The organism is Flavobacterium sp. 20NA77.7 (genome assembly GCF_031326205.1).
GTDB lineage: Bacteria > Bacteroidota > Bacteroidia > Flavobacteriales > Flavobacteriaceae > Flavobacterium > Flavobacterium nakdongensis.
On sequence record NZ_CP133721.1, the window covers coordinates 2,133,848 to 2,249,190 of the forward strand.

Below are 115,343 nucleotides of genomic sequence, written 5' to 3' on the forward strand. Positions count from 1 at the left end.
TGGCATTAACCAAATTATTTTTACACCTAAACTTTTCAATTTAGGAATGTCTTTTGTAAAGGCATTAAATGTTCCTTCTGGGGAATATTGACGAATATTTGCTTCGTAAATTACAGCATTTTCCATTTCACTTGAATCATAGTGAAATCCTGAAGGTGGTAAAAATTTAATTTCTTCTTTTTGTGCTGTAGCGCTAATACACATTAAAAGTGCAGCAAATGAGGTGATAAATTTTTTCATTTTTTTCTATTAAAAATTAATTTCTATTGTGTTTTGGTTATTTTCTTTTTCTGCTTTTATAATTAATGTTTGTGTTTGTTTGTTAAATTCAAAAATTCTGATGTTTCCATTTACCTTTATGTTTTTTGGAGCTTTGTTACAATTATGAATTACTATTTCAAATTGTTTCGTTGTCATTTTATAGTTTCCTCTTGAAATAGCTTCTGTGCTTATTAAAAGTTTTTTGTTGTTTTGAGTACTTTTAAAATGAATCGTTCCATAATCATTTTTAACAATTGCTTCAGGTGTTTGTCCGTTATCTTCATACATATATCCTTCCGCAGTAGTTTCATTATCTCTAAAATAATGCACGACTATTTCGTCATAATTAATAGCTGAAGTCGTTTGTGCTACTTTATAGGTAGGAATAAAGCTTCCTGCTTTCACAAATGTTGGGATATAATTTTCTACTAATGAAAGTATTTCTGTTGCACCTGCTTCATAGCGTTTTCCAGTATAAAAATCATACCAATTTGCCGATTTAGGAAAATAAATCTCTTTCGTTTTTTGAGCTTTTTCAAGAATAGGGTAAACTAAAAAATCATTTCCCCATAAATACCCATCAGCTTTTGAGAGTAGATCATTTGTATCGTCTTCAAAAAACAAAGGTCTCATAAGCGGTGTACCCGTAGTTGAATTTTTGTAAGCCAACGTATAATTATAAGGTAATAATTGGTAACGTAATTCGATTGCTTGTTTGGCTATTTTTTTTGCCCAATCACTTCTATATACTGTTTCTGAAGGCACTTCTTCTTGTGCATGTGGTCTAAATACGGGGTTAAAAACACCATACTGTAACCATCTTACGTATAATTCATCATCTAAATTAGCCCCTGCAAATCCACCTAAATCTGAATGCATATAAGCCATACCTTGCATTCCCATTTGTAATGCAATTTCTACTTGTTTTGACAAGCCTCCCCACGTTCTATTTACATCTCCACTCCATGGTATCATACCATAACGTTGTGAACCTGCGGCTCCTGCTCGCATTAAAATAAACGGTCTTTGTGTTGGAAAATCTTTTTGATAGCCCTCATAAATCATTTTTGCCCATTGATGCCCATAAATATTGTGCACCTCGTCTGCTAAACCTTTTACAGAATGAGCAAAAGAAGGGAAAACCTCGGGCTCACCTAAATCACCCCAAACACCTCCTACTCCATTATTTATTAAATTTTTATAAATGTCCCAAAACCATTTTTTTCCTTCTGGTTTAAAGACATCAACTAATCCTGTATTTCCAAAATAAAAGTCCCATGTAGCTGGTTTACTATCTTCTGCAGTACATAATACATTTTTAGCCACTGCATCATTCCATTTAGCCGAAGTAGTTAAAATAAATGGTTCTGTTATAGGTATCGTTTTTACTCCAATTTTATTAAAATCGCTTACCATCGTCTCAAAATTTGGAAAACTGTCTCTAAAAACTTCCAAATTTCCCATGGTGCCTTGAATCGTTTTACCAAACCAATACAAATCTAGAATTATAGCATCTACAGGTATCTTTTCTGCTTTAAATTTTTCAATCGTTTTTCTAGCTTCTGCTTCCGAATGATATCCAAACCGAGAAGCGAAATTTCCAAAAGCCCATCTTGGCGGTAAAGGCTGTCTTCCTGTAAGCAGGGTATAATTTGTTGTTAAATCTTCCCATGAATCACCAACAATTATCTGATACGTCTTTCTCCCAGAAATTGTTTCATATTCTAATGTATTATTTTTTTGACTATCCAAATCTAAATAGCCCACTGGAGCATTATCAAAATGGACCATATATTTGTTTGACGAAATAACTATGGGAAGAGTAAAATTCATTAAAGCAGCTTGATCTTCATACCCATAATGTGCTCTGTTGTATAACGCTAGTTTATTTCCTCTTCTATTCATGCCTAAAGCCCTAGCACCGCCACCATAAAGCATTTCGTTAGGCGTAATTGAAAACTGTAGCACTTCTGTAGAGTCTGCTTTAATATTATCTTTAACAATATCTAAGGGAATGTGTTTTCTTTTAAAATAGCCTAATTTTTCAGCTAGAATTTCTTTGTTTTTATAGGAATATCTTATTTGGAAAGGTTGTTTGGTAATTTTGATAGTTAAATTTTGATACGAAAAAGAAATTTCGTTAGCATTTTCAGTGGAAGTTATATCATAATTATCCGAATTTACAGGAATAGTAGCTACTGATTCAGGTGTGTTTTTTTCGTTATTGGGTATAAAAGTAGTTTCAACTATGTTTGAATTAATAAATTTGAAATGATATGCTCCATCCGACACATTGACGTGTAAACCTTTTGAATAAAGAAAATTTCTTTTTGTGTTTTGCCCGAAAGAAATTGTAGTTAGTACAAGTAATATAAGTATTTTTTTCATTTCAAATCAGTTAGTTAATTGAAACACCTTTTATTTTCCAAACATAAATTCTAAAGGAATATGAATTCTTTTTTGCCAAGAATTTTCAGAATGATCTGTTCCTTCAAATTTTAAATTTTTAGCATTTTTTTCAGTAAATCCTTTTTCTGCTAGTATTTGATTTACATTGTCTTCATATTTTACATAAAATGCATCTAATGTTTCTGTGCCAAAATCAAAATAGATTTTATGTGTATCAGGATTCGGTAATTTTTTTTGCATATAGGTAAAAAAAGCATTAGGCATAGGATTGTTTTCTACATCTTTTAATCCTATCCAATGTGTGGACAAACAAGCGGCTTTACTAAAAATTTCAGGATATTCACATATAGCATACATAGAAATTAGTCCGCCCATACTGGAACCCATAACCGCCGTATGTGCAGCATCTGAATACGTTGAAAATTGCTTGTCTACAAATGGCTTAACTTCCTCTACAATAAATTTTAAATAATTATCTGAATTAATTTTAGTCAAATCTAAATTGATAGCTTTCGCTTGTTCAATCATTTTTTCTTTCTCTTGTTTTGGCAATAAATCAAACGCTTTTTGTGGAAATAAATCTAAATGTCTTATAGTAGGAATATTCCAAACGCCTACAACAATTACGTCTTCAATTTTATTTTCTGCCACTAATTTGGTCACTACATCATCTACTTGCCATTCTTGTTTATTCCATGTTGTCGTTGCGTCAAAAAGCATTTGTCCATCATGCATATACAAAACAGAATACTTTTTTTCTGGGGAATAATTTTCTGGCAACCAAACATCTACATTTCGGGGCTTTACATAGTTTGATGGAAAATTTTCAACACGTTGAATTTTACCTAAAAAATGTTCGCTTTTTATTTCTTTCATCATTATTTCTTGTGCAAAAGAACATACTGAAATAAATAAGAATAATATTTTTTTGTACATTATTTTAATTCTAAAATTAAGCTAGATTTGCCATCTATGGTTATTTCTTTTGTACAATCAAAACTATTTCCAGATAAAACGTCAATACCTTTTGTGTATTTTTCAAGATTTTCTTTAAATCGTTCTACTTTAAAAGTTTGTTTATCTTTACTATTATTGATTACAACCATAACGCTTTCTTTTTCATCGTGTCTAAAATAAACATATACGTTGTTTTCAGGAATATAATGCGTTAGCTTTCCTGTATGAATAATGTTTTTACTTTTTCTCCAATTTAATATTTTTGATGTAAAATCAAAGTATTTAGCCTGTTCTGTTGTTCTACCTTCTTTTGTAAAAGCGGTTGTTGTATCTGTAGCCCAGCCACCTGGAAAATCTCTTCGTATATCTGCATCGCCTTTACTTTTATCTCCTGCCATTCCAATTTCTGATCCATAATAAATTTGAGGGATGCCTCTTGTTGTGGCAATAAGAGTTAAAGCTAATTGGTATTTTTTAAAATCATTTTTATAGATTTCATTAATTCTGTCCGTATCATGATTTTCAAAAAACACTAATAAACTATTCGGGTTTGGATATAGAAAGTCATTCGTAAAGTTGTTATAAACCTTTATAATACCACCAAACCAAGACGCTTCATCGTCATTAAATACACCATTATGAATTGCTTCCTGAAGTGTAAAATCCATAACTGAAGGTAAATAAGAATTGTAATTTTGGATAGCTCCAATTTTACTATCTTTTTGCCAATAAGCCATTTGTGCTTGATCGTACATCCATACTTCTCCAACGATATTGAAATTTGGATATTCATCAGTGATTGCTTTTGTCCATTTTGCAATCCCTACTTTGTCTGCATAAGAATAGGTATCTACTCTAAAGCCATTTAAATCTGCATATTCAATCCACCAAATTGCATTCTGAATTAAATAATTTAACACCATTGGATTAGATTGATTTAAATCGGGCATTGATTTTACAAACCATCCATCCATGCAATATTTTGTGTCGATTTTTGAAGCATTTTGATCAAATTGGGTAGTCATTCTATAATTTGTTTGTCCGTATCCTGGAAACTGATGGAACCAATCATAGGTAGGCATATCTTTAAACATCCAGTGTTCTGCTCCCCAATGATTGGTTACATAGTCTACTACTAACTTCAAATTTCTTTTTTTCATTTCTGCTGATAAACGAACAAAATCTTCATTTGTACCGTATCTTGGATCTATTTTATACACATCTGATTGTGCATAAGTATGATACGAATACGTTTTATCGTTATCCTCGCAAAGCGGTGTTGGCCAAATTGCCGTAGCGCCTACACTTTTTATGTAATCTAAATTTTTTATGATTCCTTCAATATCCCCACCATGTCTTCCTCCTGGATTATTTCTGTCTGCCTTTTCTGTTGTATTTGGTGTACTGTCATTTGATAGATCTCCATTAGCAAATCGGTCGGGCATAAGTAAGTAAATCACATCTGAAGCGTCAAAACTTTCTCTTAATCGTGAATTCTCTTTTCTTTTTTTAATCTCGTATTTTTGAGTAAAGGATTTATTTTTGTTTTTAAATGTAAAAACTACTTCTTGAGCTAAAACATCTTTGGTATCTATAGTTACAAAAATATAATTTGGATTTTCTGTTTTTTGAACACCTGTTATTACTATTCCGTTAGATACTGAAACCGTATTTTGAGCAATGTTTTTTCCATAAAACATAATTTGAATCTGACTTAGATTCATGTTTTCGTACCAAAAAGGAGGTTCAACTTTGTCAATTTGCGCAAAACTGTATGCGCTTACGAATAAAAAGAAAAGTATTTTTTTCATGATCTAATTTTTGATTGCTTATTTGAATTATATATTGGTTTACCTAATTAATTTGTTTGTTATATAGAAAATTGATTCGATTACCCAAAAAAAGAATCGTCTATACTGTTACAATATTATTTGGTTCAATCACAACTTCTTTACCAAAAACAAACACTTTTACAGGTGTTTCTCCTTCTAAACTGAATGTTGTTCCTTGATGTGATGCGTTTACTTTTATAATTTGATTTCTAAAATTAATTTTAAATGAAAATCCTTGCCATTGTTTCGGAATTCTTGGTTCAAAATGTAAGGTGTCATTTTTAACACGCATTCCTCCAAAACCTTCTACAATGCTCATCCAAGTTCCTGCCATAGACGTAATATGTAATCCTTCATGAACTTCTTTGTTATAATCATCTAAATCTAATCGAGAGGTTCTTAAGTAAAAAGTATAAGCTTGTTCCATTCTGCCTAAAACCGCTGCTTGAATAGAATGTACACAAGGTGACAATGAGCTTTCATGAACGGTAAATGGCTCATAAAAATCAAAATGTTTAGCTAAATCTTCTCTGGTAAAATGATCTTCGAAGAAATAGAATCCTTGCAACGTATCTGCTTGTTTAATATAAGGCGAACGAAGAATTCTATCCCAAGACCATTTTTGATTGATAGGTCTTTGGCTCTTGTCTAAATCAGCTACCGTAATTAATTCTTTATCTAAGAAACCATCTTGTTGTAAATATACTCCGTGTTCTTCTGAATAAGGAAAATACATGTTGTCTGCAGTATTTTTCCAAGATTGTAATTCGGTATCATTTAAGGTTACTTTGCTCATAATTCTTTCAAAATCAGAAGTATATTCCGATTTTACTTTTTCAATTTGAGCATACGTATAATCAAGACACCATTTTGCAATATAATTGGTATACCAGTTATTATTTACGTTATTTTCGTATTCATTTGGACCAGTTACTCCTAAAATAACATACTTGTTTTTATTTGTAGAAAACGTAGCTCTTTGGTGCCAAAAACGAGCGATTCCAATCAATACTTCTAATCCTTTTTCTGGAATGTAACTGTAATCACCTGTGAAACGGTAATAATTATAAATAGCAAATGCAATGGCTCCGTTTCTATGAATTTCTTCAAAAGTAATTTCCCATTCATTATGACATTCTTCACCATTCATTGTTACCATTGGATAGAGTGCCGCACCATTTTTGAACCCTAAATTATTTTGAGCATTTTCGATGGCTTTGTCTAATTGATTGTAACGGTATTCTAATAAACTACGAGCAACATTTTGATCTTTTGTTGCCATATAAAACGGGATGCAATACGCTTCAGTATCCCAATAAGTTGAGCCACCATATTTTTCTCCAGTAAATCCTTTAGGTCCAATATTTAAGCGAGAATCTTTACCTAAATAGGTTTGGTTTAATTGAAAAATATTGAAACGAATTCCTTGTTGAGCTTTTACATCTCCTTCGATAGTAATATCACTCATTTCCCAAATTTTAGCCCACGCTAATTTTTGATTTTCTAGCAATCTATCAAAGCCTAAATCAGTGGCTTGAGTAATAATTTTTTGTGCTGCTGAAATTAAATATTCTTCTTTATGATTGGTTGAAACAGTATAGCCTCCAAATTTTTGAATGCTTACTTTTTGTCCTTTAACTGCTGCAATTTCATAAGAAAATGAAATACTATGTGCTTCTTTTTTAACCTCTACAGGTTTTACATCTGCAATAGTTTCATTTACCAATATACTATTGTGCATATAGGTAGCTACTGTGAAATTTGTTTTTAATGTGCGTGCTACAACAAAAGCTTGATTGTCTTGATTTTTCAATTCCAATGTTTCCCAAAAACGCTCTTCCCAATTTGTGTCTTCATTTTCAATACCTGCATCAACATAGGGTTTAAAAACGACTTTGGCATCTGTATTTACCGGAACTATTTCATAACGAATAGCGCCTAATTCATCAATATCTAATGAAAGGAAACGAATTACTTTTACTTCAATTTGTGTGTCATTTTGTAATACAGCTTCAAAAGAACGGCTATACCATCCTTCTTTCATATTTAGTTCGCGCTTAAAATGTGCAACGGATTTACATGTTGCTAAATCAAGATTTTCGCCATTAATTTCTACGTTAATACCTATCCAATTTGGCGCGTTCAATACTTTTGCGAAATATTCTGGATAGCCATTTTTCCACCAGCCCACTTTAGTTTTATCTGGATAATAGACTCCTGCAATGTAACTACCTTGAAAAGTACTCCCTGAGTAGTGCTCTTCAAAATTGGCACGTTGCCCCATAGCACCATTACCTATACTAAATAAACTTTCAGATGACTTTACTCGATCTGCATCAAATCCTTCTTCAATTATGGACCAATTATTTGGTAAAATATAATCTTGATTCATTTTTACTAAAATATTACTACTATAACTAACCTATTCGTTAATTAATTTTGATAAAAAAGCTTCATCTATTTGTGTGAAGTCTTTAAAATTAAACTTTGCTTCTTGTAAAATAGTTGGTTCTCCAATTCCTATACTAGTCATATGAGCTAAATTAGCTGCTTGAATTCCAGCAACAGAATCTTCAAAAACAATACAATTTTCGTTTTCAACCTTTACTTTTTTTGCCCCTTGAAGAAAAACTTCTGGGTCTGGTTTTGCATTGGAAACATCGTTTCCGTCTACTATAGCATCAAAATAATGCAAAATATGGACTTTTTCTAAAATAGGAATAGCATTTTTACTTGCTGAGCCCAATACAATAAATTGATTTTTTGTTTTAAGGAAATCTAGCACTTTTACTACATCTGGAAGAATTTCAGATTCATCCATCGCATCAATATAGGTTAGATAATCTTCATTTTTTTTTTGTAACCAACGTTGTTTTTCCTCCTCTGTAGCCTGATAATTTCCCAAACCTAAAATAAGTTCAAGAGAACGCACACGGCTTACACCTTTCAAATTTTCATTATCTTCATGTGTAAAATGGATCCCTAAGCTAGTGGCTAGTTTTTGCCAAGCCAAAAAATGATATTTAGCCGTATCTACAATTACACCATCAAGATCAAAAATAAATGCTTTTTTATTACCCACTTATTATCTTTTTATCGGTTATTAAAAAATTGCAAAGTCCACCTATTATTAATGCTGTTCCTGCTAATAACATTGGTGCAATAGCTGTATCTCCAAATAATTTTGACAACACATTTACACCTCCCAAAGCAGCAATAATCTGAGGAATCACGATAAACATATTAAAAAGTCCCATCATGAAGCCCATTTTATCTTCATCAACTGAACTTGACAACATAGCATAAGGCATGGAAAGTATACTTCCCCATGATAAACCTATTAAAATAAATGAAGCATTTAAATAGCTTGGATTTGGTAATACACTCATCATTAAAAAACCTATTCCTCCTGCAATGAGTGAAAACATGTGGATGTATTTTCTGTTCACTTTTAAACGCGAAGAATAAAACGTTAAAATAAGCGCAAATGCCATAGAAGATAACCCATATAAGCCCATTGCAGAACCTACAGAATCTGAAGCGGTCTGAAAGGTATTATTTAAAGTTTCAAATTCTAACTTTTCTGCAGGAATTTGTAAATTAAACTCTTTTTTTAGTGGCGCTGGTGCTTTAAATACATGTTCAGTTAATGCTGGAGTTGCCATACTCCACATGGTAAAAAAGGCAAACCAACTAAAAAATTGAATCACTCCTAATTTTAGCATATTGCTAGACATAGAGCGCAATGAAGCAAAAAAGTCTGTAATAAAATTTGTTTCATTTTTTTTCGTTTCAAATGCTTCTAAATCTTTTGGAGGATATTCTTTAGTGGTAAGAATAGTATAAAGAATACTCAATAAAAAGACTAATGCGCCTATTCCAAATGCAACTTTTACATACACTGGAATAACGCCTGTTTCGTTAGTTTCTGCAAAACCTAATTGTTTTACAAGCCAAGGTAAATTTGATGCTACCCAAGTACCAATTCCAATAATTAGGGTTTGCATGATAAATCCATAAGAACGCTGTTCGTCTGGTAATTTATCTGCAACTAATGCACGAAAAGGTTCCATACTAATATTTATTGATGCATCTAAAATCCACAAGAATCCTGCGGCAATCCACAAAGTTGATGAATATGGTACAAAAAATAAAGCAAACGAACTTAAAACGGCACCTAATAAAAAATAGGGCTTTCTTCTTCCGAATCGGGTAGACCAAGTTCTATCACTTAAAAATCCAATGATCGGTTGAACGATTAAACCTGTTAGAGGTGCGGCAATCCATAACCCAGGAATATCATGTGGTTCTGCACCTAACGTTTGGAAGATTCTTGACATATAACCTCCTTGTAGGGCAAAACCGAACTGTATCCCTAAGAAACCGAAACTCATGTTCCAAATTTCCCAGAAACTTAACTTACGTTTTTCCATTTATCGTAATTCTTTATTAATACTACGATAAGCGTTTATTTTGCTTATCAAAACTTAATTTTTGAAGTGAAGTTATAAGCTTTGATAATCACAAATATAAAATAAAAATAAATTATGTATTACATTTATTTCAAAATAAATTTAGTGAAATTTACATGTTATACATATATAAATATTTGTTTTTCAGCAGTATAAACAAAACTATTACGTTGTCGTAGATTCTCTAAAAACTAAATTTGTTTCGATAATTTCGGTAGTGTATTGTTCGTCTTCTTCTTCTTTCTCTAAACGGTCAATTAATATTTTGGCTGCCTTTTGGCCCATCTTAATTCCATTTTGACTCACTGTTGTAATTGTTGGTGTAGAAAATTGAGAAATAATACCATCTGTAAAACCAATAACAGCAATATCTACGGGCACTTTTTTACCTAATTTAAGTGCTGTTTTAATTGCAGTTACTGCAAATAATTCATTCACTGCAAAAACAGCATCAATTTCGTTGTTTTGCAACAACTCAGTAATGCTATCTTGGCAATGTTCAATATCTTCAATTTTAAGTATTAAATGATTTTGAGCGGCTATTTTATGTTCCTTCAACGCTTTCAAATAGCCTTCTGTTCTTAATTTACCCACACTTACATAATCAACTGTAGTTATTAAAGCTATATTTTTATATTTTTTTTCTATGAAAAAGCTTACCGCATCATATGCTGCTTGTTGATCATCAATAATAACTTTATCACAAAATACGTCATTAGTAATTCTGTCAAACAAGACTACAGGCATCCCTTGATTAATGACTTCTTCAATATGATGAAAGTCCTTTTTCTGCTGTGTTTCTTTAGACAAAGACATGATAAAGCCGTCTGTACTTCCGCTTGCTAGCATCTCTAAATTAATTACTTCTTTGTCAAAAGATTCGTCTGAAAGACAAACAATAACATTATATCCTTTCTCATTAGCCACTTGTTCAATTCCACTGATTACAGTTGCAAAAAAATGGTGTACAATTTCTGGAATAATGATTCCTATTGTCTTTGTTTTTTTATTTTTTAAGCTTAATGCAATATTATTAGGCTTATAGTTATACAATTTCGCAAAAGCCTGAACTTTTTGCCTTGTTTCTTCACTAATTTCATGACTATCTCTTAACGACTTTGAGACTGTAGAAATTGAAATATCTAATTCTTTTGCAATTTGTTTAAGGGTGACTTTTCTTCTCATTTTACAATTGTCTATTTTCAGATTCCTAAATTAAGCTTTTAAAAATTATTTAGTGCGTAATTTTTAAGCTAATTATTAATAAAATAACTAAAGTTTTCAACACGAAAACGTTTTCGAAGTAGTTTTTTTAGGGCCCTACTTTTTTTTGTTAAAATTTTACATAAATTTAACATTCGAAGTGAATTTATAAGCAATTAAAAACAGACAATTAACTTAAACATTTTGTATGAAAACTATGCTAAAAAAAATGCTATTTTTTATGCTTATGCTACCTTTAGGAGTTTTGGCTCAAAACACCTTAAAAGGTAAGGTTGTTAACAGTTCAAATGGACAACCATTAGCAAGCGTAACTGTATCTGTAAAAGGTACTGCAACAGCAACACAAACAGATGATTCTGGTTCTTTTGTGTTGAAGAATATTAAAAATGGCGCAACGCTTAATTTTGCCTTTATTGGATTTAAAGCGGAAAGCCTTGTCTACTCTGGACAAAAAGAAGTAACTGTACAACTAACTGAAGAAAACAAAGCAATTGAAGAAGTTGTAGTTCAAGTAGGTTATGGAGCTGTTAAAAAGAAAGACGCAACAGGTGCTGTTGACGTAGTAACCGCAAAAGACTTTAATAGAGGATTCAACTCTAATGTTGAAGGACTATTAAACGGTCGAGTAGCTGGTGTTGTTATCACACAAGGCGGTAGACCAGGTGATGGTGCTGCTATTAGAATTAGAGGTGGTGCTTCATTAAATGCATCTAATGATCCTTTAATTGTGTTGGATGGTGTGCCAATAATAAACGGTTTAAACACTATTAATCCAAATGACATTGAAAGTTTTTCAATATTGAAAGATGCTTCTGCAACGGCTATCTATGGTAATCAAGGCTCAAATGGAGTGATTTTAATAACTACTAAAAAAGGCGCAAGAGGAGATGTAAAAGTAAACATGAGTACTACATTTACCGTAAATACTTTGGCAAAAAAAGTGAATACTACTTCTGCAGCTGATTTTAGAGCCTTTATGGTAAATCCTGCTAATATTAGTGCTTATGGTATTGATCCTACACGAGTAGCTAGAATGGGTAATGCAAATACAGATTGGCAAGACCAAATTTTTTCAAATTCAGTTACAGTAGACAACAATATGTCTATACGTGGCGCTATGTTTAAAAGTGTTCCAACTAGCTTCTCTTTTGGAAATTCAAATATTCCAGGGATATTAAACACATCTAGCTTTAATAGAACTACTTCTGCCTTGAGAATGACTCCTTCATTTTTTAAAGATCATTTAAAAGTAGCTGTTAACGCTAACTACTCTTTAATTAAAGAAAGATTTGCTGACGAAGGCGCTATTTCTGACGCTATCAACTTTGATCCTACGCAGCCTGTTTATTCGGCAAACTCTCCGTTTGGAGGATACAATGAGTGGATGAACGGAACTTCTCCTATATTATTAGCTACAGACAACCCGGTAGCAAAATTAAATCAAAGAAGTAATTATGGATGGACTAACAGATATTTTGGAAATATTCAATTAGATTATAAATTCCACTTTTTACCTGAATTAAAAGCAACAGTGGTTGCTGGTTTAGATAGATCTAATTTTAATTATGATAATAAATTAAGCAATCAAAGTATTAACGGTTATTTAGTGGGAGGGAATCCACTTAATAATAACGGAAGTTATGGCTTTGGTTGGAGTAGAAGTTCAAGAAAGGTATTAGACGTTTATTTAAACTATGCTAAAGTTTTTGGAGATATATCTGTAGATGTTACTGCAGGGCACTCGTATCAAGAAACTGGAAATAGATTATTTAATTCCGGAAATGTAGCAGATCCAAATAATACTATTACATCTTTAAACACTAGACTAAATCCTACAAGCAAATTAGAATCTTATTTTGGTAGAGCTAATTTAGGTTACAAAGAGAAGTATTTATTGACGTTGAATGTTAGAAATGACATGACAAACAACTTTAGTAAAGCAAACCGTTCTGCATTTTTCCCAGGAATGGCAGCTGCATGGGTAGCTTCTAAAGAAGATTTCTTAGCAGGAAACAAAACCTTAACGAATTTAAAAGTTAGATTTGGATGGGGTGTGACTGGTCAACAAGACATGCCAACTAATTTCTCTTATATTCCTCAATATTCTACAGCAAGTAATGGTTCTTTCTATACATTTGGAAACACTATCATTTCTCCTGTTAGTCCTCAGTTCTACTCTGAAACAATCAAATGGGAAGAAACTACAACTACAAATGTGGGTGTGGATTATGAATTATTTGGAAAAGTTAGAGGTACTGTTGACGTGTATAAAAAACACACTAAAGATTTGTTAGCTTATGTAGCTTATCCTGACGGCGCAAACTTATCAAACTATGGACCAAGAAACTTTGGTGACTTGGAAATCAAAGGGGTTGAGTTATCATTAAATACAGATTTAATCAAATCAAAAGATTTAAACTGGAATGTTAACTTTAACGCAAACTACCAAGACAGAAAAATTACCGCTACAGCTATTGATGGAACTGGAGCAGCTGGATTTACTACAGGTGGAATTGCAGGAGGTGTAGGTAATACAATTCAAATCCACAGCACAGGTTATGCACCGAATTCGTTCTGGGTATATGAGCAAGTCTATGGTACGAATGGAAAACCACTTGAAGGTGTGTATGTAGACAGAAATGGTGATGGTAACATTGACACAAAAGACATGTACCAATACAAAAAACCATATGCTGACTTTACATTTGGATTATTATCTAATTTAAGCTACAAACACTGGGATTTCTCAATGTCTTGGAGAGCTAGTTTAGGAAACTACATGTATGACAATATTGGTTCTTCAAAAGGCTATTTAGCAAACTCAACTAGCCAAATTACACCTTTAAACAACATTAATCCTAGCTTCTTCGAAACAGGGTTTGTTAGCGAAGGAAACAACAGATATTTTTCTGATTATTATGTTAAAAATGCATCATTTATTAAGTTAGATAATATTTCTTTAGCTTATAATTTCCCTGATGCGTTAGGAAAAGCAACTAATTTGAAATTTAACTTTGGTGTTCAAAATGCTTTAGTACTTACTAAATACAAAGGAATTGATCCGGAAATATTTAGCGGAATAGATAATACTATTTATCCAAGAGCAAGAATGTTTGTACTAGGTTGTAATGTTAACTTCTAATAAAAAGACTATGAAAAATATTAAATATTTAAAATCTTTATTCTTCATTTTTATAGGTTCTTTTGCTTTTTATTCATGTACAAATGAATTAGACACAAATGAATTAGATGAAGATGTGTTCTCATCAGAACAATTCTATCAAGATGAGAACTCTTACAAACAATTTTTATCTAAATTATATTTAGGTTTAGCTGCTTCTGGACAAGGAGGTCCTAATGGAGCACCAGACATCAATGGTATTGATGGTGGTTTTGGTCAATACTTAAGAGCTTACTGGGTATTAAATGAAGTGCCTACAGATGAAGCTGTAATTGGTTGGGCTGATGGTAACTTACCTTCATTAAACACACATACGTGGGGTTCAAATAACGAATTCATTTATGCTATGTTCTCTAGAGGAATGTATCAAGTTTCATTATGTAATGAGTTCTTAAGACAAACTACTGATGAGAAATTAAGCAGTAGAAACGTATCAGCAACTACAAGAGCACAAATTGTAAACTTTAGAGCAGAGGCTCGTTTCTTAAGAGCATTTTCTTACTGGCACTTAATGGATATGTTTGGTAACATTCCATTTACAACTGAAAATGACCCTGTTGGTTATTTATTACCTCCTCAAAAAGACAGAGCTTTTATGTTTAATTTTATCACTAGCGAATTAAACGCTATCCAAGGTGACTTAAAAGATTCTCAAGCTAATGAGTACGGTAGAATTGATAAAATTGCTGCTAAAATGTTATTAGCAAAAGTATATTTAAATGCACAAGTATATATTGGGCAAGCTAAATATACAGAAGCAGCACAAGAATTAAATACTGTTTTAGCTTCTTCTTATTCCTTGACTCCAAATAGTTATGCTAAAATATTTATGGCAGACAACGATATCAATGGCGCTCAAAATGAAATCATTTTCCCTATCAGATATTCTGGAACAAGTACACAAACTTATGGAGGAACAACTTTCATTATTCACGCTGCAATAGGTGGAAACATGAATGGATCTGATTATGGTGTTAATGGTGGCTGGTGGGGTCTAAGAACTCGTCCAGAATTCTACAACAAATTCTCAGGAGATGCTAGAGGTATGTTCCACACAAGTGGTCAACAATTAAACATCAATAGCATTGGTAACTTTACAGATGGATATGCTGTTGGTAAATTTAAAAATGTGAAATCTACAGGAGGTGCTGGTTCAGACGCTCAAGGTAATTTTGCAGATACCGATTTCCCTGTTTTCCGTTTAGCTGATGCTTACTTAATGTATGCTGAATTAGCAGTAAGAGGAGTTGGAAGTTTAAGTCAAGCAACTACTTATGTAAATGCTTTAAGAACTAGAGCTGGTGTTGCAACTGTAAACCAAAGTGCGTTAACTTTAGATTTCATTCTTGATGAAAGAGGAAGAGAATTGTACTGGGAAGGACACAGAAGACAAGACTTAATACGTTTCGGTAAATTTACAGGTAGTTCTTACATTTGGCAATGGAAAGGTAATGTACAAACTGGAGCAAGTATAGATGATAAATTCAAAGTATTCCCTATACCTGCAACAGCAATTGGATCTAACCCAACATTACAACAAAACACTGGTTATTAAAATTTTTAACCCAAAAAATGAAAAAAATGAAAAAAATATTTTTAACTGTATTAATGGGAGCTCTTGCTTCATTGTCTTCATGTAGTGATGAAACCTTTGATCCTGTTGCTTCAAACAGCACAATAAATTTAACTGCTCCAACAGGTGGGTCATTTGTTTTAAGTGCTGCTTCAGCTGGTTCAACTGCTACAACAGTAAAATGGACAAGCGCTGATTTTGGTTTTAACGCTGCGGTTACTTATTCGCTACAAGCTGTAAAAAGTAATCAAACGTTTACAGCTACATCTGGAAGTTTCCCATTAGGAACTTTTTCTTCTACTCAAAGTAGTCTAGAAAAAGCTTTAACGCAAAGACAATTAAACAACTTAATTTTATCTGCAAACGGTAACATTGGTACTGCTGAAACATTTAAAATTAGAGTTATTGGAAGACCTTCAACTCAGTTGTCTTCATCTACAAATGGTGTAGTTGCAATTTCTAATGAAGTTACTATCACTGTTACTCCTTATGACACATTTGATGAGTTTAACAGAATTTATGTTCCGGGAAGCTATCAAAGTGCGAGTGGATATGGTAACAGCTGGTCTCCCGACCACGCAAATGTAGCAAAATTATTCTCTCCAAATAACGATGGAAATTATGAAGGTTTTGTTTGGATGAATGAAGCAACGCCTAATTTTAAATTTACTCCGGGACCATCTTGGTCTGGCGATAGAGGTGATGTAAATTCTTCTGGAAATACTGGAAATTTAGCTTCTCCTGGCAACAATATACAACCAGTAGATGGTGCAGGAACGTATTTCTTCCAAGTTAATTGGAACAATAATACGTATGTAATGTCAAAAAGACAAGTAGCAATTATTGGTGCTGCAACGCCTAATGGATGGGGCACTCCAACTTACATGACTTTTGATACAAATCCAGCTTCACCTTATTTCCAAATGTATAAAATTGATATTCAATTAGCGAATGATGAATTCCTTATTAGAATGAAAGACGATTGGTCTGTTAAATTTGGTTCATTAAGTGGTGGTGTTGATAATGTAACTACTGGAGGTTCTCAATACAAAGTAAAATTAAACGGTGGTAACATGAAAATGCCAACCGCTGGTAATTACAGAGTTGTATTAGATATCAGAAATTCTGCAAATTATAATATAAGATTTTATCCTATATAATTTTTTAAGACTTTTAAAAGGCTGGAAATTTCCAGCCTTTTTTAATAGTATTTAATTATGAAAAAAATATTTTATTTAGCTACGCTACTGGTAACACACATCTTTTTTGGTCAAGTAAGCATTAGTCCTTATCCATTCGATGTTAATCAACAAATTACAATATCGGTAAACCTTGGTCAAAGTCAATGTAACTCAATACCCATTTCAGCAAACAAAGTATATATGCATGCGGGAATTGGTAATGATACGAATGCTTGGGGCTATAGTGTCGTTGGTAATTGGGGATTAGATAATGGCGTTGGTTTAATGACAAATCAAGGAAATGGAGTTTGGAGTATTACATTAACTCCCAGTACTTATTTTAATTTAAATACTACACAACAAAATGCTGCTACAAAGATGGGATTGGTGTTTAGAAATGCTTCTGGTAGTCAAGAGATGAAAAATCCTCCAAGCTGTCAAGATTTCATTTATAATGTAGGGAATTTTCAGGTCACACTTCTTTCACACACTGTAAACACATCCTATTTAATCAATTCTGGTTCAGACGTTAATATTGTAGCGCAAAATACAGGTGGTAATGCCACCTACTCTCTTACTGCAAATAATAGTCCCGTAAGTTGTTCTAATACAGTTACGAATTTTTTTACATGTTCAGACACAAATATTACTTCAAATAAAACATATGTATTGTCTGCCACAATTGGTGCAACAACTATTACAAAACAATTTAATGTTATAGTTATTCCGAACGTCGTAAATGCCATGATGCCTACTGGTCTTGTAGATGGTATAAATTATGATGAATTTGATCCTACTAAAGTCACTTTAGTACTTAATGCGCCAGCAAAAGATTTTATTTATGTTGCGGGAAATTTTAATAACTGGCAACCTACAACTGCACACTTAATGAAAAAAGACCCTACGACAGGTAAATACTGGCTTGAACTTACAAATCTTACTCCAAGTGCTGATTATGCTTATCAATATTGGATTTGTGACAATACAAACAGGCCTGCTAATTCACCAGCTATAGTAAAAACAGCAGATCCATTTTCTACTTTAGTACTCTCCCCTTATGATGATTCAGAAATTATAAATTTAGGCGTATATCCTGGTTTACCTACCTACAATTTAATAGCGGCTGGGCAAGAACGAGAAGTTACTTACTTCAAAACAGGAGAAACACCCTACGCATGGAGTACATCTTCACAAAATTTTACTAAACCAAGCAAAAAAGATTTGGTTATTTATGAAGTATTAGTTCGTGATTTTGATACAAATAGAACCTATCAAGACCTTATAAATAAAATCAATCATTTCAAAAACTTAGGAATTAATGCAATACAATTAATGCCTGTTATGGAATTTGAAGGAAATGAAAGTTGGGGTTATAACACCGTATATCATTTAGCCTTAGATAAGCGCTATGGCCCTCCAAATAAATTAAAAGAATTTGTTGACTTATGCCATCAAAATGGAATTGCTGTAATCTTAGATGTTGCATTAAACCATGTTTTTGGCCGTTCACCGTTAGTTAGAATGTGGATGCAAGATGCAGATAATGACGGCTGGGGAGATAGTGTGCCAACAACAACCGAAAATCCATACATCAACCAATATGCAAAACATTCGTATAGCGTTGGTAGTGATTTAAACCATTTCAATGAACCAAACAATCTAACCAACACCTATGTGGTAAGAACTTTACAACAATGGATTCAAGAATTTAAAATTGATGGATTTAGATGGGATTTAACAAAAGGATTCACTAACCAATGTTCTGCTGGAGATGATGCTTGTACAAACGGTTATCGTTCAGACAGAGTAGCTAAAATGAAGTGGTATGCTGACAAACAATGGGAATTTGACCCAAATTCATATGTAATATTTGAACATTTAGGAGTAGGTGGTTCTGCAACTGAAGAAGCAGAATGGGCTGCCTATAACGCTAATGGGAATACTAAAGGTATTATGTATTGGAAAAAAATGACTGATAATTATGCTAGTTTATTAAAAGGTAATTTTACGGATGTTTCAGGGGTAACAAATACCAATAACAGATGTATAGGTTATGCTGAAAGTCATGATGAGGAACGTATTTTATATAAAGCTATTAATGAAGCTGGACAAACACAAAATGATTTACCAAAAGCCTTAAAAAGAATGCAGACACTAGGCAGTGTGTTTTTTTTAGTTCCTGGACCTAAAATGATTTGGCACTTTAGCGAACTCGGATGGAATAATTCATTATGGCAATGCAGTAATGGTGCTGTGTCTTATTCAAGTCCTGACTGTAAACTAGATACAAAACCACAACCTCAATGGACAAGTCCTTGGCAAACGGACACTAACAGGCAAGATGTGTATTCGACTTTTTCAAAACTAATAAAATTACGAACCACAGAAAATGTTTTCGAAAACGGACAACATCAATGGGATTTAACAACAACCGGAAAACCAAGATTAAGTGTTTGGAATGCAACTACACCCCAAAGCACTTTAAGCTATGTATTAGCGCTAACAAACTTTTCTGATACTGATTATTTTCCTGCCGTGGGCTTCCCTTATACGGGAACATGGTACAATTTAATGGATAATACTCCTGTAGTGGTAACAAACGTAAACATGCAAGTGCAAATTGAAGCTGGAGGTTTTAGAGTATATGGTAACCAACCTTTAGCGGCATTAAATCAAAATGGGTTTGAATCAGACAATCCACTGGTTTTATATCCAAATCCTACACGGACTAGTTTTTATCTTTCTCAAGATGTAGCTCAAGTTGAAATTTATACTATTAGTGGTCAACTTGTTAAGACTTACAATAACGTAATAGCACAAAACGAATTACCTATTGAATTTTTAGAAAATGGTGTTTATTTTGTTAAAATCAAAACTTCTGATGGTTTAGTGGAAACTAAAAAACTAATTAAAGAATAAAAAAAAGCTGTCCAAAAATGGACAGCTTTTTTTATACCAATTCTTTTTTTAAGACTATTTGTTCTTCTATAGCATTCCAAAGTCCAATTCGTTTTTCTAAAGCTTCAATCGATACTAGTTCTACTTCTTTCCATTTTTGTTCAGAATCGCCACAAAGTTCAGCAATCATTTGCATAGCCATTGGACCGTGTTCGTCAGCATCTAATTCAATATGACGTTCAAAATAATAAATCAATTTAGACAAATCTATTTCAGGAAAATTTTGTTGAAAATTTCGTAAAATTTCAGTAAACATATTCGGAATCAAATCTTCTCTACCAAACGTAAATGCCGATGCAATTTTATGAGCTTTCCCTTCTTCAATTACCCTAAACGTAAAATCTAAAAATGCTTTAACATTTGGATGTAAATTACTTTTTTTAATAGAAACAAAAATGTTTTTAGTGGTCTGAACATGTTCTAAAAAACACGCCACCTCTTGTATGGAAGCACCACAAGCCTTCATCGCATCTACATACATTTCATAATGACTTTGACGCGATCCGTCTAATGCTAAGTCTGTTTCTTCTGCTACAACAATTTCATTGATTAAATACCTCACTGCTGGATTTCCGACAGGTAACCAAGGTGTTGTAGTACACGTTAATTTTGCTTGTAGGGCCTTTAGTAATGACATAAAATCCCAAACAGCATATACATGATTTTCTAGAAAAACATGAAGCTCTTCAAGCGTAGTTACTTTTTCGTATAACGAATGATGTAATAAGTGCTGCTTATAACTTTTAATTTGTTCCTGAATTGTATCTATAGCATTCATCTAACTTCAATCATTTAATTTTATACAAAAATAGAAATGCTTCCCGAAACAGAGAAGCATTTTATATCAATTTTATTTATTGTTTAATTATTTAAATGCAGGTAAACCTGTTACATCCATACCGGTAATTAATAAATGGATATCGTGCGTTCCTTCATAGGTGATTACAGATTCTAAATTCATCATATGGCGCATGATAGAATATTCACCTGTGATACCCATTCCGCCTAGCATTTGACGTGCTTCACGAGCAATGTGTATAGCCATATCTACATTATTTCGTTTAGCCATTGATATTTGCGCTGAAGTAGCTCTGCCTTCATTTCGTAATACACCTAATCTCCACGTTAACAATTGTGCCTTAGTGATTTCAGTAATCATTTCAGCTAATTTCTTTTGTTGTAATTGTGTCGCGCCAATAGGTTTGTCAAACTGAATACGTTCTTTAGAATAACGCAAAGCTGTATCGTAACAATCCATAGCTGCGCCAATAGCACCCCATGCGATACCATAACGAGCCGAATCTAAACAACCAAGTGGCGCACCTAATCCAGATTTATTTGGTAATAAGTTTTCTTTAGGTACTTTGACATTATCAAAAATCAATTCTCCTGTAGCAGATGCCCTTAGTGACCATTTATTGTGCGTTTCTGGAGTAGAAAAACCTTCCATTCCTCGTTCTACAATCAGTCCATGTATTCTCCCTTCTTCATTTTTTGCCCACACTACTGCTATATCTGCAAAAGGCGCATTAGAAATCCACATTTTTGCACCGTTTAACAAATAATGGTCTCCCTTATCTTTAAAATTAGTTACCATTCCTCCAGGATTTGAACCAAAATCAGGCTCTGTTAACCCAAAACAACCCATCATTTCACCAGTTGCTAATTTTGGCAAATACTTCATGCGTTGTTCTTCATTTCCATATTTCCATATCGGATACATAACCAACGAAGATTGTACGGAAGACGTAGAACGAACTCCTGAATCACCGCGTTCAATTTCTTGCATGATTAACCCATACGAAATGTGGTCTAATCCTGCGCCACCATATTCTACAGGAATATAAGGGCCAAACCCACCTATTTCGGCTAATCCTTTAATAATTTGTTTGGGAAACTCGGCACGTTGTGCATACTCTTCAATTATAGGAGAAACTTCTTTTTTTACCCATGCTCTTGCCGAATCTCGAATAAGCTTATGCTCTTCTGTTAACAAATCATCTAAAAGATAGTAATCAGGTGCTTGAAATAAATCTGGTTTCATAAAATTTCATAATTATATGAAACAAAAGTAAGTAAAGATTTTTAACAAATCAATGAACGAATGTTATAATTTTAAAATTACAGCTTCAAATAAAAATCTTTCGTCAATTCGATGTATTCAGGAGTATAATGATGACGAGAAATTTCAATGGTTAATTCGTTAAGTTTAGGGGGTTGTTCTATGCGAGAAAAAGCTAATAAACTTCTTTTAATTTCAGCAGTTGGCGTACCTTTTACACGCGTAATATTAAATGGAAATAAATTCAATTTATTACAAAGTGAACTAAAATATTCTTCTTCTTTATAAGGAATAATTACCGAAAATATTCCATTCTCCGAAAGCAACAATGAAGCCGCCTCTATTAATTCGTCAAAAGGCATGGCGTCTTCAAAACGTGCCAAATCTCTTGAACTATCATCCGATTTATAGGTATCAGTATAAAAAGGTGGATTAGAAATAATTAAATCGTATTCCTCTTCAGGTTCTTCCACAAATTCATCTAAACCCGCATGAAAACAGAATAAACGATCTCCCCAAGGCGAAGCCTCAAAATTTTCAACACATTGTTCGTAAGCGTCTTGGTCAATTTCAAATGCATCGATTTGCGCTGCGTTGCTTCTTTGGGCTAACATTAAAGATAAAATTCCAGTTCCAGCGCCTATATCAAGTATGTTATATGGATTATTAATTAGCGGTGTCCAAGCACCCAACAAAACAGCATCAGTGCCTATTTTCATAGCACATTGATCTTGGTTAACGTAAAATTGTTTGAATTTGAATGCCATAACTACTCCATGTACAAATCTACAAGACCTACAGGTGTATTAAGAAGCAATTCTTTAGTTGTGCGATTGACTTCTAAGATAAACTCATCAATCATAGGGATTAAAATTTGCTTATCTCCTTTATAAATTTCAAAAAGAGGTTGAGCTGTATTTTCAATTATAGAATTAACGGTTCCAATATCGCCTAATCGTTGATCAACAACTCTAAATCCTATAATTTCATGATAATAAAACTGATTACCTTCTAATTTTGGCAACATATCCATTGGCAAATACACTTCGGAACCTACTAAATTATCCGCTTCTTCTTCAGAATCTACATCTTCAAACTTGACTCTAAGAAATTTATCTTTGTGTAATGCCGCTTGATCAATAAAAAATGGAATCAAATTTCTGTTCATAAGAACAAAAATTGATTCCAAATTTTGATAAAGTTCAGGTTCATCTGTATCTAAAAAGATAAGTACTTCCCCTTTGAAACTAAATTTTTTAGCGATTTTGCCAAGATAGAAACAATCCTCTTTTCGCATTATCGCTGTATATTAAGCTTCTTCTGTTTCTTCGCTTGTGCTTTCAGCCTCTGCTGCAGGTTCTTCAGCTACTACTTCTTCTGTAGCTGTTTCTTCAGCAACAACTTCAACTGTTTCTTCAGTTGCAACCGCTTCAGTAGTTTCTTCAACTACTTCTTCTGTTACTTCCTCAGCTACTTCCTCAGTAGCTACAGCTGCTTGTGCAGCTTCAGCTTGTGCAGCAATACGTTTTTCGTTAGCTTCTTTTTCAGCTTTTAACGCTTTTGCTTTTGCATCTGCTTGTACTTTAGCTAAGTTTGTTTCTTTTGAAGCTACTTTTCCTGATTTTTCCTCTAACCAAGCTGCTAATTTAGCATCTGCTTGTTCTTGAGTTAATGCACCTTTTCTAACACCTCCATCTAAATGGTGTTTTAATAAAGCTCCTTTGTAAGAAAGGATTGCTCTAGCTGTATCAGTAGGTTGTGCTCCATTGTGTAACCATTGTACTGCGTTATCAAGATTTAAATCGATAGTTGCAGGGTTTGTGTTTGGATTGTAAGTTCCTAATTTTTCTAAGAATTTACCATCTCTTTTTGAGCGAGCATCTGCTGCTACAATCCAGTAAAAAGGTTTCCCTTTTTTACCATGTCTTTGTAATCTAATTTTTACTGGCATAATCTAATTGATTAAATTGAGGTACCCGACCTCGGTTATTAAGGGTGCAAATGTACAACTTTTTTTGAAATCACAAAAAACAAATAATTAAATTACAAATACTTATCTTTGACTTTTATTAAACACACTAATGGAAAATATAAAACAATACGTTCAAGAAAATAAAGAGCGTTTTTTAACCGAATTAATAGATTTATTAAAAATCCCTTCTGTAAGTGCTGATAGCGCTTATGCTCAAGATGTAATTGACACTGCAAATGCTGTGAAAAACAGTTTAGAAAAAGCAGGCTGTGATTTTGTTGAATTATGTGAAACTCCTGGTTATCCTATCGTGTATGGCGAAAAAATAATTGATATAAAATTACCAACAATATTAGTATATGGTCATTATGATGTACAACCTGCAGATCCTATTGATTTATGGGATTCACCTCCTTTCGAGCCTATAATTAAAAATACACCTATTCATCCTGAAGGCGCTATTTTTGCGCGTGGCGCGTGTGATGACAAAGGACAAATGTACATGCATGTTAAAGCCTTTGAATACATGATAGCCTCAAACACACTGCCTTGTAATGTAAAATTTATGATTGAAGGTGAAGAAGAAGTGGGGTCAAAAAGCTTAAGTTGGTTTGTAGAACGCAATCAAGCTAAATTAGCTAATGATGTCATTTTAATTTCAGACACAGGAATGATATCTAATACACAGCCCTCAATCACAACTGGTTTAAGAGGACTGAGTTATGTTGAAGTTGAAGTTACAGGACCAAATAGAGATTTACATTCAGGATTATATGGAGGAGCAGTTGCAAATCCTATTAATGTTTTAACTAAGATGATTGCTTCTTTACATGATGAAAACAATCATATTACAATTCCTGGTTTTTATGATAAAGTAGAAGAATTGTCAAAAGAAGAACGAGCAGAAATGGCAAAACGACCTTATTCTGAAGAAGCATATAAAGAAGCCTTAGATATTGTAGATGTTTATGGAGAAACTGGCTATTCAACAAACGAAAGAAATTCTATTCGCCCTACATTAGACGTAAATGGAATTTGGGGTGGTTATACAGGAGAAGGCGCAAAAACTGTTATTGCAAGTAAGGCATACGCTAAAATTTCGATGCGCTTAGTCCCTAATCAAGACTGGGAAGAAATCACAACTCTGTTTAAAAATCATTTTGAACGTATTGCGCCAAAAGCAGTAAAAGTAAAAGTAACACCTCATCACGGTGGCCAAGGGTATGTAACACCAATTGACAGTATTGGATACCAAGCAGCAAATAAAGCTTATACAGAAACATTCGGTGTACAAGCAATTCCAGTTCGCTCCGGAGGTAGTATTCCAATTGTTGCGCTTTTTGAAAAAGAATTAAAAAGCAAAACGATTCTAATGGGATTTGGTCTTGACAGCGATGCCATTCATTCGCCAAATGAACATTATGGAATTTTTAATTATTTAAAAGGAATTGAAACTATTCCTTTGTTTTATAAATATTTTACAGAACTGTATGAAAAATAAAAAAAGCGCCAAATTTGGCGCTTTTTTTATCCTTAAAATATAATTTTTTTAGTTGCTATTGTCTGATCTTCTAAAACAACTTTGACAAAAAGCACATTATTTGATGATTTTATTGAATCTATATCAAGTGTAGTAGCATTAATATTTTCATTTTGAAAAACAAGTCTTCCTAGTACATCGTATAAATAAACCGAATGAATACGTTGATCGGCAATTATTTTAATACTTTGATTTGATTTATAAATTGCAATTTGTTGGTCTGGGTTTAAAACAGGTGTTGACAATGCACTTCCTTTACTACAAATAGCCAAACTAAAGGCCGTAATCACACCCCCATCTCCATTATATGGATCATTTACTGTTAACGTCCATGTGCCATCTGCTAATAAACCGTCAACATTGTGTAATAGTTCATAGGATTTTATTGAACCTGAAATCGCCGGTGATGTAGTGCTGCATGAAGGTGAACTCCCTGCATCTTCATATGTACAATTGATATTTGGTTGCCCGCCACAGGCTTCTTCTTGCAATATTATAACTGGACTTCCAATAGAAGTTGGTCCAGTTAATAAAATTGTCATATCCTGAACATAGGTATGTGTTATAGCTACATTTGCCGTAATTTTTCCTATGGTCAATCCTCCTGTAATTGTTACTGGAACAGATGCTGTTGAATTTGCTACATCAGCTATTGTGGCTGACGTGAAATCAGTTGCAACAAAGGCAGGAATTGAACAGTCTATTATTGATGTAGTAAAACTTCTAACTGAAGAATAACTTCCATTCGCACAATTATTTTTTGGTTTTATCCTCCAATAATAGGTTGTATTTGATGCTAACCCAATTATTTGAAAAGTAGGTTGCGTTACATTACCAGAAAATGCTAATGATGAAAATGTAGTAGATGTTGAAACTTCGACATCCCAGCTTGTAACATTTGCATCATTTTGCCAAGTCAGTGAGGTAACAGTTGTTAAGCCTGTTTCTGCGTCCAATGGCGAAATCAAATTAGGTGTTGTGAAAGTTGGGTGAAAAACATTTAAATATATTTTTTTCACTTCTGTTTCTGCACCATTATTACCAATAATGTCTATTACATAACTTCCTGCTGCTACAGAGGCTAAATTATTAATTGTCACTGTAAAATTCCCACTAGCCGTAAAACTTGATTGACTAAATGTAAGATTAGCGCCTGCTGGAACGTTATTTGCTGTCATTGTAACATTCGAACCGCCTAATTTAGTTAATGAAAAATTATAAACAGCATCACCTGTATTACTACATTTGGTTTGTGTATCAGCAATTGAATTAAACGTAAAATTAGATGTAATTCCTGTTACAAGTAATGAAAAGCGCTGAGCTCCGCCAGACAAAGTTCCTTTATGTGAAACAGTTATTGTGTATACAGCTCCTGCAGTAGGGCTGTCAATAGTAATTCTTTCAACGTTATCTACATTATTATCTCCCGATCTTGTAGCCAATGCACTGGCATTACTTTGCAACCTCCATGGGTAAAAAACTGAGGTCCCTTGCGTAATTCTAACATCCAAGTCATTTGTTAAATCTGGTGTTGATTCATTTAATGTACCTGAATTTATTTTTGAAGAATCTGCCACATCTGTCCAACAAATTGACCCTAACAACGGAATTGTACCTCCTGTTGCTGTTACTTGCATTGTTATGGTTTGTCCGGGATTAAGAACCTCTTCAGAAATCCAAGATGTTAATCCATTTCCTGATACTGTTTCTGCAGCGAATTTTGCGTTTACATACCCCCAACCGTATTTTGCATCTGGTCCAACATTACCCATATCTGTTGCTGTATGACAAGCAAGCCCTTTTAATGTAGCTGCTCGCATAAACCTTCCATTTATATTGTAATAATGTTGTTGTAATAACGTTAATGTTCCTGTAACATTTGGAGCCGCCATTGAAGTCCCAGTCAACGAAACGTAACTTGTATTTGTTCCTCCCGTCCCTGTTCCATTACCAGTAGAATATAACCCCGTTCCATTTCCTGTAACATCTGGTTTGATTCTTCCGTCATCTGTTGGTCCTTGACTTGAAGTTGTATTAATTGCGCCTCCTGAAATTATAGCTCCAGAAGTACCATCTACTGTAGCATCTTGACCATTAGCAACAGTTAAAACATTTTTTGCGGTTTTATTGCCATTTAATTTATCATATCCAGAAGTTGATGGACTAGGATTTGATGCTGTTCCGTCATTACCCGCAGAAAATATAGGTAAATAATAAGGAAACATTTGTGCAATTTCATCCCAATTATATGCTTCATTAGAATACGCTCCCATATACCACGCTCCCGGTGCACTGGAAACAGGTACGCCATAAGAATGATTTGACACCAACATGCCATTCATTGCTTCTGATGTGGCTTCTGACTCATCATTGTCCCAATCAAACGTTCGAGCGGTTGCTGTAGGCGCCATTCCTTTTGCTGCTGCTACAACACCTGATGCTAATATTGTTCCTGTTACATGAATGGCATGAAAGCTATTTGAATTGCGAATAGTTAATCCGTCTCCAAAAGTGGTTCTACCATTAAACTCTTGATGGGTAGCTAATATTGGACCTCCATCCCATATTCTTGGCACCATTCCCGTGCCTGTTAAATTTAGACCTAATCCTCCTCCTGATCGTAAAAAATTTACACGTGTAGAAGTTGCGGCATTTGCATTATGAATTGAATAATAAATCGGATTTCCATCTGAAGCCAACTTCATCATTTGGTCAAAAGTACCATCTGAGTTAACTCTAAAAATTGGTAAATTATATTTTTTAATATATACTTCAACCTGTCTTTTTTCAAGAATTTCTCTTTGTTTTATTTTTGCCAATAATTGATTTGCTTTAACTAAATCATAATTTTTTATTATTTCTTGAACTTGCTTTTGTGTCTGAGAATACACTCCAACACTAAACAAAAAACAAATAATTATACCTATTTTTTTATATGAAATAAAGTGCTTTTTTTTCATAGATAATACTATTAATAATAGCCTGCAATATAGTAATTTCTTATTATTTACCATCGATTAAAAAAACAAACAATTAATTTGCTAAAAGAAAAGTTAGTTTATATATTTGCATTCCAATTATCGCGGGTATGGTGAAATTGGTAGACACGCCAGACTTAGGATCTGGTGCCGCAAGGTGTGAAGGTTCGAGTCCTTTTACCCGCACAAAAAAACCCTGAATATTCAGGGTTTTTTTATTATTGTTCTGGTGCTATTTCTAATTCTAATCCTTCTAAGTCCTCCGCAATCAAAATCTGACATCCTAATCGACTATTCGGTTTCACGTGGTAAGCATCTGCTAACATGGCTTCTTCGTCATCATTTCTGTCTAATGGTATCACATCATTTAAAACATAACATTGACAAGACGCACACATGGCCATTCCTCCACAAATACCTAGTGTTCCTTCTTCCGCCAATTCATAAGAACGGATAAGTTCCATTACATTCATGCTCATATCTGTTGGAGCCAGTACTTCATGTCGCACTCCGTTTCTGTCGGTTATAAAAATAGTTACGTCTTGTGGCATATTATTCTATTGCTTTTACAACGGCTTTTTCTGCTTCTTTTCTTGTACCATCAAAACCATCTACTCCAGAAACCGTAGTGTATTTTAATACGTATCTTTTCCCTGGATTAATTCTATTGTAAACGCTTTGACACATTAATGTAGCTTCGTGAAAACCACATAAAATTAATTTTAATTTTCCTGGATAAATGTTTACGTCGCCAATAGCATAAATTCCGTCGATATTCGTCTGATAATCCAATGCATTATTAACCTTAATCGCATTTTTTTCAATTTCTAAACCCCAATTAGCAATAGCGCCTAATTTTGGGGTAAGCCCAAATAACGGAATGAAATAATCTGTTTTGATTTGATGGTGTTTGCCATCACTATCTAACGTAATGCTTTCAACGTGGTTTTCGCCTTGAATGGCAATGACTTCGGCGGGTGTAATAAGATTTATTTTCCCCGATTTTTTTAATTCTTGAACTTTTTCAACAGAATCTAACGCTCCTCTAAATTCATTTCTCCTATGAATTAACGTAACTGATTTTGCTACATCGGCTAAAAAAATACTCCAATCTAAAGCTGAATCTCCCCCGCCAGCTATTACAATGTCTTTTGCTCTAAACTGTTCTGGATTTTTCACAAAATATTCAACTCCTTTTTCTTCATAAAAAGCAATGTTTTCTATCGCTGGTTTTCTAGGTTCAAAAGTACCTAATCCTCCTGCAATAGCGACTGCTTTAGCATGATGTTTAGTCCCTTTATTTGTAGTTACAATAAACGTTCCGTCTTCTAGTTTGTCTATTGTTTCAGCAGTTTCGGCCAAAGTAAATCCAGGTTGAAATTGCTTAATTTGTTCCATTAAATTATCCACTAACTCTCCTGCTAAAACAGAAGGATAACCTGGAATATCAAATATAGGTTTTTTAGGATACAATTCTGCTAATTGACCTCCTGGTTGAGGTAAAGCATCTATAATATGACATTTTAATTGTAAAAGTCCGGCTTCAAAAACAGTGAATAAGCCTGTTGGTCCGGCACCAATTATAAGAATATCTGTTTCAATCATTTTAATAAATTTGAAAGTAGCAAAGTAACGAAGTGTGGGTAACTATAATTATGATAAAAATCATAATTATACATTAAGCTACGTTTTCTACTGTTTCAATTTGTGGAACATATTTTTTTATTGTTGTTTCTACACCTGCTTTCATGGTACTCATGCTAAAACCACAATTTGTACACGCTCCTTCTAAACGTACTTTTACGTGTATATCATCAATAATTTCAATTAAAGAAATATTTCCTCCATCTGAATTTAAAAATGGGCGGATTTCGTCTAGTGCTTTTTCAACATTTTGTTTAATTTCTTCTGTTGTCATATTTTTTAGTTTTTAGTCGCAATTTTCAGTCGCAGTAAACAGCTTAAACTGTAAACTGAGATTGTAAAACTGAATACTATTTTTTTACAGCCGAACAGCCTGCCATAGTTGTAATTTTTACAGCCTCTGTAGGCGGCAAGTGTTCGTTTCTATTTACGGTTTCTTGTACTACACTTCTGGCCAAATCTTCAAATGCTTTAGCTAAAGGTGTATCTTCTTGCATTGCAGCAGGTCTTCCAAAATCTCCTGCTTCTCTTATTCCTTGAACTAATGGGATTTCACCTAAAAATGGCACCTCTAAATCTGCGGCTAAATTTCGAGCACCTTCTTTACCGAAAATATAATATTTATGAGTTGGTAATTCTTCGGGAGTAAAATAAGCCATGTTTTCAACTATTCCTAATACAGGTACTTGAATGGCATCAGACAGAAACATTGAAACGCCTTTTTTTGCATCTGCCAAGGCTACAGCTTGAGGCGTACTAACTACAACTGCTCCCGTAATGGGTAAGGATTGCATAATTGACAAATGAATGTCTCCGGTACCTGGTGGTAAATCAATCAGCATAAAATCTATTTCACCCCAATTTGCATCAAAAATCATTTGATTTAATGCTTTTGAAGCCATAGGTCCTCTCCAAATTACAGCTTGATCGGGTTTAGTAAAAAAGCCAATAGATAAAATTTCTACACCATAACTTTGAATGGGTTGCATTTTAGATTTTCCATCTACCTCAACCGATATGGGTTTAGCATTTTCTACATCAAACATGATAGGCATAGACGGACCGTAAATATCTGCATCTAGAACACCTACCTTAAAACCCATTTTAGCTAATGAAACAGCTAAATTTGCTGTAATGGTCGATTTTCCTACCCCTCCTTTTCCAGAAGAAACTGCAATAATATTGCTTATCCCGGGTATAGCTTTTCCTTTAATAGTTGGTGCATCTTCTTTTTCGGGAGTAGTTACTTTTATGTTTACTTTTACTTTTGCTTTTTCGTACACTTTTTCGTGTATAACCTTTATAATATCAACTTCAGCGCGTTTTTTTATGTGTAGCGCAGGGTTAGACAAAACAAGCTCAACAACCACTTCGTCTCCAAAAGTTAGTACATTTTGAATGGCTCCACTTTCCACCATATTTTTTCCTTCGCCAGCAATAGAAATAGTTTCTAATGCTGCTAAGATTTCCTTTCTGTCTAGTTTCATGGTATGCTCTTTACTTTCAGTTATTTATTAAGACTGAATTTAGATTGCAAAGATATAAAGAAGTTTAGGAAGTATAAAAGTTTAAGTAATTAAAGTTTATATCGCACTATAAGAATAATCAATACAATTTTTAAGTCTACATTTTAGGTTCCCAAAAATGTTTTTCAAAATCAACAATTTTATTGTCCACTACTTTTATACCCTCATTTTCTAATAGTTGTTGCATCAAATTTGTTCCTTGAAAATGATGCTTACCAGACAAAAGTCCCTTTCTATTTACTACCCGATGCGCTGGAACGTCTTCTAATTGATGAGATGCATTCATGGCCCAGCCTACCATTCTTGCCGAACGTGCTGTTCCTAAAGCTTTGGCAATGGCGCCATAAGAGGTTACTTTGCCTTCGGGAATTTGTCGGGCAACAGCATATACTCTTTGAAAAAAATTTTCATCTGCTTGCATACCTATTTTAAAGTATAAAAAGTTAAAATGGCAACCAAACCTGTTATTACAGCAATAATAAAATTGATATTATTGCTGAAAAAAGTCATTTTAGTTTCAAATCTCTTAAAGAAATAAGCGTAAATATGATAGACCAAACCGGTTCCTAAAACACTTCCAACAACAAACGAAATTCCTATTGGAAGAGAAAAAAAACAAGGAATAAAAGCAGAAAAATAAAGACTTAAAAAAGCATAATATGGAACTGGGAAAACGTTTATAGCAGAAAGTAACAACCCGTGAGAAAAAGGAGGTAACTTACTTATTTTTGTATGTGTATCAATTTTATGAGAATGCAAGACACTTTGAATTCCTTTGCCTAAGAAAAAAATAGTGAGAATAGAAAAAATACTACTTCCGACAATCTTCAAGTTTCGCATCACTTCAGGGTTTTGTTCTAAAAAAGTTGCGAAATAATAGCCTAAAAAACTTTGTAAAGCCACCACAAGCAATACGCCATTTATAAATTTTTTTGCTTGAAAATGAGATTGTTTCATGCTAATGTTTGCTGCAGTCATATTTAGCATCCCTGGAGGTAAAACACCAATGCTTGAAAAGAAAATTGCTAATGCAAAAACAAACAATAACGTCATTATTTTATCTTAAACTGAATATAGGTAATGGGTTTGTTGATTTCTAAATATTGCTTTTCATAAAAGGTTTGAATGGCTGTAACTACAGCGGGAGCACCTTCATTTTTATAAATATTATGATTAGCATATAACACCTCATGCCCTTCTCCGTGAAGCAATCCTAAGGTATAGCCATGCATAAACTCACTATCTGTTTTGAGGTGCATTAAACCACTAGGGGCAAGAATTTTTTTGTAGCGTTGCAGAAATTGGGTATTGGTCATTCTGTGCTTTGTGCGTTTATATTTAATTTGAGGATCTGGGAATGTAATCCAAATTTCAGACACCTCGTTTTCAGCAAAACAATGTTCAATTAATTCAATTTGTGTGCGTAAAAACGCCACATTATTCATGCTGTTTTCTACGGCCGTTTTAGCTCCTCGCCAAAATCTTGCGCCTTTGATATCAATACCAATAAAATTCTTATTGGGATAACGTTCTGCTAAACCTACTGTATATTCGCCTTTTCCACAACCCAACTCTAAAACAATAGGATTTTCGTTTTTAAAAAACGTTTTATTCCAATTTCCTTTTAAAGCTAATTTTTGGTTAACAACCTCTTCTCTAGTTGGTTGAATTACGTTATGAAAGTTCTCGTTTTCGTTAAATCGTTTCAGTTTATTTTTACTTCCCACACTACTTAAATTAATTTTTGGTAAAAGTATAAAATTTAAGCCAAAATCTGTACGAGAAAATGACGGCAAGCGTGAATTGACTAGAAAATAGTAAGTTATTTGCTTTTCGGAAGTGTAAAAGAAAATTCAGATCCTTTTGTTAGTGTACTTTGAACAAAGATTTTTTCTTGATGCGCTTCGATAATGTGTTTAACAATAGCTAAACCTAAACCACTACCGCCTTCTGAGCGCGCACCACTTTTATCTACTCTAAAAAAACGTTCAAAAATACGAGAGACATTTTGTTTATCAATGCCTTCACCGTTATCTTGGATACGAACTAATATTTTATTCTTAGCTATGGTTTCCACGCAAACTTCTGTAGTACCCTTATCCTTACCGTATTTAATCGAATTCATGATTAAATTTGTTAGAACTTGCTGAATTTTTTCTTTATCGGCATAAACATATATAGGTGAGGTATATTTTTCATCAAACATTAACATGATATTTTTTTTATCTGCCTTCATTTCAAGTAAATCAAAAACGTTTTGAATTTCAGCGATAATATCAAATTTTGTAAGTTCAAGATTCAAATCATTTGATTCAAACTTTGTTATCATGTCTAAATTCTGAACAATATTTATCAAGCGTTCTACCCCTTTTGATGCGCGTTCAATGTATTTTTTTCTTAATTCTTTATCTTTTATTGCACCACCCTCAATAAGTGTATCTAAATAGCCTTGAACGGTAAAAAGAGGCGTTTTTAATTCGTGAGAAACATTTCCTAAGAATTCTCTGCGGTATTCTTCGCGAATATTTAAAGATTCTATTTCTATTTTCTTTTCTTTAGCAAAATTTCTTATGTCATTTGTTAAAGAAGTAATATCTGTTGTAACTGTTTTGTTTGTTAAGGATGTTGCTTCTAACAAGGAAACTTCGTCATATAATTTTTTGATGCGTTTATAAATAAACACTTCAACTCTATATTGTAATAAAAAAAAAGTAAATAATAGCACGCTTAAAGGCGCTATATACAAAAACAAAAATGGTAAACTTGTTATAAAAAAATGATATAAACTTAAAAAGCCTGTTACAAAAAAAGTAATGTAAACAGCAGATTTAAAAGCAAATTTATATGATTTTTTAAAATTTAAACCCATTTATAACTCCATTTTATACCCAACTCCTTTTATAGTTTTAAAGAGTTCGTCATCAATTTTTTCTCTTAATTTTCTAATGTGAACATCAATAGTTCTACCGCCTACGATTACTTCATTTCCCCAAACTTTATCTAAAATTTCTGTTCTAGTAAATACTTTTCCTGGCTTAGAAGCTAACAAATATAATAATTCAAATTCCTTTCTTGGTAAAATAATCGTTTTTCCGCTATATACAATTTTATATTCTTCTCTATTGATAATTAAATCACCTATATTAATTGAGGAACTGGGTTCTAAAGGCTCATCTTCTTTTAACCTCCTTAACAATCCTTTTACTTTACTTATTAGTAATTTAGGTTTTATAGGTTTTGCAATATAATCATCCGCCCCTACTTCAAACCCTGCCACTTGTGAATAATCTTCACTTCTAGCCGTTAAAAAAGTAATGATTACGTCTTTTAATTCTGGGATTTCTCTTATATGTTCACAAGCTTCCATGCCATCCATTTCGGGCATCATGACATCCATAATAATCAAATGAGGGATGATTTTTTTAGCTTGTTTAATTGCTTCTTTACCATTAGTAGCTGTGGCTATTTGATAGCCTGCTTGAGAAAGATTATAACCAACAATTTCTAAAATATCGGGTTCGTCGTCAACCAATAATATTTTGATGTCTTTTTTCTTCATTTGTAAATGAAATTTCACTCAATTTTTGGTAAAGTTAACCATAAAAACTATACAAAAAATGGACTTAACCGTAATTTAATATGTTAACGATTACTTAACTTTTTACAAACTTACTAATAACTTAGCAATAACAATAGCATAATTTTTCAAGAGTTATTTTGCACCAAAATAAATTCAACTACATGAAAATTACACATTTACTTTTTGGGCTTTTATTTATGGTGTTAAGTTATGGGCAAAACAATGCTAAAATAACTGGTTTTGTTTTAGATAAAGACACTAAAAAACCTATTGAACTTGCTTCCGTTTTTTTAAAAGGGACAAGCTACAAAACAGATACAGATGCTACTGGGAAATATGAATTATTGGCAAAACCAGGAAACTTTACACTTGTAGTTTCATTTGTTGGATACAAAACACAAGAAAAAACAGTTGTATTAGTAGCTGGACAAACACAAAATTTTACATGTAATTTACAAGAAAACGCTTCAAAAATTGATGAGGTTGTAGTTAAAGTTTCTGTAAAGAAAACAAACGAAACTGCTTTGTTAAAAGAGCAGCAAAAAGCGGTTGAAATTAAACAAAGTATTGGCGCTCAGGAAATGTCAAGAAAAGGCATTAGTGATGTAGAAGAAGGATTAACCAAAATGTCTAGTATTACAAAAGTTGAATCTAGAGGTATATTTGTTAGGGGGCTAGAAGGAAGATATACAAATTTGTTACTAAACGGATTAGCCACACCTACAAATAACCCGTTTAACAAAATGATACCTTTAGATCTTATTCCAACAGATGTTGTTGATGTGATTGACACGTACAAAACATTTAGTAGCAATGTTTATGGAGATTTTGCCGGAGCTACTTTTAATGTTCAAACTACTACAAAACCTGCTAAACCTATTACAAAAATTTCGGCTGGAATAGGTTATGTTACAAATAATAATTTAAAAGATTTTTACTTTACCGAAAATTCTCAAAAAGGATTTGGATATTTTGGTTTTGAGTCAAATTATAGAAACTTACCTACTTATTTTGGCGCTACTCCTACTTCTAAAAGCGTTGACGGTGCAAAAGCTCAAAAAATATTTGAAAGCTCATTAGCTCCCGTAAAAAGTAGAAGTCCACTAAATTCTAGTTATGGTATATTACATGGTGATAAATTTAATATGGGTGCTGCAAAATTAAGTTATCTCTTTTCTTTAAATTTTGACAACAGCTATCAATATCGTGAGGGCTTAAGAAGAACTTTTCAACCTGGACAATATTCGCAGTTTAGCAACAATTTACTTAAAAAAACATTTAATTATAAAACAAATTCATCTGCAATTTTAGGATTAAACTATAGTTCTGAAAAATTAAATGTGGCAACAAATATTCTTTATTTAAAATCATCAAGTAGTGAAATATCTACCTCAACTGGCGTGCTAAATGCTCAAGTAAATACACCAAACGCGTTCCTTTATGTAAACAAGTATGAACAAACAGATTACATCAATGGGCAATTAATGAGTGAATATAAATTGTCAAATGATGGAAATTCAAAATTAAAAGCAGGTGTTTCAGCTGTAAAAACAATTTATAGTCTTCCTGATATTAATTCTTTTTCCGGAATTATTAATCCTGACCAAACAATATCGTACAGATATGGCGGAAATAATTTCTTAAGACAATATTTAAATATTGACAATAACATTTTTATGTCAGGTTATTTAGAATATAACCATTCTTTTGGAAAAGATAATAAAATGATTTTTGGGGTAAATGCTAACGAGAATGAAATTAGTTCAAGTTATCGTTTTTTAAATTTAAATCAAAACACAAATTACAATACATATACCTTAAATTTAGAAAATGTAAACAACCAAATCATGATTGATTTAAATGATGCTGATCTAAACAAAAGGTTATTCTACATAGAACAAAGTGCTTACAACTGGAAAGCAAAAGTAAAAGACAGAACAATAGCAGCATATGGAAATTTTATTTACAATATTAATGAAAAATGGAATACTAATGTGGGGGTTAGAATTGAATCATTTAATCAAACTTCTTTCTACAAAGACGGTACGGCATCAAATAAATTTAAAGAAGTAACTACTTCTAAATCTTATATTTTACCTTCATTAAACGTAAAATACCTACTTAATGATTTAACTAATTTAAGGTTTGCTTCTTCTCTTACTTACACGAAGCCTATTTCTATGGAAGGTTATCCTATACAAATTGTAGATCCTGAAGGCGAAACGATTCAAGGAAATACGTTCCTTAAAAATAGCCAAAATTTTAATGTCGATTTTAAATATGAATTATTCCCAACTGCAGCCGAAATGATAAGTCTATCAGCGTTTGGAAAAAAAATAAACAATCCTATTGAAAAAATATACATTGCTTCTGCAGGAGGGCCAATGATTTCATATACTAATTCAAAAGAAGCATTATTATATGGTGTAGAAGGTGAAATTAAATTAGACTGCAAAAGAATAAGTGAAAAATTATCAAGTCTTTCAATCGGTTTTAATGGCACACTTATGCAGACTCAAGTAACAATAGCTGACAAAATAACCAATCCTATTAATGGTGAATTAATGGATAATATTGAAAATGTTTTTGCAAAAGGTGAAAATAAAAGACAATTGCAAGGCGCTTCTAATTGGTTAGTCAATTCTGACATAAAATATGCTTTCAATTTATCTAAAAAATGGAATGCTACAATTTCAACCGTTTATAATGTTTTTGGAAAACGAATTTTCTCTGTTGGTTCAAATGGTTTAGATCACATCTATGAAATGCCTGTTCAAAAATTAGACATCGTATGGTCAAACAAAATTAATGACCATATAGATTTTAAACTAGCAGCAGACAATATTTTAAATCCGAATGTAAAATTAGAACTTGGCAATGAAAGTAAAAATAGCTTCATTGAAAATTCAAAAATTTATAAAGATTTTAAAAGGGGGATAGGTTTATCAATGAGCTTTTCATACACCTTTTAATTTTTAAGAGATTAATAGTAAATTAACATTCCACCTATTTAATAAAATTTTGTTAATCATTACTAAATCTTGAACTAACAACAATAAGTCAAATTTGTAACATAAATTTTAAAACTCTAAAAATGAAAAAATTATTTGTTTGCTTGTCAATTTTAAGCTTGGCTTTAGTGAGTTGTTCAAAAGACATTGCTGAAGACGAAAACAACACTCCGGTTAGTGGAGTAATCAGCGGTGAAATCACTGGAAATGTAAATTATGCTTATGGAAATTACACATTACAAGGTGTTGTTAGGGTTAAAAACGGTGCAACTTTAACCATTGCTGCGGGTAGCACAATTCGAATAGATAAAACATTAGCTACAGATAATGGGCTAATCGTTGAAAACGGAGGAACTATCAATTTAGTTGGTACTGCTGATGCGCCAATTGTATTTACAGAAGTATCAAAAGTACCTGGTTCTTGGAGTGGAATTATGTTAGTAGGTGATGCTCCTATAAATGCTGCAGGAGGAGCTTCAACTGCTTTATCTGAAGATGGTTCAAACATAACTTATGGCGGAACAGATGCTACAGATAACCGTGGCATTCTAAAATATGTCCGTGTAGAATACGCTGGTAAAAAAATTGCTGACGGACAAAAAGAAACAAACTCATTTACTTTTTATTCTGTTGGTTCGGGAACAACTTTAGACCACTTAGTTGCTTATAAAGGGGCGGATGATGGCTTTGAGTTTTTTGGTGGAACCGTAAGTATGACAAATGCTATTTCATATGGTAACTTTGACGATGCTTTTGATTGGCAAGATGGCTGGAGAGGACAAAATAATTCAAACTGGACTGCAATTCAAGTTGGAAAAGGTAATTTTGGAATGGAAATAGAATGTTCTTTAAACAATAACGCATATTGGCCTAAAGTAACCGGTGTTACTTTAAAAAGAATGTCTGGCTGTGTTCCTGAAGTAGTTGGTGATGTACAAATAGATGCATTCCAATTTAAAAGAGAAGGAAACGGAGAATTTGACAATGTAATTATTGATGGATATGGTAATTATACTGAAACTACAACTACTTATCAAGGGGCTGCTTGTAAAATTCAAGATGCAACGACAAACACAAATCAAGTTAATAGTTCTAAAATTAAGTTAACCAATTTAAAAATCACAAATACAAGTCAACAAATAGCCGGAGCTTCAAGTGCTATATCTGTTACTTTTCCAACAGGCCAATTTACAACATCTAATACAGCTACAGGGTCTGTTTTAACCAATGGAACTTGGTCAACAGTAGAGGGAGTTAGCTTATTACAATAATAACACAAAAAATATACATAAAAAAAGCGGTGTTTTACCGCTTTTTTTTATTTCGTTTAATTGAGCGTTTTACATATAAAAATAAACCTTATTTTTGCAGAAACTATTTTGATATGAGCATTAAAAAAGCCTATTTATTTGTCTTCCTAATTTTACTAATTGATCAAGCAAGTAAAGTATATGTAAAAACAAACTTTAAAATGTTTGATGAGGTAACCGTTTTTGATTGGTTTCAAATCAAATTTATTGAAAATGAAGGGATGGCTTGGGGAATTGAATTACCAGGCGATTATGGCAAATTGTTTTTAACCCTTTTCCGAATTGTAGCAGTAGGCGGAATCATTTGGTGGCTTTGGGACAGTGTGAAGAAAAATGCGTCTAATTATTTACGTGTAGCTATTGTTCTCATTTTGGCAGGTGCAATAGGCAATATTATTGACTCTGTTTTTTATGGTGTTATTTTTAATGAAAGTACAACTCAACAAGTCGCTACAATTTTTAGCGACCAACCTTACGGAACGGCTTTTCATGGAAAAGTAGTTGACATGTTTTACTTTCCTATCTGGCGAGGTGTTTTGCCAAGTTGGATTCCTATTTGGGGCGGACAAGAAGCTTCTTTTTTTAATGCCATATTCAACGTAGCTGATTTTGCTATTTCAACAGGTTTCGGAATTTTATTAGTCTTTAATAAAAAATGTTTTCAATCATAAACTAAAAAAAGCCCCGATTAATATCGGGGCTTTTTTTAATTACCAGGAAAATTCGCTTTCCTTTTTTCTAAAAACGCTGTTGTTCCTTCTTTAAAATCTTCTGTAGCAAAACAAGCTCCAAAATTTGAAATTTCAACTTCATAGCCATTTTTACCATCTGTATAATTTGCATTTATTGAAGCAATAGCTTTTGCAATAGCCACACTTGAATTAGAAGCTATTTTTATAGCTATGCCTTTTGAAAAAGAAAGTAATTCTTCTTGAGTCACTACATGGTTAACTAAACCGTAACTCTTTGCTGTTTCTGCATCAATCATTGATGCTGTTAAGATTAATTCCATGGCACGACCTTTACCAACTAATTGTGCTAAACGTTGTGTGCCTCCATAACCAGGAATAACCCCTAAAGTAACTTCAGGCAACCCCATTTTTGCATTTGTTGAAGCTATTCTAAAATGACAAGACATAGCTAATTCTAAACCGCCACCTAAAGCAAATCCATTAACCGCTGCAATTACCGGAGTGCCTAAATTTTGAACAAAATCAAACAACAATGCTTGACCTTTTGCTGCTAATTCTTTTCCTTCTGTTTCAGAAAAATGAGCAAATTCAGCAATATCTGCTCCTGCTACAAAGGCTTTTTCGCCACTTCCTGTAACAAGAATTGCTTTTATTGTTTTGTCGTTATCTAACTCGTTAAAGGCATGATGTAGCTCCTCAATTGTAGCCTTATTTAATGCATTTAATTTTGTAGGTCTATTGATTGTAACAATAGCTACATTTTCTTCTTTTTCAATTAAAATATTTTTCATACTAATTAATTTAATGGCAATTCAATACTAAATGTACTTCCTTTACCACGTTCTGTACTTACCGTTATAGTTCCGTTATAATTTTCTACAATATTTTTAATAATAGCTAATCCAAGACCCATTCCACTAGATTTTGTAGTGAATTTTGGCTCAAAAATCACTTCTTTTTGTTCATTTTCAATACCTACTCCGTTGTCCTGAACTGATAATATAATAGAATTATTTGATTTTATTAATTGAACTACAACTAATTTTTCTTCTTGTTCTTCAGGAATAGCTTGAATAGCATTTTTAACTAAATTAGTAGTAATTCTAATTAACTGCGATTTGTCATAATTACCAAATATTACCGTTTCGTTGGAGTTAAATAAGATATACTCTTCATTAAAAATCTCTAAGGCCATTTTGATTATTTTGACCACATCTACTAATTCATTTTGCTGAAGTGGCATAGACGCAAAATTTGAAAAAGCACTTGCAACAGCTGTCATTGTATCTATTTGCTGAATCAAAGTTTCGGAATAATCATTTAGTTTTTGAACATTCTGAGGGTCCGTGGGATTAAATTTTCTTTGGAAATTTTGAACCGTTAACTTCATTGGTGTTAAAGGATTTTTAATTTCATGTGCCACTTGTTTAGCCATTTCTCGCCAAGCGTGTTCTCGTTCGCTTTGTGCTAATTTTTGTGCGCTTTCTTCTAATTTGTCAACCATTAAATTATACGAAAGAATTAATGAATTAATTTCATGATTCCCTGGTTGTAAAGCTAGTTTTTCATTGCGCTGATTCAATTTCGTTAAGGCTAATTTTTGCGAAATTTGAGTAAGTGATTTGGTTATGTTTTTAGATAAAAAATAAGACAACAAAATTGAGAAAACAAGCATAGCGAAATAAACTTGTGCATATCTTGAAAGGAAATTTCGAACTTCTTCATCATAAAAATCACTGTTTTCAACATAAGGTATATTTAAAATGGCAATGTTCTTTAAATTGGCGTCTTTTATATAAGTATATGACGTTTTAACTACAGTACCATTTGCTTCTTCATTTGTTTCTACAATCCTTTTTTCATTAGAAGTTTCTAATTTTTTTAGAATTTTTTTAGACAATTTTGGCAGGCGTTTACCTTTTTTTAATGCTGTTTTTGAGGAAATTAACAATCTTCCTTTTAAATCATAAAAATTAATTTCTAAACTATGAATATCTGAAAGTTCATGAATTCGGTCTTTGAATAAAACTGAAATTGTTTTTGCCGTAACGAATTGATCTGTATTAAGTAAAATGTAATCAATGTGTTCTTTTATAGCATTTTCTTTTCTAGACAAGCGTTCTTCATGATATTCTTTGGCTTCATATCTAAAATGAATAAGCGATACGACTGATATTAATACCGATGAAAAAACAGTAAGAAAAAGCATCGACAAAAAAATCCTTTGGCGAAGTGTAAAAGCATGTTTTTTAAACCCTTTAATCACGTTTTTCTCTTATTTTTTTATATAACTTATATCCTAACATTAATACCATCGAAAATATAACGATACCTATAACACCAAAAATCCAGTTGATGGCACTTTTTACAATTATTAAAAAAACTACTGCAAAAAGGATAAGCGTTGCGCCTTCGTTCCAAATTCTAAAAAAATTAGACGTGTGTTGTACTTCATTTTTTTGTAAAGCTAAAAAAATCTGATGGCATTTGAAATGATAGCAATACAATAAAAATACAAAAACTAATTTAACTTGAAAATAAGTCGCAAATAATAAGCCACTATTCAAATGCAACATTAAAAATGCAAAAATACTCGCTAATATTGCACTAGGCCAAGTTATAATATACCATAACCTGTATTGCATAACTTGATATTGCTTAATTAAAATGCTTTGTTCGGACTCCTCTTTTTGTTTGGCTTCTGCATGATACACAAATAACCGCACCATATAAAACAATCCGGCAAACCAAGTAACTATAAAAATAAGGTGAAGGGCTTTTAAGTAAAGATACAACTGCTCCATTTTTATTTATTTTGAAAATCTTTAATCCAATTACTTAAAGTTGCCACCCAATCCTCTCTATCATTTAAACAAGGTATAGCTAAAAAATCTTCTCCTCCATTTTCTTTAAAACTGTGAGCGGCTTCCATGCCAATTTCTTCCAATGTTTCCAAGCAATCTGAAACAAAAGCAGGTGTGGCGACAGCTAGTTTTTTTATGCCTTTTTGTGCCAATTCATCAATTGTGGCATCTGTATAGGGTTGTAACCAAGGGTCTCGACCCAGTCTTGACTGAAATGAAGTGCTATAAGTTCCTTCTTCTAGACCTAAAGCTTCTGCTACTTGTCTAGTTGTTTCATAACACTGGTGACGGTAACAAAATTCATGGGCAGCGGAAGATGTAATACAACATTGACCATCTATTTTACAATGGCTTTTTGTTACATCCGATTTTTTAATGTGTCGTTCAGGTACACCATGATAAGAAAACAAAATATAGTCTGGTTGAAAAGAATTTTTGTATTCTTGAATTGAGGCTGCTAAATTTTGAATATACTCTTTTTTATTATAAAAGGCGGGCAGGCTTTCAAGTTGTAACGTAGGAAATTTTTCTTCAACCAATTGTTGCGCTAAAACCAATATAGTTTCAGTAGTAGCCATAGCAAATTGTGGATATAATGGAACAATCATAACATTTGTAACTCCTTGATTTACTAATTGTTGTAATCCAAATTCTAAACTAGGATTACCATATCGCATAGCCAATGCTACAGGAAGTTCTATTTTCTCTTGTACTTTTTTATGTAATCGTTTTGACAACACAATTAATGGCGAACCTTCGGGCCACCAAATTTTTCTATATGCTTTAGCCGATTTTCTTGGCCTAGTATTTAAAATAATTCCTTTAACTAATAATGCTCTTACTAAATACGGGATATCTATTACGCGCTCATCCATTAGAAATTCTCCTAAATATTTTTTTACATCTTTAGTCGCTGTACTGTCTGGTGAACCCAAATTAACTAATAATACGCCTTTTTTCATCTTCTATTTATTTTGCTATACTTAATGATAATAAATACTTCTTAGGGGTGGTGCCAAATTTTTTCTTAAACGCAGCAATAAAATGACTCGAAGTGCTGTAACCTACTTTTAAGCCTACTTCATTTACATTATACGTGCCAGAATCTAACATTTTTCGAGCATAATCCATTTTATAATCAAATAAAAAATTAAAAACTGTGTCGCCATAAATTTGCTTAAATCCCACTTTCAATTTTTTTAACGAAATACCTACTGAATCGGCTAATTCTTGCAGACCCGGTGGCTCTGCCATATTTGAAATAATTAATTCCTTTGCTTTTTTAATTTTTAAAACATTTTCTTCATCAATTAAAAAAGGACAATACTCGGCATTAGGATCTTCATTACTATTAAAAAACAAGCTAAGTAATTCATAACTTTTGCCTTTTAAATATAAATTTTTAATACTCGAATTTTGATTGTAATTAAAAATTTGATTCAATACAATTGCCATTGAAGGGGTAATATCTTCCTCTCCATAATATTTTTTTTCTAAATTAGAAGGACTTAAAAATGGAATTACTTCAGCTTCAGATGAAAAAAGAGCATGGAATTTTTTAATGGAAACGAGAACTGATATAACCCACGATTTGGGAGAAATTTCTAAATGTAAAGGCAATTCTTTCTGGGGATTATACAACAGTAAAGCTTTTTCTTCTTTTAATTCCAACGCATAATTACCGTTATTAAAAATAAATTTTCCTTTTCCTTTTACATTAAAATGAAATTGAATTAAACCTGTTTCGACTTGTTTTTCAAAACGTTCGGTAATTTCCGTATCATTTTGAAAACGCAAAATGGTAAAATCCTGTTCAATGTTTAGTTCTTCAAAAGACCTCATAGCGTTGTTTTTTTAATCTATTTATTTGGTTTTGAATGCTTTTTTATTTAAAACGATTCTAAACAAAAGAAATCAAACGAATTGATTTTGGTGCAAATTTAAAATAAAATAACTGTTTAAGGTCAGATTATTTTAAAAAATCTCGAAACGACACAAAAAGTACTTTTAGCGTTACTTTTTCCTTTTTAATCAATTTACTTTTGTGTCACTTTTAGGACGAGCGAAAATATGAACCATACAAATGTAGTTAAACATACTTCTTTTTATGCTGTAGGATTAAGTTACAAAAAAGCAGACGCAGAAATTAGAGGTAATTTTAGTTTAGATGAATACGCTAAAATGCAAGTTTTACATCAGGCAAAAAACGAAGGCATTGAAAGTGTTATTGCTATTTCAACATGTAACCGCACTGAACTATATGGTTTCGCACAGCATCCTTTTCAATTAATTAAATTATTGTGCGACAATAGTCAAGGTACCGTAGAAGATTTTCAAAAAGTGGCCTACGTGTATAAAAGCACAGAAGCTATAACGCATTTATTTAAAGTAGGAACTGGACTTGATAGTCAAATTTTAGGAGACTTTGAAATTATTGCCCAAATCAAGAGTGGTTTTGTGCAAAGCAAAAGCTTAGGTCTTGCTAATGCCTATATGGAGCGATTAATAAATGCAGTAATTCAAGCCAGTAAAAGGGTAAAAAATGAAACTGAACTATCTTCAGGAGCTACTTCTGTATCCTTTGCTTCTGTACAATATATTTTTAAAAATGTTGCAGATATTGCACACAAAAACATTTTATTATTTGGAACAGGAAAAATAGGTAGAAACACCTGCGAAAACTTAGTAAAACACACCAAGCACGAACAAATCACCTTAATTAATCGGACAAAAGATAAGGCAGAAAAATTGGCTAAAAAACTAAACCTCATTGTAAAAGATTATGCCGATTTACAATTAGAAATTCAAAAAGCTGACGTATTAGTGGTAGCTACAGGTGCACAAAATCCAACAATTGATAAATCTATTTTAGCATTAAAAAAACCCTTATTAATTTTAGACTTATCTATTCCTAAAAACGTAAATGAAAACGTGCAAGATATTCAAGATGTAACGCTCGTACATCTTGATAATTTATCACAAATCACTGATGAGACATTAGAAAACAGAAAAAAACATATTCCCGCTGCCGAAAAAATTATTTCAGAAATTAAAGAAGAATTTATTACGTGGACAAAAGGAAGAAAATATGCGCCTACTATTCATGCTTTAAAAGCAAAACTTAATGCAATTAAAGAAGCCGAAGTAAATCATCATAAAAAGAAATTAGCTAATTTTGATGAAGCGCAAGCCGAATTAATAACTGCTCGCATCATTCAAAAAATCACAAGCCATTTTGCCAATCACTTAAAAGATGAAAACACAGCCGTGGAAGAAAGTATAGAATGGATTGAACGTGTTTTTCATATCGAAACCTCAACAAAATGAAAAAAAACATAAGAATAGGAACCCGAGACAGTCAACTAGCACTTTGGCAAGCACATACAGTTGAAAAATTACTAAATGACCTAGGTTATTCAACTACAATTGTTGCTGTTAAATCGGAAGGAGATTTACAAGTCACCCAACCTTTATATGAACTTGGTATTACAGGAATTTTCACTAAAACGTTAGACATTGCCTTGCTAGAAGGAAAAATTGATATTGCGGTTCATTCCATGAAAGACGTACCCACTTCCTTACCTGAAGGAATTGTTCAGGCGGCCGTTTTAGAAAGAGGAAACACTACAGACATTTTAGTTCACAAAGGGAATTTAGACTTTTTAGAAAAAAATGCGACCATTGCGACCGGAAGTTTGCGTCGTCAAGCACAATGGCTACATAAGCATCCTCAGCACACCACAGTGGACTTAAGAGGAAATGTAAATTCACGTCTGCAAAAACTGAAAGACAATGCTTGGCAAGGAGCTATTTTTGCAGCAGCTGGTTTAGAACGAATTAATCTAAAACCTGAGCATTATATCAATTTAGAATGGATGACTCCCGCTCCTGCTCAAGGCGCTATGATGGTTGTCACATCGGCTGAAGATACCTATTGTTTAAATGCGTTAGCTGAAATTAATCATGTGGAAACAGAAATTTGCACCTACATTGAACGCCAATTTTTAAAAACGTTAGAAGGAGGTTGTACCGCTCCTATTGGCGCATTAGTAACCTATAATGAAAAAGATGATGTGTTGCATTTTAAAGGTTCATTATTCAGTTTAGATGGTAAAGAAAAAATTGAAATTGATAAAAATTTTGAACTAAAAGATTGGAAAAAACTAGGACACAACTGCGCTGTCGAAATTTTAGAAAATGGTGGTAAAGAACTAATGAACACAATTAAAACACAATTAAAAAAGTAACTGTGAAAGAAAGCATCGGCATACTAGCAACTAAAAAATTGGCTCACAATCAAAAACAATACTTGCTAAATGCTAATTTTAAAGTAATTGACGAAGATTTTATTCATATTCAACCCATTGCTTTTGAAATCAAAAACACGAATGATATTTTAATTTTTACGAGTCAAAATGCCGTTCTTAACGTTCTTACCCATAAAGAGGAGTTCATTCATAAACCTGTAATTTGTGTAGGCGAAAAAACGAAAAACATACTACTCGAAAATGGTTTTTCTGTAGTTTGTTTTCAGCCTGAAGCTGCCGAATTAATTGGAAGTATTGAAAACGAATACATGAATAATAGCTTTACTTTTTTCTGTGGTACATCAAGGTTAAACACGATTCCCAATTTTTTAAGAGAAAAAAGCATCAAACATGAAATTATTGAAGTTTATAAAACTATTGAAACGCCCCTAAAAATTAATTCGAAAATGGATGGCATTCTGTTTTTCAGTCCATCTGGGGTTACAAGTTTTATAAAAGAAAATGAAATTACAGACGAATGCTGTTTTTGCATTGGAACTACTACAGCAAAAGCGGTTGAAGCCTATTCAAAAAACATTGTAATTGCAAATCAGCCTACGGTTGAAAACGTAATTATTCAATGCATACATTATTTTAAATCAACAAAAAATGATTAAAAACGACCTTTTTTTAAGAGCCTTAAATAACGAAAAAGTAGAGCGTCCACCAGTTTGGATGATGCGCCAAGCGGGAAGATACTTACCTGAATTTAGAGCTTTGCGTGACAAATACGATTTCTTTACGCGTTGCGAAACACCAGAATTAGCAGCTGAAATCACCGTGCAACCCATTCGTATTGTGCAACCTGATGCTGCCATTTTGTTTTCGGACATTTTGGTCGTACCACGAGCGATGGGTATTCACGTAGAATTAAAAGACAATTTAGGGCCGATAATTCCGAATCCAATTCGTACTATGGAGCAAGTGAATCAAGTATTTATTCCAAATGTCAACGAAACGTTAGGATACGTTTTTGATGCGATTAAATTGACCAAAGAAATGTTGAACGATGAGGTGCCATTGATTGGCTTCGCTGGTTCACCATGGACGATTTTTTGTTATGCAGTGGAAGGAAAAGGTTCTAAAAGTTTTGATACGGCTAAAGGATTTTGTTTCTCCAATCCAGTAGCGGCGCATACTTTGTTACAAAAAATTACCGATACGACGATTTTGTATTTAAAAGAAAAAGTAAAAGCAGGTTGTAATGCCATTCAGATTTTTGATTCTTGGGGAGGAATGCTTTCTCCTAAAGATTATCAAGAATTTTCATTTCAATATATCAATCAAATTACTGAAGCTTTAGCAGAAATAACTCCAGTTATTATTTTCGGAAAAGGGTGTTGGTTTGCTTTAGGCGAAATGGCAAAATCAAAAGCTTCGGCTTTAGGAGTAGATTGGACCTGTTCGCCAAGAAATGCCCGTTATTTAACAGGAGGAAACATTACATTACAAGGAAATTTTGATCCGAGTCGTTTACTTTCGCCAATTCCAACCATCAAAAAAATGGTACATGAAATGATTGATGAATTTGGCAAGGACAATTACATCGTCAACTTAGGTCACGGAATTTTACCAAATATTCCTGTGGATCACGCAAAAGCATTTGTCGAAGCCGTAAAGGAGTATGGTAAATAATGAGAAAAGTTTATTACATATTATTCATTTTGTTAGGAATTATTCCAGCAACCTTTTTGCTAATTATGATTTTGATCTCTGGTATATTTGGCGCTGCTTTATCAGGAAAAATTAGTTATTTAATTCAAATGTTTTTAGGTATTAGTGGCTATTTAGGATTGATATCGCTTTTACGAGGACTGAAAAAAAAATATTACAAATTGAATTTGATTTTACTTGGATTGGGATTTTTAGGGTTTAATATGTTTCTCTTTTTTGATGAAGAAATGACTAATCTTTCGAGAAGAATTCTATCTGGTAAAGGAAGTTTAGAACAATTGTCACAATATGTATTTCCAAATATTGTAATTCTGACTTTTGTTGTCATTATTTCAATAAAAATGTATAATGAGAAAAATGAAAAATAAATTCTACACCTACATACAAACCCTACAAGATCAAATCTGTAAAGGATTAGAGGGTATTGATGGCGTTGCTAAATTCCGTGAAGATCTTTGGAACAGACCTGAAGGAGGCGGAGGAAGAACACGTGTGATTGAAAACGGGCATGTTTTTGAAAAAGGTGGCGTAAATATTTCAGCGGTTCACGGGAAATTACCTGATTCGATGCAAAAATTATTCAATGTAGGCGAAGCCGATTTTTTTGCCTGCGGATTGAGTTTGGTGATTCATCCTAAAAGCCCAATGGTGCCAACGGTGCATGCCAATTGGCGTTATTTTGAAATGTACGATACTTCGACAGAACTCAGTACAGGAGAACGGAAAGTAATTAATAGTTGGTTTGGTGGCGGACAAGATTTGACGCCCTATTATTTGTTTGAAGAAGATGCGATACATTTTCATCAAACGTGTAAAACAGCTTGTGATAAACATAATCCTGATTTTTATCCAAAATACAAAAAACAATGCGATGATTATTTTTGGAACGCACATAGAAATGAAGCGCGAGGAGTTGGAGGTTTATTTTTCGATTATCTAAAAGCGACCGAAGAACAATCAATGGAAGATTGGTACAATTTTGTTACTGAAGTTGGGAATTCATTCCTTGATGCTTATTTACCAATTGTAGCAAAAAGAAAAGACTTGCCTTATACAGCTGAGCAACGCACTTGGCAAGAAATTCGCCGTGGTCGTTATGTCGAATTTAATTTGGTTCACGACAAAGGCACGTTATTTGGCTTAAAAACCAACGGAAGAATTGAATCGATTTTGATGAGTTTGCCGCCTCACGTGCAATGGCATTATGACCATCATCCTGAGATAGGAAGCGAAGAAGAAAAATTAATAATCGTATTAGAAAAACCTATAAACTGGGTATAAAAAAGCTCCTTAAAAGGAGCTTTTTTTAGGTCTTATTTTAAAAATTTTACCAGGTCTAACGTTTGTATAATTATATTTTTGTCATTAAAGTTAGAATTAAGTTCCATTTCAAATGTCATTTTATTATCACTTATTTTATTTGAGGAATAGCATTTTATATTTTTAAACTGATTACTTAATTTCATCATTTTTTCTTGGTCTTTACCTAAATTCTGATTTACGAAATAGCTGTTCATAAATTGCGCTATATCAAAATTTCCAACAAAATAATTGTTTGAAAGTTCTTTTTTTACTTGTTTAGCAAATGCGGATTTTGAACCATTATTTAAATAATTTAGTCCGTTTGTCAGAACCAAAACGTCTTTGTCTTTAAAAATAACTACGTTCCCTAAATCTTCTGTTTTAGTAACAACATAATAATTATTCTCTTTAGTTAATACTCTTTTACGAACTCCTAAATTTAAAAGTTTTTCACTCATTGTTGGATGAGAGGAGGTCATAATAAACGTAAAAACAGGTCTGGTTTTTGTGATTTTTCGTTCCTCTGCTTTTTCTTCATAATCATCACTGTAAGCAGGCACTGTATAGGTTGATTCATATTGTTCTACCGCATGAAGAAACATTGAAAAGTCACCATCAAAAAGTGTTGCGGATGCTTTTTCATCAATAAGTGTGCTAAATAAATCGGTTATAATTTCTCTATCTTCACTTTCAAAAGGCATAGTGGCTAAAAATTGATCCATAATTTGGGGATAATTTTTCAACACTTCTTCTGTATTTGAATGATAAGTCATATATCCTAACGGTTCATTTTTAGGAAAATAATTAAAGACATTTTTATTTGGTTTTTTAGCAATTATTTTTTGCATAATAGTTGCTAAAGACGGCGCGTATTCTATTGTTTGCACCATTTTTGCTTTATCATTTTCAAAATAGAAATCGGCATTCATTCCCTTGATACTAGCTGTTTTTTCAGCCGATGCTAAATTTGGTTTATAACCTTTAAACAAATAGGGTATTGATGCAAATTTCTCATAGATAGCTTGATAATTTAGCCACATTGAAATAGCCGAATCTGTATTAACTTGACTAGAAACAGGCATAACAAATCCGTTTTTAAATAAGGCATCTAACTGAATCTCTTGCTTAGCTATTTTTTTATTTCTTTCTTCCTGTTGCGCTTTTTTCATTGACTCTAAATAGGCTATGTATTCTTCATCATCTTCCTCTTCTTGTTCAGTATCTTCTACCGGTACAGCAACTTGTTCGTCTACTTCTTCGCTTGTTTTTTCTTCACTAATTATTGGCGCATCTGTCGTTGTCTCCTGTACATCATCCGACACATATTCGTCAGGTGCTTCTTCTACTAACACGGCGGTTGTGTCTGCATATTCTGCTTGAGAGTCTAAAGCATATTGGGTAGTTGTGATTCCTGTTAATTCATAGATAACTAGATGTTCATTATTCCATCCTATTGTAAAAGAACTGTTTTTGGGTGTATAATAACAATATTTTGATGCATTTATTGAGTTTGCACAAGTTATTTGGGTTTTAAGTGTATCATATGCATTATTATTTTCTTCAGCAACTCTATCAAAAAAGTAAGCGCTTAGGTCTTTATTGTCTTTAATAGGGAAAGAAATTTGATAATACGGAATACTATCTGTAATATTTCCATGCATAACAACTGCTTTTGATTGATCCATAAAAGACATCAAATCTTTTAATTTATAATTCAATTCTTGTTTGTTGAACGTTTTGAATGTATCGTGATTAAACATACTATCTAAACTTACTTTGTCGGCAAATTTTGACATATTAAATTGAATGAAATAATCGTGTTTCGATAGGTTGCTTTGACCAATTAAGAAAACGGGTAAAAGAACTAAAAAATAAAAGGCTTTTTTCATGTTTTTAAGGTGTGAGTGTAATGGAATTATTCATAAGAGCAGTGTTTTTTAATACGCTCCAAATATTTTGTTTTAAAACAACTGTTTTTTTTGTTTTAGAAATTTTACTACCCGTATTTTGTACCGAAGCTATGTCTTTATCAAATGTGTAAATAGCTGTGATATTTGCTTTTAATAAATCTTCTTTTTTATCTTCGTCTTTAATGAGATTGGCAGGAAAAGCATAAGCGGCTATTCGTTCAAATTTTTCATTATCCGCTTTAAAATGAACATGTTTACTTTTTTTGTCTAAACTGTTGAGCACCTTGTTAAGTGTTTCTATAGAATTATACGAAAAATTCATTTTAAATATATAATTTTTAAAATCATAACTCGACGAAATTTTAGAAACGCCTTTAATTTTTGAAGCCTTATTTCTAAAATTAGCTAATTTAGACTTTATTTCTTCTTCACTAGGAATACTAACTCCGTCAACTTCTCCTAGCGCAATAGCCGTTCTAACTTTAATCCAAGATGCTGAAAAGTCGATTACTAAACTATAATCGCCGCTATTGTCTTTTTTATGTTTTAGTACTTCTGTTATTTCAAAACAGCCCGTTAATAAAAAACATGCTAGTAATACAATTGCTTTTTTCATACTACAAAAATAGAATTATTTATTTATGATTTCAGTTCTTTTTAAAAATAATGAATTCATGAAAAAATTGTAACTTTACACCTAATTTTTTTGAACATAAAAGTATGTTTCCATTACACAGAGGTAGAAGATTACGAGTAAATGAATCAATAAGAAGTTTAGTTCGTGAAACGAGTTTAAGTCCAGCCGATTTTATGTTTCCCATGTTTATTGCAGAGGGAGAAAATATACTAGTCGAAATACCATCGATGCCAGGAATTTTTCGCCGTTCGATTGATTTAACGGTTAAAGAAGTCCAAGAATTATTCGATTTAGGGATTCGTGCTGTGAATATTTACGTCAAAGTAAGTGAAGATTTAAAAGACAATACTGGCAAAGAAGCTTGGAATCCAAACGGATTGATGCAAAGAGCTATCCGTGCCATCAAGGCGGCTTGTCCTGAAATGATTGTGATGCCTGATGTGGCTTTAGACCCCTATTCGATTTATGGTCATGACGGAATCATTGAAAACGGCGATGTAGCGAATGATGCTACCAACGATGCCTTAGTAAAGATGGCAGTTTCGCATGCCCAAGCAGGTGCCGACTTTGTAGCGCCAAGTGACATGATGGATGGTAGAGTGTTGCGCTTACGCCAAGGATTGGATGCAGCAGGTTTTCACAACGTGGGAATTATGAGTTATTCGGCGAAATATGCTTCGGCATTTTATGGTCCGTTTCGCGATGCTTTAGACAGTGCACCAAAAGAAGCCGATGTCGATGCTGAGCCTGTCGAAGTACCAAAAGACAAGAAAACCTACCAAATGGATTATGCCAATCGTATTGAAGCGGTAAAAGAAGCCTTATGGGATGTGGAAGAAGGAGCTGATATGGTCATGGTAAAACCTGGGATTGCCTATTTAGATATTGTTCGGGAAGTAAAAAATGCCGTAGATGTTCCCGTAACGGTTTTCCATGTTTCGGGAGAATATGCTATGATAAAAGCAGCAGCCGAAAGAGGTTGGCTTGACCACGACAAAATCATGATGGAGCAATTAATGTGCATCAAAAGAGCAGGTGCAAATTTGATTTCGACCTATTTTGCAAAAGAAGCAGCCATTTTATTAAACAAAAAATAGACTACTTATGAAAGTGTATTTGCAATTCCTTTTGATAGTATCATTTGTTTTAAATCTCATTAGTTGTGGTAAAAAAACAGAAACGGATGCCATGGGGAATCCTGTTGAACAAAAGGAAACTTCAGTAAATCAAACACCTGAAGAATTAGGTAAAGAATTATTTGAAGGAAAAGGAACTTGTGCTACTTGTCATCAAGCAAAAGCAAAAGTGATAGGGCCAAGCATTACAGCAATTTCAAAAATTTATAAAGATAAAAAGGCGAGTATTGCTTTATTTTTAAAAGGCGAAGGTGAACCTTTAGTGGACCCAAGCCAATATGAAATCATGAAAGCTAATTTTGCCATCACAAAATCCATGACAGATGAAGAATTAGACGCGCTTGAAACCTACATGCTCAGTGTGAAGTGATTTTTGAATTACGATTTGGGATTTACGATTTGGGATTTACGATTTGAAGATTTGAAAATGTGGTAATGAGATGATAATCAAATAAGCCAATAACTTTGTGAATCTTTGTGGAATTTTGTGCTCTTTGTGATATAGCTCTCTCGATTTACGAATTGGAAATTTAGTAAAATTTTGAACCCCAAACCTTATGATTTAATCTCTTTATACCAATCATTTAAATTGGGATAAATGGCTTTTGCTACTTCTTGAATAGGCAAATACAAAGCCGATTGCTGTATCGTTTCTTTAGAAAGAAAATAGTTGTTTACATTTATTTTTGCCATTAGATTAAGTAAAACACTGATAGTCAGCATCATTTTTAACACACTAAGCACCGCACCTCCTATTGTATTTAACCAACCCAATGCTGCAAAATGAGCAATTTTTGTGATACTTTTGACTAAAAAATGAATCGCGACTAAAACCAACACAAATGTGAGTGCAAATGCAACAATTTGAATAAAAACAGGATTCCATTTTACTAACTTTTCTAAAAATTCTCTTGTATAAAACGAAAATTTTAACGCAATAAACACACCTAAGAGTAACGAAAAAAGAGAGGCTAATTCTATAAAAAAACCATTTCTAAAACCCTTATAAGCCGCATACCCTAATGCACTTGCTAGTAAAATATCTATCCAACCCATTTTTATTTTTTTTGCAAAATAGCGAGAAATTGACAAATAAAAAATTGTTATACTATCTTTGTCAAAAATTATAAAATGTCAAGAGATACACAATTGAAAGAAAGATGGGAGCAATTGGTTCACTTATTATCTGCTAAATTTTCAGATGGTGATCCTTTAGATTTGGAGGGTATTATCTATTTAATAGGCGTTCAAGAGTTAGGAAAACCCAATCAAACGTTTAAAAAAGACGAAAAAGTAAATCTCATGCATATTGCCATTTGCAGACTTTTAGAACCGTATGGCTATTATGAATTTGACTATTTTGACAAAGAAGGTTGGCCACATTATAAAGTAAAAGCAGAATTGCCTCCATTAAAAGCAGGCGAGCAATCAATTTTGATGAAAGAAGCTGTTGTTTCTTATTTTATTGAAAAAGAGCTGATTAAATAAGCCTTCGTTTTTACTGCCGCGATGGAAACGGCATCCTATCCAAGTTGGCAACGAGTGGAATAAACAACTTGGATAGATAAAGTGAACAGCGCGACAATTTGTTTTATGAAAATCTATAGTTGTGCAGCTAAATAAAATAAAAAATATTCCTTAAAATTTACTAATTTTGCCCCAATTAGAATAGGCCATGATTAATACGATTAAAGAACATATTAAAGAAGTACAAGCTTTTCAAGCCACTACAAAAGAGCAACTTGAAGAATTTCGTATCAAATATTTAGGTGGAAAAGGTGTTGTAAAAGAAATCTTTGCTGCATTTAAAAGTGTACCCAATGAAGAAAAGAAAGCATTTGGACAGGCTATTAATGAGTTAAAAAATGCGTCAGAAGAAAAGGTTAAAACACTACAAGACGCTTTAGAATCTAAAGAAGACGTTAAAGGAATTTTTGGTGATTTAACACGTCCTGGGGCTCCGTTTGAAATAGGCTCTAGACACCCAATTTCTTTAGTGAAAAATCAAATTCTTGATGTGTTTTCCACTATTGGGTTTAATGTTTCTGAAGGACCTGAAATTGAAGACGATTGGCATAATTTTACAGCGTTAAACTTGCCAGAATACCATCCGGCAAGAGACATGCAGGATACCTTTTTTATACAAACCAATCCAGACACATTGTTACGCACACATACCTCATCAGTACAAGTGCGTTATATGGAAAATAACACACCGCCTATTCGTACAATTTCGCCAGGAAGGGTCTTCAGAAATGAAGCTATTTCGGCGCGTTCGCATTGTATTTTTCATCAAGTTGAAGGGTTATACATTGACAAAGATGTTTCTTTTGCTGATTTGAAACAAACGCTTTTATATTTTACCAAAGAGATGTTTGGAAAGTCAAAAATAAGGTTGCGTCCTTCCTATTTTCCCTTTACTGAGCCAAGTGCTGAAGTAGATATTTACTGGGGCTTGAAAACGGAAACAGATTATAGAATTACAAAAGGAACTGGTTGGCTTGAGATTATGGGTTGTGGTATGGTTGATCCTAATGTATTAAAAAATTGCGGTATTAACCCTGATGAATATTCTGGTTATGCCTTTGGTATGGGTATAGAGCGTATTGCGATGTTGTTGTACCAAATAGGTGATATTAGAATGTTTTATGAAAACGATGTGCGTTTCTTAGAACAATTTAAAAGTAGTTTATAATAAAAATCCCGCTTCAGCGGGATTTTTTATTTTTGAAAGTAGCACAGAATAAATTTATCCGAAGTTAAAAATCATGGTAAAGATAATGAGACTCCTCCTTATGTCGGAGTGACAAACTAGCTGAAAATAATGGTTTTATCTATTCTTTTTTTACTTAAAGTATTCCAACATCATTTGAATTTTAGCCGGTAGTTCTGCTACGCCTAAACTTGTCCACAAGATAAACAATGCAAGAAGTCCTTTTACCCAAAAGGGAATTGTATAATTTGTCTTTGCTTTTAGTTGAGTTGAAAAGAAAGGATAATAAAGCAACGCAAGCAGCAGGACAAAAAGACCATAAAAAGGGTCGTTACCAAAAAAGATATTGATAAGCGAAATAGCCGTGAATAAGATACCTAATAGCAAGCTTATACTATTTAATAGTGTGGTTTTCATTTTGGTTGTTTTTTTCAAAAGTAATAAGTAAATACATATACCAAATAGATTTAATGTTTATTTAACTCATACTTTTAAAAAAACCCGACACTTTCATGTCGGGTTTTTAACTCTTGTGAATAAAGTTACTTAATTACGCCTAATTGTTGTAAAAAGCTCATGTTGTCCATAAAATCTTGTTCTTCTACAATTTTGCCATCAACAATTTTAGCTATGGTACAGCCTTCAATATCTACCGTTTTTCCTGTTGGCTTAATACCAGCAAAGTCACCCGTATGTGTTCCTTTAAATTGCCAATGTTTTACTAATTTTTCGCCATCTGCAAACATCGTTTTAACGGTAAATGTTCTATTCGAAAAACCTGTAACAAAAGCTGAATAATAGGCTTTAGCATTTTTAATTCCTTTAATTTCAGGAACTGTATGCAATACAATTTTTTCTGAATAAGCAGTATCTAAAACTGCTACTTTTCCTTCATTAATAACTTGATCCCATACTTTCGTATAAAAATCTACATTTTTTTTAGATTGAGCGGCTTTTTTATCCGCTTCGGTTTTACATGCTGTTAGAAAAAGTACAGCAAACACTAGGATTACAATTTTTTTCATATTTTATTTTAATAAGTTGATTAACAAATATATATATTTTATTTTTAAATTAATTATTTAGACAAAAATATGTATATCTTTATGACACTATAATAAAACTTTATTTCATGAAAAAAATTTCTTTGTTGATAATATTTATAAGTCTATTTTTTACTTCCTGTATACCATTCCGAACCCTAAATTCTACAACGTATATTAAACCGAAAGAATCATTTTTATTAGGAAATAATACCCACGGAAAATTTTCAGTAAAAGTCACTAACACTTCTGTTACACCTATAACAATATGGAAATGCCCAATAGATGGTGGAAAGCATTCTCCACTAACACTCAACCCATCAACCACAATAAAAGTGAAAGTAGAAAAGAATACAGCGCTAAAAATTGAAAATGACTCGGAGGAGCAAATCTCAATTCAACTTAAAGTTAGCGGTGATATTGGACTGTCGATGGGGTATCAAAAATAATAAAACAAAAAAACCCGACACTTTCGTATCAGGTTTTGTTTTGCTCCCCCTCTTGGGCTCGAACCAAGGACCCTCTGATTAACAGTCAGATGCTCTAACCAACTGAGCTAAGGAGGAATCACCTCAAAGGTTTATGTTTTGCTAAAAAGTTGCTCCCCCTCTTGGGCTCGAACCAAGGACCCTCTGATTAACAGTCAGATGCTCTAACCAACTGAGCTAAGGAGGAAGGTATTTGTCTTTTTAGCGAGTGCAAATATAACTGAAAATTTATATTCGCAAAAATATTTCCATACTTTTTAAAAATTATTTTTTACTGATAATTTCAACAATCCATTGATAAATATCTTTTCCAAAAGTAAGCGCCATCAACGAAAGTAAAATAACCATTCCGGCTGTTTGCACATAGCCTGCAGCCTTATCGGATAATTTTTTACCTGTCACCATTTCAACTATAGTAAACAAGGCATGTCCCCCATCAAGACCAGGTATGGGTAATAAATTCATAAAAGCTAAACCTATCGAAAATAGCGCTGTAAAATTCCACACAAATTCCCAATCCCATGTGTCTGGCAATTGACGTGCTATACCAATAGGGCTTTTTACTTGTTTATACGCTTCTGTTTTAGGTTTTAGTATTAATTTAAACTGTTTTACATTGTATACAAGCATTTGCCAAGATTCTTTTACCGCTGCTGGTATGGCTTCAGCTAAAGATAATTTAGTAGTGATTTGGAAATCTAACTTGTCTTGTGTAGTAGGAATAAATCCAAGTTTACCTTCAGCATTAACTTTAACCTTAATGTCTTTTACTTGTTTATTACGTTCAATTGTTAGAGCTATGGAATCATTTTTGTGACTCGCTAAATCGGTTGCAAAAACGTCAAAAAATGAAAATTTTTGGCCATTTAGTGCCTTTATAACATCTCCTTTTTGAAGTTTCGCTTTTGCGGCTTCGCTATTTGGTGTAACCGAATCAATACTAATTGTTTGTAATCTGGGTTTTACGAAGTTTTTACCTTCTGAACCCAATATTAATCCTTTTTGTTCGTCTGTTAAATGTAAAACGACCTTTTGTCCGTTTCTGTCTAATACCACTTCATTACCTAAAAGTACGTCAATGATTAACCAATTAAATTTAGGTTGTGTTTTTCCGTCAACACTTACAATTTTGTCGCCATTTTTAAACCCTACTTTTTCACCCACTTCGCCAAAAGCTAATCCTTTTTCTTGGATTTTTTCGGTGGCAATGTATTTTTGTCCCACAGTGGCATACATAACGGTATAGATAAACCACGCTAAAATAATGTTTACAATTATTCCGCCTAACATTACAATAAGTCTTTGCCAAGCTGGTTTTGAACGAAATTCCCAAGGTTGTGCTTCTGATTTCATTTGCTCCGTATCCATGCTTTCATCAATCATTCCTGCAATTTTAACATAGCCTCCTAAGGGTAACCAACCAATACCCCATTCCGTGTCGCCTATTTTCTTTTTTACCAATGAAAAACCAACATCCATAAACAAATAGAATTTTTCTATTCTCATTTTAAATGCTTTTGCAGTTATATAGTGTCCAAATTCATGAAGTATAACTAATACGGAAAGAATAAATAATATCTGCGCTAATTGAATCATTTTGTGCTATTTTGGTTTAAAAGACAAAAGTAAGGTTTTCACCTTACTTTTTTAAACAAATTTGTATTCTACTTATTTTTTTATGAAACTTTTATGAAATACGCCTTCAGACGTTTGAATTTCTACCCAATGAAGCCCAACAGATAGAGCGCTTACATCTAAATCTTTTGAAAAATAATTTCCCTCTAACTGACCTAGCGCATTCACTATTTTCACTTCTATTACATCTATATTTGTAGGCAATTGAATATGCAATTCATAGGCTGTTGGAACAGGGTATAAAGAAACTGTATCATTTAATTCAAACGATTCATTTCCTAACGTTACTGTATTATTTTTTGAAATGATGTGTTTATTTGGATCAAATTGAACGCCAGTAACTTCAAAAGGAACGGACACAATAAATGATTCTCCATTTGTGGTATTATTTACAATCACATCATGTGTTTGTCCGCCACTTCCTAATAAACGAATAGGTAAAGGCATCTCAAAATAACTCACGCTACTATGTGACTGCGTTTGATTCACTGTGATTTTTGCTTGTCCTTGTGCCCAGTTTTGAGCCGTAATTGCATAGGTAGGATATCCTTGATTGTAAATCCAATCGTTGAAAAACTCAGTCAAACTGCTACCATACACAGCTTCTAAATGTGATTTTAAATTTGCCGTTACTGCGTATCCATAAGCTAAAGCCGGATCTGCTAAATAATTTTTTAACGCTTGGAAAAACATTGTATCTCCTAATTTCCATCGCAACATATGCGTAACCATGGAACCTTTATCATACGTAAGTCTAGAAGAAAATATTCTACCTACATTTGTTAAATCACTGTCTTGTAGGTATACATAACCCGAAGTTTGAGAAGTAATATTATTTATTTTTCCATTTTTCCAAGACACAAAAGAAGTTGCGCCATCAAGATTTTCAACAACCAAGCCCGACATATATTCTGTGATTCCTTCGTTTAGCCATATATCTTTCCATGTTCCGCAAGTAATTTTATCACCAAACCATTGATGCGCCATTTCATGAGCAATTAATCCTCTTCCAAAACTACCCATAAAGGAAACGGTAGTATGTTCCATTCCTCCTCCCCAGCCAAATTGCGCGTGACCATATTTTTCATTTCTGAAAGGATAGGGTTCTAATAAAGATTCATATAAATTAATGATGGTGGGAGTAGTACCTAATTGTGTTGCTGTTGTTGCTGATGCATACGTTTCTGGATATATATAATTTACTATAGGGAAATAAGGACTTGCCAATGTTCCTAAACCACCTTGTTGGTTATAAATTTGATAATTTGTCACTGCAATAGCTACTAAATAAGCCGGAATAGGATAATTATGTTTATAATAAGTTGTTTTTGAATTTCCTGTTGTGACTTCGCTTTGTTGGAAGCCATTTGCAACACTTACATAAGTTGAAGGCGCAGTAATATAAATGTCAATACTGTTTATTTTATCATTTAAATCTTGTTTACAAGGCCACCAATCTCTAGCGCCATATGGCTCTGACAATGTGTATAAAACTGGCGTTCCATTGTGTACATCCGTTGTAAATGCTGCTTCTCCTGTAGGAGGTACTCCTGAATAAGTAATGGTTACAGTAGCACTTGAACCAGCAGCTAATGTATTAGGGAGATTAATTACCAATTCATAATTAGCTTGTGTGAAAGTCAAATTTGTGTTGTTCATAGTTACACTACTCACAGTAAGTGCCGTTGCCATATCAAAAGTAACTGTACTGATAGTAGATAAGGCTGTAAATGTTGTTTTTACTGCTCCGCTAATGCTATAAACGGCCGGATCTACTGTAAATCGGAGTTCGTGATAGGTGATGTCGTAATTTTGCGTATTTGGGTTGACTTGAAAATTTAACAACGCCGACGCCGATTTCATTTCGGCCTCAGCAATAGATGAACTGCTTTCAATATTTTGACCAAAACCCAACGTAAAATTGCAAATAAATAGTAATACAGCTATTCTTCTCATAATTTGACCTAATTAAACAATGGGCTAAATTAACAAAAAAAAAGTGTAATCTAAATTTTGTAATCATTTCATCACTAATTTGGTAATTGTTTTTTAGAATATAGTAGACTTTTTTAGTACAATTTACTACATTTGCTATCCAAAATAATTCATTATGTTACAAGTACATTTTATTAGAGAAAACAAAGAAGAAGTTGTTAGCAGATTAGCCAAAAAGAATTTTGATGCTGTTACAATTGTCAATCTTGTGGTTGAATTAGACGAAAAAAGAAGAGCTACGCAAGTGGAATTAGACAATCTTTTAGCCGAATCTAATAAAATTTCCAAAGACATTGGTGAATTAATGAAAAATGGCGAAAAAGCAAAAGCCGAAATTTTAAAAGAAAAAACATCTCAAATCAAGGAAAAAACTAAAGAGCTAAATGATGTATTAAATGAAACATCTGGCTTACTTCAAGAAGAACTCTATAAACTTCCAAATTTGCCAGCTGACATTGTACCTGCTGGAAAAACGGCTGAAGATAATTTGAATGTTTTTCAAAAAGGAACAATTCCTGTGTTACACGAAGGTGCTTTACCGCATTGGGAGTTAGCAAAAAAATATGACATCATTGATTTTGAATTAGGTGTAAAAATTACAGGTGCAGGATTCCCAGTATATAAAGGCAAAGGTGCTAAATTACAACGTGCTTTGATTACCTATTTTTTAGACAAAAACACCGAAGCGGGTTACCAAGAATACCAAGTGCCTCACGTAGTAAACGAGGCGTCTGGATTTGGAACTGGGCAATTACCCGACAAAGAAGGACAAATGTATCATATTGGTGTAGACGACTTGTACTTGATTCCAACAGCTGAAGTTCCTGTTACCAATTTATTTAGAGATGATTTAGTGCAAGAAAGTGATTTACCAATTTTGTGTACGGGCTACACGCCTTGTTTTAGAAGAGAAGCAGGTTCATATGGCGCACACGTTAGAGGATTAAACAGATTACATCAATTTGACAAAGTAGAAATTGTACGCATTGAAAAACCTGAAAATTCGTATGCCGCCTTAGATGGTATGGTAGAACATGTGAAGGGTATCTTAGACGAATTACAATTGCCTTATAGAGTATTGCGTTTATGTGGTGGAGACATGAGTTTTGCTTCGGCATTAACTTACGATTTTGAAGTGTTTTCAACTGCTCAAGACAGATGGTTAGAAATTTCTTCAGTCTCTAACTTTGAGACATTTCAGGCTAATCGATTAAAATTAAGATATAAAGATACTAACGGTAAAAATCAATTAGCACATACTCTAAACGGAAGTTCTTTAGCTTTACCAAGAGTTTTAGCGGGTATTTTAGAAAATTATCAAACACCAGAAGGTATTGTAATTCCTGAAGTATTAAGAAAATACACGGGATTTGACATGATTAATTAATCGTAAAAAACATCCCAACCTTGCACTAAATTAACTAAAAATGGTTTAATTTAGTGCATTGTTTTTTTATGCATAGACTGTATTACATATTCGGATTGTTTTTTACCCTTTTTGTTTCGGCACAGAACGAACAATTAGCGCTTAATTATTTCGAAAAAGGCGAATATGACAAAGCCGCTGCATTATTTGAAGAAATTGCGATTAAACAACCTAGTAATTCTTTTTATATCCAAAAATTAGCTAGTTGTTACCAACAGCAACAAAATTATACTAAAGCGGAAGAATTACTTTTTTCAAAATACAAAAAATTCCCAGCACCTAGCTATTTAATTGAAATAGGGTACAATTACCAGTTGCAAAAAAATCAATCAAAAGCAACCAACTATTACGAAAAAGCACTTGCAACAATTCAAGAAAACGCAAATAACACCTATAGCGTGGCGCAAACTTTTGAACAAAAAAATTTATTGGAATGGGCTTATCGAACGTATGAATTAGGTCAAAAAACCAACTCAAATTTAAATTTTGACTACCAAATGGCTTTATTGCAGGGTCAAATGGGTAATTTAGACACCATGGTTAATAAACTCTTAGACTTTGCCTATTCTAATCCAAACAGCACTATTAATGTTCAAAATCAGCTTAACTTTTTTTTGCAAGAAGACACAGAAGGTACTTTTTTAGTGGCATTGAAAAAAGAATTATTGCTTCGCACACAAAAAAATCAAGCTGTTTATTGGAATCAGTTTTTAAGTTGGCTTTACATTCAACAAAAAGAGTACAACAAAGCTTTTATACAAGAAAAGGCTATTTATAAACGAAATCCAGAATCTTTTGAAGACATTATTCAGTTAGCACAACTTTGTATTAATGACAATGATTTAGAAACAGCCAGTATTATTTTTTCGTTTATTATTGAAAACACTTCTGACGAAGAAACGCTTATTTTGGCGCAGTATTACATATTGAAAAATAAAATTAATGTTGCAAAGCCTGAGAATTATTCAGAACTAAAAACAGAAATAGATGTGCAAATTGCGCGTTATAAAAATTCGCCTTTTGCTTTAGATTTACAACTCTTAGCGGCTCATTTTTACGCGTTTCATTTAAATCAAGTGGCTATTTCCAAAGAAATTTTAAACACTTTGCTTCAAACACCAATAAACACAAGGCAAAAAGCAAAAGTTAAAATGGAAACAGCAGATGTTTATGTTTATGATGAAAAATTTAATCAGGCCATTATTTATTATGCCCAAATAGAAAATGATTTACCAAATGATGAACTAGCTCACGAAGCTACTATGAAAATGGCTAAAACAAGCTTTTATAAAAAAGATTTTGATTGGGCAATGAAACAAGCCAAAGAATTAAAACAAGCGTCTACCTTACTTATTGCAAATGATGCAGTAGAATTATTTTTGCTAATTAGCGATCATTCTGCAGAAGATTCTTTGCGGGTTGCGCTTCAAGATTTTTCACATGCCGATTTTTTAGAATATCAAAATAAACCTAAAGAAGCATTAGTTGCTTTTTTACAGGTTTTAAAAAAACATAAAGGAACAAGCATTGAACCCGCAACGAGTTATAAAATAGCTCGTAATTATGAAAAAATAGCAGAATATGAACAAGCCTTGAGCTATTACAAGCAAGTATTAGAACTCCATAAAGATTGTATTTACATAGATGAAGCCTTATTTTTTAGTGCTGAAATTTTTAGAAAATATAAAAGTGACAATAAAAAAGCAAAAGACTATTATGAAAAAATTGTATTGGAGCACCCTGATAGTATTTATTTCACAGAAGCTCGTGTGCAATACCGACTTTTGAGAGGAGATAAACCCGAAGGGAGTTAAAATGTTTTTATATTTGTAAAAAAAATAACTAATGAAATTTAACACCAAAGTAATTCACGGTAATCAACACCACGATCCTAGTACAGGTGCAGTAATGCCTCCCGTGTATCAAACTTCTACCTTTGTACAAAAAAGCCCTGGTCAGCCCATTGGCGATTATGAATATAGTCGTGCTGCTAATCCAACTCGTACAGCATTAGAAGACGCATTAGCGAGCATTGAAAACGGCACAAGAGGGTTAGCTTTTTCTTCTGGATTAGCAGCTACAGATAGTGTATTGAAATTATTAAAACCAGGTGATGAAGTCATTGCGATGGACGATTTATATGGTGGTACTTATCGTATGTTTGCGCGTATCTATCAAGAATTTGGTATAAAATTCCATTTTGTGGATATGAACGATTTAGCCAAATTTGAATCCTTGATAAACGTAAACACCAAACTTGTTTGGGTAGAAACCCCTACTAACCCGTTAATGAAATTAGCTGATATTGCTGAAATAGCAAAAATTACAAAAAAACACCACTTGTTATTTGCCGTTGACAATACATTTGCAACACCTTATTTACAAAAACCATTAGATTTAGGGGCAGACATTGTGATGCATTCAGCAACTAAATATTTAGGTGGTCACAGTGATGTTATTGCAGGTGCTTTAATTGTAAAAGACGCTGACTTAGGTGAAAAATTACATTTTGCACAATTTGCCACTGGAGGTACTTTAGGACCAATGGATAGTTATCTGGTTTTAAGAGGAATTAAAACCTTACATTTACGCGTTCAAAGACATTGTGAAAATGGTGCTAAAGTAGCCGCTTATTTAGCACAACACCCTAAAGTAGCTCGTGTATTTTACCCAGGCTTAGAAAATCATCCCTACCATGAAATTGCTAAAAAGCAAATGATTGGTGGTTTTGGCGGAATGGTATCTTTCACTTTTACATCGCACGCTAAAGCCGATGCTATTTCTTTTTTAGAAAAATTAAAGGTGTTCACCTTAGCTGAATCATTAGGTGGAGTAGAATCATTGGCCAATCATCCTGCATTAATGACACACGCTTCTATACCTGAAGACAAACGCAAAGAAATTGGAATCACCGATGATTTAGTGCGTTTAAGTGTGGGTGTTGAAGATATCGATGATTTACTAGCTGATTTAGAACAGGCTTTTAAATAAAAACAAAAATCCCGATGCAAGCATCGGGATTTTTTATGTTGAAAAATAACCGTTTGATTATTTTTTCTTTTTTGCTCCTTTTTCTGCTTTTGCAGCTTCTTGAGCAGCTTTCATTGCCGCACGAGAAATTCTTACTTGACAAACCACAGTATTGTCTGGGTGAAGGATTTTGAAGTTTTTTGCTTCTAATTTAGTAACATATAATTTGTTACCCATTTCTAATTCAGAAATGTTTGCTTCAACAAAATCAGGTAAGTTTGCTGGTAACGCTCTTACTTTTAATTTACGTTGGTTTAAACGTAAAACACCTCCTAAAAGTACACCTGGTGAAGTTCCTGTGATTTTAACAGGCACCTCCATAGTGATTTCTTTAGCCGCGTCTAATTGGTAGAAATCTACGTGTAAAATTTTGTCTGAAACTGGGTGAAATTGAATGTCTTGTAAAATACCTTCCATTTTTTTACCCCCTTCTAATTCAATTACTACAGTGTGCGCTTCTGGAGTATAAACTAATTTTGAAAATGCTTTTTCATCAGCACTAAAATGAACTGGGTTTTGTCCTCCGTATAATACGCAAGGAACCATTCCAGCATTACGTAAGGCTTTTGTCGAAACTTTACCTACGCTTTCTCTTTCTGATCCTTTGATCGTAATTGATTTCATAAGAAATAAATTAAAAATTAAAAATTACATTAAAAACTTTCCACTAATGGAATTATTGTTTTGAACCATGTGCATTACTTCTGCAAATAATGGTGCACAGCTCACTACTTTTATTTTTGTTGATTCTTTCTTTAATGGAATAGAATCTGTTACTATCAATTCTTCTAACTTTGAGTTTTCAATTTTCTCATATGCTGTACCCGATAAAATCGCGTGCGTACAAATAGCCCTTACACTCAATGCTCCTTTTTCAATCATAACATCAGCTGCTTTAGCTAATGTGCCTCCTGTGTCAATCATGTCATCAACAAGTATTACATGTCTTCCTCTTACCTCACCTATCAACTCCATTGTGTCAATTACATTAGCTTGTTTGCGTTGTTTGTAACAAATTACCACATCAGATTGTAGAAATTTAGAATACGCATACGCTCTTTTTGAACCGCCCATGTCTGGCGATGCAATGGTTAAATTCTCTAATGCCAAACTTTTTACATACGGCAAAAAGATGGTTGAGGCAAACAAATGATCTACTGGCTTTTCAAAAAACCCTTGAATTTGATCGGCATGTAAATCCATAGTCATTATTCTTGTTGCCCCTGCAGCTTCTAGCAATTTAGCCACTAACTTTGCACCTATTGGCACTCTTGGCTTGTCTTTTCTATCTTGTCTTGCCCAGCCAAAATAAGGAATTACGGCAGTAATGTGGCGTGCAGAAGCACGTTTTGCTGCATCAATCATTAGTAATAATTCCATCAAGTTATCTGAACTTGGAAAAGTGGAACAAACTAAAAATACGCGTAGACCTCTAATCGACTCTTCAAAAGAAGGCTGAAACTCTCCGTCACTATATTTTGAGAACGTTACTTTACCTAGCGGAACACCATATTCTTTGGCAATTTTTTCCGCTAAGTACACACTTTGAGAACATGCAAATATTTTTGCTTCTGGCTCGTTGTATGACATTTTATTCTGTTGTTTTTGTCCGCTACACTTATACACTTCAATTTTTACTTTAGTAAAATCTAATGCATTAAGCGCCTCGGGTGTAGTTAGTTAGTTGTTGTGTTGTGCAATTCGGGTGCAAAGTTAGCAATTATATTGAACTCTGAAAGTTATTTTTTAAGTATTTTTAGGATAAAATTCGAAAGTTTATTTATATTTGCACTCCTTAAATGCCTTGGTGGCGGAATTGGTAGACGCGCACGACTCAAACTCGTGTTCTTCGGAGTGTGGGTTCGATTCCCACCCAAGGTACTGCATGGGACTTATCAAATTTTTCTTGGTAAGTCCCTTTCTTTTTTGATTTGTAATTTATTGAAAAAGAGTTAGTTAAATAAAATAATGCTCCTGTTTTTGAAGTTAGATATTCTCTGTTTTTTACCGAATAACGTAACCCTTCTGGAAACAGCAATTTTTGAAACACTCTTTTTTGATTATATTCTAAACTTTCATAGAATTTACTGGGGTTGACAGCGATTTTTGTAAAATATTTTATAGCTTTATCGTGGTTAGATTTTTTTGTTGGTAAATTTTCAATTTCTACTAATTTTTGATTGTATTGCTCTTTTAATTTTTGATTTTGTCTTTCAAAAATATCTTTTGATATTTCGTTTATTGCAAATCGATATTCCATTAAATCCATTTTATCTCTCAAATCATTTATCTCTGAAGTCAATATTCTTTTCTTATCTATTGAGTGGTCTTTTTCGTGTTCCAATATCGATTTTAACTGTTCAACGAATAATTCTTTCAGTGTATTGTCTAATTTTAGATTGTCAATTATTTTTAAAAATGCTGGATTAACACCGTCGTGAATGGAGCTTGACTTTGTTTCTGCATTTGCTGTTTTGTTACAACAATTGCATTTATAATAAAATAAATTTTTCTTCTTATTTTTATAGGCGGTCATTGTATTATCACAATCACCGCATATTAAATATTTTGGAACTAGTGGCGTTTCTATTTTTCCACTTAACTTTTGAATTCCAATTTTTGTTGTGCCATTAATAATATTTTGTAGCTTTTGAAATTCAGCTTTTGAAATCAATGGTTCCCAATCTCCTTTGATATAGGTGTCGTCTAACAGGGAATTGCATACCCGCCCTGCATAAAATTCATTTCTCCACATGTTGGCTAATGATTGATACGGCATTCTTATTCCTTTTGATGCTAACCAATCAATAATTTGTTTATCAGTGTAGGATTCATATATTTTTCTTCTAAAAGCTTCTTTATAGATAAGTCCTTCCTTATTTACCTTAATTTCTTGTTTAGCTTGAACAAATTCTGGCTTTTTTACTCTTGGGCCATAATGGTCATATCCTTTGGGTGTTCTACCAAATAATTTACCATTGTTTAATGCATTTATCAATCCAGGAATAATAGTATCTTGTCGGTTGAAATTTTCTTTTTGTGCATAGAGTAGTTGTGTAGAAAATTCGTTTTCTGCACGTTCATTAAAAGTATTATGACCTGAACTAACCGAGTATAAGTAAACATTAAACTCCTTTCTTAAACTGACAAATAATTGAATGTGTTCTGCTCCTGCTCTTCCAAATCGACTGGGAGACCAAATTAATATTATCTTGGGTCTTTTTGAAAAATGCGTTTTTTTCAATTTGTTTATGAGTTCCTTAAGCGTACTTTGGGTATTGATTTTTTTTGAACTTTCATATTCTGCATCAAATTCTTCTGCAATATGAAGCGCATTTTCTTTAGCAAAGTTTTTTATTCTTTTGACTTGAGTTTCTATACTCCCGTTATTCATGAATTGTTCTTTAGTTGAAACTCTGGTATAAGACCATACAGTAGCTCCAAAAAAATCTTTTAATTGAAGGTTTTTAGTTTTCATCTTTTGTTTTCTCTAGTATTAATTTTGTAAATTCATAAAGTTGTATAGAAAGTTCATACAGTGTTTCTTCGTCAACATTTTTTATATACTTTTTTAAAATTTCGGGTGTAAGCAATTGTTCATTGCATCCATCTTGAGTGTATTCTTGGCCCATATCTTGTTAAGGATAAAACGGGCTGAATTTTCAGGAACCGAATAAGTTCTACATTATTCATATATTATGCTTTTATTGTTACTTTATAATTTCCTTGACTTCTTTTTTCTATGGTTAATCTTGAACCTGCAGGGAGATTATTTGTCAAGAAAAATTTTGCCAACTCCTCTGTTTTTTTGTGTTCTTCCGTTATTTTAATAATTTTTGGCAAACCGTTTTGTTGTAATTCAATCTCTAACAGCTTTGGTTTATCAAAAAACAACACCCTTCGAATTTGATTTTCTACTGTAGATAAGTACTCTAAATCTGAATTACTTCTTTCGATTTCAATTCCCAATAATTTGGTAAGTAGTGGTAAAAAAGGAATTACTATTAATGTTTCGCCATAGTACAGGTTATTCAAATCTGTTATTACTCCAATAGTATTGTAATTGAAGGTATGATCACCAGTTCTTGGGCAGTAAACGAATGAAACAATGCTTTTATTTGAAGTAAAACAAGCTTTAAAAGCATCTGTAAATGGATTGAGCTCTCTTCTAAAAATTGTGTCCATAATGTATTCAAAATGCAAATAGTTTTCTAACGCATCCCTAACTTCTTGACTCAATTTTTTTTCTTTTAATTCTCTTTTAAAAACAGCATCAGCATATTTTTCTTCAAATGGTTTTATCCAAATATCTTCCGATAAGCTTTTTAGCTTTGTTGTGTCGATACCAATGCTTGACAATTCATTAATTATTAAAATCCAAAGAGCCTCCTGCATATCCATAAACCCTTTTTTTTCTTTTTTAAAAAAGGGTAAAATATTTCTACTTTTCCAATAGTTAACTTGTCTAGAAGTAATTCCCAGATGCTTCTCTGGCAGTAAGTATTTTTCAGAAATTAACGCACCGAATTTTATTAGCTCCCTTTCTTTTTTTGTCATAATTTAGAAAATTTATGTTTAAAAATATTTACCATTTGGTAAATATATAAATAATTTTTTATATTTGAAAAAAAATTAAAAATATGGTTAGAACAAAAAAACAACATAATAGGATTTCAAACCGAACTTATCCATCAAAATTATGTAAAAAAGAGGGGTGTATGATGGAATTTATACCAACAGATAGTCGACAGGTATATTGCTGTTCGCAACACCGAATAGATAGCAATAATGACAAGCGAAAAGTAATCGATAAATTTGAAAGTGAATTTACAAAAAAAGCTAAAAAAAACAGATTTGTTTTAATAAAAATTTCTGAATCTGATTATTATAAAAAGCGAGGCTATGTCGAAAAAGGACTTCTAGTATATGAAGGCTACGAATTGCCTGTTTACCACAGTAAGGAGCTAGAACATGGAACAAATCGTGAAATACTAGTATGTTATGAATATGGCTTGATTTTAATAGATGCCAGTAAAGAAATATATAAAATCGACATTATAGAAAAATAATATTATGATAAAGATACAAAACAGAGTTCCCACAACTGCAGAATTATTTCCCATTGCATACCAACAAGATTTAATGAAAAAACAAGCAGAACATTTTATAGATAATATTATTACAAATGGAAACGTAGTAAGTGGTTACGAAAATATGCCATTGGAATTTCCAAAAACAATGGAAAATTCGTCGCTTATAATAAACACTAAACCACCAAAAATTTACATTGTTAGTTATTTAAAAAAACAATTGGAAACCATTATTGTTAGTAGGTATTGGTGTTGGAGTTTTGGTAACAATTTATCATCATACAAAACAACGTAAAGAGAATAAAAAGCGCTTAACCAAAACCCCTAAATCAACTAATTTGTAATTAACAAAAAATGTAAATTACTGTATTTCAATAGGTTTCAATATATTTTAATGTAAATCATTACAAATCAATATGTAACTATTTGCATTTCTTTCCAATATAAAATTAACTTTTTGTGTGCCCTTTTTTTATATCCATTATTCTATTATGATTTATGGAGTTACCAATTCTGCTAATTTAGAAGCAATTTCTTCGATGGTATCATAAATTGTACTTATCCCACTTCTCGAACCAAGTAAGGGACCAACTTCTCTTAACGCTTCAAAAGTTGTGTTGTGAACAATAGGAACTAACAAATCATGAGCTAAAAGAGCAGAAAGTTCTTTATCGGTTATTCCTTCATTTTGTAAACGGTTAATAAATTTTGGAGTCTACTAGGCGATGAAGTACGACAAATATTTAATAAAAAATCTATTTTAAAAAATTTGAATTTATTTGTTTAATTTTAACTTCTAAAATTTGAATAGATTTGTTTATTTTATTGCTTAAAAACAAGAAAACAAGTGCAACAATAACGCCTGAAGCAACAAAAAAAATTAACCAAAAATTTGAAAATTCAGAATTACTTTTGTTTTCCAAATTAGTATAATTTTCTGCCAATAAATTTTCAATGGAAGCACGTTCATTTTCTTTTAACTTTGTTTGTGTTTGTATTAATTTTAATTGATACGATTGATATTTTTCAGTATTGTTAAGCGCTAGATAATTTTCTGACAATCCCTTATATATTTCTTCGTTTAAGACTAAATCATTTACTTTGTTTGCAATCCTATATGCATGATTTAATTCGGTAATTGCAGCTTCATATTTTCCATATAATTTGTATATTTGTGCAATTCCTTTTAATGCAAAAGCTTCTAAGCTCTTTGCATTTACTTTTTTGGCAAAATATAATGCTTCTTTAAAACTTTGCTCTGCAAGTTTGTTTTGTCCATTTAAAATATAACAGTTTCCTTTATTGTATTTTGCGATACTAATTCTTGATGCATTTTCAAGCGCTTTGTTATTTAGACTTAATTCTTTAATTCCTTTGTCAAAAAAACTAATCGCTATGTCACAATTTAATTTTTCTTTATAAATAAAACCTCTTACAATATAATTTACACCTAAAAAACTATTAACGGAATCTGGAATGGGGTATTCTAAACACATTTTTTCAGCACGATCTAAATAAGTTATAGCGCTTTCATAAATATTGAGTTGATGATATTGGATGCCAGCTTTTGTGTCTATAGAAATTTTTAATAATTTGTTTTCTGATTTTGGCAATAATTCTAAAGCTTTAATTAAAAATTTAAGAGATTTTTGATAATTTCGTTTTGATGAATATCCATCAGAAATTAATTTATAAGCTCTGATTTTTAAATCGGTATTGTTTCCAGACAATTGAATAATCTTTAATCCAGTAGCTATAACTTTGTCTGGATTTTCATACATTTCCATGTTGGAATTTTTTATTAATTGTTCTATTTTTTTTTGATTTTGAGCAACGATAGTAAAACAATTATAGAGAAATAATAAAACGATTAAAAGGTGTGTTTTTTTATTCATTTTCAGGAGATGTTATGAAGGTATCATTTGTTTCGTTTTTAAGCAATTCAATAAACTTTATAGGAGAAATTCCAATAGTTGATTTAAAAACAGTAGCAAAGCTACTATGAGAAGAAAAACCAGATATTTCAGCCAAATAGCTTATTTTATAATTACAAAAATTAGGTTCTTTTTTTAACTTATCTACAATAAAATTAATTCGCAAATTATTGATATAAGTATTAAAATTTATATTGTAGTGTTTGTTTATAATCTCTGATAGATATTTAGTGTTGGTTTCAAATTGACCCGCTAATACGGCAAGCGAAATATCTTTATTTGTAAATTTTTTTGTTGTTTCAAATTTTTTGAGTTTGTTTAAAATAAGTTGTTCGGTTTCAGCACGAATTGCATTTTTTTTATTTATAGTATCAAATTCTTCAGGAATACTTAATATTGAATGATTTGAAAAGTCTAAGTATCTAAAAATTTCTTCAAGACGTTTTTTATATAAAAATTTCTTGTATGTAAATAAACCAAAAATAAAAAAAGACAGTATAAAAATGCCTATACTAAAGTAAAGTTTAAAATTATACTCTTTTTTCTTTAAACTATAGTCATTAATGTATTCGGAATTAATCAAATTGTATACTGTATTTATAGCTTCTTTTTCTTCTTTTTCAATTTCGTTTTGTATGGTTAGAAGTTTTGTGTTTAGTAACTTATAATCTTGTCTTTTATTTAGAGCTAAATAACTCAATGCTAAAGTTTCGGTGTTGTTTTCTAATAGATAATTATTATCTATTAGAGTTATCAATTTTTTTATTTTTAGTGCATTTTCAATAGCATTAAAATAATCTCTTTGATAAAAATAATGCTTAGCAATCAAATTCCACACCTGTATCTCAAAATAAGCATCTTTTTGATTTATTAATTTTTTTAGTTCATCAATAATGTAGGCATTTGATTCAAATTTTCCAAGATATATATTTATCTCGGACCTTATAAGTAGAAGCCGTTTTTTACTTTCAATATTTTTTTCTAATAAATATTGAATATGTTTTTTTTCTATTATTTTATGTGCTTTTTTGTACTCTTTTTTATGCAATAACAGTTCTAATTCTTGAAATAAAATTTCTGCTTTAATTTCATTAAAGTTATTAATGTTTTTTATTTTTTTTATGTCAATAAGTGCTTTATTTAAATAATTAAAACTCTGTTTGTGTAAATAAATGGATTTTAATAGTGCAGCTTTTTCAATGTTTATTTTCACATTTTGATACACTGATTTTTTATCAACGTAAGCATTTGCAGCAAATAAATAATTAGAAGCATTAGTATAATCGCCTAATAAACTATAGATTTTGTAAACTAATAAATTAAGTTTTATTTTTTCATTATTTGTATTTGCCTCTTTTAGTAGTAGCAATGCTATTTTTAAAGATTCATGTGGCTGAGATATATATTCATTTTGCGCTTTGGAAATTAATAATTGTTGTTTTAGAGTAGTCTGACCACATAATTTATTTTGAGGGAATAAAATTAAACAGACAATAACAAATGCTAACAATTTGTATCTCATAGCCAATAGAAAATTAGACAATATCAGATTTATTTAAATACAAATGTAGCTATTTTAATAAAAATAATATATTTTTAAACTATCGTTTTAAAGAAAAGTGAGCTTTAAATTGTTTTTGTATTTCATTTTCTTTGTATTCTACCGTGAACCAATAATCCGTTGATGGTAAAATTTCCCCATTATATGTTCCATCCCATCCCATTCCGTCTGTAAATAATTGTTTGATCAGCTTACCATATCTGTCAAAGATAAACACTTTAGCATCTGACTGGTTCATGCCAATAATATTCCAGGTATCATTATATCCATCTCCATTTGGAGTAAAATACTTTGGATAATCAATAACTAACAATTCTTGGGTTAGATCTGTACATCCTTCAACATCTACAACAGTTATTGTATGTAAGCCACTACTTACAGCTGTAAAAACATTAGATTGTTGTAATGCCCCCTGATCTAACTGATACATAAAGATTCCATTACCACCTGTAACAGTTACAGTAATAGTTGTATTTTCACTAAAATAATCGCTTTGTGTAGTTGAAAAACTTGTAGCTGGATTAGTAGCTGTAATTGTTGCACTTACGCTTGGAGAAACGCAGTTTGTGGTACTATTTGTAGCCACAACGTTATAAACTCCAACTTGGTCTGCAACATATGTTGCATGGTTTGAATTGGCTATTGGATTGCCTTCAAAAAACCAAAGAAAATTATAATTTGTATTATCTAAACCTGAATCTAGTAGGTAAGTTTGGAATGTATTTCCTGCTGCATCAACACATATTGTTCCATCTTCTAATGTAACTTTAGGTAATGGATTTACATATACTCTTATTGTAATAGGTGTTCCAGAACAATTATTTAAAACAGGAGTTATAGTATAGTCTACATAGCCTCGTATGTCAGTAATTGTTGTTAAAGTTTGTTGAATAGATAATGATGATCCTGTAGAAGTTCCAGCAATAGCGCCTGATACACCAAAAGGAAAAATATCCCAATTAAATATAGTAGAGGAATTATATGCTGAAACACTAATAAATGTAGATTCGCCACTACACAAATCAGGATGTGTAGCGTTGCCAAATAACTCAGGTACTGGATTAATCGTTACAGTTATTCTTTGTGGTACACCTGTACACCCATTCACACTAGGCGTTACTTCGTATATGACAATACCTTGTGATAATCCAGTAGTTGTTAATGTTTGATTAATTGCGTTGCCAGTTCCATTTAATGCACCACTAACCCCAACATTACTGATAACAGACCACGTGTAAACCGTGTTATTGATTGATCCTGAAAACGAAATATTAGTTGTGGATCCAGAACAAATTGTTTGAGAACTAGGACTAATCACAACATTTGGAATAGGTTTGACCGTAACAACAACAGTAACAGGTGTTCCAACACATCCATTTGCTTCCGCAACAATTACATAAGTCACATGACCATTTGATATTTGACTTGGATTTAAAATCAATGTTTGATTGATATTTGTAGCACCAAAACCTGTAATAGAATCAGATTGTCCAGTAACTGAAGTTGCAGTAGCTGTCCATGAAAAGGTAGTTCCTGGAACATTACTGCTTAAAGAAATATTTGTTGTGCCTCCAGAACAAAAACTTTCAGATGTAATACTAGTTATAACAGTAGGTAATGGATGAATAATTATGGTCATTTGAGTGTTTAATGCGCATTGTCCTGGATTTGGAGTAAATTCATAGGTTGCATTGTTTGTCGTACTTGAAATTAATTGCCAAACCCCCACAATGCCATTAGTTGAAATTGTAGGAATATTAATTGTTGAACCTTGACAAACAGGAGCAACTTGTGCAAATAAAGGTAATATCCCATCTGTTACCTCTATAGTTCCTGTAGCAGCTATAGAACCACAACCACCTATAATAGGAATATTATAAGTATATATTCCTGTTGTGTTTGCTGTACCATTAATAGAAATAACATTTGCAGACCATGTGGCATAAATACCTGGTGGCAGGCCTAATGCTGTTCCAATTCCAGACGCTCCAATTGTATTATGTGTGATAGTTGGTAAAGTAGAATTGACACAAATAATTGGCATGCTTGATGCTTGTGAAACTATGTTTTCTGGATTTACTATAATAGTACCTATTGCATTAATATTACCACATCCTCCTGTCAAAGGAATTGAGTAGGAAAATATTCCTGTTGTGGTAGGTATACCACTAATTGAAATAGTATTTGCTGCCCAAATAGCCGTAATCCCAGGTGGTAAACCTAAAGCAATCCCGATACCTGTAGCTCCAGTTGTGTTATGTGTAATAACTGTTAACGGATTATTTATACATACTGTTGATGACGACGATGGAGCTGAAACAGAATTTACTTCATTTACTACAATTATTCCTGAAGCCGTAACTGCTCCACAACCACCTGTTAGTTCAATATTATAGTTATAGACGCCAGAAACTGTTGGTGTTCCAGTAATAGTTATAGTATTGGCTGACCAAGTGGCGGTTATTCCAGAAGGTAAGTTTGTTATAGTTCCAATGCCAGTAGCACCAGTTGTAGTATGCGTAATAGTTGATAATGGACTATTGATGCAAAGTGTTGGAGTTGCTGATGCATTTGTAACTGTATTTACTGGAATTACGGTTATTGTACCTGTTGCATTAATACTTCCACAATTTCCTAATATGGGAATTGAATAATTAAAAATTCCAATTTCTGTAGGAGTGCCACTAATTGTAATATTATTTCCAATCCAAGATGCGATTACTCCAGAGGGTAAGTTTATTGGTGCTCCAATTCCTGTAGCACCTGTAGTGCTATGAGTAATAGAAGGGAGTACTGTATTAATACAAAGAGTAGGGGAAGCAGAAGCAAAAGAGACACTGTTATTTGGCTCTACTATTATTGTTCCAGTTGCATTTATATTTCCGCAACCTCCTGTAAGTGGAATTGTATAATTAAACGTTCCAGATGTTGTAGGTGTGCCACTAATGATTACAGTATTTGTTGACCAGTTTGCGGTCACTCCTGTTGGTAAATTTATTGGTACACCAATACCTGTTGCTCCAGTAGTTGTGTGAATAATAGGCACTAATGCGTTGTTTATACATAAGGATGGTGTTGCAGAAGGTGCAGATGCATTATTATTGGGTGCTATAGAAATAGTTACAATATTGTTTAAATTTCGCGAACAAAGCGTTACATTTGATGTGTCTACAATTTTTACTTTTGTTAGGGTAAAAGTAGATGTAATAGTTAGAGGATTTGTAATAGTTGCTGCACCAGAATTATCAAGTGTTACAGTTTGAATTGTGCCATTGTTGATATTGTACTCAACAATAGAATTAGGTGTTCCAGTAATCGAGATTATTCCGTTTTCTGAACTACAAATTGTCGGTGTTGTTGTGTTAATTGTAGCATTTGGCACTTCATAAACTTTAAGCTGAAAACTTGTAATGGAGAAACAACCTGAAACATTGTTCTTTACTCTTGCAAAAATTGTCTGAGGATTAGATGTGTTTCCATATATATTTGGTAGAGGAGAAATACCATCGATGGCATTAGCGTTGGTTAAATAAAAGCTAACACTGTTGTTGATTAGATCTGAATTGATTTGACTTTTCAGATTGTTTAAATCAAAAATACCCACATTTGGGGTGACGCTACAAGCTCTGATTTCTCCTAATGAATTAGCTGTTGGTGAACTTGGAAAAGCACCTCCATTGTCCATTGCTGACCCTGTCCATTGTAATTGAAATCCACCATAACCTACAGGTCTATCAATTGCAATATAATAAAATTCTCCAGGCAACACATTTAGCCATCTAACGAATCCGTTGCCGTTAGCTCCTGGTCCTGATGTTGTAGTAACAGTCGTGCCAATCATTCCTGTTGCATTACTTGTAAGCCCTGCCAACAAAGGATTAGTAGTGCAACATCTAATTGGAGAACCTAAATTGGTACAAGACCTATTCGCGCCATAAACCCAAAAATCATAATCGACGTTTATGTCTGTATTTAGAGGTAATAAATTGAAACCAAGTGTACCTGCATTTATTATATTTATTTTGAGCCAAATGGAGTTGTGTTCAAAACCACTACAACCAGATACTTCTTGAATAGATCCTATGCCTGTAGCATTAGATGTAAATGTACCATTACCACATATTGTGATGGCATTTACACAGTCATTAGGTGTTTGGGCTACACTTATAAATGAAATTAAAAATAAAAAATGTATAAGTTTTAGAGGGTTCATTATTTATTAATAGGTGTTTATCTAAATAGTTTTTAAGGGTATAAATTAATAAATAATTTTGTTATGAACGTATTTATTTTTTTATTATAATGAATTCAGAACGTCTATTAATAGAATTTTCTTCTTCTGTACAATTTGGATTACACTTAATTTTTGGTTCAGAAAAACCATATCCTTTTCCATAAATACGATTTTTATTAATTCCTTTTGAAATAACATATTGGACAGTAGCCTGTGCTCGTTCTTCAGAAAGTTTTAAGTTGTAATTCAAATTTCCACTTGAATCTGTATGAGATTTGACAAAAATTATCATTGTTGGATTTGAGTTTAATAATTTTACAAGTTTATCTAATTGTGTTGCCCCTAAAGGCGTTATATTTGATTTATTAAATTCAAAATAAACGTCTCCTAAAAGCACTTCTTTGTCTGTAACTAGTATGTCTATAGGATTTAATTTTACAGGAATTTCTATTTTATTAATGTTTGATATAGCAATAGGCAAGGAAAAATTTTCATAGTTTTTAGCTATGATTTGTAGGGCATATGATTTGTCACATTCTAAATTCTGAAAACCATTTCCAGACGCATTTGTAGTCGTCGAAAATACAATAACATTATTTTCATCTAAAATGTTTATTTGAGCATTTTCTATGGCTTTGTTGGTTTTAGCATCTGTTACCAAAATATGCATTTCTATTCCACATAGTGGAGTTGCTTCATAAATAGCGTCATTACCATTTCTGTTGGATGCAAAAAAACCTTTATTCACCATAGAATTAAATGTAAACGAGAAATCATCTTTTTCAGAGTTAATAGGTTTGCCAATATTAATTGAATATGAATTATTTTCAACTTTAAAAATATCTAATCCTCCAAATCCAGACCAACCGGTAGAAGAAAAATATAACTCATTTTCACTTGAAATAAATGGAAAAACTTCTCTTGAAGGGGTATTAATTTTGTTGCCTAAATTTACAGGTGCTCCATATCCATTTTCTAGTACAGCTATTTTCCATATATCCGATTCACCAATTCCACCAGGCATATTAGAGGCAAAATATAATGTTTTACCATCTTTACTTAGTGCAGGATGAGTTACGGAATAAGAAACATTGTTGATTGGCAGACCTTCTATTATTTCCCATTTTCCATTTATTTTTTTTGCTTTATAAATGCCTAATTGCCCAATTTTTGCATTGTTACTTTTATCTTTATTATATAAATTAATACTGTGACTATCTCTAGCAAAATACATAGTGTTTCCATCTTCACTAATCGTTACAGGACCATCGTGATAGTTTGAATTTAATTCTTTAATCTCTTCTATATTTGAAAAACTACCATCTAAATTTCTAGTTGCTTTAAACATATCTATATATGGAGCATTAGACCATTTGTCTAATTTTCCGTTTTTTCTTGTACTAACCCAATAAAATTGGTTGTCAGTAGCCAGTAACCCAGCATAATCATTACTATTAGCTTCAGAGAGAGAAGTTTTTTCTATCTTATAATTAATTTTTGTATTAGTAAAAGCTGATTCTTGATTTTGAAAATATTCTTTTGATCTCACATCATTTGGAGCCAAAGTTGTAAACTTTAGCATTTGTTCATTAGATTCAGCGTTTTTTCCTAAAGATTTTAAAACTTGAGCATATCTAAAATATACCTCTGATTCACTATTATTTTCCACAACTTTTTCATACCATTTTGCAGCTTCAGTTATATTATATATATAATAATAACAATCTGCTAAATTGTTATAAACATGAGGGTTGTCTTGCTTGTTTTCTATTATTTTTAGGTATGAATTTATAGCATCTACATATTGATAAGATGCAAATAGTTGGTCAGCTTTTTTTATCGAGTTAGATTGTGAAAAGACAAGTTTGGATACTAATATTAAACTAAATAATAAATACTTTTTCATTTTTATGAACAAATTTAGAAAAATCGAGGTGAAACGGATACTTTTTTCATTTTATTTATATCAAATAACACTATAAACTCATGAGTAGCAGAAGTGGTAACTTTTAAATTGGAAGTTATATAATCATAAGCATATCCAATTTTAATATTTGGTGTAACTGCAAAATTAACTATCGCCCCGAAAGAATCTTCTAATCGATAAGAAATACCTGCTTCTAATTTATCAAAAAACAATGTATTTGCAGAAATATCTATAGATATAGGTGTGTTTAATGCATATTTTGCCATAAACGAAGGTTTGAATTTAACATTTTCATCTAATTGAAATACATATCCACCTGTTACAAAAGCATGTCGCTTTTCACTACCAAATTGATATACATTTCCGTTTTCTTTTAAAACTAAATGTTTAGCTTCAAGCATATTTGGAATAGAAGCTGCAAAATAATATTTATTTGTATAATAAAAAATACCAGTTCCAATGTTAAAATAGATATTATTAGAATTTTCTCTAAACGCCAAATCGTTTGGTTGTGGCACAAAACCATTTCCGATATCACTAAACAAACCTACATTATGAAAAGTTAATCCCGATTTTAAACCAAAAGCTAAACGATTAGACCCTCCTAAATTTAAGGTATATGAAAAATCTCCATAAACATTATTTTCTTCGACCGGACCAATTTTATCAGAGATAAACGAAAGACCTAATCCTACATTTTTACCCACAGGACTATGTATTGACATTGTCGCAGATTTTGGAGCCCCTTCAATTCCAACCCATTGTCTTCTGTATAATAAGCCTACAGATAAATTTTCTTTAGACCCCGCATACGCTGGATTGATCACATTCATATTATACATATATTGCGTGTAATGAGGGTCTTGTTGTGCTTTTGCCGAAATAATAAATAACGACAAAAGCAAACCAAGTATAATTTTATTTTTCATATATAAGTGCCTACTTAAAAGATTAATATTGATTATTAATATAAACCCAGCCCGTTTGAGTTTTTCCGTTTTCTAGTGATATACTATAAAAATATGTACCATCAGGTAATTTTTTACCATCTGACGTAAACCCTTTAAACTGGTTTGTATAATTTCCTTTAAAAGAAAACACCGACATTCCATATCTGTTTACAATAGTCAAAGCTTTCACGCCTAAACCTGTTAAATCAAATGTGTCATTATCTCCATCATTATTTGGAGAAATTCCTCTTGGAATTTGACCACAATTATTAGTGTCAACTAAATAGGTTCCTTGTTTAATACATCCTTCAGAATCGACTTTTACAACTATTATAAAAGGATAATTAACAGATGAATTGTTAGTTAAATATTCATTTACATTAAATTGATTTGAATTAATCCCAATGATATTACCACTAGAATCTTGCCATGTATAATTTACATTTGTCATATCAAATCCGTTTGTAGGAACTACATTTAATAGCATAGTATTAGTTTCACAACTACTTTCAATATTATAAGTTGCTTCATTAGAAATATTAATAGTTGTTGTATAAGTTCCGCTTTGTCTACAACCACTACTTGGTAAAGTATAGACTATGTCATAACTACCTACTAGACTAGTGTTTAAATTAATGACACCTGTATTTGAATTAATAGTTAATCCATTTGGAGTAGCTGTAAAAGTACCACCCGAAACAAACCCTGTAGCTGTTTCTAATATTGGATTTGAACCATTTTTACAGTAAGATACTGCATCATAATTAAATTGTACTACTGGTGAAATAATAGGATTCACTACAACTTCAATAGGAGTTCTTGGTCCTATACATCCATTTCCATCAACTAATGCAACATAATAGTTAGTTGTTCCTACAGTATTTGTGGAAGGAACAGGTGCTGTTGTTATTCCTGTGCCTGTAATTGGATCGGTAAACCAAAGTAATGTATATCCTGCTGGCGCATTTGCAGTCAAAGGTGTAGCTGTTTGAGAAGCACAATATGTTATTGGTGAAATAACCGTTGGAATTTCAGTAACACCTAAACGAGTAATTGTTATTGATTTTTCACAATATCTTGTTTTCCATATAAAAGTATAAATTCCAGGACTAGTTATACCAGTAATACTAGTGTTCATATTGGTAGGATTTGTTATTGTTGCAACAGATGGATTAGAAGCACTTGCTATCCACTGACCCATACCAATTGCTTGTACATTTATACTAGATTGTGAGCAGTCTAAAGTAGTATTAGCTGTAATTATGTCTGTATTAGGTTTGAAGTTTGCAGCGTCTAATATATGTCCAATATTGTTGCCTTTTGTTCGAAAAATAAATCGCGTTGTATTTTGACCTGAAGGAATAGTATAACTACCATGAATTAATTGCCAAACGAGGCTAGTTGCATTATGTTCTGTTACCAAAGTAAATGGCCCAGTTGGAGGTCCAGCAAAAAGCTGAACTGTTGTTGAACTTGAACGGGTAGCGCTGGCAAAACTGTAATCCATTTTAATAATTTCAGAAGTGTCAAAATCTTTATATAAACCTTTAATATTTGGGTCGCTTGGATTCCAAGCGGCTGTGCCATCTTGAATCAATTGTACACACTGTCCTCCAGAAAAAGGAGTTACGTTCATTGAATTGTTCTGTTCTTGAAAAAACATTTGACCGGCGGCTGTATTTACTCGCCATCCAGGTATAACTAGCGCATTTAGAATTGTAGAAATTCCCGTTACATATTGCATTGGTAATTTTTCGAAATCAAAATTGAATGCATCTATATTACATACATCTGATGGTGTTGTAATACAAATTTTGAATTTCTTATTATTAGATACAGTACTGTCTAATTTTAATCTAATTTTATAGGTTTTACCCACAATTAATTCTGTACTATACATAGTGACCATTGAATTGTTTTCACTGCAACCTTTTTCAATAATTGAACCATCAGGTTGTACTTCATATAATGACATTATTATTTTAGGCCACGGTCCTTCATATGATGAAATATAATAATTACCTGGAGTAAAATCACTTAATTCGATTATGTGAACTTTCGAAGTAGCAACAAAATCAAACCAAACATCACCACCATTAATTCCACCACATGTAGTAGCAGTTGTCGAAGCAGTTGCACCAATGAAAGATATATTGTTTGCGGAGGTATTACATTGACTATTTTGGTTTACTTGTATCGTAACAGCTGTACTTGGTTCATCATTTCTTACATATACTTTTGGTCCTGACCAATAGCTTTTATTATCAGCGCTACAAATTGCTCTAACAAAAAATTCGTAGGTATTCATTGATGAATCAAAAAAATCAGTTGCAACAGGAGTATAGTTTGGAGAATTTACAATAATTCCTGATTGTGGTAATGTTCCATTTCCTGCCGGTTGAATAAAAACCTCCCATTGTGTTTCAGATCCTCCAGGACTCCACGAAAGAACACCTTGATTATTAACCACTAAATTAGTTGGTTGTGGGCAAGTAATTGATCCGCATGAAGCAAATCCACTATAAATAGTTGTATTTACTGTACCAAGACCTAACGGACTAGTCCACACAATATTATTATTTGAATCTTTTATTATTATTTGAGCTTGAGAATATTGAACACCACTTCCTAAGCCATCCCAATATAAATCAAAAGCTACTCCTGTACATAGAAATACAGGATAGTCAATTGTTGTCTGACCAAATCCTGGAAATTCTAATTCCTGAGTAACGACTCCATTTTGCATTACATTTACACTTTGTGTTACTTGTCCTGTATTTCCACTTATTGTAGTAATTGTATATTGACAAACATTTGATAAGTCACATTTTGTTTTAAATTCAAAAGGACCAACCCAAGTGCTTTGTGACGTTCCGCTACAGATTGCTCTTACGTAAAATTGATATTTTGTAGCTGGTGTTAATCCTGTAATTGTTTTTGGATGCGAAGATGTAGTAGTTAAATATTGAGGCAACGTGTTACCATTTGGTGCAGGAGTTCCATATGGTTGCACAGAAATTTCCCAAGAGGTCTCAGTTCCTGCTGATTCCCAGTTTAATGTAACAGCTGTATCTAAAATATTTGTTGAAGTTACATTAATAACAGATGGACATGAAGGAATATCTTCAATTATAACATTGTCAATGAAAGTAAATTGCCCTCTGTACGCCCATGGGTTTGGTGGAAAATAAGGTGTGTGAAAGGCTATATTAATGTTTGTTGGAGAAGTAATCCCCGTTAAATTAATTACCATTTCTTTATATTCTTCATTATTAATTGCAACATGTTCAAATTGAACATTTTGAACTCCTGTTTGTGTAAGAGTTGCCGTTGTAGTCATCGTAATTATATTTCCTTGTACATTAGCAACATAGGTAGGATAAGGGAAAGGGAACCCCGGGATATATATAAAATCCCCAATCCTTACTCTTGCTGCATCCTCTGCTGAAGCCAATGTTATGGTATTTGAACCTGCAATAACTCCTGTTGTATTTGTAAATGAGTTTAATGAATTTTCATATAAAATAGTTGTAAATTGATTAGTTGACACTCCATTTGTAGACAACATAACTTTCAAATCTTCTTCAAAATCACTATCATATACTTTATAATAAAAACGCAATCTTTGGTTAGGATTAACAGTAACGGTTGGTGAAATTAACCAATCATTATTATTTCCATTACTTCCTGTAAATAAAGCAGCCATTTGATCTCCAAAAATTGGATTAACCGTTTGATTCAAATTCCATTCGTTTGAATCTCCATTGCCGTTTACAATAGTCCAACAACTTTCTGTATTAGAATTTGAATTAAATGTTTCTAAAAAAGGAGTTGAAAGAGGGTTACAAGCCGTTTTGAAGCTTAATGGACCAATCCATTCACTATTACCATTAGAACCGCAAATTGCTCTAACATAGTACTCATAGTGGGTATCTTGTGTTAGCCCTGTTGCATTGTATGTTGGCGTATTGGTTACCAATGTTCCAGTACCACTCGGAATACCTCCCCCAGCAGTTTGAATAATAACTTCCCATTGTGTTTCTGTATATCCAGCAGTCCAACTTAAATTTGCAGTCGACGATGTCACGCTATTAACAAGTAAATTTACAGGATTTGGACATGGTGGAGCATCTTCAACATAGATATCATCTATCATCATTATGCCAGAATTTCCTGGATCTGTCATAGTTGGAGGCACTCTAAAAGCTATATAAGTTGTTCCTGTTCCAGTGAATAAAACAGACTTTTCTTCGTAAGCTAAATTGACAAAATCAAATGAAGGTATTAATACCGTATATGAACTGAAATTTTGTGTAGAAGACATCAAAACTTCTATATTACCTCGTGGAGTTGGATTGAATATACCGTTAACTGCACGACAACTGAAGCGCAGTCTTTTTAAACCATTTGCATTAATTGGGGCACTTATTAACCAGTCATCAAATGATGTAAATGGCTGCGACATTGTTGATGCTGCCCTAATGCTTGCTTCATTAGCTTCTATCCTCCATTGAGTTATTCCACCATCAACATTGTTTACTGACCAACAGAATTTTTTTGTATTTACATCAGTATCATTTAAACTTTCATAATATGGTGTTGGTTGAGCTATACATAAAGTGTTGAAAAAAATTGGACCCGTCCAAGCGCTTTGGAGTGTTGTTGAACAGACAGCCCTCATATAAAATTCGTAGCGTGTAGATGGATTTAAATTGGTTAATGTATATGGATTTGTACTAACAATAATGCCAGGAGTAGTTGGAATACCTGTGCCTAATGGTTGAGCCACTAACTCCCATTGAGTATTGTTGTATCCATTAGTCCATGAAATAGTAGCTGACGTAGTAGTAATTGATCCAGGCGTTACAATTGGATAACTAGGTTCAGAACAAGCGGGAAGGTTTTCAATATAAACATCATCAAAATAAGTCCATGTTCCTGTTTGTGTAGCCCCTGCAGGTAATACCCATGCTATGTTAATGTCACCCACAATATTTGGTAAAGGCACCACCATTTCAATAAAGTTATATGCTGTTGTATATTCTGCTAAAGGCACCAATATGGTAGTAAAATTATTTACTCCAACTCCAGTTGTGGACATTCTTATTTCGAATGATCCAGGGCCTCCAGTTGGATTATTTACAATCAATCCCCAATTTCCATAGATGTTATATTTAAAGCGTAGTCTTTTCTGAGTAACCCCATCTAAATGAAACTGTGGTGATATTAACATGTCATTTGAATTTGTTACTCTTATTTTTGCAACAGGTTCACTAAAAGCATTATTTCCAAAAGTAAAGAAGTTTAAATCATTGTTTAAATTTAATTGAGACCAGCAATCTGTTTCAGAATTATTAGTGAATCCTGAGTAATAAGGAGGTGTAAATGGATTACATAAAGTAGTAAACGGAACAGCCGCAGACCACGAACCGGGAACGCCATTACATACTGAGCGTACAAATAAATTGTAAGCAGTATTTGGAAGCAATGATGATACTAAATTGTTGCTGTTTGTATTAGTTGATAGAAGTGGTGTTGAACTATTGGGTACACCTGAAGATACTGGTAAGGCAACATATTGCCAAGAGCTTACTAGGTTACCTACATTACCCCATGTAAAATTTGCACTTGTTTGTGTTAAGTTATTATAAGTGGTATTATTTGGCGAAGGTGCTGGACAGTTAGATCCACTAACTGTAAATGTAAAACAAATACTTGCGTTGCTTGTTGCTGTATGTTGATAAGGAGAAGACATTACAATTACATAGGTCTGTCCAGCTTGAACATAAAAATTCGAAATTTGGCTGGTTAAACTTTCATTACTACTAGTCCCAGTTTTTATAGCAGCTAAACAATTAACACCAATGTCTGCACAACTATTATATACCATTACACTAGAACTTCCATTATAACATGCGTTTGGTCCACCACCTGAAATAACAGAAACAGCTTGTGTAATTTCTATTAATCCTGTTGTAGTTGGAGTATAATTAAAAAATATGTGGTTTCCTAATAATTGATTACTTGTTCCTGATGGAAAGCAATTTGACCCAACCGTTGTATATGGTGTATAATCTGTTAAAGAATAATAATTAGCTAAATTTGAACTTAAAACATATGGAGTTGTTGATACATTAGAAGGAATTATTATTGGAGTACCACAATTAAGTCCTAATAAAGAAGTTTGCACATGAAAAGGCCCAGCCCAGGTACTTGCCGTTGTTCCATCACATATGGTTCTTATGTAAACATCATAATTCGTCCCGTTATTTAATCCAGATGCAGTATAAGATAATCCGTTTACAGGTGTGCCTGAAGCCGAAATTCCTGCGCCTTGTGGCACTATTTGAATTTCGAAGTTATTTGCCGAAGGATGTGTCCAATTAATAACTCCACCTGTTGCTGTCATAGTAGAATTAATTCCAGTAATTGGCGCACAACTTTCAATTACCCTTACATTGTCAACAAACCAACTGTCACCGCTTGTATTTGTAGTTCCTGTTTGGTTTGTTTTTGCTACAAAAGCCAAATATACTGGAACTCCTGCCGGCAAAGGAACAGTTACAATTTTTTCTTCATAAGTAGTGGCCGAAACATTTAATTGTGCTTCTGTCCAAGTTTGTAATACAACATTAAAACTGTTTAAATCTGGTTGATTTGCAGTTGATAATCTTAATTCATAAATTGAACCTTTATTAGTAAAACTACCTTGTTTAGTATGAAATCTAATCTCAGTTGATTGAGGAGTCAAAAATTGAGGTGTAATCATAAAATACTCTGCAGTAGTACCTATAGTATTGTTTAATGCAGGATTAACTACTGCGCCAGGAGTACCTAAATAACCTCCGGTCGCAGACGTAGCCACCCAATTATTTGCCACAGTTTGATTACTGTTTATTGACCACGAAGAAGGAATTCCACTATCAAAGGTTTGTAATGCCAACTGAGAAAAGGCAAAATTTGAAAACAAATTAAATATTATGAACATTAACAACGTTGCTTTAAAATTTGTTGTTTTAAAATCAACATTTATTTTATTAATTGATACTACTCTTTGCATTTTATGTACTGTTTTTTGTCTTATTTAAAAACCAAGTGAGGCAATCAACAATAATCGCCTCACTAAAAAAATTATTATTAATGATTATTTTTTAATCATTTTAATAGTTTGAATTTTTTGATCAGAATATACTTTTATAATATAAGTAGAGCTACTTAATTCGTTCAAATCAGTTCGTAAACTATTACTATTATTTGTTATAGATTTGATTAATTGACCTAGCATATCATAAACTTCAATTCTTGTTATTAAGTCATTTGAATTAATATTTAATTCGTTTTCAATAGGGTTTGGATAAACGGTTAAATTTTTAATTTCAAATGCTTCTGCACCTAAAGTAACATTTACAGTAACTGCTAAAGCAGTGCTACTTATACATCCTGCACTAGAAACACTTATAGTATAATATGTGTTTCCTGAAACTAAAACTGTTCCTACTGGTAACGGATTAATGTTTGCTAAAGCATCGCTTTGAGTTACATACCAATTGCCATTTGAACCTGTTACAACAATATCTTCAATAGTAACATCAGACGCAACCCCTCCTGTTAAGTTTTGAACCGCGCTACCTGTTGGCGTAGCAGGCGTTGCTAATTGAACCGCATTAGTAAATGATGCACTAGCAGATGTACAGTTTGCATTCGCTCCTGTTACTGTATAAGCCGTTCCTGCAGTTGCATTTGAAATAACACCTCCAGTTCCTACAGTTGGTCCAGTTGGACTAAATGTATAAGTTAAAGTTGCATTATAATTAGAAATTGTAGATGTTCCTGCTGCAGAACAAGTAGCTGCAGTTGTACTTACTATTGGTGTAGCAGGCGCTGCTAATTGAACCGCATTAGTAAATGATGCACTAGCAGATGTACAGTTTGCATTCGCTCCTGTTACTGTATAAGCCGTTCCTGCAGTTGCATTTGAAATAACACCTCCAGTTCCTACAGTTGGTCCAGTTGGACTAAATGTATAAGTTAAAGTTGCATTATAATTAGAAATTGTAGATGTTCCTGCTGCAGAACAAGTAGCTGCAGTTGTACTTATTGTTGGCGTAGCAGGAGCTGCTAATTGAACCGCATTAGTAAATGATGCACTAGCAGATGTACAGTTTGCATTCGCAGCTGTAACGGTATAAGCCGTTCCAGCAGTTGCATTTGAAATAACACCTCCAGTTCCTACAGTTGGTCCAGTTGGACTAAATGTATAAGTTAAAGTTGCATTATAATTAGAAATTGTAGATGTTCCTGCTGCAGAACAAGTAGCTGCAGTTGTACTTATTGTTGGCGTAGCAGGAGCTGCTAATTGAACCGCATTAGTAAATGATGCACTAGCAGATGTACAGTTTGCATTCGCAGCTGTAACGGTATAAGCCGTTCCAGCAGTTGCATTTGAAATAACACCTCCAGTTCCTACAGTTGGTCCAGTTGGACTAAATGTATAAGTTAAAGTTGCATTATAATTAGAAATTGTAGATGTTCCTGCTGCAGAACAAGTAGCTGCAGTTGTACTTATTGTTGGCGTAGCAGGAGCTGCTAATTGAACCGCATTAGTAAATGATGCACTAGCAGATGTACAGTTTGCATTCGCTCCTGTTACTGTATAAGGCGTTCCTGCAGTTGCATTTGAAATAGCACCTCCAGTTCCTACAGTTGGTCCAGTTGGACTAAATGTATAAGTTAAAGAGGCATCATAATTTGAGATTGTGGATGTTCCTGCCGCAGAACAAGTAGCTGCAGTTGAACTTATTGTTGGCGTAGCAGGAGCTGCTAATTGAACCGCATTATTAAATGATGCACTAGCAGATGTACAGTTTGCATTCGCAGCTGTAACGGTATAAGCCGTTCCAGCAGTTGCATTTGAAATAACACCTCCAGTTCCTACAGTTGGTCCAGTTGGACTAAATGTATAAGTTAAAGTTGCATTATAATTAGAAATTGTAGATGTTCCTGCTGCAGAACAAGTAGCTGCAGTTGTACTTATTGTTGGCGTAGCAGGAGCTGCTAATTGAACCGCATTAGTAAATGATGCACTAGCAGATGTACAGTTTGCATTCGCTCCTGTTACTGTATAAGGCGTTCCTGCAGTTGCATTTGAAATAGCACCTCCAGTTCCTACAGTTGGTCCAGTTGGACTAAATGTATAAGTTAAAGAGGCATCATAATTTGAGATTGTGGATGTTCCTGCCGCAGAACAAGTAGCTGCAGTTGAACTTATTGTTGGCGTAGCAGGAGCTGCTAATTGAACCGCATTATTAAATGATGCACTAGCAGATGTACAGTTTGCATTCGCAGCTGTAACGGTATAAGCCGTTCCAGCAGTTGCATTTGAAATAGCACCTCCAGTTCCTACAGTTGGTCCAGTTGGACTAAATGTATAAGTTAAAGAGGCATCATAATTTGAGATTGTGGATGTTCCTGCCGCAGAACAAGTAGCTGCAGTTGAACTTATTGTTGGAGTAGCTATTACAGTTGCCGTTACTGGTACTCTAGCGGTTTCACAATATTCATCAATTTGAATATTGAAAAAGCAATTGTAAGCACCTGCAGTTGTTGATGGAGCAGTAGATAAATCAGAAACATTACCCGTTATAGTAAATGAACTATAAGCAGCAGGGAATGTTTGTGTCGCTGTGCTTGTTCCTAATGTATTATTTGAACCCATTCCGTAAGCGGCTACTAATCTATAACCTGTACCTACAGGAACGTTATAATTAAGTGTTACTGTTTGAGAAATTGTATTTGCTGTTCCTGTGTTCAGTGTAGGAGTAAACGTTACATCTGAAGTACCCGGAACTATATTTCCAGTAGCATCGTATAACCTTATTGTAATAGGAGTTTGACCCGCAGCAGTGTTTTTTGGATATACGGTGACTGAATTTAATTTAAAAGCCCTAGTAGCATCAAAAGAAAGCCCTTTAAAGTTAGTTGTAGCTGTCGATGTTCCTGTAGGAGTTGTTTGTCCTGCGCTATTTGAACTTACGGTTGTTGAAGAAACATAATAAGTAGTAGTTGTACTAATTGTTGGGGCATAAGATGTTCCTGTTGCTAATACAGAACTTCCAGTTGCAGTACCATACCACGAAAGTGTACCTGTACCCGATGCAGATAAGTTTGCCACTCCAGCATTACAAATAGTAGTTCCTGTTACGGTTGGAATTGCAGTATTTGAAAGAGTAATAGCTATTGGTGTTGAATTTACAGGAGTGCCATTTGAACATGATACATTACACTGATAACTTGAATTTACTAGTGGATACGCAATGTATGTTGAAGAAGTTGCACCAGATATATTTGAAAAAGTAATTCCGCCATCAGTAGAAATTTGCCATTGATATGTAACACCTGTGCCTGTAGTAGTATTCTGTAAACTCAAAGTTGTAGGCGCTCCTCCACATACATTTGCTGCTGAAGCAATTGTATTGCCTGGGGCTGGAGTACCCGAGCAAGCAGCTCCTTGAGCATAAGAGAAATAACCCGTATAACCAGTTGTTGGTGCAGTTGTTAATGATAGTACTGGGGTATTAGTTTTTGTTGGGGTATCATAAGGAAGTCCAAAACCTACAGCTCCGTTATAAATAGTTGTATTCCCAGCAAATGTGTCATATGTACCTTGGTCGGTAGATGCTTGAACTAAAATGTTTGAAGCGGTTACATCTGAATTTCCCAATTGAACATTGAAAGCTGTAAAAGCACCTCCAGTTCCTACTCTAGTAACTTTCCATCTATTAGAACTTAATAAAGAAGCATTAGCGGTTGTTGTACCAGAATTAGTATCAAATGCCTCTGCTAGTAATTCAACACCTCCAGCACCTGCAATTTGAATTGGAAGAAATTTTCCGTTTTTACCTAATGGGAATGGTTTAAATTGTGTTGCAGTTGCAGCTGTTGGGATAATTACCTGAAGTGGCCCCTCAACATATCTAGGGTAACCTGCAAGAGCAACACCAGACCCATTAGGAGTTGTGTTTGAACTTGTATTAATTGTACCAGCGCCAATAAAATCACCTACTAAAAGCGGATAAGATAAAGAAGTATGCAAAATACCATTAGTAAGAGTAACACCTTGTGCTCTAAAATTAGCTACATTCAGTGTAACTCCAGATGTATTTGTGTTATTAATATTTAATGAAGCAATTGATCCAGGGTAACCTGCAGCAAGAGAATATAAATTATTGCTAAAAGTTCCCGTACCTGATATGGTTTGAGCTATTGTTGAAGGTACGCAGAAACCATTAGAGAAATTCCCCATTACTAAAGTAATACCGCCTAAACCAGTAAATAGAGAACCATTATTTACTAAGTTCCCTCCTACATAAAGTGTTGAATTAGCACCATGTTTTTTAAACACACTGCCTGCAGTAATAGTGAAATTTCCTTGGACGTTCATATTACAAGAGCCGTTATTACCTGGTCCAGTCATGGAGTTCATAAATCTACTATTACCATCAGGAGCATTAATGATTAAGTTTCCTAACGACAACATTCCTCCTACAATATATTTTTGAAATACACAGTTAAATCCATAAGTGGTAACAGCACCCTTTTGAGTTGAAACCCCATCACCAATTTGTAAAGTGTGTCCTAAGCCTGCGGCATAATGATTTGGTGAATCATAAACAAAAGCACCTGATCCCTCAAAGTTTTTTGAATAAAAATTCAATGATAAAGGAGATGGCGCACCAGACAGTATAGGTTGCGAAAATTTTATTGAAGTACCCGTAATATCAGTAACATAAGTTCCTTCTGGAAGACCTGTACCTACTACAACCATACCAGGAATAATGTTCGAATTTGTTGCGCTTAACACTGAAGCATAAGAGCCTGGAGTAACTGGATCAAAGCTTATTGTTTGCGCTGTATTAATTGGATTTATGGTCAGTCCTGTTACATTATTTGATAACGTTAAAGAAACTAAACTACTCCCAATTCCTGAAAGAGTGTTGGTAGTTATAGCTGTTATCAAAGTACCAGCTGGAATTCCTGGTCCTGAAACTCCTTCTCCTACAGCTAAATTGGCGTTTATAGAATTAATTGCTAATGTAATTCTATTACATCCATTAGCCATTGATGAAAACTGTAGGGTAGTACCAGCAGAAATAGCAGCTGTTGTTGCAGTTGATAACGTAATAGTAGCAGCCCCTGAGACACCATTAACAGTTAAGTTTGTAATTGTTGTACCAGCTGCAATACCTGTTCCAGAAACATACATTCCCACAGCATACATATTAGAACTAGCAGCATTGCTAGCCATAACAATTGAAGTAGCCCCGCTTGTTACCGCAGTGGTTCCAACATTTCCTGAAAAAGTTCCTGTTGTACCTTCTGTAGTAGAGGTGAATGCCCCAATTGAAGATGCTGTAATTGAAGTTCCAGAATTTACAAGAGGATCAACAATAGTAATTTTACCCCCTGTTAAATTCAAATTAGACGTTTCAATTTTAAAAATAGAACCACCAAAACCAACACTCGTAGCTACATTACCATTATCATTACCGTCTACAATGATATCACCTCCTGTATGATTAAAAGCACTACTTGCTCCGTGAGAAACGAAACCATTAACAGTGACTACCCCTCCATTACAAGTATATGTCCCATTATTTATTAAAAATGAATTATTACCTGAACATCCTACTGTTAGTGTACCAGAAGCATTTACTAAAGTAGCTCCATTTTTGATAGTAACATTTCCAGCTACTGCAGTTCCGCTAACGGTTACAGTATGACCCGCTGCAATTATTACAGGTTGACAAGCTGTAGGAACCACTCCTCCAACCCAAGTTGTAGCACTATTCCACAATCCGGTAGTTGCAGAAATTGCTGCTCCAGAAGTAGAAATCACGGAAGAAGATGAAGCTCCAACATATATAGGAGAAGCCACTAAAGAAGTCAATGGAATACCGGTTCTAAATGCAAAAGGAGTAGTTGTTCCGTCTTGATGTGTACCTGCTAATGCTGCTGTAGCATTCATTAAGCGTGATGTCCCATCATTTGCCACATAACCTCCTGTTGCATAAGCACCTAGTCTAAAAGTATTAGTAGTTGCATTGGCTGCAAATGTAATAGCTGCTCCTGTACCTGAAGTATTACTGTTTGGAGTAGTAATAGTCCAATTGCCATCGTATCTGTTGTTTATAGTATAACTACCATCTGCAACTGATAATCCTGTAGTAACTGTATTAGCGTCTGTATAGCTAACAGCTACTTCTCCTGCTGTAGCTGGAATTGCATCTGGATAAACCAACATCCAACGATTATTACCAGAAGCGTCAAGTATTTGATAAATAGTTCCAAAGTTATTTGTAATTCCAAAAGGATAATCAACACCAGGAGGAACAGTATTTGTGTATGAATTACTAATCCATTTAGAAACTGTTCCCCCAATAAACCCAGTACCGGCATTTAAAAGCTCACTAGTACCACTAATAGAACTATAATTACCTATAGTTATTTTATTTGTTCCTAAAGCAATTCTTCCTGTACTATTCAAGAATTTTCCACCAATTTTTATATTATTGGCGTTCCAAATAATATTTGGGGTAGCGGTACTTGTATTGTTTATTGCCAATTGACCAATAACGTTTTGTTGGTTTGTATTAGTTGTTGTGATGTTTGTTGTGCCTCCAACAAAACTAGTTCCATCAACTGTTACCGTTTGAACTGTTGAACCGTTTAAATTTAAATAACCATAGTTTGAAGTAAATGCAGGTGCAGAAGTATCAAATCTTCCACCCGCAGTTATATTGATATCATGTGCTACAAATAATTTCTTACCATTTGCAGGTAATCCGCTTTCATAAACATTGAATCTAGCTCCACTTCCACTAATTCCTAAATCATTAGAAATTTTAAATTCATCTAGTACTGTTCCGGTATTAGCCCATTGAAGCGTTGCGCCAGTTCCAGCTATAAATAAATCATTAGCTCCAGAATATTTACAATCAATTGACACCACGTTTGAAGCGTTAATAATTACAGTGTCTGCTGGAGTTGGAACAGCAATATCCCAAATAGCTGGATTAGACCATAATCCTGTACCTATACTATTTATATCAGTTGCTGGTCTAGATACAAGAGAAATATTATCAATTGCTACAGAAGGCAAAGTAAGAGCTGATGAACCATTAGTCCAAACAAAAATCAATCTAAATGTAGTTCCTGCAAAGCTTTTAGGAATAAAGGCTGTTTGTTTTGTAGTTCCTACTTGAGAAGTATGATTAAAAGCAATCAAAGTGGCTCCTGGCCAAGATACTGTATTTAAAAAAGGAGCAGTAACTTGAGTATCAGTTCCAACTATAGACTGAGAAGTTGGTGCAACCCAAACCTGCCAACCACTAGAAGATGCTATTGGTGATTTTACATCAAATGTTAAAGTCATTGCTTGTTGAGCAGCAGAAACTGTAACATCTCTATAAAAATATAGTGTTCTATTTCCTGCATATCCATAAGGTGTATTAGTTGAACCTCCATCATTTGAAACATAAGCAGCATTACCAGAGATATTTGAAGTTGTTGCTCCAAAACTATAAGTAACAGCAGTTGCAGATAATGCTATGGTTGGTTGAGATAATGTAATAGTAGTACCACTAACATTGGTAACATAAGTGTTTGGGGCAAGCACTGCTGTGCCTGAAGTAACTGTTATAGATTGTCCAACAACAATTCCTGGATTTGCAACTGATAATGTAATAGTAGCAGATCCATTTGCAACTGTTGCAGAAGAACCAACTGCGCCATCATTTGACCCGAAACCAAATGTAAGCGTAACAGGTGTTCCTGAAGCAGCAATCGTCGCATTAGATAAAGTTAAAGCGGTTCCAGTAATAGCCGAAACATAAGTGTTTGGGGCTAGTACACTTTCCAAAGCAGTAACTTTCATTCCCGGATATATATTTGCATTACCTGTCGTTAAGGTTAATGTAGTTGTGCCAGAAACTACAGATGCGGTTGTTGCGGTTGTTGTTGCAGAAACCGCATTTCCAACAACCCATTTAGAAGGATTTGTTCCTTGATTTGCAACCGTCCATCCGTTTGCGGCAAATGTATTTCCTAAATTAAACCCACCTTCAGCAGCGGGATTAATAATTGTAGTTTGAGCATGTGATTCAAACAAAGAAAAAAACAGTAAAAAAATTGATATTAGACCTAAAAATCTCTTTCCTTTTTTGTTTTTTTGAAAACTTGCTACAGTCGTTTTGTAGAAATTAGTCATATTATATAATTTTGGTTAATAACGAATTTAAAAATATTATCTATATAATTAATTAAAATCGTATTTTATTAAAATAGTTTTTCTAATGTAAATATATGTTATTATGAAACAATGAATAAGTTTTACTTTTAATAATTCCTGAATTTTGAAAGGAATAATACAAACAAACATAAACATAAACATTTGAATATCAATAAAATAAAAAAATATTTATTTAAAAATAAAAAAATAATTAATATAACACACAACAACAAAAAAAACAGAATAAACTTCTTGCATCGCTTTTAAAATATAACAATATTAACAAATATGGTTATATTTTTAACATTTAAAAAAGATTAATCAATCCATTTATTTTTACAAATTTTAAAATAAACAAACGGTGCTGGTTTTAAAATTAAAACACTCTACTAAAAGAATTAACGTGATTAAAAAAGTTTACGTCTTCAAACTAAATTGGTTTTTTACTAAGAGAGTATTTCGTTAATATTTCAATTTTTTTTTTTAAGGGTTTTGAAAACAATCTCTTATTTTTGAACTAAATCAGTTCATTTTCGCTTATGATATAGATATTCAAAAAATAAAAAATAAAGCTATAAAACTAAATATTAGTTTGATGTCAATTGAAAGATTTCTTAATACTATCAATGATGTTTTAATTTTTATAAATAAAGTTATACATTACACTTGTTAGATGTACTCTCTCGAACCAATAACCTCTATTTTTCTTTAGAGGTTATTTTGTTTAAATAGATATACAATTACATCTAACTCTTCATGTAGATTGTTAGACATTTCACTTATTAGGTGTACAAAAAAGCTGTCTTTCGACAGCTTTTTTTATTATGCCTAACTGTAATTTAGGACATACATAATTATAACATGCTTAACTAATTATTTTTTAATTTCTCGATATCAATTGCAGGATATAAATTTTTTAGTATTGAATCCACATCAAAATGAGGTCGGTTTTCTTTTAGCTTTAGTAAATTTTCATAAAACTTCTTAATCTCTTTATAATTATAAGAAGAATCATCTTTTTTCTTGGACTTAAAAAACGAAAACCATTTCATACGCTCTTTTTAATTTGCCATAATGATAAACTCACTACGTCTGTTCTTTTGATGGTCTGATTCTGCACACAACACGCCATCTGCACAAACATTTAACAATTCTGTTTCTCCGTATCCTTTTGCTGTTAATCGCTCTGGTGCAATTCCTTTTGAAATTAACCAATCTCTTGTAGATTGAGCGCGTTTGTCCGACAAAACTTGGTTGTATTGATGAGTTTGACGGCTGTCTGTATGAGAACAAATAGCAATTTTCATTGTTGGATACTCATGCAACACTTCGGCAATTTTTGCTAATTCTACCGTAGCATCTTCTCTAATATTCGATTTATCTAAATCGAAATAGATGATATCAATATTTAGTGCGCTACGCAAATCGTCGCCTACTTTAAGTGTTTTTACTTGTTTGGTTAACGTTAACGTTGTCTTTGTTTGATCTGAAACCGCAACAGCTTCATTTGTCGCATAGGAAACACTCTCTGCTCTTACATAATATTGTTGGTCTTTAGGTACGTTCTCAAAAATATAATTACCCATAGCATCTGTTTGTACTTCTGCTACTTTATTATATTTATTATCAAATAAAATTACTTTTCCTTGAATCACTTCTCCTGTAGATGCATCTGTTAGTTGACCTTGTATTTTAGTTGTTGTCTCTAATGCTTTTTTCTCTGTAAACGAATAAATATCATCAAATCCTAAATTGTCTTGTTTTCTGTTTGATGTAAAATAACCCGATTTTAATGTCGCATCTACAACATATCCAAAATCATCGCTTCCACTATTCACTGGTGCGCCTACATTTTGTGGTTCGGTATAACTATTTTGAGCTGTTATTTCAGATACAAACACATCTAATCCGCCTAAACCTACATGTCCGTCTGATGCAAAATACAATTTGCTGTCCGCAGCAATAAAGGGAAATGTTTCTCTTCCTTCTGTGTTTATTGTTTTGCCTAAATTCTCTGGGGTACCAAAAGTTCCATTATTTCGTATAGCTACTTTAAAAATATCTGATTGACCAACAGTCCCCGGCATATTAGAAGCAAAATACAACGTTTTTTCATCTGTACTTAATGCAGGGTGTGCACAACTGTATTCGTTACTATTAAAGGGTAACTCTTCTACTTTTGACCATTTTTTGCCGTCAAAAGTGGCTTTATATAATTTTAATAAAACAATCTTGTTTTGGTCTGTTTTAGTTCTTCCTTTAAAATAATTATTTCTCGTAAAATACATGGTCTTTCCGTCTTTTGTGAAAACGGGGGTTGACTCATTATAGGCTGAATTAATTTTACTGTTTAATAACTCGGGGGTTGAACTAGTTGACTTTAGAACATATAAATTGGTAAACGATTGATTCGTCCAACTGTGTTTTCTCTTAAATACTTTTGCTGTTTCTCTGGTAGATGAAAAAATCAATTGGTCTCCATTAATAGCTGTACCATAATCTGAATATTCAGAATTAAAACCTGCATTTTTAATTTCTTGACGTCCAGAGTTTTTCTTAATTTGTGCTTGGTAATCTTTGTTTTGTACAAACAAGGCTGCACGCGTATCTTTTGCTCCTTTTTGAACTAAGATAGTCATGATTTCATCTGCCTTTGTATAATCTCCTACTGATTTTAAACTCTGTGCATAACGGATAAAATATTCGGGTTCCAAATCTTGAGTTAACAAAAACAATTCGCCATACCATTTTGCTGCTTCTTCTAAATTCGCCTGAAAATAATAAGCATTTGCTAACTTTTGAAATACTTCAACCGATTTATATCCTTTCTCAGCAACACGCTTATATACCTTTACCGCATCAACGTAAGCTAAGTTGTCATAATTTTTAGTAGCTATTGCTACTTTCTTCTCTTGTGCAAAACCTACTGTTGTAATCAAAATTAGGCTCGCTGCAATTGTTGTTATTTTTTTCATATGTCTATTATCTGTCTTAGAAGAATCGTGGGGAAACTACATTATTTATTTTATTAAACAATTCGAAACGTAAAAACAGTTCATGCGAACCTGAATTGTAATTGGCTAATTTAGTTACTTCGCCATCATATCCATAACCTATAAACCAAGAATCTGAAAGTTGGAAACCTAACATCGCACTCATAGCAGCATTCCATCTGTAAGCAGCTCCTAAAACAATTTTTTCATTAAACATAAAATTTGCCGATAAATCAACCTGTAACGGAGCTCCTTGTACAACTTTTGTTAATACTGCTGGTTTAAATTTAAGGTCTTCATTAATGTCAAATACTTTACCTGCTATTAAATGGAAATGCATGCGTTCTGAAGCAATCGAATTGGAATTAAATGTACCTTGTCCCTTATCAAAATGTTTGGTTTCCAAAATATTTGGAACAGATAAACCAATATACGTGTTCTCTGAATATAAAAATAACCCCGCTCCTACATTTGGAGAAAATTTATTGTCTATATTATATTGTGCCAATGCATCACCTGGATTATAAATATGTAACTTACTAAAATCAACATTTAATAAATTAGCCGTACCTCTTATACCAAAAGCTAACTTGTAGCGCTCAGACGCATCAATGGTATACGATACATCAGCCGAAATAGTAGACTCATCTGAAGGACCAATTCTATCATTTAACACAGACAATCCCATGCCTAAATTTGAATTCTTTATAGGGGTATGTAAAGCCAAAGTATTTGTAACTGGTGCACCATCTAAACCAACCCATTGTGTACGATGCAATCCAAAAATACTCATAGTTCCTCTTGAACCTGCATAAGCTGGATTGATGTTTAACGTGTTGTACATGTAATTTGTGTATTGTGCGTCTTGTTGTGCCTGTACACTAACAACACTTAATACCATCAATACTAAACTATAAAAATACGTTTTTCTCATTTTTATTTGTGATTTAGAAAATAGGAGAAGAAACTAGTTCTCCTCCTATTTCTTATTATTTGTTAATATATAAATAACCTACTCGATGTTTTTCAACGCCTTGTGCATTTTTGTATTTCAATACATACCAATACGCTCCTACTGGTAACTCTGCTGATTGTTGTATCGTTACACGTCCTTCTGAAATTCCTCTGAAGTATTTACCGTTTTGACCATAACCATCTACTCCATAAACTTGAACGCCCCAACGATTGAATATCTCTAATGAATTTTCTGGATATAACTCAATGTTTCTTATCACAAACACATCATTGTCTCCATCTCCATTTGGTGTTACTAAGTTAAATATTTCTAATTCATCTGATGATATTACACCTCCAACATTAAAATCATTTACTTCTAAATAATCTGGAATACCATTTCCATTAGGATCAAATGGTTGATTCGGGATTGGACCAATCTCTTCTCCATTTTTTAAGCCGTCTCCATCACAATCTCCATCTAAAAATTCTTGACTCAATGGCAAAGTTGAATGTACCATAATTGCATCGCAACCCTCTGTTGGGTCTGTTCCATCAATAACCTCTGTGCCATCTAATACCCCGTCACCATCTGAATCTGGATCTAATGGATTTGTTCCTAAGCTTAGTTCTTGTGCATTAGTTAACCCGTCGTTATCACAATCTAAACTGTTCCAAGCAGTTGTTGGTGTAACTGTTTGATGTGCCAAGACAAATGAACATGGATTTAATGGATTGGTTCCATCTGTTACTTCTGTACCGTCTTTAACGCCATCTCCATCTGAATCTGGATTTAATGGATCTGTTCCTAAGTTTAGTTCTTGTGCATTAGTTAAACCATCATTATCACAATCATTAATAGGAAAATCAATACATTGACCTATAACTACCGTTGCAATTGCAGTATCACAATTTACTGGACTAGCTCCATTCTCACAAATTTGATATGTAACCGTATATGTGCCTGATGGAAGTCCTGCTGCTGCTGTAATAGTTCCGTTTGGATTTAATGTTAAGCCTGTTGGAACCGTTACACCTGTTAAGGTTACTTGGCCTGGATTCGTACCAATTACTACTGGCGAACCATTTAAAGTGTCATTAAGAACAGCTGATGGTGTTGAACCGCCAATTACTCCATTAAGTGGAACGCTACTATCATTCAATGCATCAATAACATTCGATACAATAACTGTAACTGTTGCAGTATCACAATTTACTGGATTAGCTCCATTCTCACAAATTTGATATGTAACCGTATATGTGCCTGATGGAAGTCCTGCTGCTACTGTAATAGTTCCGTTTGGATTTAATGTTAAGCCTGTTGGAACCGTTACACCTGTTAAGGTTACTTGGCCTGGATTCGTACCAATTACTACTGGCAAACCATTTAAAGTGTCATTAAGAACAACTGATGGTGTTGAACCGCCCGATACTATAGCAATTGGGGTGTCGTTCAATGCATCAATAACATTCGATACAATAACTGTAACTGTTACAGTATCACAATTTACTGGACTAGCTCCATTCTCACAAATTTGATATGTAACCGTATATATGCCTGATGGAAGTCCTGCTGCTACTGTAATAGTTCCGTTTGGATTTAATGTTAAGCCTGTTGGAACCGTTACACCTGTTAAGGTTACTTGGCCTGGATTCGTACCAATTACTACTGGCAAACCATTTAAAGTGTCATTAAGAACAACTGATGGTGTTGAACCGCCCGATACTATAGCAATTGGGGTGTCGTTCAATGCATCAATAACATTCGATACAATAACTGTAACTGTTGCAGTATCACAATTTACTGGACTAGCTCCATTCTCACAAATTTGATATGTAACCGTATATATGCCTGATGGAAGTCCTGCTGCTACTGTAATAGTTCCGTTTGGATTTAATGTTAAGCCTGTTGGAACCGTTACACCTGTTAAGGTTACTTGGCCTGGATTCGTACCAATTACTACTGGCAAACCATTTAAAGTGTCATTAAGAACAACTGATGGTGTTGAACCGCCCGATACTATAGCAATTGGGGTGTCGTTCAATGCATCAATAACATTCGATACAATAACTGTAACTGTTGCAGTATCACAATTTACTGGACTAGCTCCATTCTCACAAATTTGATATGTAACCGTATATGTGCCTGATGGAAGTCCTGCTGCTACTGTAATAGTTCCGTTTGGATTTAATATTAAGCCTGTTGGAACCGTTACACCTGTTAAGGTTACTTGGCCTGGATTCGTACCAATTACTACTGGCAAACCATTTAAAGTGTCATTAAGAACAACTGATGGTATTGAACCGCCCGATACTATAGCAATTGGGATGTCGTTCAATGCATCAATAACATTCGATACAATAACTGTAACTGTTACAGTATCACAATTTACTGGACTAGCTCCATTCTCACAAATTTGATATGTAACCGTATATATGCCTGATGGAAGTCCTGCTGCTACTGTAATAGTTCCGTTTGGATTTAATGTTAAGCCTGTTGGAACCGTTACACCTGTTAAGGTTACTTGGCCTGGATTCGTACCAATTACTACTGGCGAACCATTTAAAGTGTCATTAAGAACAACTGATGGTGTTGAACCGCCCGATACTATAGCAATTGGGGTGTCGTTCAATGCATCAATAACATTCGATACAATAATTGTTCGTGTTGCAGTAGCATTTGAACAGCCTCCTGTGCCTATAACCGTGTAAGTAATGATTGCTGTGCCTGAAGCTACTCCTGTAATCACTCCTGTTGAAGCATTTACTGTAGCAATCGTTGTATCACTTGATGTCCAAGTTCCGCCACTAACTGTAGCTGTATATATTGTTGTGCTTCCAACCGAAACTGACTGTACACCTGATAATGTACCTGCTGATGGCGCAGCTGTAACTGTAACAGTTCGTGTTGCTGTTGCATTTGCACAACCTCCCGTACCTGTAACTGTATATGTAATCGTTGCGGTTCCTGCTGCTACTCCTGTAACTAATCCGTTAGCATCAACTGTAGCTATAGTATTATCTGAACTTGACCATGTGCCATTTTGAACAATAGTTCTTCCTGTGGTCCAATTTGATGTTGTGCCTGTTAATGCAAAATTATTTAGTGTACCGTTAGAAGGACTTCCTCCGTTGTAATTTGCACCACTTTGATCCGTTACCGTTGTAATGGAAGTGTTGGTTTGATTAGCAACACCCTGGTCAAATTTATATAATAATCTTAATTCTGATTGAGGTAATGCCAAAGCATCCATATTCGCTTGTATTTGAGCTTGAGTTCTTGCTGTAGACCAAATGCGGAATTCACTAATCTTGGCACTCATTGTTACATTACTTCCCCAGTTGTCTTTACCAATGTAACAATTGTTTCTTATTGCATTTGGCGTACTTACTGTCCAATCATTTGCAGATACCACTAAGGTACCGTTTACATAAACACCAGCAAATGTACCGTTTCTAACAGCGGCTAAATGTACCCATTGATTCAATGGAAGCGGTGTTGGGCTATTGATAAAATGACCTTGACCACTTGCATTATATATATTGAATCCTGGTTTACCATTTGTGGCTTCACTCAAAACGAATAATACGTTATTATTTGTAATACCATTACCAAAGTCAAATAGGCGTTGATAAAAATTATGAGCAGTTACATATACCCAACTTTCGATTGTAAAGGTATCATCATCAAAATACACTCCAGATGGAGCTGTTATATAATCATTATTTCCATCAAAATCTAATGCTGAACCAGTTATTGAAACACCTGGAGAACTATTAGTTGCAGTAAATGTTGTTGTTGAGCCAACGCAAATCGCTTGTGTGCCTGATAATGTACCTGCCGATGGCGCAGCTGTAACTGTAACAGTTCGTGTTGCTGTTGCATTTGCACAACCTCCCGTACCTGTAACTGTATACGTAATCGTTGCGGTTCCTGCTGCTACTCCTGTAATCACTCCTGTTGAAGCATTTACTGTAGCAATCGTTGTATCACTTGATGTCCAAGTTCCTCCACTAACTGTAGAGGCAAAAGTGGTAGTGTTACCAACACAAACAGCTTGTGTCCCTGATAATGTACCTGCCGATGGCGCAGCTGTAACTGTAACAGTTCGTGTTGCTGTTGCATTTGCACAACCTCCCGTACCTGTAACTGTATATGTAATCGTTGCGGTTCCTGCTGCTACTCCTGTAACTAATCCGTTAGCATCAACTGTAGCTATAGTATTATCTGAACTTGACCACGTGCCATTTTGAACAATAGTTCTTCCTGTGGTCCAATTTGATGTTGTGCCTGTTAATGCAAAATTATTTAGTGTACCGTTAGAAGGACTTCCTCCGTTGTAATTTGCACCACTTTGATCATTTACAGTAATTATTCCTGTATTTGTTTGATTGGCTATTCCTTGGTCAAATCTATAAAGCAATCTTAAATCTGCCTGAGGGGATGCTAAAGTGTTCATTGCTGCTAGAATTTGAGCTTGTGTTTTAGCAGAAGACCAAATACGTAATTCCGCCATTTTTACATTAGCGGTTTGAACTCCCCAATTATCCTTGCCAACAAAACAATTATTTCTTATAATATTTTCGGTATTTATAGCCCAAGAATTACTAGACACAGTTAACACTCCATTAACGTATATTCCTGCAAATGAACCATTTCTAACTGCAGCAATATGTACCCACTCATTTAATGGCATAGGTGTAGGACTGATAATAAAATCTTGCTGTCCTGCAGCATTTATATTAACGAATCCAGGTTTACCACTAGTAGCTTCGCTTAAAATCAATACAACATTACTGTTATCTGGACCATTCCCAAAGTCTATAAATCTCTGATAAAATGCATGAGATTTGATATATACCCAGCCTTCTATTGTATAGGTGTTATCATCAAAATAAACAGCTGAAGGAGCGCTTACATAATCGTCACTTCCGTCAAGATCTAATGCTGAACCAGTTATTGAAACACCTGGAGAACTATTAGTTGCAGTAAATGTTGTTGTGCTTCCAACACATACCGCCTGAGTACCCGATAATGTTCCTGCTGATGGTGCAGCTGTTACTGTCACTGTACGTGTAGCTGTTGCATCTGCACAACCACCTGTACCTGTTACTGTATACGTAATCGTAGCTGTACCAGACGCTACTCCCGTAATCACTCCTGTTGAAGTATTTACTGAAGCAACTGTGGTATCACTCGATGTCCAAGAACCTCCTGAAGTTGTAGAAGAAAAAGTTGTTGTGCTTCCAACACATACCGCCTGAGTACCCGATAATGTTCCTGCTGATGGTGCAGCTGTTACTGTCACTGTACGTGTAGCTGTTGCATCTGCACAACCACCTGTACCTGTTACTGTATACGTAATCGTAGCTGTACCAGACGCTACTCCCGTAATCACTCCTGTTGAAGTATTTACTGAAGCAACTGTGGTATCACTCGATGTCCAAGAACCTCCTGAAGTTGTAGAAGAAAAAGTTGTTGTGCTTCCAACACAAACTGCTTGTGTGCCTGATAATGTACCTGCTGATGGTGAAGCAGTAACTGTTACTGTACGTGTAGCTGTTGCATCTGCACAACCACCTGTACCTGTTACTGTATACGTAATCGTAGCAGTTTGACACATTTCTACTTGAAAATTCATGTCTCCGGGATAACCCACATTTAACGTGTGAAATGATTGTCCACCAGCATATGAATCCGTTAAACCTGTATAACCAGTCGAATAGTTGATTATTTCAAAAACATACTGCTGTCCCGCTACTAAAGCTGGAGCTGTTGGAAATTCAAAAGTTGCTAAATCTTGCCAATTAGTGAAAGAAGGCATATTTGTGGCAACATTAGATGTTGCTATAATAGTACCTCCAAATGCCGAAGCAAGAGTATTGCCATTATATGCACGGAGTACAAGCTGCGGTGAACCGGTAGGCCATAATGTTAATTTTATTTTTGATAAATTACCCGATGAAAGTGCTGTAAAAGATTGACCTATTTGATCACCTCCTGAAGCATTAGCTATATTGGTAACCCCATTTAAATTTGATGCAGTTATTGTTCCACAGCTAGGTGCAACACCCGTAATCACTCCTGTTGAAGGGTTTACTGTAGCAATAGATGTATTACTTGATACCCATGTTCCTCCTGAAACTGTTGATGAAAACGTAGTTGTACTTCCAACACATACCGCCTGAGTACCCGATAATGTTCCTGCTGATGGTGCAGCTGTTACTGTTACTGTACGCGTAGCTGTTGCATCTGCACAACCACCTGTACCTGTTACTGTATAGGTAATCGTAGCAGTACCAGCTGACACTCCTGTAATCACTCCTGTTGAAGTGTTTACTGTAGCAATAGTTGTATCACTCGATGTCCAAGTTCCGCCAATAACTGTAGAGGTAAAAGTAGTAGTGTTACCAACACAAATCGCTTGTGTGCCTGATAATGTACCTGCCGATGGCGCAGCTGTAACTGTAACCGTTCGTGTTGCTGTGGCATCTGAACAACCTCCTGTTCCAGTTGCTGTATATGTAATTGTTGCTGTACCAGCTGCTATTCCTGTAACAAGTCCTGTTGAAGTATTTACAGTAGCAATCGTTGTATCACTTGATGCCCAAGTTCCGCCTGTTGTTACAGAAGGGGTTTGTGAAGAAGCTCCTGCTAAAATTCCCATTTGCGGCCTTAGAGAATTATTATAATATGTTCCAGATGCGCCTAAACAGCCAACGGATAAATATCCTGTGTTCATTCGCCCAGCAGGAATATTAACATAACCTACTTCATCCGAAACATTTTGACCAGCACTAGTTCTACATATCTGAACTAATAAATTAGATGTGCCATCCCAAATAATTGGTGTATTAAATGTAAATTGCCTCCAAGCATTATTCAAGGTACCAGCATCCGTAATAGTCCCTCTTGATGTTGGAGCTGGTAAAAAATTTGAAGATGTAAAAGTATTAATAGATGTAAGATCAGCAAAACAATCAGCAGTAATTGTCGAAGTAGTGTAATCCGTTTTTACAAACCATGAAATTCCATTGATATTTTGACCGGCGCTTAGACCAGCTTGAGAAAGTTCAGCTGCGGTTAAAATAACTTGAACTTTAGCACTACTAAATGAAGTTGGAATAAGATTATATGCTTCTGACTGATTATAACCCGTGAATCCAAGACTTAAATTTGATGGAGCAGGCTGACCTGCAATAAATTGAGTTGTACCACCTATACAAATAGCTTGATTACCAGTTAATACTCCAGCATATGGCGCAGCTGTAACTGTAACAGTTCGTGTTGCTGTAGCATCTGAACAACCTCCTGTGCCTGTTACTGTATAGGTAATCGTAGCAGTACCAGCTGACACTCCTGTAATCACTCCTGTTGAAGCATTTACTGTAGCAATTGTTGTATCATTTGATGTCCATGTACCTCCTGAAGCTGTAGATGTAAAAGTGGTAGTGTTACCAATACAAATCGCTTGTGTGCCTGATAATGTACCTGCTGTTGGTCCTGCAGTAACTGTAAAAGTTCTAGTTGCTGTACAAGCATTTGAATCTGTAACCGTACAAATATATGTACCTGGAGTTAGACCTGTAGCTGTTGAAGTTGTGCCTCCTGATGGTGACCATGAAAAAGTGTAAGGCCCTGTACCTCCTGAAGGTATAACACTTGCAGAACCTGATGAAGCACCATTACATAATGTAATTTGTTGCGTGCCCGTAAGGGTCAATGCTGTTGGTTGGGTAATAGTAAAATTTTGTGAAACAGTACATCCATTCGCATCAGTGACAATACATGTCCATATTCCTGCTGTTAAACCGGTAACAGAACGCGTTCCGTCTCCTGTTGGGTTACCTGGCGTCCAATTATAAGTATACCCCCATTCCCCTCCTGTTGGAATATTAATCGATGCAGCACCTGTTGAGGCTCCATTACATGCAACATTAGTTTGAGACAATGGCGTTACAACAAGAGCTGTTGGCTGTGTAATAGTAAGACTTCGAGATGTCGTACATCCATTTGCATCAGTAACAGTACAAGTATATGTTCCTGCTGTTAAACCTGAAGCTGTTGAAGCTGTACCTCCTGATGGTGACCACAAATAAGTATAGGGAGCTGTACCTCCTGATGGTGTGATACTTGCCGATCCATTTGAACCCCCGTTACACGGAACGTTTAATTGCGTGAAAGTAGTTGATAAAGTTGAAAGAGTACCTGCTATTGGTATATTCTGTGAAGTGGCTCCTGTTGAAGTTATTTGAATGTTTCCGCTCGGACTACCCGAAGCAGATGACGCTAATCTTACATAGACAGTAGTTGCATTCAATGTTCCTGATGCCGTTATTGTTAGACTTGAGGAATAACCTGAGTTTGACGTCAAAGACACCTCAAAACCAGTTGGAGCCGTAACAACAACATTATTTGTTAAATTTGACCCAGAAACTGTAAAAGATTGTGCAGCAGAAACAGAACCGCTACATGAATTAAAATTTGTAAAATTACTAGATGTGTTTACAGTTGGCACACTATCATTGTCTGTAATGGTAACTGCACATGTGGCATTTAATATTGAAGCATTAACTGGATCAGTAATAGTTACAGTAAAATTTTCTGTTGCTTCTGCAGCGCTATCGTTAATAATTGTTATAGTTATTGTTTGTGTTGTTTGACCTGGAGAAAAAGTAATTGTCCCACTACCTAGTGTATAATCTGATCCAGCTATTGCAGTGCCATCAGCAGTGGCATAATTAACTGAAACAGTATTAGAACTAGTTGCAGATAAAGTAACTGTAAGCGTTATTGTTGTTGTACCTTCATTTACAGTAGCTGTTTGTTGTATTGATACAGAGGGCAAAGATCCTAAATAATTATTTAGCGCATCCAACAAGCCATTAGTTGCCGCATTACCAGAAACCGTTCCAGGTACAGGCGATATACTTAAAGACTGACCGTTAAAAGTTAATCCTATATACTTTGTATCATTTATTACATAAGTTGATGAGCCATTAAAACCATTTGTAGCTAGGGTGAAATTACTCCCTGTTTGAGGTTGAAAAACCAATGTTGTAACGGTTCCGCTTGGAGCTCTCCATTTAACAAATCCATTTATGGTATGCTCAACACCATTAGCATCTGTAATAATAACCATACCGATAATATCATTACCTTGGGCTACAAATATACTTGATGTTGAATTTTGAGCAAATTGAATATTTGTCCATCCTAAACCAGAGGCTCCACTTAAATAATAAGCATTAGTAGATTGATTGTTTGCGGTATTATTTCCTACAAAGCCATTTGTAAAGGGAACACTAATTAAATTTTGAGAAGATACATTTATCGAAAATGCAACAAAAAGATATAATATTATTTTTTTCATACACATAAATTTGCGCAAATATAGAAAAATTATAGTTTGTTTAACATTTTATTACGCATTTTAGTGTGTATTTTTTTAAATATTCGTTGTGAAAAACGCATATCTAATGTGTATTTGTTTCAAAATTTATAACCCTTTCATAACAAAAAAAGCCCCGACAATGTCGGGGCTTTTTAGCTTGTTACAATTTGTTATCTCTGCATGTTTTTTGCCTCAATACTCATGGTGGCATGAGGTACAAGTTTTAATCGTTCTTTATTTATTAGTTTACCTGTTACCTTACAAATTCCATAGGTTTTGTTTTCAATTCGAATTAATGCGTTTTTTAAATCGCGAATAAATTTTTCTTGACGAATAGCTAATTGAGAATTAGCTTCTTTACTCATCGTTTCACTTCCTTCTTCAAAAGCTTTGAATGTAGGGGAAGTATCATCCGTTCCGTTATTTAAATCATTTAAATACGCGCTTTTTATTAATTCTAAATCATTTTTAGCTTTATCTAATTTTGCTAAAATTAATTCTTTAAATTCTACTAATTCAGCATCTGAATATCTTACATTTTCATCTACCATAATTCACTCTATTTTGGTTAATACTAATTTATTTTGTAATGGCTAATTTTGTTTGAATACCATCAAACTCAATTTCTATGCCGTTTTGCATTTCATCAACAAAAGAAATACTTTCTGTTAATGTCTCTGATGTAATGTAGTCTTCATTTGCCTGCACTGCCTCATACACATTTTCTTCTTTTTGAATCTGAACTTTAATTTTATCGGTCACTTCAAATCCAGAATCTTTTCTGATGTTTTGAATACGATTGACTAACTCTCTTGCTATTCCTTCTTTTCTCAAATCATCAGAAATAGTAATATCTAACGCTACTGTTATTCCATTTGCATTGGCTACTAACCAACCCGGAATGTCTTGTGAAGTTATCTCCACATCGTCGGATGCTAAAGTTAGGCTTTTTCCAGAAAGTACAATTTCTAACACTCCTTCTCTATCTAATTGATTAATTTGATCTTGATTAAAATTTTGTATCTCTTTGGAAATCAAACCCATATCTTTTCCAAAACGAGGACCTAAGGTCTTAAAGTTTGGTTTAATTTGTTTCACTAACACCCCTGACGCATCATCTAAAAGTTCGACTTCTTTGACATTTACTTCAGCTTTAATTAAGTCGGAAATAGCTTCAACTTCTGCTCTAAAAATCTCGTCAAGTACTGGAATCATTATTCTTTGCAGAGGTTGACGTACTTTAATCATTTCCTTTTTGCGCAGCGATAATACCAATGATGAAATAGTTTGCGCCTTTAACATTTTGCTTTCCAGTGATTTATCAACAAAGTTTTCAACCGAAACGGGGAAATCAGCAACATGTACACTGCCGTGTTTTTCCTGTTGTGTTACCTCATTTAAGTCCTTATAAAGTTGCTCCATAAAAAACGGCGCAATAGGCGCGCTTAGCTTAGAAACAGTGAGTAAACACGTATAAAGCGTTTGATATGCGGCGATTTTATCTTGAGCGTATTCGCCTTTCCAGAATCTTCTTCTACACAAACGAACATACCAGTTACTTAAATTTTCCTGAACAAAATCTGAAATAGCACGGGCTGCTTTTGTCGGTTCATAATCTGCATAAGCGGCATCAACTACTTGAATTAACGTATGTAATTCAGATAAAATCCAACGGTCAATTTCTGGTCGGTCTTGTAGTGGCACTTCGGCTTCAGAATACGTAAACCCATCAATATTTGCATATAAAGCAAAGAACGAATAGGTATTATAAAGTGTTCCAAAGAATTTTCGGCGCACCTCAGCCACACCTTCAATGTCAAATTTCAAGTTGTCCCAAGGGTTGGCATTTGAAATCATATACCAACGTGTAGCATCAGGACCATATTCTGCCAAAGTAGTGAATGGATCCACCGCATTACCTAAACGTTTTGACATTTTTTGTCCGTTTTTATCCAAAACCAATCCGTTTGAAACTACATTTTTGTATGCAATTTTATCAAAAACTAAGGTTCCAATGGCGTGTAACGTATAAAACCAGCCACGCGTTTGGTCTACACCTTCGGCAATAAAATCAGCCGGGAAGGCTTTATTTTCGTCAATTAAGTCTCTATTTTCAAATGGATAATGCCATTGAGCATAAGGCATTGCGCCCGAATCGAACCAAACATCAATTAAATCGGTCTCGCGTTTCATTGGTTTGCCTGAAGGAGAAACTAAAATAATTCCGTCAACCACATTTTTATGCAAATCGACTAAATCATAATTGGCTTCACTCATATCCCCCACTTTAAATCCTTTATACGGATTTTCTGTTTGGAAACCTGCAGCAATAGCTTTTTCGATTTCATTGTATAATTCTTCCACAGAACCTACTAATAATTCTTCCGTTCCATCTTCACTTCTCCAAATTGGTAATGGAATTCCCCAATATCTTGAACGAGACAAGTTCCAATCGTTGGCGTTTTTTAACCAATTTCCAAAACGTCCTTCTCCAGTTGCTTTTGGTTTCCAGTTGATGGTTTCGTTTAAATCGAACATTCTATCTTTGATTTCGGTTACTTTAATAAACCAAGAATCTAACGGATAATATAAAATTGGCTTGTCGGTTCTCCAACAATGTGGGTAACTGTGAACGTATTTTTCTACCTTAAAGGCTTTGTTTTCTTCTTTTAATTGGATTGCAATTTCTACGTCGGCAGAGCGTTCTGGCGCTTCGCCTTCATTATAGTATTCATTTTTAACGTATTTCCCAGAATATTCGCCTAGATTTGAAATGAATTTTCCTTGCAAATCTACTAAAGGAACTGCATTTCCATTTTCATCTAATACCAACATCGGCGGTACTTCTGGAGTAGCTTCTTTGGCTACTTTCGCATCATCTGCACCGAAAGTAGGAGCGGTATGCACAATTCCTGTTCCGTCTTCAGTAGTAACAAAATCTCCAGCAATTACTCGAAAGGCATTTTCAGGGTTTTGATACGGTAATGCTAATGGCATTAATTGTTCGTAACGAATTCCTACTAAATCTGAACCTTTACATTCGGCTAAAATTTTGAATGGAATATTTTTATCTCCAGCTTTGAAATTTTCGAAATCAGATGATTCTGTGCTTGTAAAAAATCCTTTTCCAAACTGTTTCCCAACTAAATTCTTAGCTAGAATAACATTTACAGGCTCAAAAGTATATTGATTGAACGTTTGAACTAAAACATAATCGATTTTTGGCCCAACAGTCAATGCTGTATTTGATGGCAATGTCCAAGGCGTAGTCGTCCAAGCTAAAATATGTATGTCTCCAAAACCTTGTAAAAAGTTTGGCAATGTGTCTTCTTTAGTTTTGAATTGTGCTACAACAGTGGTATCGGTAACATCTCTATATGAACCTGGCTGATTTACTTCGTGCGAAGATAAACCTGTTCCTGCTTTTGGCGAATATGGCTGAATGGTGTAGCCTTTGTATAGTAAATCTTTGTTGTAAATTTGTTTTAGCAACCACCAAACCGATTCCATATATTTGGATTTATACGTCACATACGGATCTTCCATATCTACCCAATAGCCCATTTTCTCGGTAAGATCATTCCAAACATCTGTATAGCGCATTACTGTTCGTTTACACGCTTCGTTGTATTCGGTAACTGAAATGGTTTTTCCAATGTCTTCTTTGGTAATGCCTAATTCTTTTTCGGTGCCTAATTCTACAGGCAAACCGTGTGTGTCCCAACCTGCTTTACGCTTAACTTGGTAGCCTTTTTGAGTTTTATAACGACAAAATATATCTTTAATCGCACGCGCCATAACGTGGTGAATTCCAGGTAATCCATTTGCAGATGGTGGCCCTTCAAAAAACACGTAGGGTGTAGCTCCTTCACGAGAAGTTACTGATTGTTCAAAGATGTTATTTTTTTTCCAAAAATCAAGAACTTCAGATGCTACTGTTGGCAGGTCAAGTCCTTTGTATTCAGTAAATTTTGTGCTCATTTTGTCGTGTACTTAAATCAATTTGCGAAAGTAATGATTTATAGGTAAAAGGCAAAAGGTAAAAGGTAAAAGTTGTGTGTTAAGAAAAAACTTCTTTTAACACAGCAAGGGATTTAGGTTGTTTGAAACCGTCTAAGTGTAGCGTGTAATAATCGAGTAGCACTTTTAGTAATATTTGCCGTTCAATGCCTACAAAAACCTTTTGATTGCCATCAAATTTTAAGTGTATCAATTTTTTGAATAAAGTCGTTTCGTGTTGGTTTAAAGCAGTCATACTTTGAAAAGGCGTAAAAAACCCTTCTGATTTATCAAAAAAAGGAAAATCTATTTCGGTTGTATCGGGATAAAAACCCAAATGTTTTGTGAGCTCTAAAAGTACGATCAAATGAAAATTAGCTGCTTCTTCATGCGCATCTAACCACAACATGGCTGTTTCTAAAAAAGTAAATAATTTTTCGTTTTTTTCTTCCTCTAAAATACTGTAATGTAAAATTTCAGATAGAAATAAGACGACT

79 protein-coding genes and 4 tRNA genes (2 of these 83 running past the window's edge) are annotated in these 115,343 nt (G+C 33.5%); 26 read left to right on the top strand and 57 right to left on the bottom strand.

The features are described from left to right. The 8 genes from RF683_RS09520 to RF683_RS09555 all read right to left on the bottom strand — a co-directional run. On the bottom strand, window positions 1–240 hold the beginning of the coding sequence (locus tag RF683_RS09520) for an alpha-amylase family glycosyl hydrolase (RefSeq protein ID WP_309532056.1). It extends 1,155 nt beyond the left edge of the window; the window shows 240 of its 1,395 coding nt (coding positions 1–240); the start codon lies at window positions 238–240; the stop codon falls past the left edge of the window. Window positions 241–249: 9 nt separating this feature from the next. Next, entirely contained in the window at window positions 250–2,649 is a 2,400-nt protein-coding gene (locus RF683_RS09525; RefSeq protein WP_309532057.1) for a glycoside hydrolase family 31 protein, read from the bottom strand. A gap of 30 nt (window positions 2,650–2,679) precedes the next feature. After that, entirely contained in the window at window positions 2,680–3,606 is a 927-nt protein-coding gene (locus RF683_RS09530; protein WP_309532058.1) for an alpha/beta hydrolase, read from the bottom strand. Further along, on the bottom strand, window positions 3,606–5,438 hold the full coding sequence (locus tag RF683_RS09535; protein ID WP_309532059.1) for a glycoside hydrolase family 13 protein: 1,833 nt from the start codon (window positions 5,436–5,438) through the stop codon (window positions 3,606–3,608). The genes RF683_RS09530 and RF683_RS09535 overlap by 1 nt, the downstream gene beginning before the upstream one ends. Before the next feature lie 100 nt (window positions 5,439–5,538). Next, on the bottom strand, window positions 5,539–7,851 hold the full coding sequence (locus RF683_RS09540; RefSeq protein WP_309532060.1) for a glycoside hydrolase family 65 protein: 2,313 nt from the start codon (window positions 7,849–7,851) through the stop codon (window positions 5,539–5,541). A gap of 30 nt (window positions 7,852–7,881) precedes the next feature. Continuing rightward, window positions 7,882–8,541 (bottom strand): beta-phosphoglucomutase, encoded by a 660-nt coding sequence (pgmB, locus tag RF683_RS09545; RefSeq protein ID WP_309532061.1) that lies wholly within the window; start codon window positions 8,539–8,541, stop codon window positions 7,882–7,884. Then, the gene (locus RF683_RS09550) at window positions 8,534–9,892 is read right to left on the bottom strand and encodes an MFS transporter (protein WP_309532062.1); all 1,359 of its coding nucleotides are present in this window, start codon (window positions 9,890–9,892) and stop codon (window positions 8,534–8,536) included. Before RF683_RS09550 ends, pgmB begins: the two co-directional genes overlap by 8 nt. A 204-nt stretch (window positions 9,893–10,096) precedes the next feature. Next, window positions 10,097–11,116, bottom strand: a complete 1,020-nt coding sequence (locus RF683_RS09555) for a LacI family DNA-binding transcriptional regulator (RefSeq protein ID WP_309532063.1) — start codon at window positions 11,114–11,116, stop codon at window positions 10,097–10,099. A 226-nt stretch (window positions 11,117–11,342) separates the two neighbouring features. On the opposite strand from RF683_RS09555, the gene RF683_RS09560 reads away from it, so the two are divergent. The 4 genes from RF683_RS09560 to RF683_RS09575 are packed head-to-tail and all read left to right on the top strand — an operon-like array spanning window position 11,343 to window position 20,009. Next, complete coding sequence (locus tag RF683_RS09560) at window positions 11,343–14,297, top strand: SusC/RagA family TonB-linked outer membrane protein (RefSeq protein WP_309532064.1); 2,955 nt, start codon at window positions 11,343–11,345, stop codon at window positions 14,295–14,297. A 10-nt stretch (window positions 14,298–14,307) separates the two neighbouring features. Then, on the top strand, window positions 14,308–15,891 hold the full coding sequence (locus tag RF683_RS09565) for a RagB/SusD family nutrient uptake outer membrane protein (RefSeq protein ID WP_309532065.1): 1,584 nt from the start codon (window positions 14,308–14,310) through the stop codon (window positions 15,889–15,891). Between the two features lie 26 nt (window positions 15,892–15,917). After that, on the top strand, window positions 15,918–17,069 hold the full coding sequence (locus tag RF683_RS09570; protein WP_309532066.1) for a SusE domain-containing protein: 1,152 nt from the start codon (window positions 15,918–15,920) through the stop codon (window positions 17,067–17,069). 57 nt (window positions 17,070–17,126) lie between these two features. Next, on the top strand, window positions 17,127–20,009 hold the full coding sequence (locus RF683_RS09575) for an alpha-amylase family glycosyl hydrolase (RefSeq protein ID WP_309532067.1): 2,883 nt from the start codon (window positions 17,127–17,129) through the stop codon (window positions 20,007–20,009). A gap of 31 nt (window positions 20,010–20,040) precedes the next feature. Here RF683_RS09575 and RF683_RS09580 read toward each other — a convergent pair whose 3' ends face one another. The 5 genes from RF683_RS09580 to RF683_RS09600 form a co-directional block, all read right to left on the bottom strand. After that, the gene (locus tag RF683_RS09580; RefSeq protein ID WP_309532068.1) at window positions 20,041–20,826 is read right to left on the bottom strand and encodes a DUF3050 domain-containing protein; all 786 of its coding nucleotides are present in this window, start codon (window positions 20,824–20,826) and stop codon (window positions 20,041–20,043) included. 87 nt (window positions 20,827–20,913) lie between these two features. Beyond that, complete coding sequence (locus tag RF683_RS09585; RefSeq protein WP_298658819.1) at window positions 20,914–22,092, bottom strand: acyl-CoA dehydrogenase family protein; 1,179 nt, start codon at window positions 22,090–22,092, stop codon at window positions 20,914–20,916. Window positions 22,093–22,169: 77 nt separating this feature from the next. Continuing rightward, the gene (locus RF683_RS09590) at window positions 22,170–22,829 is read right to left on the bottom strand and encodes a tRNA1(Val) (adenine(37)-N6)-methyltransferase (RefSeq protein ID WP_309532069.1); all 660 of its coding nucleotides are present in this window, start codon (window positions 22,827–22,829) and stop codon (window positions 22,170–22,172) included. Window positions 22,830–22,879: 50 nt separating this feature from the next. Next, complete coding sequence (rimM, locus tag RF683_RS09595; protein WP_309532070.1) at window positions 22,880–23,407, bottom strand: ribosome maturation factor RimM; 528 nt, start codon at window positions 23,405–23,407, stop codon at window positions 22,880–22,882. Window positions 23,408–23,419: 12 nt separating this feature from the next. Then, a complete protein-coding gene (locus RF683_RS09600) occupies window positions 23,420–24,061 on the bottom strand; it encodes a 30S ribosomal protein S16 (protein ID WP_309532071.1) in 642 nt (213 codons plus the stop codon). A gap of 130 nt (window positions 24,062–24,191) precedes the next feature. Between RF683_RS09600 and RF683_RS09605 the strand changes: the two genes are divergently transcribed. After that, window positions 24,192–25,583, top strand: coding sequence for a dipeptidase (locus tag RF683_RS09605; RefSeq protein ID WP_309532072.1), 1,392 nt, complete (start codon window positions 24,192–24,194; stop codon window positions 25,581–25,583). Between the two features lie 32 nt (window positions 25,584–25,615). Here the strand turns inward: RF683_RS09605 and RF683_RS09610 are convergent, their stop codons facing one another. Next, complete coding sequence (locus tag RF683_RS09610) at window positions 25,616–28,582, bottom strand: S8 family serine peptidase (RefSeq protein WP_309532073.1); 2,967 nt, start codon at window positions 28,580–28,582, stop codon at window positions 25,616–25,618. Window positions 28,583–28,704: 122 nt separating this feature from the next. Here RF683_RS09610 and RF683_RS09615 point away from each other — a divergent pair. Next, window positions 28,705–28,786 (top strand) — tRNA-Leu (locus tag RF683_RS09615). Window positions 28,787–28,818: 32 nt separating this feature from the next. Here the strand turns inward: RF683_RS09615 and RF683_RS09620 are convergent. The 9 genes from RF683_RS09620 to RF683_RS09660 form a co-directional block, all read right to left on the bottom strand. Next, the gene (locus tag RF683_RS09620) at window positions 28,819–29,151 is read right to left on the bottom strand and encodes a 2Fe-2S iron-sulfur cluster-binding protein (protein ID WP_309532074.1); all 333 of its coding nucleotides are present in this window, start codon (window positions 29,149–29,151) and stop codon (window positions 28,819–28,821) included. Between the two features lies 1 nt (window position 29,152). Next, window positions 29,153–30,205 (bottom strand): NAD(P)/FAD-dependent oxidoreductase, encoded by a 1,053-nt coding sequence (locus RF683_RS09625; RefSeq protein WP_309532075.1) that lies wholly within the window; start codon window positions 30,203–30,205, stop codon window positions 29,153–29,155. Between the two features lie 73 nt (window positions 30,206–30,278). Beyond that, window positions 30,279–30,518 (bottom strand): NifU family protein, encoded by a 240-nt coding sequence (locus RF683_RS09630; RefSeq protein ID WP_298660072.1) that lies wholly within the window; start codon window positions 30,516–30,518, stop codon window positions 30,279–30,281. A 76-nt stretch (window positions 30,519–30,594) separates the two neighbouring features. Continuing rightward, window positions 30,595–31,731, bottom strand: a complete 1,137-nt coding sequence (locus RF683_RS09635; RefSeq protein ID WP_309532076.1) for an Mrp/NBP35 family ATP-binding protein — start codon at window positions 31,729–31,731, stop codon at window positions 30,595–30,597. A gap of 136 nt (window positions 31,732–31,867) precedes the next feature. Continuing rightward, window positions 31,868–32,191 (bottom strand): MGMT family protein, encoded by a 324-nt coding sequence (locus tag RF683_RS09640; protein ID WP_309532077.1) that lies wholly within the window; start codon window positions 32,189–32,191, stop codon window positions 31,868–31,870. Window positions 32,192–32,193: 2 nt separating this feature from the next. Continuing rightward, window positions 32,194–32,823, bottom strand: a complete 630-nt coding sequence (locus RF683_RS09645; RefSeq protein WP_309532078.1) for a hypothetical protein — start codon at window positions 32,821–32,823, stop codon at window positions 32,194–32,196. Then, a complete protein-coding gene (gene trmB, locus RF683_RS09650) occupies window positions 32,823–33,497 on the bottom strand; it encodes a tRNA (guanosine(46)-N7)-methyltransferase TrmB (protein ID WP_309532079.1) in 675 nt (224 codons plus the stop codon). Before trmB ends, RF683_RS09645 begins: the two co-directional genes overlap by 1 nt. Window positions 33,498–33,592: 95 nt before the next feature. Then, complete coding sequence (locus RF683_RS09655; protein ID WP_309532081.1) at window positions 33,593–34,639, bottom strand: sensor histidine kinase; 1,047 nt, start codon at window positions 34,637–34,639, stop codon at window positions 33,593–33,595. After that, the gene (locus RF683_RS09660) at window positions 34,640–35,329 is read right to left on the bottom strand and encodes a response regulator transcription factor (RefSeq protein WP_309532082.1); all 690 of its coding nucleotides are present in this window, start codon (window positions 35,327–35,329) and stop codon (window positions 34,640–34,642) included. Between the two features lie 182 nt (window positions 35,330–35,511). On the opposite strand from RF683_RS09660, the gene RF683_RS09665 reads away from it, so the two are divergent. The 3 genes from RF683_RS09665 to RF683_RS09675 all read left to right on the top strand — a co-directional run bounded on the left by RF683_RS09665 (window position 35,512) and on the right by RF683_RS09675 (window position 40,342). Further along, on the top strand, window positions 35,512–38,322 hold the full coding sequence (locus RF683_RS09665; protein WP_309532083.1) for a TonB-dependent receptor: 2,811 nt from the start codon (window positions 35,512–35,514) through the stop codon (window positions 38,320–38,322). Between the two features lie 122 nt (window positions 38,323–38,444). After that, on the top strand, window positions 38,445–39,632 hold the full coding sequence (locus RF683_RS09670) for a hypothetical protein (protein ID WP_298660085.1): 1,188 nt from the start codon (window positions 38,445–38,447) through the stop codon (window positions 39,630–39,632). A gap of 113 nt (window positions 39,633–39,745) precedes the next feature. Beyond that, entirely contained in the window at window positions 39,746–40,342 is a 597-nt protein-coding gene (locus RF683_RS09675; protein WP_309532084.1) for a lipoprotein signal peptidase, read from the top strand. 35 nt (window positions 40,343–40,377) lie between these two features. Here RF683_RS09675 and RF683_RS09680 read toward each other — a convergent pair whose 3' ends face one another. From RF683_RS09680 to RF683_RS09700, 5 genes are read right to left on the bottom strand one after another with little or no spacing between them, the layout of a single operon-like run. Continuing rightward, window positions 40,378–41,160 carry an enoyl-CoA hydratase/isomerase family protein gene (locus tag RF683_RS09680; RefSeq protein WP_309533170.1) on the bottom strand — a complete coding sequence of 261 codons (783 nt, stop codon included), beginning with the start codon at window positions 41,158–41,160 and terminating at the stop codon, window positions 40,378–40,380. Continuing rightward, a complete protein-coding gene (locus RF683_RS09685) occupies window positions 41,160–42,572 on the bottom strand; it encodes an ATP-binding protein (protein WP_309532085.1) in 1,413 nt (470 codons plus the stop codon). The genes RF683_RS09680 and RF683_RS09685 overlap by 1 nt, the downstream gene beginning before the upstream one ends. Before the next feature lie 49 nt (window positions 42,573–42,621). Beyond that, window positions 42,622–43,167 (bottom strand): CopD family protein, encoded by a 546-nt coding sequence (locus tag RF683_RS09690; protein ID WP_309532086.1) that lies wholly within the window; start codon window positions 43,165–43,167, stop codon window positions 42,622–42,624. A 2-nt stretch (window positions 43,168–43,169) separates the two neighbouring features. Then, a complete protein-coding gene (gene hemH, locus RF683_RS09695) occupies window positions 43,170–44,189 on the bottom strand; it encodes a ferrochelatase (RefSeq protein ID WP_309532087.1) in 1,020 nt (339 codons plus the stop codon). 7 nt (window positions 44,190–44,196) lie between these two features. Further along, complete coding sequence (locus RF683_RS09700) at window positions 44,197–45,069, bottom strand: AraC family transcriptional regulator (protein WP_309532088.1); 873 nt, start codon at window positions 45,067–45,069, stop codon at window positions 44,197–44,199. Window positions 45,070–45,297: 228 nt separating this feature from the next. Here RF683_RS09700 and hemA point away from each other — a divergent pair, with 228 nt between their 5' ends. From hemA to hemF, 6 genes are read left to right on the top strand one after another with little or no spacing between them, the layout of a single operon-like run. Further along, complete coding sequence (gene hemA / locus RF683_RS09705) at window positions 45,298–46,554, top strand: glutamyl-tRNA reductase (protein ID WP_309532089.1); 1,257 nt, start codon at window positions 45,298–45,300, stop codon at window positions 46,552–46,554. Continuing rightward, window positions 46,551–47,474, top strand: coding sequence for a hydroxymethylbilane synthase (gene hemC, locus RF683_RS09710; protein WP_309532090.1), 924 nt, complete (start codon window positions 46,551–46,553; stop codon window positions 47,472–47,474). The genes hemA and hemC overlap by 4 nt, the downstream gene beginning before the upstream one ends. Before the next feature lie 2 nt (window positions 47,475–47,476). Further along, on the top strand, window positions 47,477–48,151 hold the full coding sequence (locus tag RF683_RS09715; RefSeq protein ID WP_309532091.1) for a uroporphyrinogen-III synthase: 675 nt from the start codon (window positions 47,477–47,479) through the stop codon (window positions 48,149–48,151). Next, window positions 48,144–49,169, top strand: a complete 1,026-nt coding sequence (gene hemE, locus RF683_RS09720; protein WP_309532092.1) for a uroporphyrinogen decarboxylase — start codon at window positions 48,144–48,146, stop codon at window positions 49,167–49,169. Before RF683_RS09715 ends, hemE begins: the two co-directional genes overlap by 8 nt. Next, window positions 49,169–49,576: a hypothetical protein gene (locus RF683_RS09725; RefSeq protein WP_309532093.1), complete on the top strand. Its 408-nt coding sequence runs from the start codon at window positions 49,169–49,171 to the stop codon at window positions 49,574–49,576. Before hemE ends, RF683_RS09725 begins: the two co-directional genes overlap by 1 nt. After that, window positions 49,566–50,489 (top strand): oxygen-dependent coproporphyrinogen oxidase, encoded by a 924-nt coding sequence (gene hemF, locus RF683_RS09730; RefSeq protein WP_309532094.1) that lies wholly within the window; start codon window positions 49,566–49,568, stop codon window positions 50,487–50,489. The genes RF683_RS09725 and hemF overlap by 11 nt, the downstream gene beginning before the upstream one ends. A gap of 32 nt (window positions 50,490–50,521) precedes the next feature. Here hemF and RF683_RS09735 read toward each other — a convergent pair whose 3' ends face one another. Together RF683_RS09735 and RF683_RS09740 are read right to left on the bottom strand one after the other, a co-directional pair. Continuing rightward, window positions 50,522–52,399: a hypothetical protein gene (locus RF683_RS09735; protein ID WP_309532095.1), complete on the bottom strand. Its 1,878-nt coding sequence runs from the start codon at window positions 52,397–52,399 to the stop codon at window positions 50,522–50,524. Between the two features lie 4 nt (window positions 52,400–52,403). Beyond that, complete coding sequence (locus RF683_RS09740) at window positions 52,404–53,036, bottom strand: hypothetical protein (protein ID WP_309532096.1); 633 nt, start codon at window positions 53,034–53,036, stop codon at window positions 52,404–52,406. Between the two features lie 104 nt (window positions 53,037–53,140). Here RF683_RS09740 and hemB point away from each other — a divergent pair, with 104 nt between their 5' ends. Beyond that, window positions 53,141–54,154, top strand: a complete 1,014-nt coding sequence (gene hemB, locus RF683_RS09745; RefSeq protein ID WP_309532097.1) for a porphobilinogen synthase — start codon at window positions 53,141–53,143, stop codon at window positions 54,152–54,154. A gap of 7 nt (window positions 54,155–54,161) precedes the next feature. Beyond that, entirely contained in the window at window positions 54,162–54,563 is a 402-nt protein-coding gene (locus RF683_RS09750; RefSeq protein WP_309532098.1) for a c-type cytochrome, read from the top strand. Between the two features lie 185 nt (window positions 54,564–54,748). On the opposite strand, the gene RF683_RS09755 is transcribed toward RF683_RS09750, so the two are convergent. Beyond that, a complete protein-coding gene (locus tag RF683_RS09755) occupies window positions 54,749–55,249 on the bottom strand; it encodes a CvpA family protein (protein WP_309532099.1) in 501 nt (166 codons plus the stop codon). 75 nt (window positions 55,250–55,324) lie between these two features. Here RF683_RS09755 and RF683_RS09760 point away from each other — a divergent pair, with 75 nt between their 5' ends. After that, window positions 55,325–55,681, top strand: coding sequence for a hypothetical protein (locus RF683_RS09760; RefSeq protein ID WP_309532100.1), 357 nt, complete (start codon window positions 55,325–55,327; stop codon window positions 55,679–55,681). A gap of 187 nt (window positions 55,682–55,868) precedes the next feature. Continuing rightward, entirely contained in the window at window positions 55,869–56,888 is a 1,020-nt protein-coding gene (pheS, locus tag RF683_RS09765) for a phenylalanine--tRNA ligase subunit alpha (protein WP_309532101.1), read from the top strand. A gap of 150 nt (window positions 56,889–57,038) precedes the next feature. Here the strand turns inward: pheS and RF683_RS09770 are convergent, their stop codons facing one another. Next, window positions 57,039–57,323, bottom strand: a complete 285-nt coding sequence (locus tag RF683_RS09770; protein ID WP_309532102.1) for a hypothetical protein — start codon at window positions 57,321–57,323, stop codon at window positions 57,039–57,041. A gap of 125 nt (window positions 57,324–57,448) precedes the next feature. Then, window positions 57,449–57,931, bottom strand: a complete 483-nt coding sequence (locus RF683_RS09775) for an ester cyclase (RefSeq protein ID WP_309532103.1) — start codon at window positions 57,929–57,931, stop codon at window positions 57,449–57,451. Between the two features lie 107 nt (window positions 57,932–58,038). On the opposite strand from RF683_RS09775, the gene RF683_RS09780 reads away from it, so the two are divergent. Beyond that, complete coding sequence (locus RF683_RS09780; RefSeq protein ID WP_309532104.1) at window positions 58,039–58,398, top strand: hypothetical protein; 360 nt, start codon at window positions 58,039–58,041, stop codon at window positions 58,396–58,398. A gap of 43 nt (window positions 58,399–58,441) precedes the next feature. Here the strand turns inward: RF683_RS09780 and RF683_RS09785 are convergent. The 4 genes from RF683_RS09785 to RF683_RS09800 form a co-directional block, all read right to left on the bottom strand. Then, window positions 58,442–58,515: transfer RNA gene (locus RF683_RS09785), tRNA-Asn, on the bottom strand. 35 nt (window positions 58,516–58,550) lie between these two features. Further along, window positions 58,551–58,624: transfer RNA gene (locus tag RF683_RS09790), tRNA-Asn, on the bottom strand. Window positions 58,625–58,701: 77 nt separating this feature from the next. Then, window positions 58,702–60,033, bottom strand: coding sequence for an RIP metalloprotease RseP (gene rseP, locus RF683_RS09795; protein WP_309532105.1), 1,332 nt, complete (start codon window positions 60,031–60,033; stop codon window positions 58,702–58,704). A gap of 72 nt (window positions 60,034–60,105) precedes the next feature. Then, the gene (locus tag RF683_RS09800; protein ID WP_309532106.1) at window positions 60,106–62,028 is read right to left on the bottom strand and encodes a M1 family aminopeptidase; all 1,923 of its coding nucleotides are present in this window, start codon (window positions 62,026–62,028) and stop codon (window positions 60,106–60,108) included. Window positions 62,029–62,182: 154 nt separating this feature from the next. Between RF683_RS09800 and serS the strand changes: the two genes are divergently transcribed. From serS to RF683_RS09815, 3 genes are all read left to right on the top strand, one after another. Then, window positions 62,183–63,454: a serine--tRNA ligase gene (serS, locus tag RF683_RS09805; RefSeq protein WP_309532107.1), complete on the top strand. Its 1,272-nt coding sequence runs from the start codon at window positions 62,183–62,185 to the stop codon at window positions 63,452–63,454. Between the two features lie 68 nt (window positions 63,455–63,522). Next, window positions 63,523–65,307 (top strand): tetratricopeptide repeat protein, encoded by a 1,785-nt coding sequence (locus RF683_RS09810; RefSeq protein ID WP_309532108.1) that lies wholly within the window; start codon window positions 63,523–63,525, stop codon window positions 65,305–65,307. Window positions 65,308–65,338: 31 nt separating this feature from the next. Continuing rightward, window positions 65,339–66,484: a cystathionine gamma-synthase gene (locus tag RF683_RS09815; protein WP_309532109.1), complete on the top strand. Its 1,146-nt coding sequence runs from the start codon at window positions 65,339–65,341 to the stop codon at window positions 66,482–66,484. A 57-nt stretch (window positions 66,485–66,541) separates the two neighbouring features. On the opposite strand, the gene RF683_RS09820 is transcribed toward RF683_RS09815, so the two are convergent. Continuing rightward, a complete protein-coding gene (locus RF683_RS09820) occupies window positions 66,542–67,147 on the bottom strand; it encodes a 50S ribosomal protein L25/general stress protein Ctc (protein ID WP_309532110.1) in 606 nt (201 codons plus the stop codon). A 24-nt stretch (window positions 67,148–67,171) separates the two neighbouring features. Then, window positions 67,172–68,113, bottom strand: a complete 942-nt coding sequence (locus RF683_RS09825; RefSeq protein WP_309532111.1) for a ribose-phosphate pyrophosphokinase — start codon at window positions 68,111–68,113, stop codon at window positions 67,172–67,174. 211 nt (window positions 68,114–68,324) lie between these two features. On the opposite strand from RF683_RS09825, the gene RF683_RS09830 reads away from it, so the two are divergent. After that, window positions 68,325–68,404, top strand: a tRNA-Leu gene (locus tag RF683_RS09830). On the opposite strand, the gene RF683_RS10300 is transcribed toward RF683_RS09830, so the two are convergent. The 3 genes from RF683_RS10300 to RF683_RS09840 all read right to left on the bottom strand — a co-directional run bounded on the left by RF683_RS10300 (window position 68,358) and on the right by RF683_RS09840 (window position 71,080). Continuing rightward, window positions 68,358–70,001 (bottom strand): recombinase family protein, encoded by a 1,644-nt coding sequence (locus tag RF683_RS10300; RefSeq protein WP_408733702.1) that lies wholly within the window; start codon window positions 69,999–70,001, stop codon window positions 68,358–68,360. The two genes, RF683_RS09830 and RF683_RS10300, sit on opposite strands and share 47 nt — an antisense overlap. Next, window positions 69,991–70,155: a hypothetical protein gene (locus RF683_RS09835; protein ID WP_309532112.1), complete on the bottom strand. Its 165-nt coding sequence runs from the start codon at window positions 70,153–70,155 to the stop codon at window positions 69,991–69,993. Before RF683_RS09835 ends, RF683_RS10300 begins: the two co-directional genes overlap by 11 nt. Window positions 70,156–70,219: 64 nt before the next feature. Next, window positions 70,220–71,080 (bottom strand): hypothetical protein, encoded by an 861-nt coding sequence (locus tag RF683_RS09840; RefSeq protein WP_309532113.1) that lies wholly within the window; start codon window positions 71,078–71,080, stop codon window positions 70,220–70,222. 83 nt (window positions 71,081–71,163) lie between these two features. Between RF683_RS09840 and RF683_RS09845 the strand changes: the two genes are divergently transcribed. Both RF683_RS09845 and RF683_RS09850 read left to right on the top strand, forming a co-directional pair. Continuing rightward, window positions 71,164–71,592 carry a hypothetical protein gene (locus RF683_RS09845; protein WP_309532114.1) on the top strand — a complete coding sequence of 143 codons (429 nt, stop codon included), beginning with the start codon at window positions 71,164–71,166 and terminating at the stop codon, window positions 71,590–71,592. Between the two features lie 4 nt (window positions 71,593–71,596). After that, on the top strand, window positions 71,597–71,908 hold the full coding sequence (locus tag RF683_RS09850) for a hypothetical protein (protein ID WP_309532115.1): 312 nt from the start codon (window positions 71,597–71,599) through the stop codon (window positions 71,906–71,908). A 201-nt stretch (window positions 71,909–72,109) separates the two neighbouring features. Here RF683_RS09850 and RF683_RS09855 read toward each other — a convergent pair whose 3' ends face one another. The 15 genes from RF683_RS09855 to recO form a co-directional block, all read right to left on the bottom strand. Further along, a complete protein-coding gene (locus RF683_RS09855) occupies window positions 72,110–72,253 on the bottom strand; it encodes a hypothetical protein (protein WP_309532116.1) in 144 nt (47 codons plus the stop codon). A gap of 115 nt (window positions 72,254–72,368) precedes the next feature. Next, window positions 72,369–73,400, bottom strand: coding sequence for a tetratricopeptide repeat protein (locus RF683_RS09860; protein ID WP_309532117.1), 1,032 nt, complete (start codon window positions 73,398–73,400; stop codon window positions 72,369–72,371). A gap of 100 nt (window positions 73,401–73,500) precedes the next feature. After that, on the bottom strand, window positions 73,501–75,069 hold the full coding sequence (locus RF683_RS09865) for a helix-turn-helix domain-containing protein (protein ID WP_309532118.1): 1,569 nt from the start codon (window positions 75,067–75,069) through the stop codon (window positions 73,501–73,503). 79 nt (window positions 75,070–75,148) lie between these two features. After that, window positions 75,149–79,321 (bottom strand): T9SS type B sorting domain-containing protein, encoded by a 4,173-nt coding sequence (locus tag RF683_RS09870; protein WP_309532119.1) that lies wholly within the window; start codon window positions 79,319–79,321, stop codon window positions 75,149–75,151. A 73-nt stretch (window positions 79,322–79,394) separates the two neighbouring features. Next, window positions 79,395–81,248: an OmpA family protein gene (locus RF683_RS09875; RefSeq protein WP_309532120.1), complete on the bottom strand. Its 1,854-nt coding sequence runs from the start codon at window positions 81,246–81,248 to the stop codon at window positions 79,395–79,397. A gap of 14 nt (window positions 81,249–81,262) precedes the next feature. Continuing rightward, on the bottom strand, window positions 81,263–82,198 hold the full coding sequence (locus RF683_RS09880) for a PorP/SprF family type IX secretion system membrane protein (protein WP_309532121.1): 936 nt from the start codon (window positions 82,196–82,198) through the stop codon (window positions 81,263–81,265). 22 nt (window positions 82,199–82,220) lie between these two features. Next, window positions 82,221–89,279 (bottom strand): choice-of-anchor J domain-containing protein, encoded by a 7,059-nt coding sequence (locus tag RF683_RS09885; protein ID WP_309532122.1) that lies wholly within the window; start codon window positions 89,277–89,279, stop codon window positions 82,221–82,223. An 84-nt stretch (window positions 89,280–89,363) separates the two neighbouring features. Further along, the gene (locus tag RF683_RS09890; RefSeq protein WP_309532123.1) at window positions 89,364–97,484 is read right to left on the bottom strand and encodes a beta strand repeat-containing protein; all 8,121 of its coding nucleotides are present in this window, start codon (window positions 97,482–97,484) and stop codon (window positions 89,364–89,366) included. Between the two features lie 890 nt (window positions 97,485–98,374). Then, window positions 98,375–98,557 (bottom strand): hypothetical protein, encoded by a 183-nt coding sequence (locus RF683_RS09895; RefSeq protein WP_309532124.1) that lies wholly within the window; start codon window positions 98,555–98,557, stop codon window positions 98,375–98,377. A gap of 9 nt (window positions 98,558–98,566) precedes the next feature. Further along, window positions 98,567–100,480 (bottom strand): OmpA family protein, encoded by a 1,914-nt coding sequence (locus RF683_RS09900; RefSeq protein WP_309532125.1) that lies wholly within the window; start codon window positions 100,478–100,480, stop codon window positions 98,567–98,569. A 16-nt stretch (window positions 100,481–100,496) separates the two neighbouring features. Then, window positions 100,497–101,432: a PorP/SprF family type IX secretion system membrane protein gene (locus RF683_RS09905; RefSeq protein WP_309532126.1), complete on the bottom strand. Its 936-nt coding sequence runs from the start codon at window positions 101,430–101,432 to the stop codon at window positions 100,497–100,499. Between the two features lie 55 nt (window positions 101,433–101,487). Further along, entirely contained in the window at window positions 101,488–110,826 is a 9,339-nt protein-coding gene (locus tag RF683_RS09910) for an Ig-like domain-containing protein (protein WP_309532127.1), read from the bottom strand. 191 nt (window positions 110,827–111,017) lie between these two features. Next, a complete protein-coding gene (locus RF683_RS09915; RefSeq protein WP_298655577.1) occupies window positions 111,018–111,398 on the bottom strand; it encodes a TraR/DksA family transcriptional regulator in 381 nt (126 codons plus the stop codon). A 28-nt stretch (window positions 111,399–111,426) separates the two neighbouring features. Then, window positions 111,427–114,828 (bottom strand): isoleucine--tRNA ligase, encoded by a 3,402-nt coding sequence (gene ileS / locus RF683_RS09920; protein WP_309532128.1) that lies wholly within the window; start codon window positions 114,826–114,828, stop codon window positions 111,427–111,429. 79 nt (window positions 114,829–114,907) lie between these two features. Further along, on the bottom strand, window positions 114,908–115,343 hold the 3' portion of the coding sequence (recO, locus tag RF683_RS09925) for a DNA repair protein RecO (protein WP_309532129.1). 278 nt of this gene lie beyond the right edge of the window; only the last 436 of its 714 coding nucleotides appear in the window; its start codon lies off the right edge, out of view — the gene reads right to left on this strand; its stop codon occupies window positions 114,908–114,910.

Excerpts from the sequence above, each read along its gene's own strand:
- RF683_RS09525 (WP_309532057.1), bottom strand. The coding sequence starts at position 2,649 with ATGAAAAAAATACTTATATTACTTGTACTAACTACAATTTCTTTCGGG.
- RF683_RS09530 (WP_309532058.1), bottom strand. The coding sequence starts at position 3,606 with ATGTACAAAAAAATATTATTCTTATTTATTTCAGTATGTTCTTTTGCA.
- RF683_RS09535 (WP_309532059.1), bottom strand. The coding sequence starts at position 5,438 with ATGAAAAAAATACTTTTCTTTTTATTCGTAAGCGCATACAGTTTTGCG.
- RF683_RS09540 (WP_309532060.1), bottom strand. The coding sequence starts at position 7,851 with ATGAATCAAGATTATATTTTACCAAATAATTGGTCCATAATTGAAGAA.
- RF683_RS09550 (WP_309532062.1), bottom strand. The coding sequence starts at position 9,892 with ATGGAAAAACGTAAGTTAAGTTTCTGGGAAATTTGGAACATGAGTTTC.
- RF683_RS09555 (WP_309532063.1), bottom strand. The coding sequence starts at position 11,116 with ATGAGAAGAAAAGTCACCCTTAAACAAATTGCAAAAGAATTAGATATT.
- RF683_RS09560 (WP_309532064.1), top strand. The coding sequence starts at position 11,343 with ATGAAAACTATGCTAAAAAAAATGCTATTTTTTATGCTTATGCTACCT.
- RF683_RS09565 (WP_309532065.1), top strand. The coding sequence starts at position 14,308 with ATGAAAAATATTAAATATTTAAAATCTTTATTCTTCATTTTTATAGGT.
- RF683_RS09570 (WP_309532066.1), top strand. The coding sequence starts at position 15,918 with ATGAAAAAAATATTTTTAACTGTATTAATGGGAGCTCTTGCTTCATTG.
- RF683_RS09575 (WP_309532067.1), top strand. The coding sequence starts at position 17,127 with ATGAAAAAAATATTTTATTTAGCTACGCTACTGGTAACACACATCTTT.
- RF683_RS09580 (WP_309532068.1), bottom strand. The coding sequence starts at position 20,826 with ATGAATGCTATAGATACAATTCAGGAACAAATTAAAAGTTATAAGCAG.
- RF683_RS09585 (WP_298658819.1), bottom strand. The coding sequence starts at position 22,092 with ATGAAACCAGATTTATTTCAAGCACCTGATTACTATCTTTTAGATGAT.
- RF683_RS09590 (WP_309532069.1), bottom strand. The coding sequence starts at position 22,829 with ATGAAAATAGGCACTGATGCTGTTTTGTTGGGTGCTTGGACACCGCTA.
- rimM (WP_309532070.1), bottom strand. The coding sequence starts at position 23,407 with ATGCGAAAAGAGGATTGTTTCTATCTTGGCAAAATCGCTAAAAAATTT.
- RF683_RS09600 (WP_309532071.1), bottom strand. The coding sequence starts at position 24,061 with ATGCCAGTAAAAATTAGATTACAAAGACATGGTAAAAAAGGGAAACCT.
- RF683_RS09605 (WP_309532072.1), top strand. The coding sequence starts at position 24,192 with ATGGAAAATATAAAACAATACGTTCAAGAAAATAAAGAGCGTTTTTTA.
- RF683_RS09610 (WP_309532073.1), bottom strand. The coding sequence starts at position 28,582 with ATGAAAAAAAAGCACTTTATTTCATATAAAAAAATAGGTATAATTATT.
- RF683_RS09620 (WP_309532074.1), bottom strand. The coding sequence starts at position 29,151 with ATGCCACAAGACGTAACTATTTTTATAACCGACAGAAACGGAGTGCGA.
- RF683_RS09625 (WP_309532075.1), bottom strand. The coding sequence starts at position 30,205 with ATGATTGAAACAGATATTCTTATAATTGGTGCCGGACCAACAGGCTTA.
- RF683_RS09630 (WP_298660072.1), bottom strand. The coding sequence starts at position 30,518 with ATGACAACAGAAGAAATTAAACAAAATGTTGAAAAAGCACTAGACGAA.
- RF683_RS09635 (WP_309532076.1), bottom strand. The coding sequence starts at position 31,731 with ATGAAACTAGACAGAAAGGAAATCTTAGCAGCATTAGAAACTATTTCT.
- RF683_RS09640 (WP_309532077.1), bottom strand. The coding sequence starts at position 32,191 with ATGCAAGCAGATGAAAATTTTTTTCAAAGAGTATATGCTGTTGCCCGA.
- RF683_RS09645 (WP_309532078.1), bottom strand. The coding sequence starts at position 32,823 with ATGACGTTATTGTTTGTTTTTGCATTAGCAATTTTCTTTTCAAGCATT.
- RF683_RS09655 (WP_309532081.1), bottom strand. The coding sequence starts at position 34,639 with ATGGGTTTAAATTTTAAAAAATCATATAAATTTGCTTTTAAATCTGCT.
- RF683_RS09660 (WP_309532082.1), bottom strand. The coding sequence starts at position 35,329 with ATGAAGAAAAAAGACATCAAAATATTATTGGTTGACGACGAACCCGAT.
- RF683_RS09665 (WP_309532083.1), top strand. The coding sequence starts at position 35,512 with ATGAAAATTACACATTTACTTTTTGGGCTTTTATTTATGGTGTTAAGT.
- RF683_RS09670 (WP_298660085.1), top strand. The coding sequence starts at position 38,445 with ATGAAAAAATTATTTGTTTGCTTGTCAATTTTAAGCTTGGCTTTAGTG.
- RF683_RS09675 (WP_309532084.1), top strand. The coding sequence starts at position 39,746 with ATGAGCATTAAAAAAGCCTATTTATTTGTCTTCCTAATTTTACTAATT.
- RF683_RS09685 (WP_309532085.1), bottom strand. The coding sequence starts at position 42,572 with ATGCTTTTTCTTACTGTTTTTTCATCGGTATTAATATCAGTCGTATCG.
- RF683_RS09690 (WP_309532086.1), bottom strand. The coding sequence starts at position 43,167 with ATGGAGCAGTTGTATCTTTACTTAAAAGCCCTTCACCTTATTTTTATA.
- hemH (WP_309532087.1), bottom strand. The coding sequence starts at position 44,189 with ATGAAAAAAGGCGTATTATTAGTTAATTTGGGTTCACCAGACAGTACA.
- RF683_RS09700 (WP_309532088.1), bottom strand. The coding sequence starts at position 45,069 with ATGAGGTCTTTTGAAGAACTAAACATTGAACAGGATTTTACCATTTTG.
- hemA (WP_309532089.1), top strand. The coding sequence starts at position 45,298 with ATGAACCATACAAATGTAGTTAAACATACTTCTTTTTATGCTGTAGGA.
- hemC (WP_309532090.1), top strand. The coding sequence starts at position 46,551 with ATGAAAAAAAACATAAGAATAGGAACCCGAGACAGTCAACTAGCACTT.
- hemE (WP_309532092.1), top strand. The coding sequence starts at position 48,144 with ATGATTAAAAACGACCTTTTTTTAAGAGCCTTAAATAACGAAAAAGTA.
- RF683_RS09725 (WP_309532093.1), top strand. The coding sequence starts at position 49,169 with ATGAGAAAAGTTTATTACATATTATTCATTTTGTTAGGAATTATTCCA.
- hemF (WP_309532094.1), top strand. The coding sequence starts at position 49,566 with ATGAAAAATAAATTCTACACCTACATACAAACCCTACAAGATCAAATC.
- RF683_RS09735 (WP_309532095.1), bottom strand. The coding sequence starts at position 52,399 with ATGAAAAAAGCCTTTTATTTTTTAGTTCTTTTACCCGTTTTCTTAATT.
- RF683_RS09740 (WP_309532096.1), bottom strand. The coding sequence starts at position 53,036 with ATGAAAAAAGCAATTGTATTACTAGCATGTTTTTTATTAACGGGCTGT.
- hemB (WP_309532097.1), top strand. The coding sequence starts at position 53,141 with ATGTTTCCATTACACAGAGGTAGAAGATTACGAGTAAATGAATCAATA.
- RF683_RS09750 (WP_309532098.1), top strand. The coding sequence starts at position 54,162 with ATGAAAGTGTATTTGCAATTCCTTTTGATAGTATCATTTGTTTTAAAT.
- RF683_RS09755 (WP_309532099.1), bottom strand. The coding sequence starts at position 55,249 with ATGGGTTGGATAGATATTTTACTAGCAAGTGCATTAGGGTATGCGGCT.
- RF683_RS09760 (WP_309532100.1), top strand. The coding sequence starts at position 55,325 with ATGTCAAGAGATACACAATTGAAAGAAAGATGGGAGCAATTGGTTCAC.
- pheS (WP_309532101.1), top strand. The coding sequence starts at position 55,869 with ATGATTAATACGATTAAAGAACATATTAAAGAAGTACAAGCTTTTCAA.
- RF683_RS09770 (WP_309532102.1), bottom strand. The coding sequence starts at position 57,323 with ATGAAAACCACACTATTAAATAGTATAAGCTTGCTATTAGGTATCTTA.
- RF683_RS09775 (WP_309532103.1), bottom strand. The coding sequence starts at position 57,931 with ATGAAAAAAATTGTAATCCTAGTGTTTGCTGTACTTTTTCTAACAGCA.
- RF683_RS09780 (WP_309532104.1), top strand. The coding sequence starts at position 58,039 with ATGAAAAAAATTTCTTTGTTGATAATATTTATAAGTCTATTTTTTACT.
- rseP (WP_309532105.1), bottom strand. The coding sequence starts at position 60,033 with ATGATTCAATTAGCGCAGATATTATTTATTCTTTCCGTATTAGTTATA.
- RF683_RS09800 (WP_309532106.1), bottom strand. The coding sequence starts at position 62,028 with ATGAGAAGAATAGCTGTATTACTATTTATTTGCAATTTTACGTTGGGT.
- serS (WP_309532107.1), top strand. The coding sequence starts at position 62,183 with ATGTTACAAGTACATTTTATTAGAGAAAACAAAGAAGAAGTTGTTAGC.
- RF683_RS09810 (WP_309532108.1), top strand. The coding sequence starts at position 63,523 with ATGCATAGACTGTATTACATATTCGGATTGTTTTTTACCCTTTTTGTT.
- RF683_RS09815 (WP_309532109.1), top strand. The coding sequence starts at position 65,339 with ATGAAATTTAACACCAAAGTAATTCACGGTAATCAACACCACGATCCT.
- RF683_RS09820 (WP_309532110.1), bottom strand. The coding sequence starts at position 67,147 with ATGAAATCAATTACGATCAAAGGATCAGAAAGAGAAAGCGTAGGTAAA.
- RF683_RS09825 (WP_309532111.1), bottom strand. The coding sequence starts at position 68,113 with ATGTCATACAACGAGCCAGAAGCAAAAATATTTGCATGTTCTCAAAGT.
- RF683_RS10300 (WP_408733702.1), bottom strand. The coding sequence starts at position 70,001 with ATGAAAACTAAAAACCTTCAATTAAAAGATTTTTTTGGAGCTACTGTA.
- RF683_RS09835 (WP_309532112.1), bottom strand. The coding sequence starts at position 70,155 with ATGGGCCAAGAATACACTCAAGATGGATGCAATGAACAATTGCTTACA.
- RF683_RS09840 (WP_309532113.1), bottom strand. The coding sequence starts at position 71,080 with ATGACAAAAAAAGAAAGGGAGCTAATAAAATTCGGTGCGTTAATTTCT.
- RF683_RS09845 (WP_309532114.1), top strand. The coding sequence starts at position 71,164 with ATGGTTAGAACAAAAAAACAACATAATAGGATTTCAAACCGAACTTAT.
- RF683_RS09850 (WP_309532115.1), top strand. The coding sequence starts at position 71,597 with ATGATAAAGATACAAAACAGAGTTCCCACAACTGCAGAATTATTTCCC.
- RF683_RS09860 (WP_309532117.1), bottom strand. The coding sequence starts at position 73,400 with ATGGAAATGTATGAAAATCCAGACAAAGTTATAGCTACTGGATTAAAG.
- RF683_RS09865 (WP_309532118.1), bottom strand. The coding sequence starts at position 75,069 with ATGAGATACAAATTGTTAGCATTTGTTATTGTCTGTTTAATTTTATTC.
- RF683_RS09870 (WP_309532119.1), bottom strand. The coding sequence starts at position 79,321 with ATGAACCCTCTAAAACTTATACATTTTTTATTTTTAATTTCATTTATA.
- RF683_RS09875 (WP_309532120.1), bottom strand. The coding sequence starts at position 81,248 with ATGAAAAAGTATTTATTATTTAGTTTAATATTAGTATCCAAACTTGTC.
- RF683_RS09880 (WP_309532121.1), bottom strand. The coding sequence starts at position 82,198 with ATGAAAAATAAAATTATACTTGGTTTGCTTTTGTCGTTATTTATTATT.
- RF683_RS09885 (WP_309532122.1), bottom strand. The coding sequence starts at position 89,279 with ATGCAAAGAGTAGTATCAATTAATAAAATAAATGTTGATTTTAAAACA.
- RF683_RS09890 (WP_309532123.1), bottom strand. The coding sequence starts at position 97,484 with ATGACTAATTTCTACAAAACGACTGTAGCAAGTTTTCAAAAAAACAAA.
- RF683_RS09895 (WP_309532124.1), bottom strand. The coding sequence starts at position 98,557 with ATGAAATGGTTTTCGTTTTTTAAGTCCAAGAAAAAAGATGATTCTTCT.
- RF683_RS09900 (WP_309532125.1), bottom strand. The coding sequence starts at position 100,480 with ATGAAAAAAATAACAACAATTGCAGCGAGCCTAATTTTGATTACAACA.
- RF683_RS09905 (WP_309532126.1), bottom strand. The coding sequence starts at position 101,432 with ATGAGAAAAACGTATTTTTATAGTTTAGTATTGATGGTATTAAGTGTT.
- RF683_RS09910 (WP_309532127.1), bottom strand. The coding sequence starts at position 110,826 with ATGAAAAAAATAATATTATATCTTTTTGTTGCATTTTCGATAAATGTA.
- RF683_RS09915 (WP_298655577.1), bottom strand. The coding sequence starts at position 111,398 with ATGGTAGATGAAAATGTAAGATATTCAGATGCTGAATTAGTAGAATTT.
- ileS (WP_309532128.1), bottom strand. The coding sequence starts at position 114,828 with ATGAGCACAAAATTTACTGAATACAAAGGACTTGACCTGCCAACAGTA.